This window comes from Mycobacterium sp. NGS16 (assembly GCF_059813225.1).
Map to the genome: position 1 here is coordinate 57,672 of NZ_JCALEE010000007.1, position 114,608 is coordinate 172,279.

The 114,608-nt window shown below is 68.3% G+C and carries 97 protein-coding genes, 4 tRNA genes and 3 pseudogenes (1 of these 104 only partly in view); 74 read left to right on the forward strand and 30 right to left on the reverse strand.

Going from position 1 to position 114,608, the window contains the following annotated elements:
- A protein-coding gene (locus AC5Y4Q_RS16170) for a L,D-transpeptidase (RefSeq protein ID WP_064922128.1) crosses the window boundary here: on the forward strand, positions 1-986 show its 3' portion. 244 nt of this gene lie to the left of the window's left edge; only the last 986 of its 1,230 coding nucleotides appear in the window; its start codon lies beyond the left edge, outside the window; the stop codon is at positions 984-986.
- Positions 987-994: 8 nt separating this feature from the next.
- Here the strand turns inward: AC5Y4Q_RS16170 and AC5Y4Q_RS16175 are convergent, their stop codons facing one another.
- From AC5Y4Q_RS16175 to orn, 3 genes are all read right to left on the reverse strand, one after another.
- Positions 995-1,735, reverse strand: coding sequence for a VldE C-terminal domain-containing protein (locus AC5Y4Q_RS16175; protein WP_499959631.1), 741 nt, complete (start codon positions 1,733-1,735; stop codon positions 995-997).
- A gap of 481 nt (positions 1,736-2,216) precedes the next feature.
- Positions 2,217-2,289 (reverse strand) — tRNA-His (locus AC5Y4Q_RS16180).
- A gap of 44 nt (positions 2,290-2,333) precedes the next feature.
- Positions 2,334-2,990: an oligoribonuclease gene (gene orn / locus AC5Y4Q_RS16185; protein WP_082952638.1), complete on the reverse strand. Its 657-nt coding sequence runs from the start codon at positions 2,988-2,990 to the stop codon at positions 2,334-2,336.
- A 64-nt stretch (positions 2,991-3,054) separates the two neighbouring features.
- Between orn and AC5Y4Q_RS16190 the strand changes: the two genes are divergently transcribed.
- Positions 3,055-4,629, forward strand: coding sequence for a helicase HerA-like domain-containing protein (locus tag AC5Y4Q_RS16190; protein WP_419179702.1), 1,575 nt, complete (start codon positions 3,055-3,057; stop codon positions 4,627-4,629).
- Here AC5Y4Q_RS16190 and cmrA read toward each other — a convergent pair.
- On the reverse strand, positions 4,626-5,432 hold the full coding sequence (cmrA, locus tag AC5Y4Q_RS16195) for a mycolate reductase (protein WP_125224530.1): 807 nt from the start codon (positions 5,430-5,432) through the stop codon (positions 4,626-4,628). The two genes, AC5Y4Q_RS16190 and cmrA, sit on opposite strands and share 4 nt — an antisense overlap.
- 23 nt (positions 5,433-5,455) lie before the next feature.
- Between cmrA and AC5Y4Q_RS16200 the strand changes: the two genes are divergently transcribed.
- Positions 5,456-6,772, forward strand: a complete 1,317-nt coding sequence (locus AC5Y4Q_RS16200) for an MFS transporter (protein WP_125224531.1) — start codon at positions 5,456-5,458, stop codon at positions 6,770-6,772.
- Here the strand turns inward: AC5Y4Q_RS16200 and AC5Y4Q_RS16205 are convergent.
- A complete protein-coding gene (locus tag AC5Y4Q_RS16205) occupies positions 6,769-7,542 on the reverse strand; it encodes an MmpS family transport accessory protein (protein ID WP_064922133.1) in 774 nt (257 codons plus the stop codon). The genes AC5Y4Q_RS16200 and AC5Y4Q_RS16205 overlap by 4 nt on opposite strands.
- A gap of 66 nt (positions 7,543-7,608) precedes the next feature.
- Positions 7,609-8,250, reverse strand: a complete 642-nt coding sequence (locus AC5Y4Q_RS16210) for an SACE_7040 family transcriptional regulator (protein ID WP_125224532.1) — start codon at positions 8,248-8,250, stop codon at positions 7,609-7,611.
- A 100-nt stretch (positions 8,251-8,350) separates the two neighbouring features.
- On the opposite strand from AC5Y4Q_RS16210, the gene AC5Y4Q_RS16215 reads away from it, so the two are divergent.
- The 19 genes from AC5Y4Q_RS16215 to AC5Y4Q_RS16305 all read left to right on the forward strand — a co-directional run bounded on the left by AC5Y4Q_RS16215 (position 8,351) and on the right by AC5Y4Q_RS16305 (position 30,748).
- Complete coding sequence (locus AC5Y4Q_RS16215; RefSeq protein WP_125224533.1) at positions 8,351-9,991, forward strand: AMP-binding protein; 1,641 nt, start codon at positions 8,351-8,353, stop codon at positions 9,989-9,991.
- Between the two features lie 74 nt (positions 9,992-10,065).
- Positions 10,066-10,815 carry a CoA transferase subunit A gene (locus AC5Y4Q_RS16220; protein WP_064922136.1) on the forward strand — a complete coding sequence of 250 codons (750 nt, stop codon included), beginning with the start codon at positions 10,066-10,068 and terminating at the stop codon, positions 10,813-10,815.
- The gene (locus AC5Y4Q_RS16225) at positions 10,812-11,453 is read left to right on the forward strand and encodes a 3-oxoacid CoA-transferase subunit B (RefSeq protein WP_125224534.1); all 642 of its coding nucleotides are present in this window, start codon (positions 10,812-10,814) and stop codon (positions 11,451-11,453) included. Before AC5Y4Q_RS16220 ends, AC5Y4Q_RS16225 begins: the two co-directional genes overlap by 4 nt.
- Positions 11,450-13,021, forward strand: a complete 1,572-nt coding sequence (locus tag AC5Y4Q_RS16230; protein ID WP_125224535.1) for a carboxyl transferase domain-containing protein — start codon at positions 11,450-11,452, stop codon at positions 13,019-13,021. The genes AC5Y4Q_RS16225 and AC5Y4Q_RS16230 overlap by 4 nt, the downstream gene beginning before the upstream one ends.
- A 6-nt stretch (positions 13,022-13,027) precedes the next feature.
- Complete coding sequence (locus AC5Y4Q_RS16235) at positions 13,028-15,064, forward strand: acetyl/propionyl/methylcrotonyl-CoA carboxylase subunit alpha (RefSeq protein WP_125224536.1); 2,037 nt, start codon at positions 13,028-13,030, stop codon at positions 15,062-15,064.
- Positions 15,061-16,221 carry an acyl-CoA dehydrogenase family protein gene (locus AC5Y4Q_RS16240; RefSeq protein ID WP_499959637.1) on the forward strand — a complete coding sequence of 387 codons (1,161 nt, stop codon included), beginning with the start codon at positions 15,061-15,063 and terminating at the stop codon, positions 16,219-16,221. The genes AC5Y4Q_RS16235 and AC5Y4Q_RS16240 overlap by 4 nt, the downstream gene beginning before the upstream one ends.
- A gap of 106 nt (positions 16,222-16,327) precedes the next feature.
- The gene (locus tag AC5Y4Q_RS16245; RefSeq protein WP_064922141.1) at positions 16,328-16,816 is read left to right on the forward strand and encodes a MaoC family dehydratase; all 489 of its coding nucleotides are present in this window, start codon (positions 16,328-16,330) and stop codon (positions 16,814-16,816) included.
- A complete protein-coding gene (locus AC5Y4Q_RS16250; RefSeq protein WP_064922142.1) occupies positions 16,813-17,619 on the forward strand; it encodes an HpcH/HpaI aldolase/citrate lyase family protein in 807 nt (268 codons plus the stop codon). Before AC5Y4Q_RS16245 ends, AC5Y4Q_RS16250 begins: the two co-directional genes overlap by 4 nt.
- A 23-nt stretch (positions 17,620-17,642) precedes the next feature.
- Entirely contained in the window at positions 17,643-18,818 is a 1,176-nt protein-coding gene (locus AC5Y4Q_RS16255) for an enolase C-terminal domain-like protein (protein ID WP_064922143.1), read from the forward strand.
- Between the two features lie 4 nt (positions 18,819-18,822).
- Positions 18,823-19,755, forward strand: coding sequence for a ketopantoate reductase family protein (locus AC5Y4Q_RS16260; RefSeq protein ID WP_499959640.1), 933 nt, complete (start codon positions 18,823-18,825; stop codon positions 19,753-19,755).
- 64 nt (positions 19,756-19,819) lie between these two features.
- Positions 19,820-20,641 carry a class I SAM-dependent methyltransferase gene (locus AC5Y4Q_RS16265; RefSeq protein ID WP_064922155.1) on the forward strand — a complete coding sequence of 274 codons (822 nt, stop codon included), beginning with the start codon at positions 19,820-19,822 and terminating at the stop codon, positions 20,639-20,641.
- Positions 20,642-20,716: 75 nt separating this feature from the next.
- Positions 20,717-21,334 carry a TetR/AcrR family transcriptional regulator gene (locus tag AC5Y4Q_RS16270; protein ID WP_064922145.1) on the forward strand — a complete coding sequence of 206 codons (618 nt, stop codon included), beginning with the start codon at positions 20,717-20,719 and terminating at the stop codon, positions 21,332-21,334.
- Complete coding sequence (locus AC5Y4Q_RS16275) at positions 21,327-22,400, forward strand: DUF1214 domain-containing protein (RefSeq protein WP_064922146.1); 1,074 nt, start codon at positions 21,327-21,329, stop codon at positions 22,398-22,400. The genes AC5Y4Q_RS16270 and AC5Y4Q_RS16275 overlap by 8 nt, the downstream gene beginning before the upstream one ends.
- A complete protein-coding gene (locus AC5Y4Q_RS16280; RefSeq protein WP_064922147.1) occupies positions 22,397-23,647 on the forward strand; it encodes a sulfotransferase family protein in 1,251 nt (416 codons plus the stop codon). The genes AC5Y4Q_RS16275 and AC5Y4Q_RS16280 overlap by 4 nt, the downstream gene beginning before the upstream one ends.
- Before the next feature lie 11 nt (positions 23,648-23,658).
- Positions 23,659-24,720, forward strand: coding sequence for a zinc-binding dehydrogenase (locus AC5Y4Q_RS16285; RefSeq protein WP_499959643.1), 1,062 nt, complete (start codon positions 23,659-23,661; stop codon positions 24,718-24,720).
- Positions 24,721-24,788: 68 nt separating this feature from the next.
- Positions 24,789-27,356, forward strand: coding sequence for a multicopper oxidase domain-containing protein (locus AC5Y4Q_RS16290; RefSeq protein WP_499959645.1), 2,568 nt, complete (start codon positions 24,789-24,791; stop codon positions 27,354-27,356).
- Between the two features lie 88 nt (positions 27,357-27,444).
- Positions 27,445-28,539 carry a pyruvate dehydrogenase (acetyl-transferring) E1 component subunit alpha gene (gene pdhA, locus AC5Y4Q_RS16295; RefSeq protein WP_064922149.1) on the forward strand — a complete coding sequence of 365 codons (1,095 nt, stop codon included), beginning with the start codon at positions 27,445-27,447 and terminating at the stop codon, positions 28,537-28,539.
- A complete protein-coding gene (locus tag AC5Y4Q_RS16300) occupies positions 28,539-29,588 on the forward strand; it encodes an alpha-ketoacid dehydrogenase subunit beta (RefSeq protein WP_125224544.1) in 1,050 nt (349 codons plus the stop codon). The genes pdhA and AC5Y4Q_RS16300 overlap by 1 nt, the downstream gene beginning before the upstream one ends.
- Positions 29,589-29,596: 8 nt before the next feature.
- Entirely contained in the window at positions 29,597-30,748 is a 1,152-nt protein-coding gene (locus AC5Y4Q_RS16305; protein WP_499959719.1) for a dihydrolipoamide acetyltransferase family protein, read from the forward strand.
- Between the two features lie 9 nt (positions 30,749-30,757).
- On the opposite strand, the gene AC5Y4Q_RS16310 is transcribed toward AC5Y4Q_RS16305, so the two are convergent.
- Both AC5Y4Q_RS16310 and AC5Y4Q_RS16315 read right to left on the reverse strand, forming a co-directional pair.
- Positions 30,758-31,516: an enoyl-CoA hydratase gene (locus AC5Y4Q_RS16310; protein ID WP_064922151.1), complete on the reverse strand. Its 759-nt coding sequence runs from the start codon at positions 31,514-31,516 to the stop codon at positions 30,758-30,760.
- Between the two features lie 207 nt (positions 31,517-31,723).
- A tRNA-Arg gene (locus tag AC5Y4Q_RS16315) sits at positions 31,724-31,797 on the reverse strand.
- Between the two features lie 357 nt (positions 31,798-32,154).
- On the opposite strand from AC5Y4Q_RS16315, the gene AC5Y4Q_RS16320 reads away from it, so the two are divergent.
- The 4 genes from AC5Y4Q_RS16320 to AC5Y4Q_RS16335 are packed head-to-tail and all read left to right on the forward strand — an operon-like array spanning position 32,155 to position 39,641.
- A complete protein-coding gene (locus AC5Y4Q_RS16320) occupies positions 32,155-33,603 on the forward strand; it encodes a wax ester/triacylglycerol synthase family O-acyltransferase (RefSeq protein ID WP_499959648.1) in 1,449 nt (482 codons plus the stop codon).
- Positions 33,600-35,213 (forward strand): HAD-IB family hydrolase, encoded by a 1,614-nt coding sequence (locus AC5Y4Q_RS16325; RefSeq protein ID WP_499959649.1) that lies wholly within the window; start codon positions 33,600-33,602, stop codon positions 35,211-35,213. The genes AC5Y4Q_RS16320 and AC5Y4Q_RS16325 overlap by 4 nt, the downstream gene beginning before the upstream one ends.
- Positions 35,210-37,573 carry a glycerol-3-phosphate 1-O-acyltransferase gene (locus AC5Y4Q_RS16330; protein WP_499959650.1) on the forward strand — a complete coding sequence of 788 codons (2,364 nt, stop codon included), beginning with the start codon at positions 35,210-35,212 and terminating at the stop codon, positions 37,571-37,573. The genes AC5Y4Q_RS16325 and AC5Y4Q_RS16330 overlap by 4 nt, the downstream gene beginning before the upstream one ends.
- A 55-nt stretch (positions 37,574-37,628) precedes the next feature.
- Positions 37,629-39,641, forward strand: coding sequence for a bifunctional copper resistance protein CopD/cytochrome c oxidase assembly protein (locus tag AC5Y4Q_RS16335; protein ID WP_064921227.1), 2,013 nt, complete (start codon positions 37,629-37,631; stop codon positions 39,639-39,641).
- 19 nt (positions 39,642-39,660) lie between these two features.
- Here the strand turns inward: AC5Y4Q_RS16335 and AC5Y4Q_RS16340 are convergent, their stop codons facing one another.
- From AC5Y4Q_RS16340 to AC5Y4Q_RS16355, 4 genes are all read right to left on the reverse strand, one after another.
- On the reverse strand, positions 39,661-40,239 hold the full coding sequence (locus tag AC5Y4Q_RS16340) for a TetR/AcrR family transcriptional regulator (protein ID WP_064921228.1): 579 nt from the start codon (positions 40,237-40,239) through the stop codon (positions 39,661-39,663).
- A 43-nt stretch (positions 40,240-40,282) separates the two neighbouring features.
- On the reverse strand, positions 40,283-41,026 hold the full coding sequence (locus AC5Y4Q_RS16345; protein WP_064921229.1) for a nitroreductase family protein: 744 nt from the start codon (positions 41,024-41,026) through the stop codon (positions 40,283-40,285).
- Positions 41,023-42,219 (reverse strand): saccharopine dehydrogenase family protein, encoded by a 1,197-nt coding sequence (locus AC5Y4Q_RS16350; RefSeq protein WP_064921230.1) that lies wholly within the window; start codon positions 42,217-42,219, stop codon positions 41,023-41,025. The genes AC5Y4Q_RS16345 and AC5Y4Q_RS16350 overlap by 4 nt, the downstream gene beginning before the upstream one ends.
- Before the next feature lie 129 nt (positions 42,220-42,348).
- Positions 42,349-43,686 (reverse strand): MFS transporter, encoded by a 1,338-nt coding sequence (locus AC5Y4Q_RS16355; RefSeq protein ID WP_064921294.1) that lies wholly within the window; start codon positions 43,684-43,686, stop codon positions 42,349-42,351.
- Between the two features lie 179 nt (positions 43,687-43,865).
- Here AC5Y4Q_RS16355 and AC5Y4Q_RS16360 point away from each other — a divergent pair, with 179 nt between their 5' ends.
- The 5 genes from AC5Y4Q_RS16360 (at position 43,866) to AC5Y4Q_RS16380 (ending at position 52,402) form a co-directional block, all read left to right on the forward strand.
- On the forward strand, positions 43,866-44,681 hold the full coding sequence (locus AC5Y4Q_RS16360; protein WP_082956763.1) for an LppX_LprAFG lipoprotein: 816 nt from the start codon (positions 43,866-43,868) through the stop codon (positions 44,679-44,681).
- Positions 44,682-44,829: 148 nt separating this feature from the next.
- Positions 44,830-45,303, forward strand: coding sequence for a single-stranded DNA-binding protein (locus AC5Y4Q_RS16365; RefSeq protein ID WP_064921231.1), 474 nt, complete (start codon positions 44,830-44,832; stop codon positions 45,301-45,303).
- Positions 45,304-45,383: 80 nt separating this feature from the next.
- A complete protein-coding gene (gene ettA, locus AC5Y4Q_RS16370; protein ID WP_064921232.1) occupies positions 45,384-47,060 on the forward strand; it encodes an energy-dependent translational throttle protein EttA in 1,677 nt (558 codons plus the stop codon).
- 54 nt (positions 47,061-47,114) lie between these two features.
- Complete coding sequence (locus AC5Y4Q_RS16375) at positions 47,115-51,989, forward strand: NAD-glutamate dehydrogenase (protein WP_065019193.1); 4,875 nt, start codon at positions 47,115-47,117, stop codon at positions 51,987-51,989.
- Entirely contained in the window at positions 51,986-52,402 is a 417-nt protein-coding gene (locus AC5Y4Q_RS16380) for an acyl-CoA thioesterase (RefSeq protein ID WP_267887745.1), read from the forward strand. Before AC5Y4Q_RS16375 ends, AC5Y4Q_RS16380 begins: the two co-directional genes overlap by 4 nt.
- Positions 52,403-52,421: 19 nt before the next feature.
- On the opposite strand, the gene AC5Y4Q_RS16385 is transcribed toward AC5Y4Q_RS16380, so the two are convergent.
- On the reverse strand, positions 52,422-53,063 hold the full coding sequence (locus AC5Y4Q_RS16385) for a TetR/AcrR family transcriptional regulator (protein ID WP_064921234.1): 642 nt from the start codon (positions 53,061-53,063) through the stop codon (positions 52,422-52,424).
- A gap of 22 nt (positions 53,064-53,085) precedes the next feature.
- On the opposite strand from AC5Y4Q_RS16385, the gene AC5Y4Q_RS16390 reads away from it, so the two are divergent.
- Positions 53,086-53,943, forward strand: coding sequence for an alpha/beta fold hydrolase (locus AC5Y4Q_RS16390; protein ID WP_064921235.1), 858 nt, complete (start codon positions 53,086-53,088; stop codon positions 53,941-53,943).
- Between the two features lie 4 nt (positions 53,944-53,947).
- Here the strand turns inward: AC5Y4Q_RS16390 and AC5Y4Q_RS16395 are convergent, their stop codons facing one another.
- Together AC5Y4Q_RS16395 and AC5Y4Q_RS16400 are read right to left on the reverse strand one after the other, a co-directional pair.
- The gene (locus AC5Y4Q_RS16395; RefSeq protein WP_499959656.1) at positions 53,948-55,564 is read right to left on the reverse strand and encodes a glycoside hydrolase family 13 protein; all 1,617 of its coding nucleotides are present in this window, start codon (positions 55,562-55,564) and stop codon (positions 53,948-53,950) included.
- On the reverse strand, positions 55,564-55,962 hold the full coding sequence (locus tag AC5Y4Q_RS16400; RefSeq protein ID WP_064921237.1) for a globin: 399 nt from the start codon (positions 55,960-55,962) through the stop codon (positions 55,564-55,566). The genes AC5Y4Q_RS16395 and AC5Y4Q_RS16400 overlap by 1 nt, the downstream gene beginning before the upstream one ends.
- A 136-nt stretch (positions 55,963-56,098) precedes the next feature.
- Between AC5Y4Q_RS16400 and AC5Y4Q_RS16405 the strand changes: the two genes are divergently transcribed.
- The gene (locus AC5Y4Q_RS16405) at positions 56,099-56,734 is read left to right on the forward strand and encodes an HNH endonuclease (protein ID WP_065019191.1); all 636 of its coding nucleotides are present in this window, start codon (positions 56,099-56,101) and stop codon (positions 56,732-56,734) included.
- A gap of 6 nt (positions 56,735-56,740) precedes the next feature.
- On the opposite strand, the gene AC5Y4Q_RS16410 is transcribed toward AC5Y4Q_RS16405, so the two are convergent.
- Genes AC5Y4Q_RS16410 through AC5Y4Q_RS16425 form a run of 4 tightly spaced genes read right to left on the reverse strand, consistent with a single transcriptional unit; the run spans position 56,741 to position 59,467 of the window.
- Positions 56,741-57,166, reverse strand: a complete 426-nt coding sequence (locus AC5Y4Q_RS16410) for a hypothetical protein (protein WP_109535634.1) — start codon at positions 57,164-57,166, stop codon at positions 56,741-56,743.
- Between the two features lie 33 nt (positions 57,167-57,199).
- The gene (locus AC5Y4Q_RS16415) at positions 57,200-58,123 is read right to left on the reverse strand and encodes a carbon-nitrogen hydrolase family protein (RefSeq protein WP_064921296.1); all 924 of its coding nucleotides are present in this window, start codon (positions 58,121-58,123) and stop codon (positions 57,200-57,202) included.
- Between the two features lie 5 nt (positions 58,124-58,128).
- Complete coding sequence (locus tag AC5Y4Q_RS16420; RefSeq protein ID WP_064921240.1) at positions 58,129-58,542, reverse strand: RidA family protein; 414 nt, start codon at positions 58,540-58,542, stop codon at positions 58,129-58,131.
- Positions 58,543-58,558: 16 nt separating this feature from the next.
- A complete protein-coding gene (locus AC5Y4Q_RS16425) occupies positions 58,559-59,467 on the reverse strand; it encodes an MOSC domain-containing protein (protein WP_064921241.1) in 909 nt (302 codons plus the stop codon).
- A 271-nt stretch (positions 59,468-59,738) separates the two neighbouring features.
- Here AC5Y4Q_RS16425 and ctaJ point away from each other — a divergent pair, with 271 nt between their 5' ends.
- From ctaJ to AC5Y4Q_RS16440, 3 genes are read left to right on the forward strand one after another with little or no spacing between them, the layout of a single operon-like run.
- The gene (gene ctaJ, locus AC5Y4Q_RS16430) at positions 59,739-59,972 is read left to right on the forward strand and encodes an aa3-type cytochrome oxidase subunit CtaJ (RefSeq protein WP_064921242.1); all 234 of its coding nucleotides are present in this window, start codon (positions 59,739-59,741) and stop codon (positions 59,970-59,972) included.
- Entirely contained in the window at positions 59,959-60,426 is a 468-nt protein-coding gene (locus tag AC5Y4Q_RS16435; RefSeq protein WP_064921243.1) for a DUF5130 family protein, read from the forward strand. The genes ctaJ and AC5Y4Q_RS16435 overlap by 14 nt, the downstream gene beginning before the upstream one ends.
- A gap of 23 nt (positions 60,427-60,449) precedes the next feature.
- Positions 60,450-61,214: a hypothetical protein gene (locus AC5Y4Q_RS16440; protein ID WP_499959660.1), complete on the forward strand. Its 765-nt coding sequence runs from the start codon at positions 60,450-60,452 to the stop codon at positions 61,212-61,214.
- Positions 61,215-61,258: 44 nt separating this feature from the next.
- Here the strand turns inward: AC5Y4Q_RS16440 and pepN are convergent, their stop codons facing one another.
- On the reverse strand, positions 61,259-63,823 hold the full coding sequence (gene pepN / locus AC5Y4Q_RS16445) for an aminopeptidase N (protein WP_064921298.1): 2,565 nt from the start codon (positions 63,821-63,823) through the stop codon (positions 61,259-61,261).
- A gap of 94 nt (positions 63,824-63,917) precedes the next feature.
- On the opposite strand from pepN, the gene AC5Y4Q_RS16450 reads away from it, so the two are divergent.
- The 3 genes from AC5Y4Q_RS16450 to AC5Y4Q_RS16460 all read left to right on the forward strand — a co-directional run bounded on the left by AC5Y4Q_RS16450 (position 63,918) and on the right by AC5Y4Q_RS16460 (position 65,961).
- Positions 63,918-64,529: a mycothiol-dependent nitroreductase Rv2466c family protein gene (locus AC5Y4Q_RS16450; RefSeq protein WP_065019187.1), complete on the forward strand. Its 612-nt coding sequence runs from the start codon at positions 63,918-63,920 to the stop codon at positions 64,527-64,529.
- Positions 64,530-64,650: 121 nt separating this feature from the next.
- Positions 64,651-65,130 (forward strand): ribose-5-phosphate isomerase, encoded by a 480-nt coding sequence (locus AC5Y4Q_RS16455; RefSeq protein ID WP_185746569.1) that lies wholly within the window; start codon positions 64,651-64,653, stop codon positions 65,128-65,130.
- A gap of 15 nt (positions 65,131-65,145) precedes the next feature.
- Positions 65,146-65,961, forward strand: a complete 816-nt coding sequence (locus tag AC5Y4Q_RS16460) for an Fpg/Nei family DNA glycosylase (RefSeq protein ID WP_125224564.1) — start codon at positions 65,146-65,148, stop codon at positions 65,959-65,961.
- Here AC5Y4Q_RS16460 and AC5Y4Q_RS16465 read toward each other — a convergent pair.
- On the reverse strand, positions 65,958-67,181 hold the full coding sequence (locus AC5Y4Q_RS16465; protein ID WP_064921246.1) for a serine hydrolase domain-containing protein: 1,224 nt from the start codon (positions 67,179-67,181) through the stop codon (positions 65,958-65,960). The genes AC5Y4Q_RS16460 and AC5Y4Q_RS16465 overlap by 4 nt on opposite strands.
- A 35-nt stretch (positions 67,182-67,216) precedes the next feature.
- Positions 67,217-67,287 (reverse strand) — tRNA-Gly (locus AC5Y4Q_RS16470).
- 124 nt (positions 67,288-67,411) lie between these two features.
- Between AC5Y4Q_RS16470 and AC5Y4Q_RS16475 the strand changes: the two genes are divergently transcribed.
- The 4 genes from AC5Y4Q_RS16475 to clpP2 all read left to right on the forward strand — a co-directional run bounded on the left by AC5Y4Q_RS16475 (position 67,412) and on the right by clpP2 (position 70,259).
- Positions 67,412-67,488: transfer RNA gene (locus AC5Y4Q_RS16475), tRNA-Pro, on the forward strand.
- Positions 67,489-67,543: 55 nt separating this feature from the next.
- Complete coding sequence (gene tig / locus AC5Y4Q_RS16480) at positions 67,544-68,941, forward strand: trigger factor (protein WP_125224566.1); 1,398 nt, start codon at positions 67,544-67,546, stop codon at positions 68,939-68,941.
- 95 nt (positions 68,942-69,036) lie between these two features.
- On the forward strand, positions 69,037-69,615 hold the full coding sequence (locus AC5Y4Q_RS16485; protein WP_046315102.1) for an ATP-dependent Clp protease proteolytic subunit: 579 nt from the start codon (positions 69,037-69,039) through the stop codon (positions 69,613-69,615).
- Positions 69,612-70,259 (forward strand): ATP-dependent CLP protease proteolytic subunit ClpP2, encoded by a 648-nt coding sequence (gene clpP2 / locus AC5Y4Q_RS16490; protein WP_064921248.1) that lies wholly within the window; start codon positions 69,612-69,614, stop codon positions 70,257-70,259. Before AC5Y4Q_RS16485 ends, clpP2 begins: the two co-directional genes overlap by 4 nt.
- Positions 70,260-70,281: 22 nt before the next feature.
- Here clpP2 and mmuM read toward each other — a convergent pair whose 3' ends face one another.
- Entirely contained in the window at positions 70,282-71,214 is a 933-nt protein-coding gene (mmuM, locus tag AC5Y4Q_RS16495) for a homocysteine S-methyltransferase (RefSeq protein WP_499959665.1), read from the reverse strand.
- Positions 71,215-71,470: 256 nt separating this feature from the next.
- Between mmuM and clpX the strand changes: the two genes are divergently transcribed.
- The 18 genes and pseudogenes from clpX to AC5Y4Q_RS16585 all read left to right on the forward strand — a co-directional run bounded on the left by clpX (position 71,471) and on the right by AC5Y4Q_RS16585 (position 91,182).
- Entirely contained in the window at positions 71,471-72,754 is a 1,284-nt protein-coding gene (gene clpX, locus AC5Y4Q_RS16500) for an ATP-dependent Clp protease ATP-binding subunit ClpX (protein WP_064921249.1), read from the forward strand.
- Between the two features lie 286 nt (positions 72,755-73,040).
- A complete protein-coding gene (locus AC5Y4Q_RS16505) occupies positions 73,041-74,981 on the forward strand; it encodes a 2-oxoacid:acceptor oxidoreductase subunit alpha (protein WP_064921301.1) in 1,941 nt (646 codons plus the stop codon).
- Positions 74,978-76,063: a 2-oxoacid:ferredoxin oxidoreductase subunit beta gene (locus AC5Y4Q_RS16510; protein WP_064921250.1), complete on the forward strand. Its 1,086-nt coding sequence runs from the start codon at positions 74,978-74,980 to the stop codon at positions 76,061-76,063. The genes AC5Y4Q_RS16505 and AC5Y4Q_RS16510 overlap by 4 nt, the downstream gene beginning before the upstream one ends.
- A gap of 16 nt (positions 76,064-76,079) precedes the next feature.
- Positions 76,080-76,652, forward strand: coding sequence for a molybdenum cofactor guanylyltransferase (mobA, locus tag AC5Y4Q_RS16515; protein ID WP_065019186.1), 573 nt, complete (start codon positions 76,080-76,082; stop codon positions 76,650-76,652).
- A gap of 1,012 nt (positions 76,653-77,664) precedes the next feature.
- Positions 77,665-77,898 (forward strand): annotated as a pseudogene (locus AC5Y4Q_RS16520) (transglycosylase family protein); the annotation flags it as partial.
- A gap of 88 nt (positions 77,899-77,986) precedes the next feature.
- Positions 77,987-78,139: pseudogene (locus AC5Y4Q_RS16525) on the forward strand (enoyl-ACP reductase); the annotation flags it as partial.
- Positions 78,115-78,292 (forward strand): annotated as a pseudogene (locus AC5Y4Q_RS16530) (enoyl-ACP reductase); the annotation flags it as partial. The pseudogenes AC5Y4Q_RS16525 and AC5Y4Q_RS16530, both read left to right, overlap by 25 nt.
- A 99-nt stretch (positions 78,293-78,391) precedes the next feature.
- On the forward strand, positions 78,392-78,982 hold the full coding sequence (locus AC5Y4Q_RS16535) for a DUF937 domain-containing protein (protein ID WP_064921302.1): 591 nt from the start codon (positions 78,392-78,394) through the stop codon (positions 78,980-78,982).
- A gap of 82 nt (positions 78,983-79,064) precedes the next feature.
- Positions 79,065-81,704 (forward strand): valine--tRNA ligase, encoded by a 2,640-nt coding sequence (locus AC5Y4Q_RS16540; protein ID WP_125224568.1) that lies wholly within the window; start codon positions 79,065-79,067, stop codon positions 81,702-81,704.
- Positions 81,701-83,095 (forward strand): bifunctional tetrahydrofolate synthase/dihydrofolate synthase, encoded by a 1,395-nt coding sequence (gene folC, locus AC5Y4Q_RS16545; protein ID WP_064921255.1) that lies wholly within the window; start codon positions 81,701-81,703, stop codon positions 83,093-83,095. Before AC5Y4Q_RS16540 ends, folC begins: the two co-directional genes overlap by 4 nt.
- Complete coding sequence (locus AC5Y4Q_RS16550) at positions 83,092-83,442, forward strand: DUF4233 domain-containing protein (RefSeq protein WP_064921256.1); 351 nt, start codon at positions 83,092-83,094, stop codon at positions 83,440-83,442. Before folC ends, AC5Y4Q_RS16550 begins: the two co-directional genes overlap by 4 nt.
- A 79-nt stretch (positions 83,443-83,521) precedes the next feature.
- On the forward strand, positions 83,522-83,968 hold the full coding sequence (gene ndk, locus AC5Y4Q_RS16555; protein ID WP_064921303.1) for a nucleoside-diphosphate kinase: 447 nt from the start codon (positions 83,522-83,524) through the stop codon (positions 83,966-83,968).
- Positions 83,969-84,264: 296 nt separating this feature from the next.
- Entirely contained in the window at positions 84,265-87,042 is a 2,778-nt protein-coding gene (rne, locus tag AC5Y4Q_RS16560; RefSeq protein WP_499959670.1) for a ribonuclease E, read from the forward strand.
- Positions 87,043-87,181: 139 nt separating this feature from the next.
- Positions 87,182-87,493, forward strand: a complete 312-nt coding sequence (gene rplU / locus AC5Y4Q_RS16565; protein ID WP_064921258.1) for a 50S ribosomal protein L21 — start codon at positions 87,182-87,184, stop codon at positions 87,491-87,493.
- A gap of 13 nt (positions 87,494-87,506) precedes the next feature.
- Complete coding sequence (gene rpmA / locus AC5Y4Q_RS16570; protein WP_064921259.1) at positions 87,507-87,773, forward strand: 50S ribosomal protein L27; 267 nt, start codon at positions 87,507-87,509, stop codon at positions 87,771-87,773.
- Positions 87,774-87,875: 102 nt separating this feature from the next.
- Positions 87,876-89,321 (forward strand): GTPase ObgE, encoded by a 1,446-nt coding sequence (obgE, locus tag AC5Y4Q_RS16575; protein WP_064921260.1) that lies wholly within the window; start codon positions 87,876-87,878, stop codon positions 89,319-89,321.
- Entirely contained in the window at positions 89,318-90,421 is a 1,104-nt protein-coding gene (gene proB, locus AC5Y4Q_RS16580) for a glutamate 5-kinase (RefSeq protein ID WP_064921261.1), read from the forward strand. The genes obgE and proB overlap by 4 nt, the downstream gene beginning before the upstream one ends.
- A gap of 11 nt (positions 90,422-90,432) precedes the next feature.
- Complete coding sequence (locus tag AC5Y4Q_RS16585) at positions 90,433-91,182, forward strand: PE-PPE domain-containing protein (protein WP_064921262.1); 750 nt, start codon at positions 90,433-90,435, stop codon at positions 91,180-91,182.
- 8 nt (positions 91,183-91,190) lie between these two features.
- Here the strand turns inward: AC5Y4Q_RS16585 and AC5Y4Q_RS16590 are convergent, their stop codons facing one another.
- Positions 91,191-91,826 (reverse strand): TetR/AcrR family transcriptional regulator, encoded by a 636-nt coding sequence (locus tag AC5Y4Q_RS16590; protein ID WP_064921263.1) that lies wholly within the window; start codon positions 91,824-91,826, stop codon positions 91,191-91,193.
- 104 nt (positions 91,827-91,930) lie between these two features.
- On the opposite strand from AC5Y4Q_RS16590, the gene AC5Y4Q_RS16595 reads away from it, so the two are divergent.
- Positions 91,931-93,190 carry a cytochrome P450 gene (locus AC5Y4Q_RS16595; protein WP_499959674.1) on the forward strand — a complete coding sequence of 420 codons (1,260 nt, stop codon included), beginning with the start codon at positions 91,931-91,933 and terminating at the stop codon, positions 93,188-93,190.
- Positions 93,191-93,256: 66 nt separating this feature from the next.
- Here AC5Y4Q_RS16595 and AC5Y4Q_RS16600 read toward each other — a convergent pair whose 3' ends face one another.
- The 3 genes from AC5Y4Q_RS16600 to AC5Y4Q_RS16610 are packed head-to-tail and all read right to left on the reverse strand — an operon-like array spanning position 93,257 to position 95,920.
- The gene (locus AC5Y4Q_RS16600) at positions 93,257-94,504 is read right to left on the reverse strand and encodes an MFS transporter (protein ID WP_499959676.1); all 1,248 of its coding nucleotides are present in this window, start codon (positions 94,502-94,504) and stop codon (positions 93,257-93,259) included.
- 14 nt (positions 94,505-94,518) lie between these two features.
- The gene (locus AC5Y4Q_RS16605; protein WP_499959678.1) at positions 94,519-95,376 is read right to left on the reverse strand and encodes an NAD-dependent protein deacetylase; all 858 of its coding nucleotides are present in this window, start codon (positions 95,374-95,376) and stop codon (positions 94,519-94,521) included.
- A 4-nt stretch (positions 95,377-95,380) separates the two neighbouring features.
- On the reverse strand, positions 95,381-95,920 hold the full coding sequence (locus AC5Y4Q_RS16610) for a cysteine hydrolase family protein (RefSeq protein ID WP_064921267.1): 540 nt from the start codon (positions 95,918-95,920) through the stop codon (positions 95,381-95,383).
- A gap of 59 nt (positions 95,921-95,979) precedes the next feature.
- On the opposite strand from AC5Y4Q_RS16610, the gene AC5Y4Q_RS16615 reads away from it, so the two are divergent.
- Together AC5Y4Q_RS16615 and AC5Y4Q_RS16620 are read left to right on the forward strand one after the other, a co-directional pair.
- Positions 95,980-98,034 carry an NAD(+) synthase gene (locus AC5Y4Q_RS16615; protein WP_499959680.1) on the forward strand — a complete coding sequence of 685 codons (2,055 nt, stop codon included), beginning with the start codon at positions 95,980-95,982 and terminating at the stop codon, positions 98,032-98,034.
- A gap of 15 nt (positions 98,035-98,049) precedes the next feature.
- On the forward strand, positions 98,050-98,793 hold the full coding sequence (locus tag AC5Y4Q_RS16620) for a methyltransferase domain-containing protein (protein ID WP_235663869.1): 744 nt from the start codon (positions 98,050-98,052) through the stop codon (positions 98,791-98,793).
- Positions 98,794-98,844: 51 nt separating this feature from the next.
- Here the strand turns inward: AC5Y4Q_RS16620 and AC5Y4Q_RS16625 are convergent, their stop codons facing one another.
- Entirely contained in the window at positions 98,845-99,717 is an 873-nt protein-coding gene (locus tag AC5Y4Q_RS16625) for a ribokinase (RefSeq protein ID WP_499959682.1), read from the reverse strand.
- A gap of 66 nt (positions 99,718-99,783) precedes the next feature.
- Here AC5Y4Q_RS16625 and AC5Y4Q_RS16630 point away from each other — a divergent pair, with 66 nt between their 5' ends.
- Genes AC5Y4Q_RS16630 through AC5Y4Q_RS16650 form a run of 5 tightly spaced genes read left to right on the forward strand, consistent with a single transcriptional unit; the run spans position 99,784 to position 106,961 of the window.
- The gene (locus AC5Y4Q_RS16630; RefSeq protein WP_499959721.1) at positions 99,784-101,958 is read left to right on the forward strand and encodes an adenylate/guanylate cyclase domain-containing protein; all 2,175 of its coding nucleotides are present in this window, start codon (positions 99,784-99,786) and stop codon (positions 101,956-101,958) included.
- Complete coding sequence (locus tag AC5Y4Q_RS16635) at positions 101,955-103,367, forward strand: mechanosensitive ion channel domain-containing protein (RefSeq protein ID WP_499959684.1); 1,413 nt, start codon at positions 101,955-101,957, stop codon at positions 103,365-103,367. The genes AC5Y4Q_RS16630 and AC5Y4Q_RS16635 overlap by 4 nt, the downstream gene beginning before the upstream one ends.
- Positions 103,364-104,605: a glutamate-5-semialdehyde dehydrogenase gene (locus AC5Y4Q_RS16640; RefSeq protein ID WP_125224577.1), complete on the forward strand. Its 1,242-nt coding sequence runs from the start codon at positions 103,364-103,366 to the stop codon at positions 104,603-104,605. Before AC5Y4Q_RS16635 ends, AC5Y4Q_RS16640 begins: the two co-directional genes overlap by 4 nt.
- A gap of 15 nt (positions 104,606-104,620) precedes the next feature.
- On the forward strand, positions 104,621-105,511 hold the full coding sequence (locus AC5Y4Q_RS16645) for an AAA family ATPase (RefSeq protein ID WP_064921274.1): 891 nt from the start codon (positions 104,621-104,623) through the stop codon (positions 105,509-105,511).
- Between the two features lie 7 nt (positions 105,512-105,518).
- Positions 105,519-106,961, forward strand: a complete 1,443-nt coding sequence (locus AC5Y4Q_RS16650; RefSeq protein WP_499959722.1) for a vWA domain-containing protein — start codon at positions 105,519-105,521, stop codon at positions 106,959-106,961.
- Positions 106,962-107,296: 335 nt separating this feature from the next.
- Here the strand turns inward: AC5Y4Q_RS16650 and AC5Y4Q_RS16655 are convergent, their stop codons facing one another.
- Together AC5Y4Q_RS16655 and AC5Y4Q_RS16660 are read right to left on the reverse strand one after the other, a co-directional pair.
- Entirely contained in the window at positions 107,297-109,948 is a 2,652-nt protein-coding gene (locus tag AC5Y4Q_RS16655) for a helix-turn-helix transcriptional regulator (protein WP_499959687.1), read from the reverse strand.
- A gap of 164 nt (positions 109,949-110,112) precedes the next feature.
- Complete coding sequence (locus tag AC5Y4Q_RS16660; RefSeq protein ID WP_499959724.1) at positions 110,113-111,114, reverse strand: class I SAM-dependent methyltransferase; 1,002 nt, start codon at positions 111,112-111,114, stop codon at positions 110,113-110,115.
- A 161-nt stretch (positions 111,115-111,275) separates the two neighbouring features.
- On the opposite strand from AC5Y4Q_RS16660, the gene nadD reads away from it, so the two are divergent.
- Genes nadD through AC5Y4Q_RS16685 form a run of 5 tightly spaced genes read left to right on the forward strand, consistent with a single transcriptional unit; the run spans position 111,276 to position 114,600 of the window.
- Positions 111,276-111,953 carry a nicotinate-nucleotide adenylyltransferase gene (gene nadD, locus AC5Y4Q_RS16665; protein ID WP_082952572.1) on the forward strand — a complete coding sequence of 226 codons (678 nt, stop codon included), beginning with the start codon at positions 111,276-111,278 and terminating at the stop codon, positions 111,951-111,953.
- Positions 111,950-112,345 carry a ribosome silencing factor gene (gene rsfS, locus AC5Y4Q_RS16670; protein ID WP_064921277.1) on the forward strand — a complete coding sequence of 132 codons (396 nt, stop codon included), beginning with the start codon at positions 111,950-111,952 and terminating at the stop codon, positions 112,343-112,345. Before nadD ends, rsfS begins: the two co-directional genes overlap by 4 nt.
- Positions 112,342-113,013 carry a glucosyl-3-phosphoglycerate phosphatase gene (gpgP, locus tag AC5Y4Q_RS16675; RefSeq protein ID WP_064921278.1) on the forward strand — a complete coding sequence of 224 codons (672 nt, stop codon included), beginning with the start codon at positions 112,342-112,344 and terminating at the stop codon, positions 113,011-113,013. Before rsfS ends, gpgP begins: the two co-directional genes overlap by 4 nt.
- Entirely contained in the window at positions 113,003-113,752 is a 750-nt protein-coding gene (gene octT, locus AC5Y4Q_RS16680) for a diglucosylglycerate octanoyltransferase (RefSeq protein ID WP_499959690.1), read from the forward strand. The genes gpgP and octT overlap by 11 nt, the downstream gene beginning before the upstream one ends.
- Positions 113,749-114,600: a DegV family protein gene (locus AC5Y4Q_RS16685; protein ID WP_499959692.1), complete on the forward strand. Its 852-nt coding sequence runs from the start codon at positions 113,749-113,751 to the stop codon at positions 114,598-114,600. Before octT ends, AC5Y4Q_RS16685 begins: the two co-directional genes overlap by 4 nt.
- The last annotated feature ends 8 nt before the right edge of the window (positions 114,601-114,608 follow it).

Here is a 114,608-nt window from a genome sequence, read left to right on the forward strand (position 1 = left end):
AGGACGGCGTGCTCGACTCGGTCACCATGGTCAACGAATACGGTGCGGTGGTCGACGGCAAGCTCAGCCCCGACGGGCTGACCTGGTCGACGACCGAGCCGCTCGGCTACAACAAGCGCTACACACTCAACGCCAAGTCCCTGGGACTCGGCGGTGTGACCAGCCGGCAGATGACGTTTCAGACCCATTCGCCGCAGAACCTGACCATGCCCTACGTCATGCCCCGCGACGGCGAGGTTGTCGGCGTCGGCCAGCCGGTGGCGATCCGGTTCGACGAGAACATCGCTGACCGCGCGGCGGCCGAGAAGGCGATCAAAATCACCACCGACCCGCCGGTGACGGGCGCGTTCTACTGGCTGAACAATCGCGAAGTGCGTTGGCGCCCACAATCTTTCTGGAAGTCCGGGACCAAGGTCGACGTGGCGGTCAACACCTACGGGGTGGATCTGGGCAACGGGGTGTTCGGCCAGGACGACGCATCCAGCCACTTCGTCATCGGCGACGAGGTCATCGCAACCGTCGATGACGACACCAAGTCGATGGTCGTGCGCATCAACGGTGAGGTGGTCAAGACCATGCCGGTGTCGATGGGCAAGGACAGCACTCCGACGAACAACGGCACCTACATCGTCGGCGAACGGTTCCCGCACATCGTGATGGACTCGTCGACCTACGGGGTGCCGGTCAACTCGCCCAATGGGTATCGCACCGACGTGGACTGGGCCACCCAGATCTCCTACAGCGGAATCTTCGTGCACTCGGCGCCGTGGTCGGTGGGCGCGCAGGGTTACTCCAACACCAGCCACGGCTGCATCAACGTCAGCCCCAGCAATGCGCTGTGGTTCTACGACCATGTCAAGCGCGGCGACGTGGTGCAGATCAACAACACCATCGGACCGCTGCTGCCCGGCACCGAAGGCCTCGGCGACTGGAACGTGCCGTGGCCGGAATGGGAAGCCGGTAACGCCAACGAACCGACGCGCTAGCGCGCGGCTCAGGCGGGCGCCGGCTCGCTGTCTTCTCGCAGGTACTGTTCGCCGCCGTTGGGATAGCCACCGCCGAACGTGGTGATGTGCACGTGGTCGTAGTGGCCGTTGCCGTGGCCGCTGGGCCCCGCGGGCGTGTAGTAGGTACCGCGCCAGATCGCGTCCTGCAGGGCGAACCGGCCGGCGTTGCGCAGCGCGTACGCCACGATCTCGTCACCGAGCGCGATGCCCTCGGGGCTGCCGGCGTTGGGGATCATGATGTCGATGGCCAGGCCCGACGGGTGCCAGCGCTGCCCGTCCGGACGCACCCCGATCATGTCGTGCACCTGCGGGAACGCCTCGCTGATGCTGCGCGAGACGAGGATCGTCTTGACCTGCATGCCGTGTTCGTTGGCGATGCCGGGCGGCAGCGCGTGCGGTACCGGCAAGCCCCAGGCGCCCACGGCAAAGGCGTCGGGCGGTGGCAGATCTTCGGGCGGGGGCGGAGGCCCCTCCTCGGGCGGGGGCGGTGGTGCGTCCTCGGGCGGAGGCGGGGGCCCATCTTCCGGCGGCGGGGGAGGCGCGTCCTCCGGCGGGGGCGGTGGCGCGTCTTCGGGTGGCGGTGGCGCTTCGGCGACGGCCGCGGGTTCGTCGGTGTTTCCCGGCTCGGCGCCGGCGTTGCCGGTCATGAACACGGCGGCCGGCAACACAGCCGTTGCCGCCAGAACCGAGGATTTCATGCGCAGATCAAGCAGTCCTTGCGTGAGCACGCCCGGCACCGTAACCAAAACGTGACATTCCCGCCAAACCGACGCGCCCTGATTGCGTTACAAAATCAGGCCGCGGTGACACGTTTTGACCACTGGACTCACCGCGCTCCAGGCGCTGTCAGCGGCGGCAAAAAGCACTCCTGACCTGGGCGATTGCATGGTTGGGCGGCTGTAGGTCAACTGCGCGGCTTGGTTCGCGCCCCAGAGCCCGCCGAGTGTGGCGCAGATCTCGTTCCAGGTTGGGGCGGCGAGAGGCCGCGAGCCCACAGTCACCGTGCGTGGACAAGTCAGATGCAGGAACGTCACCGGCCTAGGGTTTGGCCACGAAATAGAACGGGTCCCAGTAGCTCATTTCGGCAATGGCTATGACGCCCAGCACCCGAGTTCGGGCCGTCGCGGAGCACTGCTCGTTAACGGTCATGTCGAACCTGCCCCGCGAAAGAAAAAGGTCGGAGGGCGAAAACGCCCTCCGACCTATCGGGGTGGCTGACGGGACTCGAACCCGCGACACCCAGGATCACAACCTGGTGCTCTACCAGCTGAACTACAGCCACCATCGCTGCCGATCGGGCAAGCCAAGCAAGCAGCGTCGTCGATACTAGCCGCTCGGGCGCTCCGCAACCGAATCGATTACCCCCGGCGCGTCCGACGGCGGCCCCAACTCTGCGGCGATCGCGGCAATGTCGCTGGTAGGCGGCCCGGGCGGGGCCACGAACGCGGTGCGCCGGTAGAACTTGAGCTCCCGGATCGACTCGTGGATGTCGGCGAGCGCCCGGTGGGCGAGCCCCTTCTCCGGCTGGCCGAAATAGATCCGCGGGTACCAGCGCCGGCACAGCTCTTTGATCGAGCTGACGTCGATCATCCGGTAGTGCAGGTAGTCGTTGAGCGCGGTCATGTCGCGGGCCAGAAAACCCCGGTCGGTGCCGATCGAGTTGCCCGCCAGCGGCGCCGTCTTGGCCTGCTTGACGTGGGTGCGGATGTAGTCGAGCACCATCGCCTCGGCGGTGGCCAGGTCGATGGTCGATGCCCTGACCTCCTCGATCAGCCCTGATCGGGTGTGCATGTCGGTCACGACGTCGCTCATCGCGTCCAAGGTGGCGTCGTCGGCGTGGATCACCACGTCGACACCCTCCCCGAGGATGTTCAGCTCACCGTCGGTGACCAGGGCGGCGATCTCGATCAGTTTGTCCGAAGCCAGATCGAGGCCGGTCATCTCGCAGTCGATCCAGACGAGTTCGTCTCGTGCAGCGCTCACAATTTGCCCACGTTAGCCGCTCAGCGCGCCCGTAGTCGCATAGCGGTGCTCACCGGACCAAGTAATGTCGTGGCCTGTGAGTCCCGATTCGGCGGCGAACGCCGCACAGCAGATCGCGGCCGGCTACAGCGCTGACGGTCAGGCCCTTGAACTGGGCACGGTCGTCATCGACGGGACCGTCGACCCCTCGGCGCAGGTTCGAATCCCCCTGGCCACGATCAACCGCCACGGACTGGTGGCCGGCGCCACCGGTACCGGCAAGACCAAGACGTTGCAGGTGATCGCCGAACAGCTGTCCGCGGCCGGGGTACCGGTGCTGATGGCCGATTTCAAGGGCGACCTGTCCGGGCTGTCGCGGCCGGGGGAGGCGGGGGCCAAGATCACCGAACGCGCCACCGAGACCGGCGACGACTGGTCGGCCACGGCGTTTCCGACCGAGTTCTTGTCACTGGGCACCGGCGGTATCGGCGTGCCGGTGCGCGCCACCATTTCCAGTTTCGGCCCGATCTTGTTGTCGAAGGTGTTGGGGCTCAACGCGACTCAGGAGTCGACGCTGGGGCTGATCTTCCACTGGGCCGACCAGAACGGCTATCTGCTGCTGGACTTGAAGGATCTGCGTTCGGTGATCACCTTTCTGATCAGCGACGAGGGTAAACCGGCGCTCAAGCAGCTCGGCGCGGTGTCCACGTCGACGGCCGGTGTGATCCTGCGGGCCCTGGTCAACCTGGAGGCCGAGGGCGCCGACACCTTTTTCGGGGAACCGGAATTGGACCCCAAGGACCTGCTGCGGCTCGACGCGCAGGGACGCGGCATCATCTCGCTGCTGGAACTCGGCGATCAGGCGGCGCGCCCGGTGCTGTTCTCCACCTTTTTGATGTGGGTGCTGGCCGACCTGTTCACCTTCCTGCCCGAGGTCGGCGACGTCGACAAACCCAAGCTGGTGTTCTTCTTCGACGAGGCGCACCTGCTGTTCTCCGACGCCTCCAAGGCGTTCCTGGAACAAGTCGAGCAGACCGTGAAGCTGATCCGCTCCAAGGGCGTCGGCGTGTTCTTCTGCACGCAGTTGCCCACCGATGTGCCCAACACGGTGCTGTCCCAGCTGGGCGCGCGTATCCAGCACGCGCTGCGCGCCTTCACTCCGGATGACCAGAAGGCGCTGAGCAAAACGGTGCGCACTTACCCGAAAACCAAGGTCTACGACCTGGAGTCGGCGCTGACCTCGCTGGGCATCGGCGAAGCGATCGTCACCGTGCTCTCCGAGCGTGGCGCCCCGACGCCGGTCGCCTGGACCCGGCTGCGGGCGCCGCGTTCCCTGATGGGAGCCATCGGCAACGACGCGATTACCGCTGCCGCCCAAGCGAGTTCGTTGCAGACCGAATACGGTCAGACCATCGATCGGGAATCGGCGTACGAAAAGCTTTCCGCGACATTGGCGGCCGGGCAGGGCAGCCGGCCCCCGCAAGGCGACGCCGCGGTGCCGCCGCCGGCCAAGCGACTGCACTGGTGGCAGCGGTTCGGGCGCTGGCTGGCCCACTTCCTGTCCACCCGCGAGGGCAAGCGAGTGGTGGCCGCGGTCACCACCGTGGTCGTCGGCCAGATCTCCCGCGGCCAGATGGGCACCGGCCGCCGCCGCCGTTAACCCCCGCCGAGCTTCTTGTAGACGAAGCCCACGATCGGCGTGACGATCGCGCGGGGGGCATACCCGCTGGCTGTGGACATGGCCTTCGACGTGATCCCGGGCACGACGCGCATCTTGTTGCGTTCCAAGCCATCCAGCGACAGCTTGGCGGTGTGCTCGGTCGAGATCCACAAGAAGTCCGGGATCAGCTTGTCGATCAGCGAGGCTTCGGCGGCATCGGGCATCTCGGCGCGCACCGGTCCCGGTGCCAACACCGTCACGTGTACCCCGGACTTGAGCAGCTCACCGCGCAGCGACTCGCTGAAGGTATTGGCGAAGGCCTTGGTCGCGGCGTAGGTGGCGTTGTTGGGGATCGGTGAGTTGCCGGCCGCCGAACCCGAGATCAGGATCCCCCCGGCGCGGCGCTCCAACATGCCCGGCAGCACCGCCAACACCAGGTCGTGCACCGCAACCACGTTCAGCTGCACCTGCGCGCGCTCGGTGGCCGGATCCAGACCGGAGATCGGCCCGAATGTCGCGGTACCGGCGTTGGCGCACAGCACCGAGATCTCCCGGTCGGCCAATTCGGCGCAGAGCGTCTCGCGGGCCGGCGGATCGGCCAGGTCGACCGCTCGGACTTCCACGGCGACCCGGTACTTGTCGCGCAGCCGCGCCGCCACGTCATTGAGCACGTCCTCGCGGCGCGCGACGAGGATCAGCCCGTGACCGCGCGCGGCCAGCTCGGCGGCCAGCGCTTCGCCGATCCCCTGGGACGCTCCGGTGACGACGGCGCGGGCATCCGGGTTGGGAGCAGGCACTGGCATGGGCCAATCGTAGAGTGCCAGGCATGGATGCCCCGGGGGTGGTCAGATCCGGGCGATCGCGGATCGTGGCGTGGGCGCTGTGGGATACCGGTGCCGCGGCCGTCAGCGCGATCGTGGTGACGTTCGTGTTCTCGGTCTATCTGACCAGCAGTGTTGGCCGGGAGCTGCCCGGTGCGGTGTCGCCGGCCAGTTGGCTGGGCCGCACGCTGGCCCTCTCCGGTCTGACCGTGGCCGCGGTGGCGCCGGTGGTCGGGGTGTGGGTGGCCGCCCCGCACCGCCGCCGGGTGACGCTGGCGGGGCTGACCGGGCTTGCCGTGGTGCTCATCGCGTTGATGAGCACGATTCGCGCCGCACCCGGCTACCTGGCCCCCGGGCTGCTGTTGTTGGCGCTGACCGCCGCCTGCGGTGACCTGGCCAGCGTCCCCTACAACGCCATGCTGCGGCAGGTGTCGACTCCGTCGAATGCCGGGCGGATCTCCGGATTCGGCTGGGCGGCAGGCTATGCCGGCAGTGTGGTGCTGCTGTTGGTGGTGTACCTGGGCTTCATCGCCGGCAGTGGCCCGACCCGCGGTCTGCTGGGGCTGCCGGTCGAGGGCGGGCAGAACGTTCGGGCGGCGATGTGGCTGACCGCCGCCTGGCTGGCGATGTTCGCGTTGCCGTTACTGCTGAGCGCACACCGCCTGGCGGGTTCCGGCGAGCCACCCCCGCCACGGGTCGGCCTGCTCGGCGGGTACCGCCAGTTGTGGCGCGACATCAGCGCCGAATGGCACCGCGACCGCAACCTGGTCTTCTACCTCGTCGCCAGTGCGATCTTCCGGGACGGGCTGGCCGGGGTGTTCGCCTTCGGGGCGGTGCTCGGCGTCAACGTCTACGGCATCTCGACCGGCGACGTGCTGATCTTCGGGGTGGCCGCCAGCGTGGTGGCCGCGCTCGGCGCGCTCGCCGGGGGCCTGCTCGACGACCGCATCGGATCCAAGACCGTGATCGTCGGCTCACTGGTCGCGATGGTCATCGCCGGCACCACGTTGATGGCGCTGTCCGGGGCGGTCGCCTTCTGGGCCTGTGGGCTGCTGCTCTGCCTGTTCATCGGGCCCACCCAATCCTCGGCGCGCACACTGCTGCTGCAGATGGCGCAGGAAGGCAGGGAGGGGTTTGAGGGGGTGGCCTTCGGCCTCTACACGATGACCGGCCGGGCGGTGTCATTTCTGGCGCCCTGGCTGTTCTCGGTCTTTGTCGACGTCTTCCATTCCGACCGGGCCGGTATGGGCGGACTGTGCACGGTGCTGGTGCTCGGTCTGCTGGCGATGCTCGGCGTGCGCGTTCCGCGCCGGGCGCGTTAACCCGCCGCCGCGCAGACCGTCAGGATCGACCCGGTGCGCTGACGCACCTGGCTGCCGTCCACCGACACCGAGCAGGTGATCTGCTCGCCGAAGTTGACCACCGTGACCGCTGCGGCCGTCGATGCCGGCGGCGTCAGCGTGACCTGCTTGGTCCACGGCAGCGCCACGTTGAACTCGGTCTGTAGCACCCCGCCGGTGTCGATGTAGGCGATGCTGAGCGCCCGGCCGGTCCCGGTGACGCTGTAGACGATCGTCTCGGGAACCCCGGCGGTGGTCGACGTGGTCGGTGGCGGTGTGCTCGGTGTGGTGCCGGGCGGCGTTGAGCGCGCCGGCGGCGGCGTAGTGGCCGGGGTGCGCTTGGGAACCGGTGTGCTCGGCGCCGTCGGCAGGGGCGAAACCGGCGTAACGGTAGCCGAATTCCGGTTCGAGCCGTTGGCGATCACCAGCGCGATCACCATGCCGACCACCAGCAGCACCGCGGCACCGGCCACCAGCCACAGCCAGTTCGGGAACCGCGGCGGTTCCGGGGGGCCGGGGGGACCACCCTCGCCGCCGCCCGACGGCCCGCCGGGCGGCGGCGGTTCCCAGTGCTGCCGCGGCAGTTGGGCGGTCGGGTTGGCCGCCTGCGGCGGATAGCCCGCCGGGTACGACGGAAGCTGCCCGGCGTAGGCCGGATCGACGTGTGGCGGAAAGCCGAAGGTCGACGGTTCACTACCCCCGCTGCGTTGCCAGGGCTGATCGGAACCCTCCGGTCGATACGGATCGGTCATACCCACCTCATGGGTTGCAGGGTACCTGCGCCGGGCTGCCCGCGACCGTGACGTCGGCCGGCCCGGTCAGATTCCGGCGGCGCCCAGCGCGCTGATCGTCATCGCACGCAACACCGCTCGGGAGCGTTCCGGGGCCGCCGACTTGGTCGCCGTCGGCTTGATGGCGTACGGCGTCGAGTTCAACAGGCCGAACACCGCGTGGGCCATCAACCGGGCGTCGGCCTCGGCCAAGCCGGGGTACCGGGCGCACAGCACGCCCACCCAGACCTCGACATACTGACGCTGGGCGCTGCGCACCTGACGCTGCGCTCCGGCCGGCAGATGCGCCAGGTCGCGGTCCTGGATCCGAATCAGGTCCGGCTCGCCGAGCGCGAAATCGAGATGGAACTCGACCAGGCCGTCCAGCACTTCGTCCGGGCTGCGGCCGCCCGCTTCGACGGCGCGCGCCTCGGCGAGCAGCCGGGTACTGATGCCGACGAGCAATTCGACCAGCAGCGCTTCTTTGTTCGGGAAGTGCCGATAGATCGCCGGACCGCTGACCCCGGCGGCCGCGCCGATGTCCTCCAACCGCACCGCCAGAAAGCCGCGCTGGGCGAAGAGACGTTCGGCGGCCGCGAGCAACTGCGTACGCCGGTCCGACTTCAGCCGGCTGCGCCGGTTGGCCGGTTCGTCGCCTCCCGCCGCGCCGGGCGGGGCGGATGCTGCCATCACGCCTCCGCTCATCGTGGACAGCTGAGTTAACGGTCACTAACGTAGCACCCATCGCCGCGGGGCCGACCCGGCTTCGGGCGGCACCGGTGGAGGCCTGATGGCAACTACGGGACCCGCAGCCCGTGGCGATTTGTCCTACGCGCGCGGCGAGACCCAACCCCCCTTGTTGGCGACGACGATCGGTGCGGCGCTCGCGGCCACCGCGAGTGCGCACCCGGATCGTGATGCGCTGATTGATGTTCCGTCGGGCCGCCGCTGGAGCTATGCCGAGCTGTTGGTCGATGTGCGCCGGCTGGCGAGCGGATTACTGCGGGCCGGGATCAGCGCCGGGGATCGCGTGGGCATCTGGGCGCCCAACTGCGCGGAATGGGTGCTGACGCAGTACGCCACCGCCGAGATCGGGGCGGTACTGGTCAGCCTGAATCCGGCCTACCGCTCCCACGAACTGGCCTACGCGCTCAAGCAGTCTGGGGCCGCGATGGTCATTTCGGCAGCGCGGTTCAAGACCTCCGATTACGTTGCGCTGCTGCAGGAGGCGGCGCCTGAGTGCCCGGAGCTGCGTGAGGTGGTGTTCATCGACAGTGCGGGATGGCATCAGCTGGCCGGCACGCCGGCCGACGCCGCAGCCCTGATGGCGGCGGCCGCCGCACTGCACGCCGGCGACCCGATCAATATCCAATACACCTCGGGCACAACCGGTTACCCCAAGGGCGCGACGCTGAGCCACCACAATATCCTCAACAACGGCTACCTGGTCGGGGAACTGCTGGGCTACACCCCCGAAGACCGGATCTGCCTGCCGGTGCCGCTCTACCATTGCTTCGGCCTTGTGATGGGGAGCCTGGCGGCCACCAGTCGCGGTGCGGCCGTCGTCTTGCCGGGGCCCGGCTTCGAGCCGGCGGCCACGTTGCGCGCCGTGCAGGACGAATCGTGCACCAGCCTCTACGGAGTGCCCACCATGTTCATCGCCGAGCTCGGTCTGCCCGACTTCGCGGAGTACGACTTGACCAGTCTGCGCACCGGGATCATGGCGGGCTCGCCGTGCCCAGTGGAGGTGATGCGGCGGGTGATCGACGACATGCACATGACCGAGGTCGCGATCTGCTACGGGATGACCGAGACTTCCCCGGTGTCGACCCAGACCCGCGCCCAGGATTCGCTGATACAGCGCGTGGAGACGGTCGGGCGGGTGGGCCCGCACCTGGAGATCAAGGTGGTCGACCCGGGCACCGGCCAGACGGTGCCCCGCGGCGAGGTCGGCGAGTTCTGCACCCGCGGCTATTCGGTGATGACCGGTTACTGGAACGACCCGGCCAAAACGGCGGCGGCCATCGACGCCGACGGCTGGATGCACAGCGGCGATCTGGCCGTCATGGACGGCGACGGATACGTCCGGATCACCGGGCGGATCAAGGACATGGTGATCCGTGGCGGGGAGAACATTTACCCGCGCGAGATCGAGGAGTTTCTGCACACCCATCCCGACATCCTCGACGCCCAAGTCGTCGGAGTGCCCGACGAAACCTACGGCGAGGAACTGATGGCGGTGGTGATGATGCGCGACGGGGCGGCGCCCCTGACCGTCGAGGCGCTGCGGCAGTTCTGCAGCGGCCGGCTGGCGCACTTCAAGGTGCCGCGGCATGTGCGGGTGGTGAACGAGTTTCCGATGACGGTCACCGGGAAGGTCCGCAAGGACGAGATGCGCCGGCAGGCAATCGAGCATTTGAGTGGTGGCTGACATCGCCGCGGGAGAATGGTATTCTCTGTCGTCAGTTAATCAACATTAACTGAAATGAGGAGGCGCTGGTGGCGATGGACAAGGTCGTGGCGACGGCGGCAGAAGCCGTGGCCGACGTGACCGACGGTGCGTCACTGGCAGTCGGCGGGTTCGGGCTGTGCGGCATACCGGAGGCGTTGATCGAGGCCGTGCTGGCCCTCGGTGTCACCGATCTGGAGACGGTGTCGAACAATTGCGGCGTGGATGGCGTCGGGCTGGGAGTGCTATTGGAGCACAAGCGGATCCGCCGCACCGTCAGCTCCTATGTCGGGGAGAACAAGGAGTTCGCCCGCCAGTTCCTCTCCGGCGAGCTCGAGGTGGAGCTGACCCCGCAGGGCACCCTCGCCGAGCGGTTGCGCGCGGGCGGCGCAGGGATTCCGGCGTTCTACACGCCGACCGGCGTGGGCACCCAGGTGGCTGAGGGTGGTCTGCCGTGGCGCTATGACGGAGCGGGCGGGGTGGCGGTGGCCTCACCGCGCAAGGAGACCCGCGACTTCGACGGGCGCACCTACGTCCTGGAGCGGGCGATCCGCACCGACTTCGCACTGGTGCACGCCTGGAAGGGCGATCGGCACGGCAACCTCGTCTACCGCGAGGCCGCCGCGAACTTCAACCCGGACTGCGCCGCTGCCGGACGCATCACGATCGCCGAGGTCGAGCACCTCGTCGAACCCGGCGAAATCCGCCCGGCGGAGGTGCACACGCCGGGGGTCCACGTGCACCGGGTGGTGCACGTACCGAATCCGACCAAGCGAATCGAGCGGGAGACGGTGCGGCAGTCATGACACTCACCAGAGATCAGTTGGCCGCACGGGTGGCCGCGGAGCTGGAAGACGGACAATACGTCAACCTCGGCATCGGGCTGCCCACCCTGATTCCCAACCACATTCCCGACGGGGTCAGCGTGGTGCTGCATTCAGAGAACGGGATCCTCGGCGTCGGGCCGTACCCGCGCCGCGAGGATATCGACGCCGACCTGATCAACGCGGGCAAAGAAACGGTGACGGTCCTGCCGGGGGCGTCGTTCTTCTCGTCGTCCACCTCGTTCGGGGTGATCCGCGGCGGCCACCTCGATGTCGCGGTCCTTGGCGCTATGCAGGTTTCCGCGGCCGGCGACCTGGCCAACTGGATGATCCCCGGCAAGATGATCAAGGGCATGGGCGGGGCGATGGACCTGGTACACGGGGCGCGCCGCGTCCTGGTGATGATGGAACACGCCGCCAAGGACGGCAGCGCCAAGATCGTCGAACACTGCACGCTGCCGCTGACCGGCGCCCGCTGCGTCGACCGCATCATCACCGACCTGGCCGTCATCGACGTCACCGAGGCGGGCCTGCAGTTGATCGAGACCGCTCCGGGCGTCGCCGTCGATGACGTCGTCGCGAAAACCGGTGCAGAGTTGAATCTTTCGAAGGTCTCATGACCGCCCCGACATTCGCCGACGAGCACCGGCGGCTGGTCGCCGAGCTCAACGCCAAGCTGGCGACGGCGGCCCTCGGCGGCAGTGAGCACTCCCGGCAACGTCACGTGGCCCGGGGCAAGCTGTTGCCGCGCGACCGGGTGGACCGGCTGCTGGATCCGGGCAGTCCGTTTCTGGAGCTGGCTCCGCTGGCCGCCGACGGCATGTACGACGACGAGTGCCCCGGAGCCGGCATCATCACCGGGATCGGACGGGTGTCCGGGCGAGAGTGCGTGATCGTCGCCAACGACGCCACCGTCAAGGGCGGCACCTACTACCCGGTCACCGTCAAAAAACACCTGCGCGCCCAGGAAGTCGCGCTGGGCAACCAGCTGCCCTGCATTTACTTGGTGGACTCCGGCGGCGCGTTCCTGCCCCGCCAGGATGAGGTGTTCCCCGACCGGGAGCACTTCGGCCGCATCTTCTACAACCAGGCGACCATGAGTGCGGCGGGCATCCCGCAGATCGCCGCCGTGCTCGGCTCCTGCACCGCCGGCGGGGCCTATGTGCCCGCCATGAGCGACGAGGCCGTCATCGTCCGGGAACAAGGCACCATCTTCCTCGGCGGTCCGCCGCTGGTGAAGGCGGCCACCGGGGAGGTGGTGACCGCCGAGGAGCTCGGCGGGGGCGACTTGCACTCCAAGGTCTCCGGGGTCACCGACTATTTGGCCGACGACGACGAACACGCGCTGCGCATCGTCCGGCAAATCGCCGAGACCTTCGGGCCGCGTCACCCAAGCCCTTGGGAAGTCGGCGAGTCCATCGACCCTCGGCATCATCCGGCCGAACTCTACGACGTGGTGCCGCCGGATCCGCGGGTGCCATATGACGTGCGGCAGGTGATTGAGCGCGTCGTCGACGGCAGCGAGTTCAGCGAGTTCAAGGCCGAGTACGGCAAGACCCTGGTGACCGCGTTCGCGCGCATCCACGGCCATCCGGTGGGAATCATCGCCAACAACGGGGTGCTGTTCGGCGAGTCGGCGCTCAAGGGCGCGCATTTCATCGAACTGTGCGACAAGCGCTCCATCCCGCTGGTGTTCTTGCAGAACATCGCCGGCTTCATGGTCGGCCGCGACTACGAGGCCGGCGGTATCGCCAAGCACGGCGCCAAAATGGTCACCGCGGTGGCCTGTGCGCGGGTGCCCAAACTCACGGTGGTGATCGGCGGATCCTACGGAGCGGGCAACTACTCCATGTGCGGCCGGGCGTATTCGCCGCGATTCCTGTGGATGTGGCCCAATGCGCGGATCTCGGTGATGGGCGGCGAACAGGCCGCATCGGTGCTGGCCACGGTCCGCGGTGAACAACTCGACGCCGCCGGCAAGCCGTGGTCGCCGGCCGACGAAGAGGCGTTCAAGGCGCCGATCCGCGATCAATACGAGGCGCAGGGCAACCCGTACTACTCGACCGCGCGGCTGTGGGACGACGGGATCATCGACCCGGCCGATACCAGAACCGTGCTGGGGCTTGCGCTTTCGGTCTGCTCGAACGCGCCGCTGGACCCGGTCTCCTACGGCGTTTTCCGGATGTGAGTGGCGATGTTTGAAACCGTTCTGATAGCCAATCGCGGTGAGATCGCGGTGCGGGTGATTCGCACCCTGCGCCGGATGGGAATTCGGTCGGTGGCCGTCTACAGCGACGCCGACGCCGGGGCGCGGCATGTGCGCGAAGCCGACACCGCCGTACGGCTGGGGCCGGCTCCCGTACTGGACAGTTATCTGTCGATTCCCAAGGTGCTCGAGGCCGCGGCGGCCACCGGCGCGCAGGCGATTCACCCCGGCTACGGTTTCCTCTCCGAGAACGCCGGATTCGCGGCGGCCTGCGAGCGCGCCGGGGTGGTGTTCATCGGGCCACCGGCGCGGGCGATCGAGGTGATGGGCGACAAGATCTCCGCCAAGAACACCGTCACCGCCTTTGAGGTACCGGTGGTACCCGGGCTGGCCAAGCCCGGCCTGACCGATGACGAACTGGTGGCCGCGGCCGGCAAAATCGGTTACCCGGTGCTGATCAAGCCCTCGGCCGGTGGCGGCGGCAAAGGCATGCACCTGGTTGAAGAACCCGCGCAGCTGCGCGCGGCGCTGGTGACCGCGCGGCGTGAGGCGGCGTCGGCCTTCGGTGACGACACCTTGTTCCTGGAGCGATTCGTGTTGCGGCCCCGCCACATCGAGGTTCAGGTGCTGGCCGACGCCCAGGGCAATGTGGTGCACCTCGGCGAACGGGAATGCAGCCTGCAGCGCCGTCACCAGAAGGTGATCGAGGAGGCGCCGTCGCCGCTGCTGGACGCCGCCACCCGGGCCCGGATCGGGGCGGCGGCCTGCAACACCGCCCGCAGCGTCGATTACGTCGGCGCCGGAACCGTGGAGTTCATCGTCTCCGCGGATCGCCCGGACGAGTTCTTCTTCATGGAGATGAACACCCGGCTGCAGGTGGAGCACCCGGTCACCGAAGCGGTCACCGGCGTGGACCTCGTCGAGTGGCAGCTGCGGGTGGCCGCCGGGGAGAAGCTGCCGTTCGCCCAGGACGAGATCACGCTGACCGGGCATGCGATCGAGGCTCGGGTATACGCCGAGGACCCGGCCCGCGGCTTTCTGCCCACCGGAGGACAGGTGTTGGCGGTGCACGAGCCCGCCGGCGGTTCAGCGAGGCTCGACGGAGGAGAGGCGACGCTGGGACCGCCGCATGGACCCGGTCCCGCGGTACGGGTGGACTCGTCGTTGCAGGCCGGCACCGTGGTCGGCAGCGACTACGACCCGATGCTGTCTAAGGTGATCGCCCACGGCGCGGACCGGGCGCAGGCGCTGGCGCGCCTCGATGCGGCACTGGCCGGTACCGCGGTGCTCGGAGTGCAGACCAACGTCGAGTTCCTGCGATTCCTGCTGGCCGATCCCCGGGTGGTGGCTGGCGACCTGGACACCGAACTTCTGGACGCCAGGTCGGCCGACTTCACACCGGCCCCCGCACCCGACGATGTACTGGCCGCGGGCGGCCTCTACCGCCAATGGACACTGTCCGGTCAGACATCGCTGTGGGGGTCCCCGAGCGGCTGGCGCATCGGCGCGCCGGCGCCGGTGCGCACCGAGATGCGCACCCCGTTGCGCTCGGAGACGGTGTCGGTGTGGGGACTGCCGACCGACGCGCGCGTGCAGATCGGCGACGGCGAGATCCACAATGCAAGCATCGACGTCGCAGCTGACCGGATGATGGTGACGCTGGCGGGCCGGCGGCGCTGCTATGCGTTCGCCGAGGACGGCGGTCAGCTGTGGATCGCCGACGAGCGCGGCACCTGGCAGCTGCGCGAAGCCGAAGTGGTCCGGGTGCATCGCGGTGGGGGCCCGCGCAGCGCCGAGATCCTCAGCCCGATGCCCGGCAGCGTGATCGCCGTCAACGTGGATTCGGGTTCGCCTGTCGCCGAAGGTGATCCGGTCGTCGTGGTGGAGGCGATGAAGATGGAGCACAGTCTGGCCGCGCCGATCAGCGGGCGGGTGGAGATATTGGTATCGGTGGGCGATCAGGTGACGGTGGACCAGGTCCTGGCCCGGCTGATTCCCGAATCGAGTGAGGAAGAGACGCAATGACGACGATCACGGCAGGAGAGCTGCCGAAGGAATACCAGGACCTGCGCGACACGGTGGCCGAATTCGCTCGCACCGTGGTGGCTCCGGTGTCCGCCAAACACGACGAAGAGCACAGCTTCCCCTACGAAGTGATCGCCAAAATGGGGGAGATGGGGCTGTTCGGCCTGCCGTTCCCCGAAGAGTACGGCGGTATGGGCGGCGATTATTTCGCACTGTCGCTCGCCCTGGAAGAACTCGGCAAGGTCGACCAGTCCGTCGCCATGACCCTGGAGGCCGGGGTGGGCCTCGGCGCGATGCCGATCTACCGGTTCGGCACCGAGGAACAGAAGCAGACCTGGCTGCCGGATCTGGTCGCCGGCCGCGCGCTGGCCGGCTTCGGTCTGACCGAGCCAGGTGCGGGCTCGGATGCCGGCGGTACCCGCACCACCGCCCGCCGAGACGGCGACGAGTGGGTGATCAACGGCGCCAAGCAGTTCATCACCAACTCCGGCACCGACATCACCTCGCTGGTGACCGTCACCGCCGTCACCGGCACCCGGCCCGACGGCAAGAAAGAGATCTCCACGATCATCGTCCCGTCCGGTACAGCCGGTTTCACCGTGGAGCCGGCATACAACAAGGTGGGCTGGAACGCCTCGGATACCCACCCGTTGACCTTCGCCGACGCCCGCGTTCCGCATGCCAATCTGCTCGGTGAAGAAGGCCGAGGCTACGCGAACTTCCTGTCCATCCTCGACGAGGGCCGCATCGCGATCGCCGCGGTGGCCACCGGGGTGGCGCAAGGCTGCGTCGACGAGAGCGTCAAGTACGCCGGCGAGCGTGAGGCGTTCGGCCAGACGATCGGCTCCTACCAGTCGATCAGCTTCAAGATCGCCCGGATGGAGGCGCGTGCCCACGTCGCGCGTACCGCCTACTACGACGCCGCCGCGAAGATGTTGGCGGGCAAGCCGTTCAAGAAGGAGGCCGCGATCGCCAAGATGATCTCCTCGGAGGCGGCGATGGACAACGCCCGCGACGCCACCCAGATCCACGGCGGCTACGGCTTCATCAACGAATACCCGGTGGCCCGGCACTACCGCGACAGCAAGATCCTGGAGATCGGTGAGGGCACCACCGAGGTGCAGTTGATGTTGATCGCACGGTCGTTGGGGCTGTGAGGATGAGCGGCGACCGCGAGTGGGAATCTCGCGACGCCACACCGGCATGTCGCGTCGTGAGATTCCGATTCGGCGAGGGAAAACGGGGCAGGGAGAGGGAAACGGCGTGAGCAGAACCGTCGAGCAGCGCGGCCTGTGGTTCGAGGAGTACGAGATCGGCACCACGTACGCCCACCGGCCCGGACGCACCGTCACCGAGGCCGACAACGTGCTGTTCACCACGTTGACCATGAACACCCAGTCGCTGCACCTGGACGCGGCCTGGGCGGCCGCGCAGCCCGGCTTTCGCGGTGAGCGCCTGGTGAATTCGATGTTCACCCTCTCCACGATCGTTGGCCTGTCGGTGGCGCAACTGACACTCGGCACCATCGTGGCCAACCTCGGGTTTTCGGAGGTGTCGTTTCCCAAGCCGGTGTTTCACGGCGACACGCTCTACGCCGAGACGGTCTGCACCGACAAGCGCGAATCCAAGAGCCGTCCCGGGGAAGGGATCGTGACCCTGGAGCACCTCGGCCGCAACCAGCACGGTGAGGTGGTGGCCCGAGCGGTGCGCACCACGCTGGTGCGCAAACGGCCGGCAGGGGAGTCGGCATGAACCTGCAATCCGCCGGGCCGGCGTGGCTGTTCTGTCCGGCGGATCGGCCGGAGCGGTTCGCCAAAGCCGCCGCGGTGGCCGACGTGGTGATCCTCGACCTGGAGGACGGCGTGGCCGCCGCTGACCGGCCTGCGGCGCGGGAGGCGTTGCGGGGCAACCCCCTCGACCCGGCGCGAACGGTGGTACGGGTCAACCCGACCGGCACCGAGGATCAGGCTCGCGACCTGGAGGCGCTGGCGCACACCGCCTACACGACGGTGATGCTGGCCAAGACTGAGTCAGCCGCCCAGGTGAGTGCGCTGGCGCCGCGGCAGGTTGTCGCTTTGCTGGAAACCCCGCGCGGTGTGGTGTTCTCCACCGAGATCGCCGCCGCCGAGGGCTGTGTGGCGATGATGTGGGGCGCCGAGGATCTGGTCGCCGCCATGGGCGGTGGCTCCAGCCGGCACCCGGACGGGACCTATCGGGACTTCGCCCGGCACGCGCGCTCGACGGTGCTGCTGGCCGCATCGGCGTTCGGCCGTGCGGCGCTGGACGCCGTCTATTTGAACATCGGTGACCTCGACGGGCTGCGGGCCGAAGCGGTCGACGGGGCCGCGGTCGGGTTCGCCGCCACGGTGTGCATCCACCCCACCCAGGTGGCGGTGGTCCGCGACGCCTACCGCCCGCCGGCCGATAAGGTCGATTGGGCGCGACGGGTGCTCGCCGCGGCTCAGACCGAGCGCGGTGTGTTCGCGTTTGAAGGGCAGATGGTCGACTCCCCGGTGCTGCGGCACGCCGAAGCTATCCTGCGGCGAGCGGATTAACGCCAAGCAGGAGGGCCCGACGCATGCGCATCACCCGGATCGTCGAGACGTCGGTGCCGCTTCGTGGTGAGATCGCCAACGCGCTGGTGGACTTCTCCCGGCACACGGTGTCGCTGGTCGCCGTCGTCACCGACCGGATCCGGCACGGCGAACCGGTGACCGGTGTCGCCTTCAACTCGATCGGCCGGTTCGCCCAGGGCGGCATCCTGGCCGACCGGATGATTCCGCGGATCCTGGGCGCGGATCCGGAGTCGCTGCTCGACGAGACCGGCCGCATCGACCCGGCGCGGGTGCTGCGGCGCGCGCTGGCCGACGAAAAGCCCGGCGGTCACGGTGATCGGGCCGGGGCGGCGGCGGCACTGGAACTGGCGTGCTGGGACCTCAACGCCAAACTCGCCGACGAACCCGCCTACCGCACCATCGCGCGACACTTCGGCCGGGACGTGGGCAGCAAAGAGGCCGTCGCCGCGGTCCCGGTATACGCCGCCGGAGGCTACTACTACCCCGGAGACGGGCTGGACCGGCTCCGAGCCGAGATGGCCGGCTATCTCGACTCGGGCTATGAGGCGGTCAAGATGAAGATCGGCGGCGCATCGATGCGCGAGGATCTGGACCGCATCGAAGCGGTGATCGACGTGGTCGGCAGCGGCGCGCGGGTCGCCGTCGACGCCAACGGGCGGTTCGATCCCGCGGCGGCCGGCGACTGGGCGCAGGAACTGAGCCGCTACGGCTTGCGCTGGTACGAGGAACCCGGTGATCCCCTCGACTTCGCGCTGAACGCTCAGGTGATCGCCGGTTATCCGGGGGCGGTCGCCACCGGCGAGAACCTGTTCTCGGTGCGCGATGTAGCCAACCTGGTGCGCTACGGCGGTATGCGCCCGGGCCGCGACATCTTCCAGATGGATGCGGGCTTGAGTTACGGGCTGACCGAATACGCCGGCATGCTCGAGGTGCTCGAGACACACGGCTACCACCGCGGCTGCGCGTTCCCGCACGGCGGCCATCTGATCAACCTGCACATCGCGGCGGGCCTGGGTCTGGGCGGCTGCGAGTCCTACCCCGGGGTGTTCGCGCCCTTCGGCGGCTACTCGCCGGGGTGCGCGCTGGCCGACGGCACCATCACACCCACCGACGCCCCGGGGTTCGGGCTGGAGGAAAAGCCCGACCTGGCCGCGGCCATCGCCGATCTGGTGGGGTGACCAGATGAAGATCGCGGTTATCGGTTGCGGCGCCATGGGTTCGATCTATGCCGGCCGACTGGCGGCGGCCGGCAACGATGTCTTGGCCATCGACCGCTCCGTTGAGCATGTCGAAGCCATCAACGGAGAGGGCCTGAGGATCAGCGGACCGCAGCCCGAGCAGGTGGTGGCCATCCGCGCGGCCACCACCGCACCGGACGAGCCGATGGACCTGGTGGTGCTGGCGGTCAAAGCCGCCGACGTCGCCACCGGGGCCAGCCAAGCGCTGCCGCTGCTGGGCGAGCACACACCGGTGTTGACCATCCAGAACGGACTGGGGTCGGCCGACACCGTCGCCGGCATCGTCGGAGCCGAGCGCGTGGCGGTGGGCATCGCCAGCGGATTCGGCGCGTCGCGTCCCGCCCCGGGGCACGTGCACCACAACGCGATGCGGGCAGTCCGGTTCGGATCTTATGCGGCGCTGCCGTTTTCGGCTGTCGACCAGATTGCCCGGGTGTGGTCGGAGGCGGGCTTCGACGCGGCCGCGGTCGCCGACATCGCCGCCATGCAGTGGGAGAAGCTGATCTGCAACGTCGCCTACAGCGCCCCGTGCGCGCTGACCGGCATGACGGTGGGGCAGGTCATGGACGACGACACGGCCATGGGCCCGGTCAGCCGCGCCGCGGCCACCGAAGCCTGGACGGTGGCGCGCGCCGCGGGGATCGACATCGCTGTAGCCGACCCGGTCGCGCATGTGCGGGCTTTCGGTGCGCAGATGCCGGATGCCAAACCCTCTGCGCTGCTGGATCATCAGGCCCGCCGAGTCAGCGAGATCGACGTGATCAACGGGGCGGTGTTGCGCCGGGCCGCCCAGGTCGGCGAGCAGGCCCCGGTCAACGCGACGCTGACAGCACTGGTCAAAGCCGTTGAACGGCAGTGGGTAACGGGCGAAGGCTGAACACCACGCCGGGCGGCGTTCAGCTTGACCCGTTTGGTACAGGGCGTCGCTAGCCTGGGTGTTCATGACCTCCGATAAAGCACGGGTGGATCTGCGCGGTGCGCCGCAGACCATGCTCGCGACGCTGTACGCCAAGGCGCTGGATGCCGATCTTCCCGAACCGATCCTGGGGGATCGCTACGCCAAGGACGTGGTCGCACGCATCGACTACGACTGGCGCAAGACCACCATCACCGCGGCGCGCTCACCGGCGGTGACTACCCGTGCGGCGCACTTCGACACCTGGGCCGGCACCTTCTTGGCGGCCCACCCGGACGCAGTGGTGTTGCACGTGGGCTGTGGGCTCGACGCCCGATATTTTCGGCTGGCACCCGGTGACAGGGTCGACTGGTATGACATCGACTACCCGGACGTCGCCGAGCTGCGCCGGCGACTGTTGCCGGCAAGCGAGCACAACCACGTGGTCTCTGCGTCGGTCACCGACCCGGCGTGGTTCGCCGAAATCCCTACCGGCCGTCCGGCATTGATGCTCGGCGAAGGCCTGACCATGTACCTGACCGAGCAAGACGGCGTTGCCTTGCTGCGCCGGGTGCTCGAGCACTGCGCAAGCGGGGAGTTGCAGTTCGACGCCTTCAACTGGCTGGGCATCAAGTCGCAATGGTCCAACGCCGTGGTGCGCCGCTCCGGGGCGACGCTGCACTGGGCGATCAACGGGCCCGGCGACATTCTTGCCGCGGTGCCCGGCACCCAGCTGCTGCAATGGGAGCGCTGGTTCGAGTCGGACACCTTCGGTCAACTGCCCCGCGCCTATCGGGTGTTGGGCAGGGCGATGTCACTGATTCCGGCGGTGGCGAACATGTCGCAGTACCACCGCTACGCCTTCTGAGCTGCGCCGCCCCCACCATTGACGTTTTACGTTACGTAATGTAAATCTCTAGTCCATGAGTCGAATGGACGGGCAATGACGGCCGAGCCGGAATCCGCCCGGGCCGGCCGCGGACGCCCGCGCAATCCCCGCACCGAGCAGGCCATCACCGAGGCCGCCCGCCGGCTGCTGGCCCGCGACGGCTACGACCAGGTCTCCGTCGAGGCGATCGCGCGCGAAGCGGACGTCAGCCGCCCCACCGTCTACCGGCGCTGGCCGTCAAAGACGCATCTGGTGTTCGACGCGGTCTTCGGTAGCGCCGAAGTCGGCGACGTGCTGACCAGCTCCGGTGATTTCGAGGCCGACTTGCGCCGATTCGTCGCCGGGGTGTTCGAGTTCTGGCGCTCACCGGAGGTGGCGGCCGCGGCACTGGGCATTCTGGCCGATCGCCACCGTGACCCCGAATTGTTCATCCGCACCCAACAGCTGCTCGACGAGACGACCCGCACCGCGTTCTCCGGCCTGGTCCGCGCCGGCATCGACCAAGGCGTGCTGGACGCCGACATCGATATCGAGATCGCCTATGACGCCTTGGTGGGCACCAGCTTCTACATCGCCCAAGTCCTGGCCACCGAAACCGTCGACGCCGCCGCCGACCGGTTGTGCTCCCTATTGCTGCAGGGAATGAAAAAGAAGGAGAACCAGCATGAGTGACGAGCTGACGGAGCTTTCTCAAGCGTTTGGATCCTTGCTCGACGAGGTCCGTGCCGTCGAGCAGCGCCTGCTGAATGCCGATCCGCCGCTGGAGGAAGCTGATGTCCTCGACGGCTACCGGTGGGCGTTGAGCCTGCTGCGCGTCGCCTCCGAGGCCTACATCTGGGGCGATGCGGACAAGCCGATCCTGGTCGACGTGATCGGCCCCTATCTCAAGTGGGGCGGCGACAATTCGGATGCCTTCTATCAGCTCGCGCCCGTCGACCCGAGCCGCAGCTATCGGGTCACCGGCAACCGTGGCGACGCGGTGTATCTGTCCATGACCGTCTACGGCGGCCCGGACGACGGCCGCTACAGCGACCGCATCATCGACACCATCAACGACCGCGATCTGGCCCCGGACGCTGACGGCAACTTCGAGTTCATCATCAGTGCGCAAGAGCAGCAGGGTAATTGGCTCAAACTGGAGCCCGACGCCGTGTTCATCCTGACCCGCGACTACCTCACCGACCCCGGCACCGACCGGCGTGTGCAGTGGCGGATCGAGGCGCTCGACGACACCCCGCGGCGCCTCGACAGCCGGGCCGATCTGAGCCGGCGGATGCGCGCGGCGCGGACCTGGATTCGCGAGCAGGCCGCCATGGCGCCCGTGCGGCTGCCGGCCAACGAACTGCAGGTGCCCTATCCGGTGCCGAGTCGCACCGTGGGCTGGGCCGCCGGAGATGCCGCCTACGCGATGGGCGCCTACGAACTGCAGCCCGGCCAGGCGCTGATCATCGAAGGCACGTCACCGGAGTGCGTGTTCTGGAACCTGTGCCTGTGGAATCCGTTCCTGCACACCTACGACTACACCCGTGAGCGGGTCACCATCAACGGCGCGCACGTCACCTATGAACCCGACGGGTCCTGGCGGATCGTGGTCAGCGACACCGATCCCGGGCATCCGAACTGGGTGTCCACCGCGGGACGGTCCAAAGGGCTGATCTGGTTGCGTTGGTTCCTGCCGGAAGTCACACCAGACCCGCTGCGTTGCCGGGTCGTCGACATCGCAGAGCTGGCCTCATGACTGCCTCCGCGGCGCGCCCGGCCCCGATCCGGCTCGACGACCTTGCCAATCCGGTCTATCCCGAGGCCGCCGGCCCGCTGCGCGACGGCCTGGCCGGCTACGGCGCGGCACTGCAACTCACGCCGGAGGCCCTGCTGCAGGCCGCAACTGAACGAACAGGGTTGGACAACTGGGGCGACAACGGATTTCGGGAACGCCTCGACGTACTGTGCGCATCGTTCGTCGACGAAGCCGACCTGTCCGGTGTCGGGCGGGCGATGGCGTTCGAGCAAGTCACCGGACACCTGGTCAACCGGCTGCGGCTGGAAGACCTGATCGCGGCGAACCCCGAGATCGAGAGCGTCGCGATCGAGCGCCCGATCATCATCTGCGGGTTACCGCGCACCGGGACCACCCACCTGCACAACCTGATCGCCGCCGACCCGGCGCTGCGCTACCTGCCGTACTGGGAGAGTCTGGAGCCGGTCGCCACTCCGGGAGAGCCCGATCCGCAGGCCAGGCGTGACCGCTGCGCCGTCGGCCTGGATCTGATCAACACCTCGATGCCCGAGTTCAAGCGCATGCACGACATGACCGTCGACCACGCGCACGAAGAGATCCAGTTGCTGGCCAACGACATCTCCGGAATGCTCTTCGAATGTAGCTACTACTTACCGACATTTGCGGCGCACTACAAAACGCACGACCAAACAGCGTCGTACGCCTATCTGAAACGGACCCTGCAGGCGCTGCAATGGTTGCGCGGCGGTACCCGCTGGGTGCTCAAATCGCCACAGCACCTCGAACAGTTCCCCGCGCTGTACGCCACCTTCCCGGATGCCACCTTCGTTGTCACCCACCGGGATCCGGTCGAGGTGACGCGATCGATGGCGACCATGATCAGTTACGCGGCGCGCATGGGCTGCGATCATCCCGACCCGGTGAAGATCTCGAAGTACTGGCTGGACCGGGCCGACGACCTGCTCACCGGCTGCCTGCGTGACCGCGACGTGCTGCCCGCGGCGCAGTCCATCGACGTGCGGTTCGAGGACTTTATGGCCGATGAGGACGGGACCGTCGCTGCCATCTACGAGCTCGCGGGCCAGCCGCTGGACACCCGGGCGAAAGAGGCGATGACCCAGTTCTGCATTGATCACCCCCGCGGGCGCTACGGCGCGGTCGACTACCAGCCGGCCGATCTGGGGCTGGATGCCGACGAGGTGGCAAACCGCCTGCGCGACTACCGGAACCGCTTCGTCGCCGACTAATGGGAGAAATCATGAACCAACCGATCTCCGCCGAAGCCTGGGTCGCCACCGAACTGGGTGACCCGGCCAAAGTGCTGGCCCGTCAGACCGTCGAGGTGCGCGCGCCCGGACCCGGCGAGATCCGGGTCGCCGTCAGCGCGTTCTGCCTCAATTTCAACGACATCGACATCATCCGGGGCCGCTACACGACCCTGCCGCTACAGCCGCCGTTCGTGCCCGGCATGGAGACCGTCGGAGTCGTGGAAAGTGCCGGTCAGGGCGCTGAACATCTCATCGGCCGGCGCATCGTCGGGATCCCGGTGATGGCCTTCGGCGGGTACGCCTCCTACGCGATCGTCGACGCGGCGACCGCGCTGGACTTGCCGGACTGGGTCAGCGACGTCGACGGCGCTGCGCTGCACTACCCGTTCCATTTGGGCTGGTTCGCGTTGCGGGAGCGCGGCCGCCTGAAACCGGGGGAGACCCTGCTGGTGCACGCCGCTGCCGGGGGCACCGGTTCGGGTGCCCTGGTGCTCGGCAAGGCGCTGGGCGCACGGGTGATCGCCACCGCCGGAAGCGATGAGAAGGTCGAGTTCTGCAAGGAACTCGGCGCCGACCATGCGATCAACTACCGCAACGGCGACTGGGTGGAGCAGGTCGTGGAACTGACCTACGGCCGCGGTGTCGACGTTGCATTCGACGCGGTCGGCGGCGACGTGGCGGTGCAGACCTTCCGCTGCATGGGCCTGGGTGGCCGCTACCTGATGGCAGGGTTCGCCCAGGACATCGCGCTGGAGGACGGTGACTACCTGTCGCCACGGCCCATCGCTTACAGCAACTTCGACGTCTGCGGGGTGTGCCTGGTCTATGTCAACGATCCGGTGGCGATCCGCCGCACCCTGGGCTTCAATTGGCCGGCCCGCTCGGAGGGACTGGAGGCCCATGCGAGGATCCTGGAGATGCTGCGCACCGGCAAGATCCGCACCGTCGTCGGCGCGGAGGTCGGCTGGGCGGGCCTGCCGGATGCGTTGGAGCGCATGGCGGCCCGGCAGACCACCGGCCGTCTGGTCGTGAGCACCGGTCACCACGGGTGATCCTCCGGGGCGAACGGGTGCCAAAGGTCACTTCCTCCTAGGAAGGCGGCCCCCGTAGCCTGGCGACCATGATTCAGTTGGGGTCGCCGCCCCCTGCGCCGATCGCCAAGCCCCGCCGGCGCGGCGGACCGCGCGGGCCGGTGTTCCTCGGCGCCAACATCGTGGTGCTGTGCTGGCTGGCCGTCGCGGTCGCGCTGCTGATCGCGCACGACGCCATCACGCATCCGATCTGGCTGCCGGTGCACGCCCTGCTGCTCGGCGCCGCCACGAACGCGATCGTGATCTGGTCCGGGCACTTCACCACCACGCTGTGCCGGGTGCCCGATCCGCCGCAGTGGCATCTGGTGGTCAAGCTTGCCCTGCTCAACGCCGGCGTGATCGCGGCCCTGGCCGGTGTCGCCTGGAGTGCTGAAGTGCTGACCGGCATCGGGGGCGCCGTGGTGGCCGTGGTCGCCGTCGCCCACGGCTCCGGGTTGATCGCGATGAAGAAGGCCGCGTTATCGGCGCGCTTCGACTATCTGGTGGGCTTCTACCTGGCCGCCCTGCTGGCTCTGCTGGTCGGGTCGGCAACCGGCGCCGCCATGGCCCTGGGCATCGCCAGTTGGTACGCGCGACTGTGGACGACCCATGTGCACGTGATGCTCTACGGCTGGATCGGGCTCACCGTGCTGGGGACGCTATTCACGCTGTGGCCCACCACGATCCGGGAGAAGATCACCCCACGTAGCTTCGCGATGGCCCGGCGGGCGCTGCCGACGCTCTCGGCGGGCTTGACCGTGGCCATCGCGGGTTTACTCGCCGGCAGCTGGTGGCTGGCGGCAGCGGGCCTGCTGGGTTTCGCGGTGGGTGTCGCGCTTGCCATCGTCGGGTTGTGGCCGGGGCGCAGCTTCACCGGCGCCGCGGCCTGGATGCTGGTCGGGGCGACGTGCTGGCTCGCGGTCGCCGTCGTGATCGAGGTGATCGGCCTACTCGGGGCCCGGTCCGTCGACATGTTGCCCGCGTTCGTGGAGCACACCCTGCTGCCGCTGCTGGCGGTCGGCTTCGTCGCCCAGATCCTGCTCGGTGCGCTGAGTCAACTGCTGCCGATCCTGGTGGCCAACGGCCCTCCGGTGCGCAAGGCCGTGATCGCCTACCTGGACCAGGGCTGGCAGGTGCGGGTAGGCGCGCTCAATGCCGCCGTGCCGCTGGTGGCCGGGCCCTGGCACGGTCCGGTACCGGTGGTCGGCTGGGTGTTGGCCGCCGTCGCGGTCGCCAGTTTCGTACTGCTGGGCCTGCGGCTGGCGATACCGGTGGCGCTGCGCGGCCCCATCGACGTCGATGCGATCCAGCCGCGGTCCGGTGTGGTGACGGCCGCGGTTGCGCTGGCGTCGCTGGTGGCGGTGGGATCGGCGTTGGCGCTGGGGATGGGTACTCCGGCACCCTCCGGTGCCACCGGGGCGGTCCACACCGTCGACGTCACATCCAAGAACATGCGCTTTTCCCCGGACGTCATCGACGTGCCGGCCGGAACCCGGCTGGTGCTGCGGGTGACCAACATCGACGGACTACCGCACGACCTGCGTGTCGACACCGGCGAGCACACCCCGCGGCTGAGCCGAGGGCAGACCGCGGTGCTCGATCTCGGCGTGGTGCACCAGGACCGGGAGGCGTGGTGCGATATCGCAGGCCATCGGGCCGCCGGGATGACACTGACGATCCACGCCGTCGGCGGCGCCCCGCGGCACCAGCATCCCGGCGGCGGCCGGGACGGGGGCGGGGCGGCACCGACCACACTGAACCTGGCCACTGACCCGTCGCCGGGCTGGACGCCCCACGATGCGGTGCTGGCCCCGGCGACCCCGGGCCTGCACCGGGTGGAATTGCGCGCGGTGGACCGGGAATTGGAGGTCGCGCCCGGGCGCCGCGAGATCCGCTGGACCTTCGGCGGTGTCGAGCCGTCGCCGACGCTGCACGGCAAGGTCGGTGACACCTTCGAGATCACCCTGATCAACGACGCGGCCATGGGCCACGGCATCGACTTTCACGCCGGGGCGCTGGCGCCCGACCAGCCGATGCGCACGCTGGCGCCGGGGGAGCGGCTGGTCTACCGGTTCACCGCGCGACGGGCCGGCGCCTGGCTCTATCACTGCAGCACCCCGCCGATGGCCCTGCACATCGCCAACGGCATGTACGGCGCGGTGATCATCGACCCGCCCGGCCTGCCGCCGGTGGACCGGGAGTACGCGCTAGTCGGCGCCCAGCTGTATGCCGGCGCACCCGACACCGACGCCAAGACCACCGCGATCCGCGCCGGGCAGCCCGACGGCTGGATGTTCAACGGCACCGCCGCCCAGTACATGCACGCCCCGCTGCCGGCACGCACCGGCGAGCGAGTGCGGATCTGGGTGGTCAATGCCGGACCGGGCGACTCGATCGCCTTCCACGTCGTCGGAACGCAGTTCGACACCGTCTACAAGGAGGGCGCCTGGCTGCTGCGGCCCGGCGGTTCAGGGGGATCCCAAGCCCTCGACCTGGCCCCGGCCCAAGGCGGGTTCGTCGAGCTGACCTTCCCCGAAGCAGGCCACTACCCGTTCATGGACCACGACATGCGGCACGCCGAGAACGGCGCGCATGGCATCTTCGTCGTCTCCGGATAGCGCCCGACACGGCGTGGCCACCGGCCGCGCAAACCCGGGTCCCCCGTGGTCGCTGGCATAATGAGATCAGCGTCACAAGGAGGCTCGCATGGGCCAGCTGTCAGGCATTACCGGTTCCGAGGTCGCCCTGGAACCTGTGCAGCTCGTCGGGCCGGACGGCGCGCCGACCGCCGAGGATCGCTACAGCCGGGACCTGCCCGACGAAACCCTGTGCTGGCTTTACGAGTTGATGGTGCTCACCCGCGAGTTCGACACCGAACTGGTCAACCTGCAGCGCCAGGGGGAGCTCGCGTTGTACGCGTCCTGTCGCGGGCAGGAGGCGGCCCAGGTCGGTGCCGCCGGATGCCTGCGCAAAACCGACTGGTTGTTCCCGCAGTACCGCGAACTGGGGGTGTTCATCGCCCGGGGCATCCCGGCGTGGAACTTGGCAGCCTCCTGGCGCGGAACGTGGAACGGCGGGCTGGACTTCACCGCGAAATGCTGTGCGCCGATCTCGGTCCCGATCGGTACCCAGGCGCTGCACGCGGTCGGCGCGGCGATGGGCGCGCAACGCCTCGGTGAGGACTCGGTCACCGTCGCGTTCGTCGGTGACGGCGCCACCAGCGAGGGCGACGTCCACGAAGCGCTGAACTTCGCCGCGGTGTTCGCCGCGCCGTGCGTGTTCTACGTGCAGAACAACCAGTGGGCGATCTCCGTGCCGCTACAGAAGCAGACCGCGGCGCCGTCGTTGGCGCACAAAGCGACCGGCTACGGGATGCCGGGAATCCGAGTGGACGGCAACGATGTGCTGGCCTGCTACGCGGTGATGGCTGAAGCGGCCGAGCGGGCCCGGGCCGGCGGCGGGCCGAGCCTGATCGAGGCCGTCACCTATCGGCTCGGCCCGCACACCACCTCCGACGATCCAACCCGCTACCGCAGCAACGCCGAACTCGAGCGGTGGGCCGCGCTCGACCCGATACCGCGGTACCGCGGCTACCTGCACCACGTCGGCGTCTGGTCGCAGCGCCTGCAGGACCGGGTCACCGCCCGGGCGCAGCGGTTGCGCACCGAGTTGCGCGACGCCACCGTTGGTGCAGCCGATTTCGACGTCGACGAGGTGTTCACCTCCGTGTACACCGAAATCACCCCGGAATTGCAGCAGCAGCGCCACGCGCTGCGCGCCGAGCTGGCCAGGGAGCGCTGATGACCCAGATCCTCGAACCGCCGACCCGCGCACCGGCCCCGGCCACGGCAGCGGGGGCGAACGCGGCCACCGAGCAGCTGACGATGGTGGCCGCGCTCAACCGGGCGCTGCGTGATGCGATGGACACCGACCCCAAGGTGCTGGTGTTCGGCACCGACGTCGGTGTGCAGGGCGGCGTGTTCCGGGTCACCGACGGGCTGGCCCAATCCTTCGGTGAGCAGCGCTGTTTCGATACACCGCTGGCCGAGTCCGCGGTGATCGGCATCGCCATCGGCCTGGCGGTGCGCGGTTTCGTCCCGGTCCCGGAGATCCAGTTCGACGGGTTCAGCTACCCGGCGCTCGACCAGATGGTCAGCCACCTGGCGAAGTACCGGACCCGGACCCGCGGCGAGGTTGCGATGCCGGTCACCGTGCGGATACCGTCGTTCGGCGGAATCGGTGCAGCCGAACATCATTCGGAATCCACCGAAACCTACTGGGCGCACACCGCCGGGCTCAAGGTGGTCGTCCCCGCTGATCCGTCGGATGCCTACTGGTTGCTGCGGCACGCCATCGCTGCGCCCGACCCGGTGATCTTCCTAGAGCCCAAGCGGCGGTACTGGGCCCGTGGGGCGGTGGACACCAGCTGCGCACAGCCGGGCATCGGATGCGCCGCGGTACGCCGGTTGGGCACCGACGTGACGGTACTGACCTACGGCGGCGGCGTGGCCACCGCGCTGTCGGCAGCCGAAATCGCTGCCCGACAACACGGCTGGAGTCTGGAGGTGGTCGACCTGCGCTCCCTGGTCCCGCTCGACTTCGACGCCGTCGCCGACTCCGTGCGCCGCACCGGGCGGTGCGTGGTGCTGCACGAGGGCCCGCGCAACCTGGGCTACGGCGCCGAGCTGGCCGCACGCATCCAGGAGGAGCTGTTCTACGAGCTGGAGGCGCCGGTGTTGCGTGTCACCGGATTCGACACCCCCTATCCGCCGGCCCGGCTCGAACGGCTCTGGCTGCCCGGCCCGGACCGGTTGCTGGACAGCGTCCAGCGAGTCCTGGAGCTGCCGTGAGCGAGCCGATGACCTTCGCGGTGCCCGATCTCGGTGAGGGCCTCGAAGAGGTGACGGTGACCAGCTGGAACGTCGCCGTCGGCGATGAGGTGGAGCTCAACCAGGTGCTGTGCACGGTGGAGACGGCCAAAGCCGAAGTGGAGATCCCCAGCCCCTATGCCGGCCGGGTCGTCGAACTGGGTGGGGAGCCGGGCGCCGTGCTCGCCGTCGGGGCGCCGCTGGTGCGCATCGATACCGGCCCGGCAGCCGAGCCCACGACCGGGCGTACTCCGGTGCTGGTGGGCTACGGCGCCGACGACGCCTTCGACACCAGCCGCCGCGCCTGCGCCACCACCGGGCGGCCCAAAGCCAAGCCGGGTGCCCGCAAGCTCGCCGCCGAGCTCGGCGTCGACCTGCGCGCGGTCGCACCGGGACCCAGCGGGGTGATCACCACCGACGGGGTGCTCGCGGCCGCTGGTGATCGGTCCCACGACGAGCTGCGCCCACCGAGTCCGGTGCAGGCGGCCATGGCCGAACGGATGACGTTGTCGCGCAGCAGGATTCCCGACGCCCATGGCAGCATACAGGTGGACTGCGCCAACCTGGTGCAGCTGCGGGACCGGCTGAGTGCGTCGGGTGCGGCGATCACACCGTTCGTGCTGACGCTGCGGCTGCTGGTCATCGCGTTGATGCGGCACCCGGCGCTCAACGCGACCTGGGTCGAGGCGCCGGAGGGCCCCCGGATCCGCACCCATCGTGGCGTGCACCTCGGGTTCGGGGTGGCCGCGCCCCGCGGCCTGCTGGTGCCGGTGGTGTTCGACGCGCAGCGCAAGACCACCCGTGAGCTCGCCGACTGCGTATCCCGGCTGATCGCCGAGGCCCGGGCCGGCAGCCTCAAACCCGCCGACCTGCAGGGCTCGACGTTCACCGTCTCCAACTTCGGCGCTCTGGGCCTCGACGACGGGGTGCCGGTGATCAACTACCCGGAGGCGGCGATCCTGGGGATGGGTTCGCTGAAGCCGCGGCCGGTGGCCGTCGGTGACGCCGTCGTGGTGCGCCCGCAGATGACCCTGACGTGCGCGTTCGACCACCGCGTCGCCGATGGCGCGCGGGTCGCCGAATTCCTCTGTACGCTAAGGGATCTGATCGAGCATCCCGATACCGCGCTGCTGGATCTGTAGCCCGGCGGGTTAGCGGCGCTGCGCGGCGGCCAGCCGGGCGGCGAACGCCGGTGACTCGACCGTCGCGGCCTGCGGGCCCAGCTCGGTGCGCTTGGCGAACTCGTGCAGTTCGCCTTCGACTGCGCCCGGGCTCGCGGTGGTGCGCATCGTCGCCTTGGTGGCCACGACGACGTCTCGCGGTGCGGACGCGGGCCCGGCGGCCAGCGTCATCGCCGCGGCGACCGGGTCGGCGGCGATCTGCAGCGCCAACCCGTGGCGCACCGCGGCCTCGGCATCGAAACGCATGCCGAACAACAGCGCGGCCCGGGCCACCTGGGGGCCCACCGCCCGATGCAGCATCCAAGTGGCGCCCCCGCCGGGGTGCAGCCCGAGCTGCTGGAATCTTGTGTCGAACAGTGCTGCCGGGCCGGCGATCCGTACGTCGGCCGCCAACGCCAGGTTCAGCCCGGCGCCCACCGCGGCGCCGTTGACCGCGGCGATGGTGGGCAGCGTGCACTGGGCGACCGCCATGAAACCGTCGTAGAGCGCCAACAACCCGTCCTCGGTGGCGGCACCGAGCGCCGACAGGTCGGCGCCGGCGCAGAACGCCCGGCCCGCGCCGGTGACGATCACCGCGTGCACGCCGACGTCGGCTTCGGCCCGCTGCACAGCGGCGCGCAGTTGCGCCGACATCGTGGCGGTCACCGCGTTGCGGCGGTCGGGATCATTGACGGTGATCAGCGCCACCCGATCGGTGACGCTGAACAAGACGAGGTCAGAAGGTGTCATCGGTGATGACGGCCCGTCGAATCGGTCAGGCGACCCACGCGATGATCACCGCGGACGCCACCACCAGCGCGATCATGAAGGCGGTGTAGAGGATGATCGTGCGTTCGTGGCTCATGGGCCTACCTTTCCCGGTTTCTCCGGCATCTTTGCCGTTCTTCGACACCATGTCATGCGACACAGTGCGCTTGCGCTTCGCATCGGTTGCGGCGCCCCCGGCAGGACTCGAACCTGCGACCACAAGATTAGAAGTCATGCGCTCTATCCACCTGAGCTACGGAGGCAATGCAGCTCAGTTTATCGGCTGGTGGCGACGGATCGACGTCGGCTAAGCGATGGCGCAGCGGCCCGTATTCAATGCAACCGGGCCACCGATGGCGATCGCGGCGTCTGGCACGTTGACACGTCGCTGCCCCAACGGTCGCCGTCTCGATCCCTGACCCCAACGCGGCGACCACACCGCACCAGTGGCATGAGCCAAGGAACGCCCGAGAAGGGCGGTGTCGAACAACCACCACAGTTGTTCGACATGCTTTAGCGTTGAATGGTGCTCGTGAAGAGTGTGACTCAGGAGGGGAACGTGGTGGTCGCAGCGTCGGTTCACCCGGCAGGCCCGGGCCCCGAGCCCGCGGGAGCGGCACGTGGGTGACCTGGTCGACGCCGCGGGGCTGCCCACCGAACTCGGTGCCGTCGATTACCTGTTGCACCGCGGCGAGGCCAATCCGCGCACCCGTTCGGGGATCATGGGCTTGGAACTGCTCGACACCACTCCCGACTGGGATCGCTTCCGGAGCCTGTTCGAGAACGTCTCCCGGCGGGTGCTGCGGCTGCGCCAGAAGGTGGTGGTCCCCACGCTGCCGACGGCGGCACCGCGCTGGGTGGTCGACCCTGACTTCAATCTGGATTTCCACGTGCGGCGGCTTCGGGTGCCCGAACCCGGGGGGCTGCGCGAGGTGCTCGACCTGGCCGAGGTGAGTCTGCAATCGCCGCTGGACATTCAACGCCCGCTGTGGGCGGCGACCCTGGTCGAGGGGCTGGCCGGGGGACGGGCCGCCACCCTGCTGCATCTGAGCCATGCGGTCACCGACGGCGTCGGCGGCGCCGCGATGTTCGGCCAGATCTACGACCTCGAACGCGACCCGCCCGCTCGAGCCATGCCGCCGCAACCGGTGCCGCAGGACCTGTCGGCGAACGATCTGATGCGCGACGGCATCAGCCACCTGCCGGCCGCCGTGCTCGGCGGCACCCGCGACGCGCTGGTCGGGATGCTGTCGATGGCCACCCGCACGGTGCGTGACCCGTTGTCGGCGGTGGCCGGGGTCATCGGTTACGCCCGCTCGGGTGCGCGGGTGATGAGCCAGGCGGCCGAACCCTCGCCGCTGCTGCGGCGGCGCAGCCTGGCCAGCCGCACCCAGGCGCTCGACATCCGCTTGTCGGATCTGCACCGGGCCGCCAAGGCCGGCGGCGGGTCGATCAACGACGCCTACCTGGCGGCGCTGTCCGGGGCGCTGGGCCGTTATCACCGGGCGTTGGGAGTGCCGATCGCGACCCTGCCGATGGCGATCCCGGTGAATCTGCGCGCCGAGGCTGATCCCGCCGGCGGTAACCGGTTCACCGGCGTCAATCTGGCCGCTCCCGTCGGCCTCGCCGACCCGGTGCAGCGGATGAAGCGGATCCGGGCCCAGATGACGCAGCGGCGCGAAGAGCCGGCGATGGACATGATCGGCTCCGTGGCGCCGCTGTTGAGCGTTGTCCCGACGCCGGTCCTGCAGAAGGTGACCGAGTCGGTCGTAGCCGCCGACGTGCAGGCCAGCAATGTGGCGTTCTACCCCGGAGACACCTACATCGCGGGTGCGAAAGTGTTGCGGCACTACGGGATCGGGCCGCTTCCCGGTGTGGCCATGATGGTGGTGTTGATCTCGCGCGGCGGTGAGTGCACCGTCACGGTCCGCTACGACCGGGCCGCGGTGCGCGACGAGAAGCTGTTCGGCGCATGTCTGGTGCAGGGTTTCGATGAGGTGTTGGCGCTGGCCGGTGAGCCGGCGCCGCGCTGCGTGCCGGCATCATTCAATCCCGGGGCGCAGTCATGAGCGACGACGCGATGTCGCCGCCACCACGCGACATCCGGTTGCCCGGTTCGGTGGCCGAGATCGCGGCCAGCCCCCCCGGCCCCAAGATCGGCGCATTCTTCGACCTGGACGGCACGTTGGTGGCCGGCTTCACCGCCGTCATCCTGACCCGGGAGCGCGTACGCAGCCGCGACATGGGGCTGGGGGAGTTGCTCGGCATGATCCAGGCCGGGCTCAACCACCAGCTCGGGCGCATCGAGTTCGAGCAGCTCATCACCAAGGCGTCATCGGCGTTGCGCGGGCGTTCGCTCACCGATCTCGACGAGATCGGCGAGCGGTTGTTCGTCCAGAAGATCGCCGGACGCATCTACCCGGAGATGCGCGAACTGGTGCGGGCGCACCAGGCGCGCGGGCACACCGTGGTGTTGAGCTCGTCGGCACTGACCATTCAGGTCGAGCCGGTCGCCCGTTTCCTGGGCATCACCAACACGCTCACCAACGCGTTCGTGACCGACGAGAACGGCGTGCTCACCGGAGAGGTGGTGGAACCGATCCTGTGGGGGCCGGGTAAGGCCGCCGCCGTGCAGAAGTTCGCCGCCGAGCACGACATCGACCTGCAGGACAGTTACTTCTACGCCGACGGCGACGAGGACGTCGCGCTGATGTATCTGGTCGGCAACCCCAGGCCGACCAACCCCGAGGGCAAGATGGCGGCGGTCGCCCGCAAGCGGGGTTGGCCGATCCTGCGGTTCAGCAGCCGTGGCAGCAGTGTCGTCGGCCAGCTGCGGAACCTGGCGGGGCTGGGGTCGATGCTTCCGGTAGGTGCCGGGGCGATCGGCCTGGGCCTGTTGACCGGGAGCCGGCGCCGCGGCGTGAACTTCTTCACGACGTTCTTCCCGCAGCTGCTGTTGGGCCTCAACGGCGTGCGGCTCAACGTGATCGGCAAGGAGAACCTCACCGCAACCCGGCCCGCGGTGTTCATCTTCAATCACCGCAACCAGGTCGACCCGGTCATCACCGCGTCGCTGGTGCGCGACAACTGGATCAGTGTCGGCAAGCGGGAGCTGGAGCGCGACCCGATCGCCGGGCCGCTGGGAAAGCTGACCGAGATGGTTTTCATCGACCGGGACGACGCAGCGGCCGCGGTGGAGTCGCTGCATGAGGTCGAGGAACGTGCCAAGCGGGGACTGTCGGTGGTGATCGCCCCGGAGGGCACCCGAGTCGACACCACCGGGGTGGGACCGTTCAAAAAGGGGCCGTTTCGGATCGCGATGGCCGCCGGGATTCCGATCGTGCCGATCGTGATCCGCAACGCCGAAGTGGTCGCGGCCCGCGACTCCATGAGCGCCAACCCCGGCACCGTCGATGTCGCGGTGTACCCGGCGATTCCGGTCGACGATTGGACGGTCGACAACCTCGCCGATCGGATCGCACAGGTCCGCCAGCTCTACCTGGACACGCTGGCTGACTGGCCGGTCGACGAGTTGCCGCAGTGGTCGCCCAAGCCGGCCGCGAAGCCGCCCGCCAAGAAGACGGTGAAGAAGACCCCGGCCAAAAAGGCCGCCAAGAAGGCGCCGTCCAAGCCCGCCCCGGCCGCCCGGCGTACCGCCGGCCCGAAAGGGGGGCAGTGACGACATCACCGGCCACCGACTCCACTGACTCCTCTGGGTCCAACGACACCGGCGACACGCTGGTGTTGGCGTTCGTGTCGACGCCGGTGGAGGCTGATCTGGTTCGGGAGTGGTTGGAGCGGTATCGCGAGGCGCAACCCGACGCCCGCACCGAACTGCTGCGAATCGACCCGGAGCGGCCGCCGTCGGTAATGGCCCGGCTGGTGGGGCAGCTCGAACGCGACGAACAGCGGTCGATCCTGCCGGTTCGGGTGTTCTGGATGCCGCGTGCCGAGGCGTCGGCGCTGTCCCGGGTCATCGCGCTGCTGCCCGGCCGGAACCCCTACCGGCCCAATGAGCGTCAGCAGCGGCGCATCGTACGCACCGAATCGTCACTGGCCCGCGTGGTCGCCGGGGAACCGGCCACCGTCGCCGAACTGCGCCAGCAGTGGAGTCAGAACACCGTCGGCGAAAACCCGCGGGACTTCGCGCATTTCGTCACCCGCCGCGCGGTGCTGGCGCTGGAGCGCGCCGAATACCGGATCCTGGGCCCGCAGTACAAGTCGCCGCGGCTGGTGAAGCCGGAGATCTTGGCCTCCACCCGCTTCCGGGAGGGCCTCGAGAATATCCCGGGGGCCACGGTCGACGAGGCGGGCAAGATGCTCGACGAACTGTCCACCGGGTGGAGCCGGGTCTCAGTCGATCTGGTCGGCGTACTGACCAGATTGCTCAGCCGCGGCTTCGATCCCGAAATCGACTACGACGAATACCAGGTCGCCGCGCTGCGCACCGCGCTGGAGAACCATCCCGCGGTGTTGCTGTTCTCCCACCGGTCCTACATCGACGGCGCGGTCATGCCGGTGGCCATGCAGGAGAATCGGCTGCCGCCGGTGCACGTCTTCGCCGGGATCAACCTGTCGTTCGGCTTGATGGGACCGTTGCTGCGCCGCTCCGGAGTCATCTTCATCCGGCGCAGCATCGGTGACAACCCGCTCTACAAGTACGTGCTCAAGGAGTACGTCGGCTACGTGATGGAGAAGCGGTTCAACCTGAGCTGGTCCATCGAGGGAACCCGGTCGCGTACCGGCAAGATGCTGCCGCCCAAGCTCGGACTGATGACCTACGTCGCTGACGCCTACCTGGACGACCGCACCGATGATGTTCTGCTGCAAGGCGTTTCGATCAGCTTTGACCAACTGCACGAGACGGCCGAATACGCCGCCTACGCCCGAGGTGGGGAGAAGACGCCAGAGGGATTCGGCTGGCTGTACCGGTTCATCAAGGCGCAGGGCGAACGCAACTACGGCAAGATCTACGTCCGCTTCCCCGAGGCGGTGTCGATGCGCCAGTACCTCGGGCCGCGCGATGGCGCCGACGCGATCGACCCGGACGCCAAGCGGTTGGCGATGCAGAAGATGGCCATCGAGGTGGCCTGGCGGATTCAGCGCGTCACCCCGATCAGCGCGACCGGCCTGGTGTCCGCGCTGCTGCTGACCACGCACGGGCTGGCGTTGACGCTGGAGCAGATCCACCATTCGCTGCAGGAGGGCCTGGACTACCTGGAACGCAAGCAGACACCGATCTCCACCAGCGCGCTGCGGCTGCGCAGCCGGGACGGGGTGCGGGCGGCGGTCGACGCGCTATCGAACGGGCATCCGGTCACGCGCGTCGACGGCGGGCGCGAAGCGGTGTGGCGGATCGCCCCGGAGGACGAACACGCCGCGTCGTTCTACCGCAACTCGGTGATCCATGCCTTCCTGGAGACCTCGATCGTCGAGTTGGCGTTGGCCCACGCCGGCCGCGGCGAAGGCGACCGGCTCGACGCGTTCTGGAATCAGGCGATGCGGCTGCGCGACCTGCTCAAGTTCGACTTCTACTTCGCCGACTCGGCCACGTTCCGCGACAACATCGCCGAGGAGATGTCCTGGTTCACCGATTGGGAAGCCCGGGTCGCCGCCGGTGGCGCTGAGATCGACGGGATCTTGTCGGAGAAGAAGCCGGTGATGTCCGACGTCATGTTGCGGGTGTTCTTCGAGGCGTACGAGATCGTCGCCGACGTGCTCTGCGACGCGCCGGCCGACATCGGTGAGAAGGAGCTGACCCAGCTGGCCTTGGGTGTCGGCCGCCAGTACGTGGCGCAGGGTCGGGTCCGCAGCAGCGAGTCGGTCTCCACCCTGCTGTTCGCCACCGCACGCCAGGTGGTGGCCGACCAGCAGCTGCTGCAGGACGCACCGGATTTGGCCGAACGCCGCAGAGCGTTCCGCGGTGAATTGCGACGCATCCTCAAAGACTCCGACCACATCGCCGGGATCGCCCGCCGGGAGTTCTTCGCCCGAGATGCCGAGGCACGGCGACTGCGGCGGGCTCGCGGCGAGCGGTAGCGCGGCCGCGCCCTCGATATGCCGTGCTTGGCGGGCGCGCCATACGCTGGGGGCCATGACGGCGATTCCGGCGACCCGCGCCCGCTCGGCCACCTACCTGCCGGTACTGGTCGGGGTGGCGATCTTGGCCGGTTGCACCGCCGCCGGGATCGCCGCGCTGTCGTTGGCCGATGCGCTGACCGCGACCGGTCTGCCTGATCCCGGCCCGGTGACCACGCTGGGCCTGCCGTTCGTGCGGGCCGCCGGCGAGATCGCCGCGGTGCTGGCGGTGGGGTCGTTTCTGCTCGCCGCATTTCTGGTCCCGCCGCAGGGCAGCGGCGTGCTCGACGCCGCCGGCTACCGCGCGCTGCGGCTGGGCACGGCGGCCTCGGGCACCTGGGCGGTGTGTGCGGCGCTGCTGGTTCCGCTGACCATCTCCGATGTCTCCGGCCACCCGCTGTCCGAGCTCCTCGACCCGGTGACGACGTGGTCGCTGGCCGGCCTGATCGACACCGCGTCCGCGTGGCGGTGGACCGCACTGCTGGCCGCGGCGCTGACCCTGGCGAGTCGGCCGGTGCTGCGCTGGTCCTGGACACCGGTGCTGCTGGCGGGCTCGTTGCTGACCCTGGTCCCGCTGGGATTGACCGGGCATTCGGCGGCCGGCGGCTCTCACGACCTGGCCACCAACAGCCTGCTGATCCACCTGGTGGCTGCGGGGTTGTGGGCCGGCGGCCTGTTGGCCCTGCTCGTGCACGCCCTGCGCGGCGCGGAGCACGCCGACCTGGCGGCCCGGCGGTTCTCCACGGTGGCGCTGTGGTGCTTTGTGGCCATGGGCCTGTCCGGCGTACTCAACGCGCTGGTGCGGCTGGCCCCGTCCGACCTGCTGACCACCGAGTACGGCCGCTTGGTGCTGGCCAAGTTCATCGCGCTGTGCGTGCTCGGTGTGGTCGGGGTCCGGCAACGGCGCCGCGGGGTGGCAGCGCTGCAGGCCGACGGCCAGGCACGCGGACCGCTGATCCGGCTGGCCCTGATCGAGGCCGGTGTCTTCGCGGTCACGTTCGGCATTGCGGTCGGTTTGGGCCGCACCCCGCCGCCCCCGCCGCCGGTGCTGAACCCGTCGATCCCGATGGTCAAGATCGGCTACGACTTCGCCGGCCCGCCTACCGTGGCGCGGATTCTGTTCGACTGGCGATTCGACGTGATCTTCGGTACCGCCGCGATCGTGCTGGCGGCCGTCTACCTCGCCGGGGTGTGGCGGCTGCGTCGTCGCGGGGACGCCTGGCCGGTGGGCCGCACCGCCGCCTGGCTGCTCGGTTGTGCGACGCTGCTGGTGGCCACCTCGTCGGGAACCGGGCGCTACATGCCGGCGATGTTCAGCATGCACATGGTCGTGCACATGCTGCTGTCCATGCTGGTGCCGATCCTGCTGGTGCTGGGCGGGCCGACCACGCTGGCCCTGCGGGCGCTGCCGGCGGCCGGTCGCGGCGAGCCGCCCGCAATGCGCGAATGGTTGCTGGCGGCGCTGCACAGCCGGGTCTCGCGGTTCTTCACCAACCCGATCATCGCGGCGGTGATCTTCGTCGCCGGCTTCTACGGGCTGTACTTTTCCACCATCTTCGACTCGATCGTCGGCAGTCACGCGGGGCACGTCGCGATGAACGTGCACTTCCTGCTCAGCGGCTACCTCTTCTATTGGGTGGTGATCGGCGTGGACCCCACACCTCGGCCGATCTCACCGCTGGCCAAGCTGGCGGTGGTGTTCGCCTCGCTGCCGCTGCATGGCTTCTTCGGGGTGTTTCTGATGGGCATGCACAAGGTGCTCGGCGAGTGGTTCTACGCCGGCCTGCGGCTGCCCTGGCACACCGACCTGGCCGGAGACCAGCACCTAGGCGGTGGCATCACGTGGGCGGCGGGGGAACTGCCCCTGGTGGTGGTGATGATCGCGCTGTTGGTGCAGTGGCAGCGCAGTGACCGTCGCACCGCGAAGCGGCTCGACCGCTCCGCCGACCGGGACGAGGACGCCGAGTTGGTCGCCTACAACGCGATGCTGGCCGAGGCGGCCCGCCGGGACGCGCTCGGGCAGCACTGAGCCCGGCGCGGAGACCGGCCTAGGCGATCGGGCCGGCCGCGGTGCGCACGGCCGCGCGCACCTGATCGGCAACGACCTGTGGCGACGACGCGTCGAGTTTGCCGTCGAGGTGCAGAAAGGCCAGCCCGTGCACCAACCCCCACACGGCGGTGGACATGGCCCCCGGATCGGCCGATGGAAACACCTGCTGCACAGCGAAGTTCAGATAGTCCTGGATTGCGGTGACTGCCGCCACCCGCTCGGCGTTGCTCGGATCACATCGTTCGGTGAACATCACCCGGAACAGCCCGGGCCGGCTCAGTGCGAACTGAACGTAGGCGACGGCGATCCCCGCGAGGTCGTCCGCCGTCTTCGGTGCGGGATGTGCCGCGACCAGGTCGGAGGCCAGTTCGCGATATCCCACCGCGGCGATCGCTGACAGCAGGGCGTTCCGGTCGGCGAAATGGCGGTAGGGCGCCGCGGTCGAGACACCCGCGCGGCGCGCAGCGGCACGCAGCGACAACTCCGTGGCGCCGTTGTCCTCGAGCAACTCCATGGCGGCGCGCACCAACGTCCCGGGCAGATCGCCGTGGTGGTACGTCTTGGTCGACGCAGACATCTGTACTATCCCGTGTTGACGCCGCTTACATGAGCTCCTCACGTTAGCCGACGGGCTCTGGGCCAGCTCCGCCGGCCTCGTCGGTCTGGGCTGATCGCCACGGCTGGTGGCCGAAGCGATCGACGTGCACCACGTCGTCGATCGGCGGACGTTGGGTCGGGCCGTATCGTCCACGAGCCCAGCCGATCGGGATGATGCATACCGGCACCATCTCGGGTGGCAGCTCCAGCACGCGGCGGGTGTTGCGGACCGACCACAACGGCAGCGTCTGCAGTGAGGCGCCCAGGCCCACGGCCCGGCACGCCAGAAGCAGGTTCTGCACCGCGGGATAGACCGAACCGTAGAACGACGAGACCCTGATCTGCGGCCACCCGACGGGCTGATGCTTGAGGGTGCGCCGGTAGCAGGCCACCACGAGGGTCGGCAGTTCGTGGTAGTGCTCACGCTGCCACTCGGAGACCTTTAACTGGCGTAGCGTCGGTTCGTCGGGGGCGCTGCGCCTGGCAAACCAGCCGAACAGGGTGAACGCCCGTTGGTAGCTGCGCACCAAGCGCCGCTTCTGCTGGGCGTCGTTGACGACGACGAATGCCCAGTCTTGGCTGTTCGAACTGGTGGGAGCCTTGAGCGCCAACGCCAGCACCTCGCGCAGGACGTCGGTGTCGACGGGGTCGAAGTGCAGTCGGCGGATCGCCCGCTGGGAGCGCATGGCCTCGGCGAGCGGCATGTTCAATCCCGCAAGTGCCTCGACGGCGTCGGGGGGTACGAACGGGCCGGGGGTTGCGGTCATCCCTTCTCCCCGACGACACGAAATTCGATGCCGGCGTCGGTGAGTCGGCGCAGGAGGTTTTCGCCCATCGCGGCGACCGTGGTGAGCTGACCGGAGGTCTGCGGGTTGGCGTCGAATGCCAGGCACATGGCGGACTCCGCGAGCATTTTCGCGGTTTCGCTATAGCCCGGATCGCCGCCGCGGACCTGGGTGTGCACCTGCTTGCCGCCGCCGGCGCCGATGAAGTCGACGGTGAACCATGAACCGGCCCTTCGGGACTCCGAGGGACCCTCGCCCTGCGGTATTCGCCTGCCGAGCACGCGACGCAGCAGCGGTACCTGTGCGGCGGCGACGAATGCCCCGACGCCCGCGAGGGCAGCGGCCAGCGTGGTGGCCCGCTGGATACCCGCGTAGTGGATGTAGGTGAAGTCGGGGCCGTAATCGGCGCGGGCGGCTGCGGATCGCTGCACTATCTGGGGGTCGACCGTCGGCAGCGGCAGCAGCCACACACCGAGTTCGGCATCGTGGCGCGGAACTCCGACGCGTGCCCGCGTCCGGCGGCCATCGGTGTGCGGCTCGGCTTTCTTGCGGGCCACCTCGACCTGGCGCATCTGCCGCAACCGCGACATCTGCGCCAGCGCGGAATGCAATGTGCCGCCGGAGATCATCATGTTGGCGCGCGCCACGCCGCGCACCGTCAACGGCACCCCGTGCGGCAGCTGCTGGACGGTGAAGAAGGCGCCCAGGTCATGCGGGATGGAGTCGAAGCCGCAGGCGTGAACCAGCCGGGCGCCGGTCTGGACGGCCGTGGCGTGGTGGTTCAGATACATCCGGTCGACGAACTCCGGCTCGCCGGTGAGATCCAGGTAGTCGGTGCCGGCTGCAGCGCACGCCGCCACCAGCGGCTCACCGTGCTCCAAATACGGACCGACCGTGGCGATCACCACCCGCGCCGACTCGGCCACCGCGCGCAGCGAATCCGGATCACCGGTGTCGGCCAGCAGGAGTTGCAGCGTGGCCGCGTCCGGATTGATGGCAGCGAGCCGGTCGCGCACGGCTTCGAGCTTGGCCTGGTTGCGGCCGGCCAGGGCCCATCGGGCGCCGGCGGGCAGCTGGGCGGCGAGGTAGTCGGCGGTCAGACCACCGGTGAAGCCGGTGGCGCCGAAGATCACCAGATCGAAAGGGCGGCGGGCAGTTCGGTCAGGGATGCTCATGGTCCATTCCTTGTCGGGTGGGCTGTGTCACGAGCACGACGTCCACCGGTCCGATCAGCACAATGTTAACAGTGCTTACGTCATCCCGAGTCGACGTGGGGTCGGCCTGGTCGGCGCGCTTCGTCGAAGCTATTCGTGGAGCCCGGCCTCGGCGATGGCGTCGGCCTCTTGTTCGGTGGCCACCGACGGCCCCGAACCCGGGAGTCTCTTGCCGGCCGTCTCCGGGGTGAACCACAGCGTGATCGCGCCGATGAGGCCCGCGCCAACGAGGATGTAGGCCGGCACCATCACGTTGCCGGTACCGGAGACCAGCGTCTCGGCGACCAGTGGAGTGGTGCCACCGAAGATCGAGACCGAGATGTTGAATCCGATCGCCACCGTGAACAGGCGCACCTGGGTGGGGAACAGGGCCGGCAGGGTCGACGGTGTGGTGCTGTTGAAGCACAGCAACATCACACCGATGAGCAGCACACCGAGCAGTCGCAGCGGATAGTTTCCGCCATGCCGGATCAACAAGAAGGCCGGCACCGAGCCGAAGATCAGCAGCAGGCTGCCGGTCCACATGATCGGTTTGCGGCCGATCCGGTCGGAGAGCTTGGCCAGCGGAATCACCGCAACCAGCATCAGCAACAGCGCCACCACGATCATCGTCAGCCCGCGGCTGCCGCTGATGCGTCCGACCTGCTTGAAGTACGTCGGCAGGTAGCCGGTGAGCATGTAGTTGGTGACGTTCTCGGCCAGCACCAGGCCCATGCAGATCAGCAGTCCCTTGCGTTGCCGCACGATGGTCTGCTGGAACTGCTGCCACCCGCTGTCGCGGGCCCGGCCGCCGTGCTCACCTAGCTCTTCAAAGGCCGGTGATTCGTCGATGCGCAACCGCATGTAGAGCGTGACGAGGGCCAGCGGGACACCCAGCAAGAAGGGGACCCGCCAGCCCCAGTGCAGCATGTCGGAGACCGGCAGCTGGGATTTGATCAGCGTCACCACCGCGGCTCCGGTGATGTAGCCGCCCAACGTGCCCAGCGGCAGGAACCCGGTGAGCGCTCCACGGCTGCGGTCCGGGGCGTGCTCGCTGACGTAGGTCATCGCGCCGACGTACTCGCCGCCGGTGGAGAAGCCCTGCATGATTTTGGTGATGATCAGCAGGACCGGCGCCCAGATCCCGATCTCGTCGTAGGACGGCAGCAGCCCGGTCACCGTGGTGCCGATCGCCATCAGCGCGACGGTCATGATCAGCACCCGCTTGCGGCCGATGCGGTCACCGAGTGCGCCGAAGACGATGCCGCCGAACGGCCGCACGGCGAAGGCCGCCGCCAGGGTGCCGAACGTGGCGATCAGACCCACCGCGCTGGAACTGTCACTGGGGTAGAACACCTGCGCGATCGTGGTGGCCAGGAAACCGTAGATGCCGAAGTCGTACCACTCCATGAAGTTGCCGACAGCAGTGCCCGCGATCGAGCGTTGCATGGCCGCGGGATCCGAGACCCGGATGTCGTCGCGTGCCCACTGTCTGCGGCTCGTGTGTGCACCGCTGCCGGATAGGCCGTTGGTATCCACCGCAAGCAACGTATACCAACTGTCTGCACAGTTCTCGTTGACACAGGACGCCCTGCCCGGGCGGGCAGGCGCCCTCTACGATGACGGGCATGCGCAGGCTCCCAGCCGTCCTGACCGTTGTGAGCGCCGCCGCTGTCCTGTTCGCCGGTTGCTCATCCAGCCCGTCCCCGCCGGCTCCGACGCCGTCATCGGCCACCGCCACGTCCTCTGCGACCTCCCCGACGACCGTGCCGCCGTCGGCGGCTCCGGCGACGTCCTCGCCCACGTCACCGTCGCCGACGTCATCGAAGAAGGCCAGCGAGCCGCTGCCCGACGCCGCGGCGATCCTCAAGGAGTCCAGCGCCACCACCGCCGACCTCGACAGCGTGCACCTGAGCATGTCGGTGACCGGCAACATCGAGAACCTGGCGATCACCGCGCTCGACGGCGACGTGACCCGCCGGCCTGACGACGCGGCGAAGGGCTACGCCAAGATCGCCTACCGAGGCGCTCCGGCCTACGTCAAATTCGTGGTGTTCGGCGGCGATTTATACGTATCGCAGTCGTCGCACCGGTGGGTCGATTACGGACCGGCCGGCAATTTCTATGATCCGGCGACGATCCTGAGTCCAGCCACCGGACTCGCCGACCTGCTGACCGACTTCATCGATCCCGAGGTCAGTGGACGCGAGACGATCGACGGTGTGCACACCGTCCGGGTCACCGGCGAGGTGTCGGCCGCGGCGGCGAAGAAGATCGTCCCCCAGCTGCACGCCAACAAGCGGACCTCGTGCACCGTCTGGATCCAGGAAACCGGTGATCATCACCTGGTGCGGCTTGAGCTGGCCTCCGGCGCCGACAACTCCGTCCAGCTCACCTTCTCGAACTGGAATGCGCCGGTGAGCGTCGGCAAACCACGCATGTAGCCGCTCGGGTCTTATCCCCAGTTCGTCGTTCTTCCACAGTTGCCGCTGCGCCGGACGCGCTGTCTGCCGTCGTTGTCGGGGACGCCGGGCCTACTGGTCGCAGCACCGGCGAGCCGTTCGCCCGCCGCAACCAGGAAGGAAGTGTGCAATGTACGAAACGCCTATCACCATCATCGGCAACGTCGCCACGGACCCCGTCCGCCGCCGGGTGGGCGACCATGAACTGATCAAGTTCCGGGTCGCCAGCAACTCGCGCAAACGCCGCGCCGACGGAACCTGGGAGGCGGGCAACTCGCTGTACATGACGGTCACCTGCTGGGACAAGTTGGTCACCGGCGTAGGTGCGTCGCTGAGCAAGGGGCTGCCGGTGATCGTGGTCGGTGACGTGTTCACCAGCGAATACGAGGACAAGGACGGCAATCGCCGCTCGTCGGTGGAGCTGCGCGCAACGGCGGTCGGCCCCAATCTGGCGCGGTGCGCGGCGCGGGTGGAGAAGATCATCGCCGCGGGGCCGGACAGTCCGCCTGCTGCCGTCCACGCCGATGAGGCCACCAGCCCCGATACCGCTGAGGACGATGCCGATCCCGGCGACGAGCGGGACGGCATGGCGCTGACCGCCTGAGCGCAGCCGACGGCCGGGGAAAACCACCACCTAGGATGGTCGGCGAGCAAATTCGCGAGACCAGGAGGCGACACCGCGGCATGGCTGAGTTCATCTACACGATGAGGAAGGTCCGCAAGGCGCACGGCGACAAGGTCATCCTCGACGACGTCACGTTGAGTTTCCTGCCGGGAGCCAAGATCGGTGTGGTCGGCCCCAACGGGGCCGGCAAGTCGAGCGTCTTGCGGATCATGGCGGGGCTGGACACCCCCAACAACGGCGACGCATTTCTGACCCCCGGGGCCAGCGTGGGCATCCTGCAGCAGGAGCCGCCGCTGAACGAGGAGAAGACCGTCCGCGGCAACGTGGAGGAGGGCCTGGGCGACATCAAGGTGAAGCTGGACCGCTTCAACGAGGTCGCCGAGCTGATGGCCACCGACTACTCCGACGAGCTGATGGAGGAGATGGGCCGGCTGCAGGAGGAACTCGACCACGCCAACGCGTGGGACATCGACTCCCAACTCGAGCAGGCCATGGACGCGTTGCGCTGCCCGCCGCCCGATGAGCCGGTCACCAACCTCTCCGGTGGGGAACGGCGCCGCGTCGCGCTGTGCAAGCTGCTGTTGAGCAAGCCCGACCTGTTGCTGCTCGACGAGCCCACCAACCACCTCGACGCCGAGAGCGTGCAGTGGCTCGAAGCGCACCTGGCCAGTTACCCCGGCGCGATCCTGGCGGTCACCCACGACCGCTACTTCCTCGACAACGTGGCGCAGTGGATCCTGGAGCTCGACCGCGGCCGGGCCTACCCCTACGAAGGCAACTACTCGACCTACCTGGAGAAGAAGGCCGAGCGGATCGCTGTTCAGGGCCGCAAAGACGCCAAGCTGCAGAAGCGGCTGCAGGACGAGCTGGCCTGGGTGCGCTCGGGCGCCAAGGCCCGCCAGGCCAAGAACAAGGCCCGGTTGCAGCGCTACGAGGAGATGGTCGCCGAGGCCGAGAAGACCCGCAAGCTCGACTTCGAGGAGATCCAGATCCCGACCGGTCCGCGGTTGGGCAACCAAGTGGTGGAGGTCGAGCACCTCGACAAGGGCTTCGGCGGGCGGCTGCTGATCAAGGATCTGTCGTTCACGCTGCCCCGCAACGGCATCGTCGGGGTGATCGGCCCCAACGGTGTCGGCAAGACCACGCTGTTCAAGACGATCGTCGGCCTGGAGGAACCCGACAGCGGCACGGTCAAGGTCGGCGAGACGGTCAAGCTGAGCTACGTCGACCAGTCCCGGGCGGGCATCGATCCCAAGAAGACGGTTTGGGAGGTGGTCTCCGATGGGCTCGACCACATCCAGGTCGGGCAGAACGAGATCCCGTCCCGGGCCTACGTTTCGGCGTTCGGTTTCAAGGGACCTGACCAGCAGAAGCCGGCCGGGGTGCTCTCCGGCGGGGAACGCAACCGGCTGAACCTGGCCCTGACCCTCAAAGAGGGCGGGAACCTGATCCTGCTCGACGAGCCGACCAACGACCTGGACGTCGAAACCCTGGGATCGCTGGAGAACGCGTTGGTGAACTTCCCCGGCTGTGCGGTGGTGATCTCCCACGACCGCTGGTTCCTCGACCGCACCTGCACCCACATCCTGGCCTGGGAGGGCGACGCCGACGACGAGGCCAAGTGGTTCTGGTTCGAGGGCAACTTCGGCGCGTACGAGGAGAACAAGGTGGAACGGCTGGGAGCCGAGGCGGCGCGTCCGCATCGAGTGACCCACCGCAGACTCACCCGCGATTAAGGTAAGGCCGGTAGCGGCGCTGCCGGAGCTGACACCTGGTCAGGAGGGGTGGGGATGACGGATGCCACCGAGCGGCGATCGGCCGCATGGACGACGTTTCCCGATCCCGCTCAGCCGCAGGGCATCCCCGAGTGGGTCGCGGGCGCCTATATCGCCACCTACCGTGGCCCGCACAGCGACGCACTCGGCGGCGACGACGCATCCGGCGCTGAGTCGGCCGGCCGGGCCGCGGCCACGGCGGTCGTGACTCCGGGGCTGCTGGCAGCCCACGCGCGGCTGGCACAACACCGGCCGGCCGGGGAGACCCGGGTCGGCGTCTACACCGGCGACGATGCGGCAGGGTTCGGGCCCGCCCTGCAAGCGGTGACCGGGCACGCCGGGATGCTGGTGGATTCCGTCGCGGTCCTGCTGCACCGCCTCGGGGTGGCCTACATCGGCATCATGACGCCGGTGTTCACCGTGCAGCGCGATGCGGACGGCGAACTGCGCTGCGTCGAACCGAAAGACTCGGACGTCGAACCGGCCTCGACCGAGGGCGCCGTCGCTGCCGAGACCTGGATTCACGTCCAGCTCTCGCCGTCGGTCAGCCGTGAGACGCTGGCCGAGGCGAAACGGCTGCTGCCGCATGTGATGGCCGACGTCCGCCAGGTCGCCACGGACTCCGAGGCGATGCACGACGCGCTCACCGCACTGGCCGGTGACGTCGAATCCGATGCGCACGGGCACTACGCCGCGCCGGACCGCCACGACGTGGCCGCGCTGCTGCGCTGGCTCGCCGACGGGCACTTCGTGTTGCTCGGCTACCAGCGCGGAGCGGTGCGCGACGGACAGGTGCTGGTCGACGACGCGGACCGGCTGGGGGTGCTGCGGCTGCGTAAGTCCGTGCGGCCCATGCTCACCGGCGACAATCTGCTGACCCTGGCGCAGGCCACCGTGCCCAGTTACATGCGGTTCGGGTCACACACCTACGTGGTGGTGATCCGGGAGGACACCGGCGATGACATCGTCGCGCACCGGTTCGTCGGACTGTTCACCGCCGGGGCCATGAACGCCGACGTCTTCGAGATCCCGGTCGTCTCCCGGACCGTGCGTCAGGCACTGGCGCTCTCGGAGCGCGAGCCCGGCCACCCGGGACAGCTGCTCCTGGACATCATCCAAACGGTCCCGCGCTCAGAGCTTTTCGCGATCAGCGCCGAGCAATTGCTGAACATGGCGATGGCCGTCGCCGATCTGGGTACGCGGCGCGGCACGTTGCTGTTCCTGCGCGGCGACCGGACCGGGCGTTTCGTGTCGTGTCTGGTCTACCTGCCGCGCGATCGCTACACCACGCCGGTCCGGCTGCAGATGGAAGACATTCTGGCCGCCGAATTCGGCGGTGTCGGTGTGGAGTACAGCGCCCGGGTCAGCGAAGCTCCCTGGGCGTTGATCCATTTCATGGTCCGGCTGCCCGACGATCCCAAGGCACGCACCGTTGACACCTCCGAAGCCAACCGGGTGCGGATCCAGGCCCGGTTGACCGAGGCCAGCCGCACCTGGGCGGACCGGCTGATCGCTGCGGCGGGCGGAACCCCGGCGGAGCCCCAGGCGCAGCACTACGCAGCGGCATTCGCCGAAACCTACAAACAGGCCGTCACGCCGGCCGAGGCCATCGACGACATCGCCACCATCGAGCAGTTGGCCGACGGCGCGGTCCGGTTGGTGGTCTCCGGCTACGGCACGGACGACGCGGTCCCGTTGACCTGGTTTCTCGGCGGCCACGGTGCGTCATTGAGTCAATTGCTGCCGATGCTGCAATCCATGGGTGTGGTGGTGCTCGAAGAGCGGCCGTTCACTGTCGCGCGCGCCGACGGTCTGACGGTATGGATCTATAAGTTCAAGGTGTCGCCGCACCCCACCATCGAGATTCCGGCGACCGGCGCCGAACGTGATGCGGCCCAAAGGCGATTCGCCGACGGGGTCACCGCGATCTGGGAGGGACGGGTCGAGACCGACCGGTTCAATGAGCTGGTGCTGCGGGCCGGGCTGAGCTGGCAGCAGGTGGTGGTGCTGCGCGGCTACGCCAAATACCTGCGGCAGGCGCGTTTTCCCTACAGCGAAAGCCACATCGCGTCGGTGCTCAACGAGCATCCGGACACCGCACGGGCGCTGGTGGCGTTGTTCGAGGCGCTGTTCGACCCGTCCCGGAAGTCCCGCAGCCGGGATGCGCAGCTGGCGGCCGCTGATGTCGCAGCCGGCATCGACGCAGTGGTGAGCCTGGACACCGACCGGGTGCTGCGAGCGTTCGCCTCCCTGATTCAGGCCACGCTGCGCACCAACTACTTCGTCACCCGCGCTAATTCGGCTCGCGCACAGAATGTTCTGGCGTTCAAGCTGGACGCCCGCCTGATCGACGAGTTGCCACTGCCGCGCCCGAAGTTCGAAATCTTCGTCTACTCGCCGCGGGTCGAAGGGGTGCACCTGCGGTTCGGTTTCGTATCCCGCGGCGGGCTGCGCTGGTCGGACCGCCGCGAGGACTACCGCACCGAGATCCTCGGGCTGGTCAAAGCCCAAGAGGTCAAGAACGCCGTCATCGTCCCGGTCGGCGCCAAGGGCGGATTCGTGGTCAAACGCCCGCCGCTGCCCACCGGTGACCCGGCGACCGATCGGGAAGCGACCCGCGCGGAGGGGATCGCCTGCTACAAACTGCTGATCTCCGGCATGCTCGACGTCACCGACAACGTCGACCACGCCACCCGCGCCATCAGTGCGCCACCGCAGGTGGTCCGGCGCGACGGCGACGACGCCTATCTGGTGGTGGCCGCCGACAAGGGCACCGCCAGCTTCTCCGACATCGCCAACGAGGTCGCGCAGTCCTACGGCTACTGGCTCGGTGATGCCTTCGCCTCGGGTGGATCGGTCGGCTACGACCACAAGGAGATGGGCATCACCGCCAAGGGTGCCTGGGAATCGGTCAAGCGGCACTTCCGGGAGATGGGCATCGACACCCAGACCCAGGACTTCACCGTCGTCGGCGTCGGGGACATGAGCGGCGATGTGTTCGGCAACGGAATGCTGCGCAGCGAACACATCCGCCTGGTGGCCGCCTTCGACCACCGGCACATCTTCTTGGACCCGGATCCGGATCCGGCCCGGTCCTTCGCCGAACGTCAGCGGATGTTTGACCTGCCCCGGTCCAGTTGGGACGACTACGACAAGTCACTGATCAGTGCCGGCGGCGGTGTCTACCCGCGCGACCTGAAATCGGTGCCGGTCAGCCCGCAGGTGCGAGCGGTCCTGGGGCTCGACGACGACATCACCGAGCTGACCCCGCCGGCGCTGATCCGGGCGATTCTGCGGGCGCCGGTCGACTTGTTGTTCAACGGCGGTATCGGCACCTATGTCAAAGCCGAATCCGAATCCGACGGCGATGTCGGTGACCGGGCCAACGACCAGGTTCGGGTCAACGGAAACCAAGTGCGCGCCAAGGTGATCGGGGAAGGCGGCAACCTCGGCGTCACACCGCTGGGCCGCGTCGAGTTCGACCTGGCCGGCGGCCGGATCAACACCGACGCGCTGGATAACTCGGCCGGCGTCGACTGCTCCGACCACGAGGTCAACATCAAGATCCTGATCGACGCCCTGGTGACCCTCGGCAAGCTCGACGCGCAGGAGCGCCCGGCGCTGCTGGCATCGATGACCGACGAGGTCAGTGCGCTGGTACTGGCCGACAACACCGCCCAGAACGACCTGATGGGCACCAGCCGGGCCAACGCCGCCAGCCTGCTGGCGGTGCACGCCGACCAGATCCGGCACCTGGTGGCCGACCGCGGCCTGAACCGCGAGCTGGAGGCGCTGCCGTCGGAGAAGGAGATCGCCCGGCGCGCCGAGGCCGGGCTGGGGCTGGCCTCACCGGAGCTGGCGACGCTGATGGCCCACGTCAAACTGACGCTCAAGGCGGCGGTGCTGGCCACCGATCTACCGGATCAGGACGTTTTCGCCGCCCGGTTGCCGCAGTACTTCCCGTCGGTGCTGCAGCAGCGATTCGCTCACGAGATCCGCTCGCACCAACTGCGCCGCGAGATCGTCACCACGATGCTGATCAATGATGTGGTGGACACCGCCGGCATCACCTACGCCTTCCGGATCACCGAGGATGTCGGCGTCGACCTCATCGACGCGGTCCGGGCCTACGTGGCGACCGACGCGATCTTCGGGGTGGGCCGGTTGTGGCGCCGGATCCGGGAAGCCGGTGAGCGCGACGGCCTGCCGGTGGCGGTGACCGACCGGATGACGCTGGACCTGCGCCGGCTCATCGACCGTGCCGGGCGCTGGCTGCTCAACTACCGTCCGCAGCCGCTGGCGGTAGGTGCTGAGATCAACCGGTTCGCCGACGAGGTGGCCCAGTTGACGCCGCGAATGTCGGAATGGCTGCGCGGCGACGACGCCGACATCGTGGCCGAACACATCGGGGAGTTCCGCGCCCAGGGTGTGCCGGAGGACCTCGCCGGCGACATCGCCATGGGCCTGTACCGCTACAGCCTGCTCGACATCATCGACGTGGCCGACATCACCGACCGCGACGCGGGCGAGGTCGCCGACACCTACTTCGCGTTGATGGATCGGCTCGGCACCGACGGACTGCTGACCGCGGTGGCCCGCCTGCCCCGCGATGACCGCTGGCATGCGTTGGCGCGGTTGGCGATCCGCGACGACATCTACAATTCGGTGCGGTCGCTGTGCCTGGATGTGCTGGCGGTCGGCGAACCGGATGAGGATGGGATGCAGAAGATCACCGAGTGGGAATCGACCAACGGGTCGCGGGTGGCACGGGCACGGCGGACGTTGAGCCAGATCTATGAGTCCGACCAACGGGACCTGGCCACGTTGTCGGTGGCGGCGCGGCAGATCCGCAGCATGACCCGCGCCAGCGGCCGGGGGTCGGCCTCGTGAGCACGCCGGGGTTTGTTGCCTCGATTCCGGTGCGCTGGTCGGACATCGACATGTACCAACACATCAACCACGCGACCATGGTGACCATCCTCGAAGAGGCGCGGGTGCCGTTCCTGTCGCCGGCCTTCGCCGTCGACATCACCAGCGTCGGCCTATTGATCGCCGAAGTCCGGGTCGCCTACAAAGGGCAGCTGCGGCTGACGGACTCGCCGCTGCAGGTGACGATGTGGATCTCGCGGCTGCGCACGGTCGACTTCACCATCGGCTACGAAGTCCGCTCGGTCAGTGCCGCGCCGGACTCCAAACCGGCGGTGATCGCCGAAACCCAATTGGCCGCGTTCAGCATCGACGAACAGAAGCTGGTGCGGCTGTCGGCGGACCATCGCGGCTACCTGGAGAAATTCCTTCGCTGATCGCGCGCTCTTCAGCGGGTCAGCCCTCGCTCAGCATGGCGTCGAGCAGCCGGTGCACCACCGTGCTCACCTCGGTCCGCGTCCGGTCCGGGTCGTCCGCTGTTGCGATGAGCATCGCGGCCTCGTCGAGCGCGCCGATGAGGACGTGCGCCAGTGCGCGGACCGGCTGGCGGGGGAGTTGGCCGGCCTTCATCGCTTCGCTGAGCAGTTGCTCGGTCATGCCGAGGCTGTAACGCTGGGCCACATCGCGAAAACCGTCCCAGCCCAGAACGTTTGGCGCATCGAGCAGAACGATCTGGCGTATCTCCGGATCGTTGGCCACCACCAGCCAGTTTTCCGCCGCCGACCGTAATGCGGCGGCGGGGGTAGTGGCCGCCGAGGCGGCGACCGCCTCGGCAAGGCGTGTCATGACATCGGCCTCCACCGCCTCCACGACCGCGCGGAATAGCGCTGCCTTGTCCGGGAACTGGTGGTACATCGCGCCGCGGGTCACGCCGGCGGCCTCGGCGATCTCCGGGGTGCCCACGGCGGCGAACCCGCGCGCGCCCCACAGCTTGCGCGCGGCGCTGGTCAGCGCAGCGCGCGTCGCGGCGGAGCGCTCCGCCTGCGTCCGGCGCTTGATTTCCGTACAGGCTGTCGGTAAGTTATCGGCAGGTTGCACGTAACTATGTTAGGAGCGCCCAATGCCCACCGTTGACATTGACGCCGGAACAATCCACTACAACACCGCAGGCCCCCAAGACGGCCGTCCGGTGCTGTTCGTCCACGGCTACGCCATGGGCTCTTCGCTGTGGGAACCGCTGAGCGCACGACTGGCGGCGCGGCATCTGCGTTGCATCGCCCCGACCTGGCCGCTGGGCGCGCACCCGACGGCGTTGCGGCCCGGAGCAGACCGGACCCTGCCGGGCATCGCGGCGATGGTCAACGCCTTCATGGCCGCACTCGCCCTCGAGGACGTGGTGCTGGTCGGCAACGACACCGGGGGTGTGATCGCTCAGTTGGTCGCGGTGAACCACCCGGAGCGACTCGGCGGGCTGGTGCTCACCAGCTGCGACGCCTTCGAGCATTTCCCGCCGCCGATTCTCAATCCGTTCATCCTGGCCGCCAAGACGCCCCTCACCTTCCGCGCCGCGTTACAACCGATGCGGCTGCGCATCTTCCGCAAGCGCGGTTTCGGGGCGCTGGCACACCGGGACATCGATGATCTGGTGGCCCAGTGGGTGAAACCGGGTCTGCGCGACGCGGCAATCGCGGAGGATCTTCGCCACCTGACCAAGTCGCTGCACCAGCAGACCACGCTGGACGCCGGAGCGCGGCTCAGCGGATTCGCCAAGCCGGCTCTCATCGCGTGGTCGGCCGATGACCGGTTTTTCCCGGTTGACGACGGCAAGCGGCTCGCCGATACGTTGCCCAACGCCCGTTTCGAGCTCGTCGACGACGCCCGTACCTTCTCGATGATCGATCAACCCGACCGGTTGGGCGAACTGGTGGCCGAATTCGCCGTCGCCACAAGCGGCCACGGGGGCCGCGGTCGCCGCTAGGCCGTCAGATCAGCCAGGCCGCGGCGTTGGCCGGCAGCACACCGTCGGCCGCCGGCGCACTGGCCAGGATCAGCTGCCCCTCCGGCCGGGCCACCGGCTGGTCACCGGCGTTGAGCGCGCAGACCAGCCCGCCGCACCGGAACATCACCACGTCCGCGGGGGCGGGCAGCCATTCGACGCGACTGCCGAAACCGACATGCTCCCGGCGTAATGCGATCGCTTGCTGATAGAGCGTCAGGGCGGAGCCGGCGTCACCGCGTTGACGTTCGACGGTCAGCGGCGCCCAATCCCGCGGCATCGGCAACCAGGTGTCGGGATTGTCGGAGAACCCGAACGGCGGCGCGTCACCCGACCACGGCACCGGCACCCGGCAGCCGTCCCGGCCGCGTTTGGTGTGGCCGGAGCGTTCCCACACCGGATCCTGCAGCGCCCCGTCGGGCAACTCGACTTCCGGCAGGCCCAATTCCTGCCCGTTGTAGACGAACACCGCGCCGGGAAGCGCCAGCAGCACCAGCGCCATCGCCCGCGCCCGGGCCAGTCCGGCCGCCCCGCCGCCGTAGCGGGTGACGGATCGCTGCACGTCATGGTTCTCCAGCGCCCAGGTCGGGGTGCCCCCCACCGATGCGACCGCGGCCAGTGAGTTCTCGATCGCGTCGCGGATCCCGGCGGCGTCGAAGTCGGCCTGCAGCAACCGGAAGTTGAAGGCCAGGTGCAGTTCGTCGGGGCGCAGGTACTCGGCGAACAGCGCGTTGTCGTGCACCCAGACCTCGCCGACCGACACCGCGTCCGGATAGTCGTCGAAGACGGCGCGAATCGCGCGGTGGATCCGATGGACGCCCGGCTGGTTGAACCGTGGGTCGTCGTCGCGGTGAGCGAGCAGTTCCACGTCGGTCACGGGCATGTCGGGCAGGCCGGGGGGTTTGGCCATGCCGTGGGAGACGTCGATGCGGAAACCGTCCACGCCGCGGTCCAGCCAGAACCGCAGAGTCTGCTCGAAATCAGCGAGGACCTCCGGGTTGTCCCAGTTCAGGTCCGGTTGTGACGTGTCGAACAGGTGCAGGTACCACTGACCGGGGCCATCGGGCTCGGTGACCCGGGTCCAAGCCGGGCCGCCGAACACCGATACCCAGTTGTTGGGCGGTCGCTCCCCAGCCGGGCCGCGGCCGTCACGGAAGAAGTAGCGCGCCCGTGCCCGACTGCCCGGCCTATGCGGCGGTCCTAGCTTCGCCTCTCCTTCGTCGAGGCTCGCTGAACCGCCGGGCGCCGAGGCCAGGGCCTCGACAAACCACGGGTGCGCCGCACTGGTGTGGTTGGGCACCAGGTCCATGGTCAGCTTGATGCCGCGTTCGTGTGCGGCCGCCACCAGCCGGTCCAGCGCGGCCAGGTCGCCGAAGAGCGGATCGATGTCGCGCGGATCCGCGACGTCGTAGCCGTGGTCCGCCATCGGCGACACCGTCACCGGGTTCAGCCAGATCGCGTCGACCCCCAGCCCGCGCAGGTAGTCCAGGCGGGCGATCACCCCGTCCAGGTCGCCGACGCCGTCACCGTTGCTGTCGGCGAACGAGCGTGGATAGGCCTGATAGAACACGCTGTTGGTCCACCACGGGTTGCCGGCGCCCATCAGATCGGAGCGTTGACCAGGAAGTCGGCCACCGAATGCAGGTAGTGCAGCAGTTCGGCGCGATGTTCGTCGTCGAGGGTCTCGGCGTCGATCTCGTCGACGGCGCTGACCATGCAGCGCAGCCAGGCGTCGCGCTGCAGCGGACCGATGCGGTAGGGGATATGCCGCATCCGGAGCCGCGGGTGGCCGCGGCGTTCGGTGTAGGTGCGCGGCCCGCCCCAGTACTGCTCGAGGAACATCCGCAACCGCTCCTCGGCGCCGGCCATGTCGTCGGCGGGGTACATCGGGCGCAGGATCGCGTCCTGGGCGACCAGTTGATAAAACCGCGACACGATGGCGTGGAAGGTCTCCGCACCGCCGACGGCGTCATAAAACGAGGGCTCTTCTATCGGCTGCATCGCCCACCATTGTGCGGCATCGACGATTCCTGCCAATGAACACACAGCAAATAGGCGTGCGACCAGCGCCGAATCATGGTGAACTGTTCGGCGGAGGATTTATGGTGCTGCACAAAAGCCGCCCCCGAAGCCGGACATGAAGCGCCGGGGCCACCGCCGACCCGGTGCCCCCACGGCGAGCCTGTCCGGGCTTGCCGCCGCCCCATGCCTGCACTCGGTCGCGACCTCCGGTTCGGCGCCCGACGCCGCCTCGATCTGGACTCGGCGGCGGGTGTTGCTGCTGAATTCCACCTTCGAACCGCTGACCGCGCTTCCGTTGCGGCGCGCCGTCGTCATGCTGATCTGCGGCAAGGCCGATGTGGTGCACGACGACCCGAACGGGCCGGTCATCCATTCGGCGACCCGGTCGGTGCCGGTGCCCTCGGTGATCCGGCTGCGGACCTATGTTCACGTGCCCTACCGCGCCCGTATCCCGCTGACCCGCGCCGCGCTGATGCACCGCGACCGGCACAGCTGCGCCTACTGCGGCGGCAAGGCCGACACCGTCGACCACGTGGTCCCGCGCAGCCGCGGCGGCGACCACTCCTGGGAGAACTGCGTGGCGGCCTGTTCGACCTGCAATCACCGCAAGGCCGACCGGTTGCTCACCGAGCTCGGGTGGACGCTGCGGCTGGTGCCGACGTCACCGAAGGGCCAACATTGGCGGCTGCTGGCCGTGATCAGCGACCTCGACCCGGTGTGGATGCGCTACCTGGGTGAAGGCGCCGCCTGAGCTCGGCTAGCCCCGCTGCAGCCATCCGGCGACGAACCCGGCGAGCAGAACGGCGAATCCGCCCATCTCACCGACGATGAGCAGCACCATCGAGACGTGCAGGCCCGTGCTGGGCTGCTCGAACTGATTGGTGGTGTCCTGCAGGGCGCCATGCACGATGTAGCTGACGATGGCGGCCAGGAAGTAGAACACCATCACCATGGCCGTGGTCAGGTTCACCCAGGTCGGCCAGGCGCTCAGCTCGACGAACACCGCCGTCAACAGCGTGGCGAAGGAATACAGCAGCGCGGCGCGGTGCGCGATGTCGACGTAGGGATGCGCCAAGCGCTCCGGCCGGGTCACCATCTGCCGGTATTTCCATACCCCGAGACCCAGCGCGAGCTGGAAGATCAGGCCCGCTGCCAGCAGCGTTACCAGCGTGTCGGCGCCCAGTGTCCGGCCGGTCCACTCCACGATGTCGCCTCCTCAGACGTTCTGCGCGACGTTGCGCCGGTAAAAGCGACGGCCATGCCAGCGTTGGTAGTGCCACACCGCGGCGGGCAGCGTCCCGCGGCGATGCAGCCAGAAGCCGGCCGGCGGTGCCAGCCGGGCCGGCTGCCGCCCCAGGGTGATCTCACCGAGCGCGACCCCTTCGCCCTCGTCGAAGCGCCGTTCCGCGACGACGGTGCCGTCCGCGGCGGCGATCAACGTGGCGCCTTCGAAGTGGCCGCGATAGCGCAGGGGCGCCCAGGGCATGGCGCAGTCCAGCGCACCCGCATGGGCGGCGTGCACCACCGGCGCCCCGACATACTGGGCGAAGGATGCCGCCGCCTGACGTGCGGTGCCGGCGTTTCTGCGTTCGAGGTGCTCGAACAGCGGGCGCGGCGACCAGCTCGGTATGGACCACCAACCCGAGCCCGTCATCACCAGGTCCACCCGGCCGCGCAGCCGGCGCACCGTCTGGGTGCGCATCAGCTCCCAGCACACCGCGGCCCCGACCGTGTGGTCGCCGGCGGCGAGCACCCCGTCGTCGTCGCCGCCGGTGTAGAACGCGTTCTCCCACATCGTCGGCAGATCCTTGTCGTGGCGGCCCACCACCCCGTCAGGATCAGCGAGCAGGTAGGCGTTGCGGACGTGGCCGTCGGGATCGCGGCACAGGAACGACCCGCCGACCAGCGCTCGGTGCCGGCGGGCCAGCGCGGTGAGAAGCTCGGTGGCCGCACCATCGGGCGGTAGTGCGGCGGCGGCCAGCGATGGCTCGAAACCGATCCCGGTGGTGAAGAACTCCGGCAGCGCGATAATCGCGGCGCCCGCTCGGCCCGCCTCATCGGCAAGGCGCTCGCAGGCGGCCAGATTGGCGGGGACATCGCCGAGCACCGCCTCCAACTGGACAGCCGCGGCAAGAACCATCGTGGTCACCTTTCTGGAACGATGGCGCAGCCCTGTACCTCGAGCAACGCCTGGGGGAGGGAGAGCCGCGCGACACCGATCGAAGTCAGAGCCGGTCTGTGCTCTCCGGCCCACGGTGCGTACACCCGCGTCAGCGCGACCGACAAGTCGTCGATCGCTGTGCTGAACATGGTCATGGCCACGATCTGCGTTCGATCGGAGCCGACCGCCGCCAACATGACGTCCAGCTTGTCCAGAATGAACGCCAGCTGCCCGGAGACGTCAGCCGCAGCGATGCTGATACCGTCCGAGACCGATTGGGCAGCAACGATTCCCGACCAGTGGACCATGCCGCCGGCGATCACGAGTTGGGAGATTCCCAACTCGTCGAACATCGCCGGGGGCAGATAGCCGACGTCGGGCGTGAGCCGCTGGATCATGGTGATCTCCCCTCGCTCAATTGGTTTCCGACCGCAATTGCACGGCGTCACCGACGCCGATCGCGCCCGCCGCCGTCACGGTGGCGTACACGCCGGCGCACGCCAGCTGACCCAAACCCGCAATGGTCTTGCTGTTGTGCTTGGCGATGGTGCGCAGGGTCGCCCGATCCAGCGGTACATCCTTGGCGTGCGCGAGCGTGGACATCACACATCGTGGCGTCCACATGTCGACCTTGGCCGATATCGCCGCTCCGATGGTGAGTCGTCCGCCCACCCAGGCATCTTCGGCAAGACCGGGTGCAGGGGTGTCGATGACCATCGTCGGCCGGTAGCGGCGCGGGTCGAAGTTCGCGCCGGGTTCCAGGCGCCGGAAATGCTGGATCGTCGAGGTGGTGATCAAGTGCAGCGGTGTCAGGTCGAAGAACCTATCGGCTTGCAGCGGGCCGTAGGTCAGGACGTCGTCGCCGTCGGAATTCTTGGTCGTGTAACGGTACACACCGTCTTTGGCCAGACCGGTGGTTGCGTCCCAGACCAACTCGGTCGTCGCGTCGCTGGGCACGGCGTCGACGAGTCGCACGTCGCGGCCGAGGTAGCGCGACATGGCGTCGTCCAGATCGGTGCCGACGTTTCGATGCCTGCTTCCGTCGGGGAAGGCGACTTCCAGGGTGGGCAGTGGTTCCCCAAGCCGTGGCTCGTCGAGATAGTAAGCGCGACAGCCCAGCATGCTGCCGTACTTGCGTGGGTTCTTCGCGTTGCACAAATTGCCGGTCTCGGTGTCGACAAAGGCGTACCGGTGATCTCCCAACCCGCCGTGGATGTCGATGTAGGCGCGGGCGACGCTTTCACCGCCGACCGACTTGATGGGGTAACGGAAGATGGTCTTGATCCGGCCGACCACATCGTCGGGCCGTGGATCGTCGTTCATGGAACTCCCACTGGCAGGACCCCTGCTGCCCAACGGCGCGCCCGCCTCGTGGAGGAAGAAGGCATCGCCGGCATCGCAGCAATGGGTGATCGTGCTATCGCCGAGGCCCGTTGCCAGGCCTCCCATGACTGCCCGGGGCAGCCCTTCCTCACGCTGATTGCCAGTGCGAAGGTATGGCGTCACCATATAGACGGCCCTGCACCGGCGCAAGACAGGTGCCTGGGCCTGGGTTCCCGCACCGATCGATTCGCCGTGGGATACGGTCTACGGCGTGAGCGTGTTGTCATTCCTCGGCTACTTCGTCGGCATTCCGGTTGTGCTGGTGTTGCTGCTGTCAGCGCGGATCTGGTCGAAAAAGGGGCCGCGTGCGGCCGTCTACCGGATGTCGGACCGTTGGACGCACCCGCCGATCCTGTGGGCGGCCACCGATGAGGTCATCGGTGGCGGACACGGCCACGGCAAGTCCGAGTTCAGTGTGGGGGGTGGAGCCAGTGGCAACTGGTGAGGTCGCGACGATCGATCCCGCGGACCTGCCGTACGGGTCGGCGATCACTTACAGCGGTCGGATCTCCGGGGTCACCGAGCCCGGTGAGGCCTCGCTGCACTATCCGTTCCCGGTCAAGGAGCTGGTGGCGCTCGATGACGCCCTGACCTACGGGTCGCGGGCGTCGAAGGCGCGTTTCGCCGTCTACATCGGCGACCTGGGTTCCGACACCGCCGCGCGGGCCCGCGAGATCCTGGCGAAGGTGCCCACCGCCAATGACGCGGTGCTGGTCGCGGTCTCGCCGGACCAGCGGGCCATCGAGGTGGTCTACGGCGCCGGCCTGACCGGCCGCATCGCCCCGGCCGCGGCACCGCAAGGTGTGGCTGCCGCGGCGGCGGCCTTCGCCGACGGCAACCTGATCGACGGCCTGGTCAGCGCGGTGCAGGTGCTCAGCGCCGGCATCACCCCGGCCTAGCCCCGGTCGTATCGGTCGCGCGCGTGCGGGTCTCAGCTCGCGCTGTCGCGGTCACGGCGTCCCCGGCGCACCGCAGCTGGCTGGCAAACCTCGACCGGCACGCGGTCGCCCCGCAGGCGGTAGCCGACATCGTCCGTCAGCGGCGCCTCACCCGCGACAGCTTTCGGGCGCTCGACGCGATGGAGCAGGTCACCGACTCGGACGGTAAGAGCTTCTTCCTGCTTCCCCGCGGCATCGGCGGCAGGGACGCCTGTCGGGCGGCTCTGCTGACCTACATCCTCAACGCCGGCACCGGTTATGGCCGGACCGGTAGCCGCAACGACTTTCCCGAGACACCGTACGGCGCCGCAGAGCTGCGGCGGATCGCCGAGCGGCAGCGCGCCAACCGCTGGAGCTACGAGGCTGTGCGGGGCATCGGCAACACCGGCGGTTGCTTGGTTACCACGCCCAACGGCGTCCTGATGGGGTTGGCGGGCAATCGGTTTCACGCCCAGCTCAGCCGCCGGGCCGGCACCATGTGGGGCGACTTGTTCATGCTCAACCTCACTCGTGTCTCCGACCCGGCTCGCCGGCTGCGGGACATCGTGGAATCCGGACGGGTCTGCAGCGGCGGGCCGGATCTGGACAGGCTGCTGCACCATGAGGAGATTCATGCCCAGCAGTGGGCCGCCCTGGGGCCGATACAGATGCCCGCGCGCTATCTCGCCGAAAAGGCAAAGGCACGGATCCTCGGCGGCGTCAACAGTTTCGAGCGGGCGGCCGGGTTATCCGACGGGGGATACCGGTGAGCCGCTCGCGGTTCTGACGGAACGGTGAATCAGCCGGCAGCTGTTCACGCGGTATCGAAGGTCCGCGCCCGCAGTGACCGCTCCACCCCGGCCCGACCCTCCAGCACCAGCCGCCGAAGCGCCGGTGGCACCGCGGGATCGGCCAGGAACGCATCAGCGGCGGCCAACCCGGCCTCGCTGACGTCCCATCCCGGGTACAGGCCCACCACCACCGTCTGCGCCACCTCGCTGGAGCGCCGCTCCCACACGCCGGGGATCGCCGCGAAGTACTTTTCGGTGAACGGCGCCAACAGGTCGCCCTGTCCGGGCTGGACGATGCCGGCGATGATCGCCCGGCCGGTGATATTGGCCAGCGTGTCGTCCTCGATCACCTGCTGCCAAGCCGCCTGTTTGACCGCCGCTTGCGGCCGCGCCGCGGCGGCCTGGGCGCCCTGGCGTTTGCCGGCCGCGGTCGGGTCGCGTTCGATCTCGGCGTCGATCGCCTCGGAGTCGAGGACGCCGCTGCGGGCCAACGCCACCACGATCCGCCAGCGCAGATCGGTGTCGACCGCCAGTCCGGCCAGGCCCTGATCCGCCGGGTCGGCATCCAGCAGGCTGGTCAGTACCGCGGTGTGGCGCTCGGCCAACACCGACGTACACAGCGCGTTGACGTAGGCCAGTTGGTGATCCGAACCGCCCTCGGCCGCGCGGGCCAATTCCAGCAGCCGGTCGGCGAACGCCGGCCAGCCGTGCTCGGCGGCCCAGCCGGGGTCGGCGTAGAACCCCAGCGCGGTCTGTGCCTGCAGCAGCAGCCGCGAGGCGACGCCGACCTCGGTCTCGGCCTGAATTCCGCCTTGCACCAGCGCCAGGAAATCGCGGGCGCGCATCTCGGCCTCGCGGGTCATCTCCCAGGCCGCCGACCAGACCAGCGTGCGCGGCAGCGGTTCGGCGATATCAGCGATCCGTTCCAACGCGGTCGCCAGCGACTCCGGGTCCAGCCGCAGGGCACAGTAGGTCAGGTCGTCATCGTTGACCAGAATCAGCTTGCCGCGCGCAACCCCGACCAGGCCCGGCACGGCTGTCGCCGGCCCCTCGATGTCGAGTTCCTCCCGGTGCACCCGCACCAGCCGGCCGGAACCGGACGGGTCGTCGTCGTAGATGCCGACGGCCAACCGGTGCACCCGGGTCTCGCCTTCGCCCGGGGCGGCCCCGTCCTGGGTGATGGCGAACCGGGTGAATTTGCCGGCGTCGTCGAGATCGAAGTTCGCGCGCAGGGTGTTCAGGCCGGTGGTCTTGAGCCACTGCCGGCCCCAGTCGGACAGGTCACGGCCGGAGGCCTTCTCCAGTGCCGCCAACAGGTCGTCGAAGGTCGCGTTGTCGAAGGCGTGCGCGGCGAAGTAGTCGCGCAGCCCGGCCAAAAAGTGTTCCAGCCCGACGTAGGCCACCAGCTGTTTGAGCACGGATGCGCCCTTGGCGTAGGTGATCCCGTCGAAGTTCACTTCGACGGCGGCCAGATCCGGGATGTCGGCGGCGATCGGATGCGTCGACGGCAGCTGGTCTTGGCGGTAGGCCCACGACTTCTCCGCGTTGGCGAACGTGGTCCAGGCATTGGTGTATTCGGTCGCCTCGCTCTGACACAGCACGGAGGCGAACGTCGCGAACGACTCGTTGAGCCACAGATCGTCCCACCAGCGCATGGTGACCAGATCGCCGAACCACATGTGCGCCATCTCGTGCAGCACCGTCTCGGCGCGCCGCTCATACGACGCCCGGGTCACCTTGCTGCGAAAGACGTAGTCCTCCAAAAACGTTACGGCTCCGGCATTCTCCATCGCCCCGGCGTTGAACTCCGGTACGAACAGCTGGTCGTACTTACCGAACGCGTACGGGGTGCCGAAGTTGCGGTGATAGAAGCCGAAGCCCTGCTTGGTCTCGGTGAACAGACGCTCGGCGTCCATGTGCGGCGCCAGCGAGGCGCGGCAGAACAGGCCCAGCGGAATCTCGCCGTGCTCGTCGCGGTAGACGTCGTCCCATCGGGCATATGGCCCGGCGATCAGCGCCACCAGGTAGGTGCTCATTTTGCGGGTGGTCGCGAAGGTGTGTACGCCGGCGTCGACGCTCACTGTGGCGCCATTGGAGACCACCTGCCAGTGCTGCGGAGCGGTGACGGTGATGTCGAAGGTGGCCTTGAGGTCCGGCTGATCGAAACAGGCGAACATCCGCTTGGCGTCGGCGGTTTCGAACTGGGAGTACAGGTACACCTCGTCGTCGACCGGATCGACGAAGCGGTGCAGGCCCTCACCGGTGTTGGAGTAGTAGCAGTCGGCGTCGATCTCGAGAACGTTGTGCTGATCCAGCCCGGTCAAGACGATGCCGGTCGACTCGTCGTAGGCCGAGACGTCGAGCGCGCGGCCGTTGAGGGTGGCGCTGCGAACGGTCTCGGCGGCGAGGTCGATGACCGTCTCGGCGCCGGGCAGGGCCTCGAACGTGACGGTTGTGGTGGAACGGAACGTGCGCTCGCCCGGGTTGCCGCTGCCGTCGGTCAGGTCCAGCGCGATCCGGTAATTGTCGACAGTGACCAGCGCGGCCCGTTCGGCGGCCTGGTCGCGGGTGAGGTTAGGAAGTGCCACGTCCGCCAACAGTAGTTGCGGCGGGCCGGGAACACCGGCCCGGCGGGCATAGTTGTGCTCAACGAAGCGTCCGTCGTCGGTTGAGAGGATCCCCATGCCCGAGAAATCACAAGCCGCATTCTGGTTCGACCCGCTGTGCCCGTGGTGCTGGATCACCTCGCGGTGGATCCTGGAGGTCGAGAAGGTCCGCGACATCGACGTCACCTTCCACGTGATGAGCCTCGCCGTGCTCAACGAGGGCCGCGACGACCTCCCCGAGCAGTACCGTGACGGCCTCAAGCAGGCGTGGGGCCCGGTGCGGGTGGCGATCGCCGCCGAACAGCTGCGCGGCAACGAGATCCTGCGCCCGCTGTACACCGCGATGGGAACCCGGATCCACAACCAGAACAACAAGGACTTCGCGGACGTCATCGCGGGTGCGCTGGCCGAGGTGGGCTTGCCGGCCGAGCTGGCCGACGCGGCCACCACCGACACCTACGACGAGGCGCTGCGCAAGAGCCACCACGCCGGGATGGACGCCGTCGGCAAGGACGTCGGCACCCCGACCATCCACGTCAACGGGGTGGCGTTCTTCGGTCCGGTGCTGTCCCGCATTCCCCGCGGCGAACAGGCCGGCAAGCTGTGGGACGCGTCGGTGACGTTCGCGTCCTACCCGCATTTCTGGGAGCTCAAGCGCACCCGCGCCGAGGCGCCCGAATTCGACTGACTCGCCTCTCCCCGCGAGTCGGAACCACACGACGCGACACGCCGCAAACGTGTCGTGTGGTTCCGGTTCGGCGCGCAGGCTGGGGAAAGTTCGGTGCGCCGGCTCTGAGACAATGGCCGCCATGCGCGTCTACCTGGGTTGTGACCACGCCGGCTATGAGCTCAAAGAACAGATCATCGAGCACCTGAGGCAGGCCGGGCATGAGCCGGTCGACTGCGGGGCCTACAGCTACGACGCCGACGACGACTACCCGGCGTTCTGCATCGCCGCGGCATCGCGCACGGTCGCCGACCCGGACAGTCTCGGAATCGTGATCGGCGGGTCCGGTAACGGTGAGCAGATCGCGGCCAACAAGGTGCCCGGGGCGCGCTGCGCGCTGGCGTGGAGCACCGAGACCGCGCAGCTGGCCCGCGAACACAACAACGCGCAGCTGATCGGTATCGGCGGCCGGATGCACTCGACGGCCGAGGCGCTCGCGATCGTCGACGCCTTCCTGAGCACCCCGTGGTCGCAGGCCGAACGCCACCAGCGTCGCATCGACATCCTGGCCGCCTACGAAACCACGCACGAGGCACCCCCGGTCCCCGGCGCGCCCGCCTGACCCGACCGCACCGACATGCCCGAGGGGCACATCCTGCACCGGCTGGCCCGGTTGCATCAGCGGCGCTTCGCCGGCGCCCCGGTGGCGGTGTGCAGTCCGCAGGGCCGGTTCGCAGCCGGTGCCGCCGTGGTCGACGGGCAGCCGCTGGTTCGTGCCGAAGCGTGGGGTAAGCATCTGTTCCACCGCTACGCGCACGGGCAGATCGTGCACGTACATCTGGGGATTTACGGGCACTTCACCGAATTCCAGCTGTCTGAGGGCGGCGTGCCCGACCCGGTCGGGCAGGTCCGGATGCGCATGATCGGCTTGAACAACGGTTCGGCATACGGCACCGACCTGCGGGGCCCGGCGGCTTGTGAGGTGGTCGACGAGGCGCAGGTCACCGACGTGATCGCCCGCCTCGGGCCGGACCCGCTGCGTCGCGACGCCGACCCGGCGCTGGCGTTCAAACGAATTGCAAAGTCGCGCAGGCCAATTGCCGCACTGCTGATGGACCAGTCGGTGCTGGCCGGCGTCGGCAACGTTTACCGCAGCGAAGTGTTGTTCCGCCATCGGATCGACCCGTACCGGCCCGGCACCGACATCGGCGAAGCGGAATTCGCCGCGGTCTGGGCCGATCTGGTGACGTTGATGAACGTTGGGCTGCGCCGCGGCAACATCGTCGTCGTGCGGCCCGAGGACGACCACGGGGCTCCGGCGTATGCACCCGGCAAGCCGCGCACCTACGTCTACCGCCGCGCCGGCGATCCGTGCCGGCTGTGCCGAACAACCGTGCGCACCGCGGAACTGGAGGGCCGCAACGTGTTCTGGTGTGCGGCCTGCCAGGGCTAGTCGTCGTACACGGTTTCCCGCCGGGGCCGGATCGGCACGCCGAGGGCCCGGTAGATCTCGTTGGACAGCACCACGCTGCGCGGGTCGGCGTTGGCCTGGGTGTGGTCGAACCGGTTCATCACATAGCCGTAACCGATCCGGTGCTCCAGATCGACGAACGCGAACGAGCCGCCCAGGCCACCGTGACCGAAGATCCGCCGGTTGGGTCCGTTGACCCCCTGGGCGTTGAGCATGTAGCCCAGGCCCCAGCCGTGCTCGGCGACCCGGGGCCCGAGCACCAGATCGGTTTCGGTGCCGCCCTGCAGCACCCGAAGCCGGTCCATGGCCGCCCGGCTGAGCAGCTTCTCCTGCACCAGCGCGTTGTAGAACGTGGCCATGCCCAGCGCGGAGACCTGGGCGTTGGTGCCGGGGAACTCCAATTGCCGCCATAGCGTCAGGTCGTTGGTGGCGATCTCGTCGTCGGGGGCGAACCCCATCGCGACCGCCAGCCCCGCCTTGGGGTGGTCGTCCAGCGAGGTCGGACGCTTGGGCGCGCCGGCCGAGGCCAGCATCTCCCGGATCGTCGGCTTGCCCACCGGGTCGGCGCAGCGGTAGGGCTGCTGGTCGGCCGGCACGCCGATGTGCACTTCGGCGCCGAGCGGACCGGCGACCTCCTTTTGCAGGTACTGGCCCACCGTCATCCCGGTCACCCGCCGGACGACCTCGCCGACGATGAAGCCGTAGGTCGTCATGTGATAGCCCTGGGCGGTGCCCGGCCGCCACCACGGTTCGGCGGCGGCCAGTCTTTCGCAGACCAGATCCCAGTCGGTGACGTCGCGCCAGTGCATCGGTTCGCGCGGGCCGATCGCCCCGGAGCGATGCGCCAGCACCATCGCCAGCGAGATGTCCTGCTTACCGGCCCGGCCGAACGCCGGCCAGTAGTGGGCCACCGGCGCGCGCAGATCCAGTTCGCCGGCCTCGGCGAGCCGGTGCACACAGGTGCTGGTCAATCCCTTGGTGCCCGAGAGCACGGTGCTCAGGGTGTCTTCCGCCCAGGGGCGTTGGCCCTCGACATCGACTGAGCCGGCCCACAGATTGACGACGAGTTCGCCGTCCACATACGCCGCGACCGCCGCCCCGAGCTCGTCGCGCAGCGTGAAATTGCGCTCGAACTCGTACCGCACCTTCTCGAAGCGCGGTGAGCACGACCCATGAATCTGGACGCGCTGGGTGCCGCCCATGGCGTGCCTTCCTGCCAGGGAAAATCCCCGTTTCGAGCGGGCGACGGGAATCGAACCCGCGTAGCTAGTTTGGAAGACTAGGGCTCTACCATTGAGCTACGCCCGCAATATCCAGGGCAGACTGTACCGGCGAAGTCGGCCCCAAATCCAATTGGCACTCCCATTGCGGCCGTGTGGTGCGGGCGGCTGTGTTGCCGTAGGCGCCGGGCCGTAGGATCGCCTGGTCAGTGCGGGGTGTAGCGCAGCTTGGTAGCGCATCCGCTTTGGGAGCGGAAGGCCGCAGGTTCAAATCCTGTCACCCCGACCAGCAGCGCGCGCCGCACCGGCACGACTGACCGTCAACGATATCGAGGAGTAAGCCCGTGAAGAGCACCGTCGAGCAGCTGACCCCCACCCGGGTTCGCATCAACGTGGAGGTGCCGTTCACCGAGCTGCAGCCGGACTTCGACCGGACCTACAAGCAGCTGGCGCAGCAGGTGCGGATGCCGGGCTTCCGGCCGGGCAAGGCCCCGGCCAAGCTCATCGAGGCCCGCGTCGGCCGTGCCGCGGTGTTGCAGCAGGTCGTCAACGAGGCGCTGCCCAGTCGCTACAGCGAGGCGGTGACCAGCTCGGACCTCAAGCCGCTCGGTCAGCCCGACATCGAGGTCACCAAGCTCGACGACGGCGACCAGATCGCCTTCACCGCCGAGGTCGACGTGCGGCCGGAGATCACGCTGCCCGACCTGGAGAAGCTCACGATCAGTGTGGACCCGATCGAAGTCGGGGACGACGAGGTCGAGGCCGAACTGAACTCGCTGCGCGCCCGGTTCGGCACGCTGACCGGCGTCGACCGGCCGGCCGCCGACGGCGACTTCGTCTCGATCGACCTCGATGCGACGGTCGACGGCGAGCAGGTTCCCGGGGCTGCCACCGAGGGCTTGTCCCACGAGGTCGGGTCGGGACAGCTCATCGACGGACTCGACGAGGCGATCATCGGGTTGTCGGCAGGGGAGAGCAAGGTCTTCACCACGACCCTGGCCGCCGGCCCGCAGGCCGGCAAGGAAGCCGAAGTGACGGTGACGGTTCAGGCGGTCAAGGAACGCGAGTTGCCGGAGGCCGACGACGATTTCGCGCAATTGGCCAGCGAATTCGACACCATTGCCGAACTGCGGGAGAACCTCAGCGAGCAGGTCGCCCGGACCAAGCGCATCCAGCAGGCCGAGAAGGTCCGGGAGGCGACGCTGGAGGCGCTGGTCGAGCAGGTCGAGATGCCGCTTCCCGAGGCCGTGGTGCAGGCGCACGTGGACAATGCGCTGCACAACGCCCTGCACGGTGTCGACCACGACGAGAACAAGTTCGCCGAGGCGCTGGCCGACCAGGGCTCCTCACGGGCCGAATTCGACGCCGAGACCCGTAGCGAGGCCGAGAAGTCGGTCAAGACGCAGCTGCTGCTCGACGCGCTGGGCGACAAGCTCGAGATCCAGGTGGGCCAGAACGACCTCACCCAGCACCTGGTGCTGATGTCGCGTCAGTACGGCGTCGCCCCGCAGCAGCTGATGCAGTTCCTGCAGCAGAACAACCAGCTGCCCGCGGTCTTCGCCGACGTGCGTCGGGGCATGGCGCTGGCAGCGGCGGTGCGTGCCGCGTCGGTCAGCGACACCGACGGCAACCAGATCGACACCGCAGAGTTCTTCGGCACCGGCAAGGCGCCCGCCGGGGCCGAGGAGGCCGACGCGACCGCAGACGACGTGGTCGAGGCCGAGGCGGCGACCGACGAGTGACGCTGTAAGCGAACGAAGCCGGTTCGGGCCGCCCCCAGGGCCGCCGGTTCGTTAGGGTCGGTGCATATGAATCTCGAGAAAGCAGGTATCCCACTGTGAGCCAGCCCGGACTGAATCTCGTCGACTCGGTATACGAGCGTCTCCTGCGAGAACGCATCATCTTCCTGGGGTCGCAGGTGGACGACGACATCGCCAACCGGCTGTGCGCCCAGATCCTGCTGCTGGCAGCCGAGGACCCGACCAAGGACATCTCGCTGTACATCAACTCCCCGGGCGGTTCGATCAGTGCCGGGATGGCGATCTACGACACCATGGTGCTGGCACCGTGCGACGTCGCCACCTACGCGATGGGCATGGCCGCCTCGATGGGCGAGTTCCTGCTCGCGGCGGGCACCAAGGGCAAGCGCTACGCGCTGCCGCACGCCCGGATCCTGATGCACCAGCCGCTGGGCGGGGTGACCGGTAGCGCCGCCGACATCGCCATTCAGGCCGAGCAGTTCGCGGTCATCAAAAAGGAGATGTTCCGGCTCAACGCCGAATTCACCGGTCAGCCGATCGAGCGCATCGAGGCCGACTCCGACCGCGACCGCTGGTTCACCGCCCAGGAAGCGCTGGAATACGGCTTCGTCGACCACATCATCACCCGCGCCCACACCAACGGAGCCGCATCATGAACCCCGAAACCTTGCGCGCTATCGCACCGCAGGCCCGCTACATCCTGCCGTCGTTCGTCGAGCACTCCAGCTGGGGCGTCAAAGAGTCCAACCCCTACAACAAGCTGTTCGAAGAGCGCATCATCTTCCTGGGCGTGCAGGTCGACGATGCGTCGGCCAACGACATCATGGCCCAGCTGCTGGTGCTGGAGTCGCTGGACCCCGACCGCGACATCACCATGTACATCAACTCTCCCGGCGGCTCTTTCACCTCGCTGATGGCGATCTACGACACCATGCAGTACGTGCGGGCCGACATTCAGACCGTGTGTCTGGGTCAGGCCGCCTCGGCCGCCGCGGTGCTGCTGGCCGCCGGCACGCCGGGCAAGCGGATGGCGCTGCCCAACGCGCGGGTGCTGATCCATCAGCCGTCGCTGTCCGGGGTGATCCAGGGGCAGTTCTCCGACCTGGAGATCCAGGCCGCTGAGATCGAGCGGATGCGGACCCTGATGGAGTCGACGTTGGCCCGCCACACCGGCAAGGACGCCGAGGTGATCCGTAAGGACACCGACCGCGACAAGATCCTCACCGCCGAAGAGGCCAAGGAGTACGGGATCATCGACACCGTGCTGGAGTACCGCAAGCTCTCGGCGCAGGTCAGTTAACCCGGCCACGCCGAGCGTGCACTCAGCGCGAATTGCCGGCTGGTTTTTCGCGCTCAGTACACGTTCGGCGCACGGCTGACGCCGCCGCGGCGATCTCGGCCGGCCCGACCCGGCAACAGCCGCCGATGATGCGGGCGCCGGCGGCCACCCACTGCGTGGCCAACGCCGCCGAAAACGTCTTCGGCCCCACCCACCGGTGGCCGTCCCAGCCCTCCCCGGTGTTGGGGTAGACGATGACCGGCTTGGCGGTGACCTCGCGGGCGATCTCGATGGCCGGCAGCACATCCGCGGGCGCGCAGCAGTTCACCCCGACCGCGACGATCTGTGGCACTCCGGCGGCGACGGCGAAGGCGTCGGTCAGCGGCTGCCCGGCGCGAGTCCGGGTGCCGTCGATGGTGTAGCTGAGCCAGGCCGGTACCTGCGCTTGGCGGACCAGGCCCACCAGCGCCTCGGCCTCATCGATGTCGGGCACGGTCTCGCACGCGAGTACGTCAGCGTCGGTGCCGGCCAAGACCTCCAGCCGGGGCTGATGCCACGCGGTGAGTTCGGCGACCGAAAGCCCGTAGCGGCCAAGGTATTCCGAACCGTCAGCCCGGGCGGCGCCGTACGGGCCGATCGATGCCGCCACCCAGCGGGGGCGGCCGTCGGCGGCGTGGCTTGCCCGGCGGGCCAGTTCCACGCTGCGGCGCAGGAGCGCGACTGCGCCGCGACGGTCGATCCCGCGGGTGGCGAAACCGTCGAAGCTCGCCTGATAGCTGGCGGTGGTGGCGATCTGTGCGCCGGCGGCGAAGAAGGCCGCGTGCACCGCCGCAATGTCGTCGGGGGCGTCGAGCAGCAGCCGGGCCGACCACAGCGGATCCGACAGGTCGGCACCGCGGGCTTCCAGTTCGGTGGCCAGCCCCCCATCAGCAATGAGCACGGTATCGTCGGGCACGGCGAACCCCACGTTCGCCACTGTAGGGCTCCCCGGCGCCGGCCGTCTCACGACGGGGTAACGCCGGCGACACGCTCACGCCACGCCAGCGCGTCACGCACCGGTGTGACGGTACGGGCGATATCTTCTTGGAGCAGACATACAGGCCCAGAAACGAAATACCAACGACGCGATTCGGCCTTATCGGTCGCCTCGCACCGGAATGAGCGGGTAGCGTCGGGGCAGACACCGGTACCCCGACGACGGACGGCGAACAGGAAGTAGGTCCTTACGCACTATGGCGCGCATCGGAGACGGCGGTGACTTGCTGAAATGTTCGTTCTGCGGGAAGAGCCAGAAGCAGGTCAAAAAGCTCATTGCGGGGCCGGGCGTTTACATCTGCGATGAGTGCATCGACCTGTGCAACGAGATCATCGAAGAGGAGCTGGCCGACGCCGACGACGTCAAGCTCGACGAGCTGCCCAAGCCCGCTGAGATCCGGGACTTCCTGGAGGGCTACGTCATCGGTCAGGACACCGCCAAGCGCACGCTGGCGGTGGCCGTCTACAACCACTACAAGCGCATCCAGGCCGGCGAGAAGAGCCGCGATTCCCGCTCCGGTGAACCGGTAGAGCTGACCAAGTCCAACATCTTGATGCTGGGTCCCACCGGCTGCGGCAAGACCTACCTGGCCCAGACCCTGGCCAAGATGCTCAACGTTCCGTTCGCGATCGCCGACGCCACCGCGCTGACCGAGGCGGGCTACGTCGGTGAGGACGTGGAGAACATTCTGCTCAAGCTGATTCAAGCCGCCGACTACGACGTCAAGCGCGCCGAGACCGGGATCGTCTACATCGACGAGGTCGACAAGATCGCCCGCAAGAGCGAGAACCCGTCGATCACCCGCGACGTCTCCGGCGAGGGCGTGCAGCAGGCGCTGTTGAAGATCCTGGAGGGCACCCAGGCGTCGGTTCCGCCGCAGGGCGGGCGCAAGCACCCGCACCAGGAGTTCATCCAGATCGACACCACCAACGTGCTGTTCATCGTCGCCGGGGCATTCGCCGGACTGGAGAAGATCGTCTCCGACCGGGTCGGCAAGCGCGGCTTGGGTTTTGGTGCCGAGGTCCGGTCCAAAGCGGAGGTCGACACCGTCGACCACTTCGCCGAGGTGATGCCCGAAGACCTGATCAAGTTCGGATTGATCCCGGAGTTCATCGGCCGGCTGCCGGTGGTGGCCTCGGTGACCAACCTGGATATGGAGTCGTTGGTCAAGATCCTCTCGGAGCCGAAGAACGCTCTGGTGAAGCAGTACACCCGGCTGTTCGAGATGGACGGGGTGGAACTGGAGTTCACCCAAGACGCGCTGGAGGCGATCGCCGATCAGGCCATCCACCGTGGCACTGGGGCGCGTGGCCTGCGGGCGATCATGGAGGAAGTGCTGCTGCCGGTGATGTACGACATCCCCAGCCGCAACGATGTCGCCAAGGTCGTGGTGACCAAGGAAACGGTGCAGGACAATGTGTTGCCGACCATCGTTCCGCGCAAGACCTCGCGCGCCGAGCGTCGCGACAAGAGCGCCTGATGCCCGGCGGCCAGGTGCGCCGCCGAAGGTTACTCACCGGTAGCGAAACTTTCTTAAAGTTGAGCTGCCGCCAAACGTGACCAAAACCACATTTCGGCCCGAAGTTGGCCGAGAACCCCGCCGTGACGTCGGGGTTTAACAATAAGTCGGTGGGGTTTCGACACGGTGTGGCGTCGAATCGTCTCTAAGAACGGTGCAATAATCGGTACCGCCAGTGACAGAAAAAAGTGTGGGTGCGCCAGCCGCGCTGTGCGGGCCCGGGGAGACAGTGATGGAAGGCGGGGCCGTGGGTCCGAGCGGTAACGGAGCCGGGTCGGCGCCCGGGCGCCAAAAACTCGAGAAAGTCGTGATCCGTTTCGCCGGGGACTCCGGTGACGGCATGCAGCTCACCGGCGATCGTTTCACCTCCGAGGCGGCGCTGTTCGGCAACGACTTGGCCACCCAGCCCAACTACCCGGCCGAGATCCGCGCCCCGCAGGGCACCCTGCCCGGCGTGTCGTCGTTCCAGATCCAGATCGCCGACTTCGACATCCTGACCGCCGGTGACCGCCCCGATGTGCTGGTGGCGATGAACCCCGCGGCCCTGAAGGCCAACATCGGCGACCTGCCTCGCGGCGGGATGGTGATCGTCAACTCCGACGAGTTCACCAAGCGCAATCTGGCCAAGATCGGGTACGAGACCAGCCCGCTGGAGACCGACGAGCTCTCCGACTACGTGGTGGTCCCGGTCGCGATGACCTCCCTGACACTCGGCGCAGTCGAGGCGATCGGCGCCACCAAGAAGGACGGGGCGCGCGCCAAGAACATGTTCGCGCTCGGCCTGCTGTCCTGGATGTACGGTCGCGAGCTGGAGCACAGCGAGACCTTCATCCGCGAGAAGTTCGCCAAGAAGCCCGACGTCGCCGACGCCAACGTGCTGGCGCTCAAGGCGGGCTGGAATTACGGCGAGACCACCGAGGCGTTCGGCACCACCTACGAGATCTCGCCGGCCAAGCTGCCGCCGGGCGAGTACCGCCAGATCTCGGGCAACACCGCGCTGGCCTACGGTGTCATCGCCGCCGGCCACTTGGCCGACACCCAGGTGGTGCTGGGCACTTACCCGATCACCCCGGCCTCGGACATCCTGCACGAGCTGTCCAAGTACAAGAACTTCAATGTGCTGACCTTCCAGGCCGAGGACGAGATCGCCGGTATCGGTGCGGCGATCGGCGCCTCCTACGGCGGCGCGCTGGGCGTCACCAGCACCTCCGGCCCGGGCCTGGCGCTCAAGGCCGAGGCGCTGGGCTTGGCCGTGATGACCGAGCTGCCGCTGGTGCTGATCAACGTCCAGCGCGGCGGCCCCTCGACCGGCCTGCCGACCAAGACCGAACAGGCCGACCTGATGCAGGCGCTCTACGGCCGCAACGGCGAGTCGCCGGTCGCGGTGCTGGCCCCGTGCACGCCGTCGGACTGCTTCGACGTCGCCGTCGAGGCCGTCCGGATCGCGCTGACCTATCGCACGCCGGTGGTGCTGCTCTCCGACGGGGCGATCGCCAACGGCTCGGAGCCGTGGCGCATCCCGGACATCGCCGCGATGGAGCCCATCGAGCGCAACCTGGCCCAGGCCGGCGAGGACTTCCAGCCGTATGCACGTGACCCGGAGACCCTGGCCCGGCAGTTCGCCATCCCGGGCACCCCGGGCCTGGAGCACCGGATCGGTGGTCTGGAGAAGGCCAACGGCTCCGGGGCGATCTCCTACGAGCCGGCCAACCACGACCTGATGGTGCGGCTGCGGCAGGCCAAGATCGACGGCATCAAGGTTCCCGACCTGGTTGTCGACGACCCGAGCGGCGACGCCGAACTGCTGATGCTGGGCTGGGGCAGCTCCTATGGCCCGATCGCCGAGGCGTGCCGGCGGGCCCGGCGCGGCGGGGTCAAGGTCGCGCAGGCGCACCTGCGCCACCTCAACCCGCTGCCGGCCAATCTGGGTGAGGTGCTGCGGCGCTACCCGAAGGTGGTGCTGCCGGAGATGAACCTGGGCCAGTTGGCGTTGCTGCTGCGCGGCCGCTACCTGGTCGATATCCAGTCGGTGACCAAGGTGGCCGGTCAGGCCTTCCTCGCCGACGAGGTCGAGGCGATCATCGACGACGCGCTGGCCGGGACGCTGGCCGAGCGGGAGAACGAGAAGGCGTCGCTGGCCAAGGCCGCGGCGGTCACCATTGCGGGTACAGCAGGAGTGAACGCATGACTACCACCGAAGCCGCCGGCTCCCTGGTCGGCACCGAGTTGGGGCTGACCGCCCTGAGCGGGGTGCCCACCACCGACGAGCCGCAGAAGTCGAAGGACTTCACCTCCGACCAGGAGGTGCGCTGGTGCCCGGGCTGTGGCGACTACGCCATCCTCAACACGATGCGCAACTTCCTGCCCGAGCTGGGGGTGCGCCGGGAGAACGTGGTGTTCGTCAGCGGTATCGGCTGCTCGAGCCGCTTCCCGTACTACATGAACACCTACGGGGTGCACTCGATCCACGGCCGCGGACCGACGTTCGCCACCGGGCTGGCGACCGCCCGCGAGGACCTGAAGGTGTTCCTGATCACCGGTGACGGCGACGCGCTGTCGATCGGCGGCAACCACCTGATCCACACGCTGCGCCGCAACGTCAACATCACCATCCTGCTGTTCAACAACCGGATCTACGGCCTGACCAAGGGCCAGTACTCGCCGACGTCGGAGACCGGCAAGATCACCAAGTCGACGCCGTTCGGTTCGCTGGACAACCCGTTCAATCCGGTCTCGTTGGCGGTCGGGGCCGAGGCGACGTTCGTCGGGCGCGCCCTGGACTCCGACCGCAAGGGCCTGACCGAGGTGCTGCGGGGCGCGATGGAGCATCGCGGCTCGGCGCTGGTGGAGATCCTGCAGGACTGCCCGGTCTTCAACGACGGCTCCTTCGACCTGCTGCGCAAGGACGGCGCCGAAAACCGCATCATCAACCTTCGGCAGGGCGAGCCGATCGTCTTCGGTGCCAACGGTGAATACTGCGTGGTGAAGTCCGGATTCGGCCTGGAGGTCGCCAAGACCGCCAACGTGTCGGCCGACCAGATCGTGGTACACGATGCCACCCTGGCCGACTCCTCCTACGCGTTCGCGCTGTCGCGGCTCTCCGAACAGGATCTGTCGCACTTCCCGACGGGCATCTTCCGCAAGGTCAACAAGCCCACCTACGACGACCAGGCCCGCGCGCAGGTCGCCCAAGCCCGGCAGTCCACCCCGCACGACACCGCCGCACTCCAGGCGCTGCTGCGTGGCCGCGACACCTGGACCGTGGATTGAGGCGAAGCCTGACGCCATGACCGGCCGGTTCGCCGGTGTCATACTGGCCGGCGGCGCGTCGCGCCGGATGGGCCGCGACAAGGCCACCCTGACCGTGGCCGGCCGGTTCGGCGGACGGACCCTGGTCGAGCAGCTGGTGTCGATCGTCTCCCAGCGCTGCAACCCGGTCTTTGTGGTGGCCGCCCAAGGGCAGGCCTTGCCCGTTCTTCCCGCCCAGGTGCTGCGCGATGAGGTGCCCGGACTCGGTCCGCTACCGGCCATGGGGCTCGGCCTGCGCGCCGCGGCAGGCGCCGGCGCCGATCACGCGTTCGTCTGCGCGGTGGACATGCCGAACCTGACGCCGGAGGTGATCGACCGGTTGGCGGACTCGCCGCCGGCCGACGTCGTGCTGCCCCGGGCGGGCCGGGACCATTACCTGGCGGCGGTGTATCGCACCGCCCTGGCCGACACCGTCGATGCGCTGATCGCCGCAGGGGAGCGGCGCGTGGGTGCGCTGGTCGACATGGTCGGTGTCCGACGAGTCGTGCTGCCCGACGACTCCCCGCTGGCCAACCTCAACTCACCGGACGACCTGGCCGGCCTGTCCTGAGGGCAACGCCGAAGCCGGTTCCCTGAGCTGGCGACAGCAAATATCACGCTGCGGTTTCTTTAATGGCTTCAGCGGCGCTTCCGTAGAAATCGACAAACCAATCCGTTATCTCAGCGCAATAGGGTGATTATTGGCCTCGGCCGGGCGCCGCGCAGCCGGTTCGGATCATCGGTCACCTGCGGGCGAAAGCCCTTGGGGCCAAACGGTGTTCGCCGGCCGTCGGGTGGGCTGGTGCGAAGGGCGCCGAAGCGCCGTCATTCCGGGCCCATAATGTCGACGGCGTTTCTGCCAAAGTAAAACTCTTTTGACGACGGGCGGGATTATCAATTGCCGCGGGCCTGCTGGGCTGGCATGTCCGGCGTCATGGCGGCGGCTGGCGTCATCGCAGCTAGATAAGCTAATGACCTGCGTTTTTGGGACAGGTGATGCCGCTGGGACTGGCATTGCCTGCTGACTCGGCCACCCCGGCAGGCCGTCTCAGGCGCAAAACCGCACCGTTGACAGTGGTCCAGCCCACAAAATAGCCGTGATTTGACTCACGAATATCGGGCGCGAAGACAAACGGGTCAGGAGGCAAAAACGCATTGCTGACCTGCTGAAACCATCCGATTCGCAGCCGTGATGGTTTCGTTATCTGCCCGAAATGCGCCCGTCATGCGGTTGGACTTGTTGTCTGGCTATTTCGTAAATTTCCCTTCGCCCGAACGCAGGGCAAACAAATTGAATCCACGGAACCGCGTGCGAGCGGGGCCGCGGGCGGCCCAACGAATGCTTCCGCGGTGCCGGGTGTCAACCCGGCGGGCAACTCCTGCCCCCGCTGTCGTGCCTGACCGAGAAGGCACGTCTCGAAGACCACCCCGCCTGGACGCCAGGCACACCAACCCCCGGGCACTTCGGCGCGCGCACTGCGAAAGGAACGATGTTGAAGAACGTCCGGAAGCCCCTCACCCTGGCCGCGATCGCCGGCGCCCTGATCACCGGCGCGGTCGCCCTGTCCGACGCCACCGCCAAGGCGGATAGCGTCAACTGGGACGCCATCGCAGCCTGCGAGTCGGGCGGTAACTGGTCGATCAACACCGGTAACGGCTACTACGGCGGCCTGCAGTTCAACGCCGGCACCTGGCGTGCCAACGGCGGCACCGGACTGCCGCACAACGCCAGCCGGGCCGAGCAGATCCGGGTGGCCGAGAACGTGCTGCGCAGCCAGGGCATTGGCGCGTGGCCGGTCTGCGGCCGTCGCGGCTGATCATCCGCATCGCGCAGACGACGGCGCCGGGCCATCGGCCCGGCGCCGTCGCGGTCGGACCGGCTCGTGGGCGGGTAGCGAGAAACATATGACTGAAACGTCACGTGAGCTCGACCTGATCGTCTACGGCGCGACCGGGTTCGCCGGGAAATTGACCGCCCAGTACCTGTCCCGTGCCGGTGACGCTGCCCGAATCGGGCTGGCGGGCCGCTCCGCGGAGAGGTTGCGCGGGGTTCGCGATCGGTGCTGCTGGCCGAGAGCGCGCTGGCGCTGAACCGGGACCTGCCCTCCGATCACTACAGGAGTGCTCACCCCGGCGGCCGCAATGGGCGATGCGTTGCTGGTCCGGCTGCCCGCGGCGAGGTCACCCTGCCAGGTGTCCCGGCTGAGCTGACCGGTGCCGAATTGACCGGTGCGGAGGCTGGTGTTTCCGCTAGTGTCTTTTTCGACCCTGTCACGGCAGCACCGAGCGACGAAGGTGGACGAATATCTCATGGCCGGCCTTGACGACCTGTTCGCGCAGATCCCCATCCAGGACATCGCCAACCAGCTCGGTGCCGACTCGGGCGAGGTGGACAGCACCATCCGCACCCTGGTCCCGGTGCTGGTCAGCGGGCTGAACCACAACGCGCAGGACCCGGGCCAGGCCGACAACATCGCCAGCACCGCCAACAGTTTCGCCGCCCAGGGCCTGCTGGACAACGTGCTCGGCGGCAACCAGGCCGCGGGGCAGCAGGTGATCTCGACCATCTTCGGCGGCAACGACACCAGCCAGGTCGCCTCAGCGCTGTCGGGCGCCGGTGCCGGCAACAACGACCTAGTGCAAAAGCTGCTCCCGATCATCGCCCCGATCGTGCTGGCCTACATCGGCAAGCAACTGAGCGGCCAGAAGTCCGAGCCGGCCCAGCAGGAGGCCTCCGGCGGCGGCCTCGGTGACGTTCTGGGCAGCATCCTCGGGGGCATGGCCGGTGGCGGCGGCGCCAAGAACCAGTCGATGGGCAGCATCCTCGGCAACATGCTCGGTGGCAAGACCGGCGGCGCCATCGGCGACATCCTCGGTGGACTGCTCGGCGGCAAGAAGTAATAGCCTCGCGAAAAGCCGCCGGACCGAGCACCCGGTCCGGGGGCTTTCGTGTCGTGCGGGCCGTCGTTCCTAGAATTGAGCGGTGACCCTCACCCCCAACGCCGCCAACACCGATCGCCTGCCCAAATCCTGGGAGCCGGGTGCGGTCGAGGAGGCGATCTACCAGCGCTGGGTGGATGCCGGCTACTTCACCGCGGACCCGGGCAGTGCCAAGCCCGGTTATTCGATCGTGCTGCCGCCGCCGAACGTCACCGGCAGCCTGCACATGGGGCACGCGCTCGACCACACCCTGATGGACGCGTTGACCCGCCGCAAACGCATGCAGGGCTATGAGGTGCTGTGGCTACCGGGAATGGATCACGCCGGCATCGCCACCCAGAGCGTGGTGGAGCGGCAGCTGGCCGCCGATGGCCAGACCAAGGAAGAGCTGGGCCGGGAACGTTTCGTCGAGCAGGTCTGGGAGTGGAAACGTGAGTCCGGCGGCACCATCGGCACCCAGATGCGCCGGATCGGCGATGGGGTGGACTGGAGCCGCGAACGGTTCACCATGGACGAGCGCCTGTCGCGTGCGGTCCGCACCATCTTCAAGCGGCTCTACGACGCCGGGCTGATCTATCAGGCCGAGCGGCTGGTCAACTGGTCGCCCGTGCTGGAGACCGCGATCAGCGACCTCGAGGTCAAATACGAAGACATCGAAGGCGAGCTGATCTCATTCCGGTACGGCTCATTAGAGGAAACACAGCCGCACATCGTCGTGGCCACCACCCGGCTCGAGACCATGCTCGGCGACACCGCGATCGCGGTGCACCCCGACGACGATCGGTACCGCGACCTGGTCGGGACCAGCCTGCCGCACCCGTTCTTGGACCGGGAGATCCGCGTGGTCGCCGACTCCCACGTCGATCCCGAATTCGGCACCGGGGCGGTCAAAGTCACGCCCGCGCATGACCCCAACGACTTCGAGATCGGGCTGCGCCACCAGCTGGCGATGCCGACCATCCTGGACACCCGCGGCCGGATTACCGGCACCGGAACGCAATTCGATGGCATGGACCGCTTCGAGGCGCGCGTCGCGGTGCGCGAAGCGCTGGCCGCCCAGGGGCGTCTCGTCGCCGAGAAGCGGCCCTACCTGCACAGCGTCGGCCATTCCGAGCGCAGCGGCGAGGTCATCGAACCGCGGCTGTCGATGCAGTGGTGGGTCAATGTGTCCTCGCTGGCCAAGGCTGCCGGTGACGCGGTTCGCCACGGCGACACCGTCATTCATCCGAAGAGCCTGGAGCCGCGCTGGTTCGGCTGGGTCGACGACATGCACGACTGGTGCATCTCCCGTCAGCTGTGGTGGGGTCACCGCATCCCGATCTGGCATGGCCCCGACGGGCAGCAGGTGTGCCTCGGGCCGGATGAGACACCGCCGGAGGGCTGGGAACAGGACCCCGATGTGCTGGACACCTGGTTCTCCTCGGCGCTGTGGCCGTTCTCCACGATGGGCTGGCCGGATGCGACACCTGAGCTGGAGAAGTTCTATCCGACCAGCGTTCTGGTGACCGGCTACGACATCCTGTTCTTCTGGGTGGCTCGGATGATGATGTTCGGCACTTTCGTCGGCGGTGACGCCGCGCTGCCCGATGCCAAGGTTCCGTTCCAAAACGTGTTCCTGCACGGTCTGATCCGCGACGAGCACGGCCGGAAGATGAGCAAGTCCAAGGGCAACGGTATCGATCCGCTGGACTGGGTGGAGGCCTTCGGTGCCGACGCGCTGCGGTTCACCCTGGCTCGCGGCGCCAGTCCCGGCGGCGACCTGTCGATCGGCGAGGACCACGCCCGGGCATCGCGTAACTTCGTCACGAAGTTGTTCAACGCCACCCGGTTCGCCCTGATCAACGGCGCGCGACCGGCGCCGCTACCGTCGCTCGACGAGTTGACCGATGCCGACCGCTGGATTCTGGGGCGGTTGGAAGAAGTGCGCGCCGAAGTGGATTCGGCGTTCGACGGCTACGAGTTCGGCCGGGCCTGCGAGGCGCTCTACCATTTCGCCTGGGACGAATTCTGCGATTGGTACGTCGAATTGGCCAAAACTCAGCTGGCCGAAGGGCTTACGCACACCACGGCGGTGCTGGCCGCGGTGCTCGATACCCTGCTGCGCCTGCTGCACCCGGTGATCCCGTTCGTCACCGAGACCCTGTGGAAGGAGCTCACCGGCGCAGAGTCCCTGGTGATCGCTGATTGGCCGGAGCCATCCGGAATCGTCCTGGATCAGGTTGCCGCCCAACGGATTGTCGACATGCAGAAGCTGGTGACCGAGGTGCGCCGGTTCCGCAGCGATCAGGGCCTGCGCGACCGGCAGAAGGTTCCGGCCCGGTTGACCGGTATCGACGGCGCTGATCTGTCGACCCAGGTGGCCGCGGTGACCTCGCAAGCCTGGTTGACCGAGCCGGGAGCGGATTTCACGCCGTCGGCGTCAGTGGAGGTGCGCCTGTCCGCGGCCACCGTGGTCGTCGAACTCGACACCTCGGGCACCGTCGACGTCGCTGCCGAACGTCGCCGGTTGGACAAGGATCTGGCGGTCGCCCAAAAGGAACTGGCCACCACCTCGGCCAAGCTCGGCAACGACGCGTTTCTGGCCAAAGCCCCGACCGCCGTGGTCGAGAAGATCCGCGGTCGCCAGCAGCTGGCCCGCGAGGAGGTCGACCGGATCACGGCACGCCTTGCGGATCTGGCATGACCGAACCCACTCCGGATGAGATCGCGGCGCTGCTGCAAGTCGAGCATCTGCTTGACCAGCGGTGGGGCGAGACCAAGATCGAGCCGAGCCTGACCCGGATCAACGCCCTGCTGGAGCTGCTCGGCTCCCCGCAGCGCAGCTATCCGTCGATCCACGTCGCCGGCACCAACGGCAAGACCTCGGTGGCGCGGATGATCGACGCGCTGCTGACGGCGTTCAGCCGTCGTACCGGGCGCACCACCAGCCCGCATCTGCAATCGGCGGTCGAGCGCATCGCCATTGACGGGGTTCCGATCAGCCCGGCCAAGTACGTCGAGACCTACGCCGAGATCGAGCCGTTCGTGCAGATGGTGGACGCCTCCTCGCAGGCCGAAGGTGGGCCGGCGATGAGCAAGTTCGAAGTGCTCACGGCGATGGCGTTCGCGGCGTTCGCTGACGCCCCGATCGACGTGGCCGTCGTGGAGGTCGGCATGGGCGGGCGCTGGGACGCCACCAATGTCGTCGCGGCGCCGGTGGCGGTGATCACCCCGATCGGCATCGACCACGTCGACTACCTCGGCGACGACCTCGCCGGCATCGCCGCGGAGAAGGCCGGCATCATCCACCGCTCCGCTGATGAACTCGTCGACACCGTGGCGGTGATCGCCCGCCAGGTGCCCGAGGCGATGGAGGTGCTGCTGGCCCAGTCGGTGCGCGCGGATGCCGCGGTGGCGCGGGAGAACTCGGAGTTCGCGGTGCGCAGCCGCCAGCTGGCGGTGGGAGGTCAGTTGCTGGAGCTGCAAGGCCTGGGCGGGGTGTACTCCGATATCTTTCTGCCGCTGCACGGCGAGCACCAGGCGCACAACGCGGTGCTGGCGCTGGCGGCGGTGGAGGCGTTCTTCGGTGCGGGCGCGCAGCGTCAGCTCGACGTCGACACGGTTCGGGCCGGCTTCGCCGCGGCGGCGAGCCCCGGGCGGCTGGAGCGGATGCGCAGCTCGCCGACGGTTTTCGTCGACGCCGCGCACAACCCGGCGGGCGCGGCCGCCCTGGCTCAAGCGCTGGCCGAGGAGTTCGACTTCCGGTTCCTGGTCGGGGTGGTCAGCGTGCTCGCCGACAAGGACGTCGACGGGATCCTCGCGGCCCTCGAACCGGTCTTTGACCGAATCGTGGTGACCCACAATGGTTCTCCGCGTGCCGTGGATGTCGAGACACTGACTGCGGCAGCGGTGCGGTGGTTCGGCGACGACCGGGTGGTGACCACCGAGACGCTCGGGGACGCCATCGATACCGCCACCGCGCTCGTCGATGAGTTCGACGCCGAGGGCGACGCGGCGGGCACCGGCATCGTGATCACCGGTTCGGTGGTCACCGCCGGGGCCGCCCGCACCCTGTTCGGGAAGGATCCGGCATGACCGACCAATCGGGTGCGCCCGACCCCTGGCGCGGCTTCCGCGGCGTGATGGCCGCGACGCTGATCCTCGAGGCGATCGTGGTGCTGTTGGCGCTGCCGGTGGTCCACGTGGTCGGGGGCGGGCTGACACCGGCGTCGCTGGCCTACCTGCTCGGCCTGGCGCTGGTGTTGTTGCTGTTCACCGGAGTCCAGGGCCGCTCCTGGGCGATCTGGGCCAATCTGGCGCTGCAGCTGGTGCTGGTCGCCGGGTTCGCGGTCTATCCGGGCGTGGGGGTGATGGGCCTGGTGTTCACCGCGGTGTGGGCCCTGATCGCCTACTTCCGTGCCGAGGTGCTGCGCCGCTCGTAGTGGGGCGGCTATTCGGTACGCTGACGCGGTGCCGCTGGCGACGATGCAGAGCGTCAGCGATGAGGAGGAGCGGCGCTTCATGACTGAGCGGACTTTGGTGCTGATCAAGCCGGACGGTGTCAATCGCCGGTTGGTGGGCGAGATCATCAGCCGGATCGAGAAGAAGGGCCTGACGCTGGCGGCGCTGGAGCTGCGGCCGGTGCAGCAGGCGGTGGCCCGACAGCACTACGGCGAGCACGAGGGCAAGGCGTTCTTCGCCTCGCTGCTGGACTTCATCACCTCCGGCCCGGTGGTCGCCGCCGTGGTGGAGGGCCCGCGGGCCATCGAGGCGTTCCGGCAGCTGGCCGGTGGCACCGACCCGGTGGCCAAGGCCGCCCCGGGCACGATCCGGGGTGATTTCGGGCTGGAGACCCAGTTCAATCTGGTGCACGGCTCCGATTCGCCGGAGTCGGCCGAGCGCGAGATCGCGCTGTGGTTCCCCGACCTCAAGGCGTCGGCGCCGACGTCTCCGATGACACTGGCCTGACATCGTAGTTAATGCCTTTCGCCCGGGCTGCTCCGGTTGTGTGGGATACTGACCATCGGGTGAACGTCACCGGACCGGTGTCCGACACCCGAATGAAGACTTAGGCGAGTGCGACGGTCGCGATATGTGATGCGGCGCCGATCGCCGGTCCTCATTCAGCCAGGCACCGAGTCGGTTCCACCCGAACCCCTCGGAGCGAGACCACCACAAGCCCGGGGAAGTGAGCCGGGCGAATAACGAGAAGCCCTCGCGTGGCCGCGTCATAGCAACGCGCCCGGGGGCTTGAGGAGACCTACGTGGCAGACCCCTCTCTTTTTAAGGGCCCTTACTCAGATGTACCTGCGGTGCCGGCCGAGCAGGAGGAGTTGCCGGACCGGCTGAGAGTGCACTCCCTCGCCCGGGTACTGGGCACCACCAGCAGGCGGGTACTGGATGCCCTGGCCGAGCTGGACGGCCGGGTACGCAGCGCCCATTCCAGCGTGGACCGCGTCGAGGCGGTCCGGGTCCGTGATCTGCTGGGTTCGGTCGAGGAACCCACCGCAGAGGTGGCGCCGGAAGCTGAGGTGTCCGCCGAGGTTCCCGAGGAGCCCGAGTCCCGGCTGCTGCTGGAGACCGCCCCGGAGGCCGCCAGCACGCGGGTCGACTACATGCCGCTGTTCGTGGCACCGCAGCCGATCTCCTTCGAGCCGCCGGTGTCCGACGACAACGGATCCGACGAGGACGACGACCTCGGCCCCGACGGCGACGACGAGACCGGGGACCGCCCCGCCAGCCGCCGTCGCCGCCGCGGCCGCCGCGGCCGCGGACGGGGCCGCGGCTCCGACGGCGGAGCCGCCGACGACACCGCCGACGCGGCCGACTCCGACGACGACACCGACGACGACGATTCCGCCGCGGAATCCGACGAGACCGGGGATGTCGACGAGTCCGGCGACGACGACACCGACTCCGCCGACGAGCCGGGCACCCGGCGTCGGCGCCGTCGCCGTCGGCGCAAGTCCGGCACCGGCGAGGACGAGGACACCGGCTCCGCGGATGACCCGCCCAACACCGTCGTGCACGAGCGGACTCCGCGCGCCAAGACGGCCAGGAACTCCAAGGGCGAGAAGAGCTCATCCGACGACGAGATCCAGGGCATCACCGGATCGACCCGGCTGGAGGCCAAACGTCAGCGTCGCCGCGACGGCCGCGACGCCGGGCGCCGCCGCCCGCCGATCCTGAGCGAGGCCGAGTTCCTGGCCCGCCGCGAGGCCGTGGAACGCCGGATGGTGGTCCGGGATCGGGTCCGCACCGAGCCGCCGCACACCGGTGCCCGCTACACCCAGATCGCCGTGCTGGAAGACGGCGTGATGGTCGAGCACTTCGTCACGTCGGCCGCCTCTACTTCCTTGGTGGGCAACGTCTATCTGGGGATCGTGCAGAATGTGCTGCCCTCGATGGAGGCCGCATTCGTCGACATCGGCCGCGGCCGCAACGGGGTGCTCTACGCCGGTGAGGTCAACTGGGAGGCGGCCGGCCTGGGTGGCGCCAATCGCAAGATCGAGCAGGCGCTCAAACCCGGTGACTACGTCGTCGTGCAGGTCAGCAAGGATCCGATCGGGCACAAAGGGGCCCGGCTGACCACCCAGGTCTCGTTGGCCGGCCGGTACCTGGTGTACGTGCCCGGGGCGTCGTCGACCGGGATCAGCCGCAAGCTGCCCGACACCGAGCGTCAGCGGCTCAAGGAGATTCTGCGCGAGGTGGTGCCCGCCGATGCCGGCGTAATCATCCGCACGGCGTCGGAGGGCGTCAAAGAAGAGGACATCCGCGCCGACGTGGAACGCCTCCAGGAACGCTGGAACCTGATCGAGGCCACCGCCGCCGAGACCAAGGCGAAAGCCGCCGGTGCCGCGGTGGCGCTCTACGAAGAGCCCGATGTGCTGGTCAAGGTGATCCGCGACCTGTTCAACGAGGACTTCTCCGAGCTGGTGGTATCTGGTGACGACGCCTGGGCGACGATCACCGAGTACGTCGGCTCGGTGGCGCCGGAATTGATGCCGAAGCTGACCCGCTACCAGGCTCCGGAGGGGCCGGACGGTCAGGCCGGGCCGGACGTGTTCGCCGTGCACCGCATCGACGAGCAGCTGGCCAAGGCGATGGACCGCAAGGTCTGGCTGCCCTCGGGCGGGACGCTGGTGATCGATCGGACCGAGGCCATGACGGTCGTCGACGTCAACACCGGCAAATTCACCGGGTCCGGGGGCAACCTCGAGGAGACGGTGACCAAGAACAACCTGGAGGCGGCCGAGGAGATCGTGCGGCAGCTGCGGCTGCGCGATATCGGCGGCATCATCGTCATCGACTTCATCGACATGGTGTTGGAGTCCAACCGCGATCTGGTGCTGCGCCGGCTGACCGAGGCGCTGGGCCGGGACCGCACCCGTCACCAGGTTTCGGAGGTGACGTCGCTGGGGCTGGTGCAGTTGACCCGCAAACGACTGGGCACCGGGCTGATCGAGGCGTTCTCCACGTCGTGTCAGCACTGCGCCGGGCGCGGCATCATGCTGCACGCCGACCCGGTCGACTCGGCCGCGCCGGGCCGTAAGGCCGAGCCGAGCAGCCGCCGCAGCAAGCGCTCGAAGAAGCCCAAGGCCGACGAACCGGTGGTGGCCAAGGTTCCGGTGCACACCCCCGGTGACCATCCGATGTTCAAGGCGATGGCCACTATGACCAAGGCCAGCGACCGTCACGACGACGACGTCGAGGAACCGGAGGGCGCGACGGAGCCTGACGAGCAGCCCGACGTTGCGATCGACGAGCAGCTGCCGGCCGAGGCCGTGGAGGCGGCGGCGGACGAAGACATCGACGAGGACGACACCGACGAGGACACCGAGGACTCCGAGGAAGACTCCGACGATGACGATGTCGAGGTCGATCTCGACGACGATGACGACGACTACGACGATGACCTGGATGTCATCGACGAGTCCGACGAGTCCGACGAGTCCAATGGGGACACGGTGGTCGCCGCGGCGCCCTACGAGCGTCCCCGGCGGCGCCGGGCCGCGGCCCGGCCGGCCGGGCCGCCCAGCTGAGCAGGGCCGGTTTGACCCCGTAGTCGCTGGTCACGTACCCTAGACCAGTTGTCACCAGGCCGGCTGACTCGGCCGACAAACCCCAGCTGTACGCGAGCCTCGATAGCGCGCGCTCGGAAAGAAGAGGAAGACACCAACGATGGCGACGTACGCAATCGTCAAAACCGGCGGCAAGCAGTACAAGGTTGCCGTCGGTGACGTGCTCAAGGTCGAGAAGCTCGATTCCGAGCCGGGTGCATCGGTTTCGCTGCCGGTCGCGCTGGTCGTGGACGGCTCCACTGTCACCACCGACGCCGCCAAGCTGGCGAAGGTCGCGGTCACCGGCGAGGTGCTCGAGCACACCAAGGGCCCCAAGATCCGCATCCACAAGTTCAAGAACAAGACCGGCTACCACAAGCGGCAGGGTCACCGTCAGCCGCTGACCGTGCTCAAGGTCACCGGAATCAAGTAGGGGAGCGAACGAGATGGCACACAAGAAGGGCGCTTCCAGCTCACGCAATGGGCGCGACTCCAACGCGCAGCGACTCGGCGTCAAGCGGTTCGGCGGCCAGGTCGTCAAGGCCGGCGAGATTCTGGTCCGCCAGCGGGGAACCCACTTCCACCCGGGCATCAACGTCGGGCGCGGCGGCGACGACACGCTGTTCGCCACGGCGCCCGGTGCGGTCGAGTTCGGCCTGAAGCGTGGCCGCAAGACCGTCAACATCGTGCCTGTCGCCCGCGCGGAGAGCTAACCAACCGGCCCTGCGTCGCGAACGTGTACTGACTGCGAGAAGGAGCGACGAAACTCGCAGTGGTTGCACGCTCGACGCGTGGGATGGGTGAGAGGAAGCCCGATGTCCCGGTTTGTCGACCGCGTCGTCATCCATGTGCGTGCGGGCAATGGGGGCAACGGCTGCGCGTCGATTCACCGGGAGAAGTTCAAGCCGCTCGGCGGCCCGGACGGCGGTAACGGTGGCCGCGGCGGCAGCGTTGTGCTGGTCGTCGATCCGCAGGTGCACACCTTGCTGGACTTCCATTTCCGGCCGCACATCAACGCTGCGTCCGGAAAGCAGGGGCAGGGCAGCAACAAAGAAGGTGCCGCCGGATCCGACCTGGAGATCAAGGTGCCGGACGGCACCGTGGTGCTCGACGAGCACGGACGGCTGTTGGCCGACCTGGTGGGAGCGGGCGCCCGATTCGAAGCCGCCGCGGGCGGCCGCGGCGGGCTGGGCAACGCCGCACTGGTGTCGCGGGCCCGTAAGGCGCCGGGCTTCGCGCTGCTGGGGGAGAAGGGCGAGTCCCGTGACCTCACCCTGGAACTCAAGACGGTCGCCGACGTCGGCCTGATCGGATTTCCCTCGGCGGGCAAATCGGCCCTGGTGTCGGTGATCTCGGCGGCCAAACCGAAGATCGCCGACTACCCGTTCACCACGCTGGCGCCGAACCTGGGCGTGGTCTCCGCCGGGGACAACACTTTTACCGCCGCCGACGTCCCGGGGCTGATCCCGGGCGCGTCGACCGGCCGCGGGCTGGGATTGGACTTTCTGCGCCACATCGAACGGTGTGCGGTGCTGGTACACGTCATCGACTGTGCCACCGCGGAACCGGGCCGAGACCCGCTCTCCGACATCGAGGCCATCGAAGCCGAGCTGGCCGCCTACACGCCGACCATGCAAGGGGATTCGGCCCTCGGTGACCTGGTGGACCGCCCGCGCGCGGTCGTGCTCAACAAGATCGATGTACCCGAAGCGCGGGAGATGGCCGAGTTTGTCCGTGACGACATCGTGGCCGAGCGCGGCTGGCCGGTGTTCATGGTGTCGACCGTGAGCCGGGAAGGGTTGCGCCCGTTGATCTTCGCGCTGGCCGAGATGGTGTCGGCGTATCGTGCGGCGCAGCCGGAACCGGTGGCGCGCCGGCCGGTGATCCGGCCGATACCCGCGGGCGAGACCGGGTTCACCGTGGAAGCCGACGGCGACGGTGGGTTCATCGTGCGCGGCTCACGGCCCGAGCGCTGGGTGCACCAGACCAACTTCGACAACGACGAGGCGGTCGGCTACCTCGGTGACCGGCTGGCCCGGCTCGGGGTCGAGGAGGAGCTGCTGCGGCTGGGCGCCACACCGGGCTGTGCGGTGACGATCGGGGACATGACCTTCGACTGGGAGCCGGCCACACCGGCCGGGGTCGACGTCACGTTGTCCGGGCGGGGCACCGATGTTCGGGTAGAGCGCAGCGACCGGGTCGGGGCCGCTGAACGCAAAGCCGCGCGCAAGCAGCGCCGTGAACACTCGGAGGAGTCGTGAGTTCCGCGGCGCGCGAAGCGGTCCGGACCGCGCGCAGCGTCGTCGTCAAGATCGGCACCACCGCACTGACCACCGAGAACGGTATGTTCGACGCGGCCCGCCTCGCCGGGCTCGCCGAGGCGATCGAAGCCCGGATGAAGGCCGGCTCGGACGTGGTGATCGTGTCGTCCGGCGCCATCGCCGCGGGACTGGAGCCGCTCGGGTTATCCAAGCGGCCCACCGATCTGGCCACCAAGCAGGCGGCCGCCAGCGTGGGCCAGGTGGCGCTGGTCAACGCCTGGAGTGCCGCGTTCGGCCGGTTTGGCCGAACCGTCGGGCAGGTGCTGCTCACCGCACAGGACACCTCGATGCGGGTGTCGCACACCAATGCTGCCCGCACCCTGGACCGGTTGCGTGCCCTGCACGCGGTGGCGATCGTCAACGAGAACGACACGGTGGCCACCAACGAGATCCGGTTCGGCGACAATGACCGGCTCTCAGCGCTGGTAGCGCACCTGGTCGGCGCCGATGCGCTGGTGCTGCTCTCCGACATCGACGGTCTCTACGATGGCGACCCCCGCAAGGGGCCGGCCCGCCTGGTGCCCGAGGTGACCGGCCCGGACGACCTCACCGGCGTGGTGGCCGGCGAAGGCAGTCACCTGGGCACCGGTGGCATGGTGTCGAAACTGTCCTCGGCGCTGCTGGCCGCCGACGCGGGCGTTCCGGTGTTGCTGGCCGCCGCCGCCGATGCCGCCGCCGCGCTGTCGGATGCGTCGGTGGGCACGGTGTTCGCAGCGCGTTCGCAGCGGTTGTCGGCGCGCAAATTCTGGGTGCGCCACGCCGCCGATGCGGCGGGCACGTTGACGCTGGACGCCGGCGCGGTTGAGGCGGTGCTGAGCCGGCGGCGCTCCCTGTTGGCGGCCGGCATCACCGGAGTGTCGGGCCGGTTCCACGGCGGCGACGTGGTCGAGCTGTGCGGCCCGGACGGGTCGGTGGTGGCCCGTGGTGTCGTCGGCTACGACGCCGGGGAGCTGGCGGGGATGATCGGCCATTCCACCGCCGAACTGGCCCCGGATGCGCGCCGCCCGGTCGTGCACGCCGACGACCTGGTCGCCGTGTAGGGCCGGCCGCCGTGAGCACCGTCTTCACCATCGACGGCGCGGGATGGAGCGGGTTTCTGCGGTTCATGTGCCGGGGTGTGGTCACCAAGGGCAAGGCCATCCGAGCCGTCAAGTACCCCAACACCTACTTCGAAGGACTGCGTTACGTGCCTGCGGTCACCGCGGTGCAACGCGGTGCACAAGCCCTCGACGACATGCTGACCGCGCACTTTCACGGTCACCCCGAAGCCGACGATGTGCTGGTCTACGCGGTGAGTATGGGGGCGCAGGTTGCCTGCAAGTGGCTGCGCGAGTACGGCCCCACCTCCTCGGTGCCCACCGGCAAGGTGTCGTTTCTGCTGCTGGCAAACCCCGAACAGCCGTTCCACGGCATTTATCGGGCTGACCCCAAGCTGGTCAGGTTCATGACACTGCCCGACTACGGCGGCGTCGGGGTGCCGGCGGACACCCCCTTCGCGGTGACGGATCTGTGCCGCCAGTACGACGGCATGGCTGACTTCCCCAATCGTCCTGCAGCACAGGTCAGTTCACTGGGCGTCCGCAACGCTCTACTGGGGCTTGTGACTGTCCACAACAACTATTTCCGAGTCGACATCAACAGCCCCGACAATCTGCGCACGCACCGCGGCAACATCACCTACGTCTTGTCACCGACCCGCCTGCCGCCGGCCTGCGGCCTGTCCGCGCTGTTCCCCACCCGGCTGAAAAAGCAGCGTCGTAGGATCGAGACCTGCTACGACCGCTCAGCCTGGCACAGGTAGTGCCCGCGCTATTTCCCGGCGGGACTCAGATACAAAGCGCCCCAGACGATTTCGGTCAGCGCGGTGGCGAGTTCGGAATCGTAGTCGGTATCGCGGCCCGGCAGGTTCTGCTGGCACGCCCGCTCCACCATCCAGGTCAGGGCACTGGCCGTGGCGGTGACGGGTAACGCGCGGCGAATGGAGCCGTCGGCCTGGCCGGCTTCGATCACCTGCGCCACCCGCCCGGAGATACCGGTCAGCAACTCCCGATACGTGGCCGCCACCAGCGGGTCATAGCCGGCCATCTCGCTGAGCGCGATCAGCAGCGGTTGGTGCCGTCGATAGCTGGCGATGATCGCGGCCATCGCAGCGCGGACATCGTCGGGATCACGACGCCCGGCCACGCCCCACCAGCGCTCGGCGCTCGCGGCGAGATCGCCGAATACCTGGTCGGCGAGTCGGCGCAGCAGATGGCCCTTGTCCTCGAAATAGATGTAGAAGCTCGCGCGCGACATCCCGGCCTCGGTGGCGAGCCGGTCCACGCTGAGTTCGGTGAAGCTGGCACCGTCGCCCATCAACCGCTCGGTGGCATCCAGCAGGCGGCGCTCGATCTCACCGCGCCGCTCCTGGCGGCTGCTCGGGGGCTTGCGGGTCACAGAAGCCACGGAGCAAAGCTTAGCCGCCCCTGGAACAGCTTGACTAGACATTCTGTCTAGACCTATTGTCTGGATTGCTGACTGTGACCGGCGTCATAAGCCGAGGAGGAGCCATGACAAAACCATCCGCCCCGCTGCGCGGCTACGACCCGATCGACTTGTCGTCCCGCGCGTTCTGGGCAGGTACCGCCGCGGAGCGGGAACGCTCATTCGCGGTGCTGCGTGCCGAGCGACCGGTGAGCTGGCACCCGCCGGTCGAAGACGCCATGCTCAACGATCCGGACGATCACGGCTTTTGGGCCGTCACCCGACATGCCGACATCGTCACGGTGAGCCGCACCAACGAGGTGTTTCTGTCCGGCAAGGGTGTGCAGTTCGAGAACTTTCCCCCGGAGCTGCTGGAAACCACGCAGTCCTTCTTGGCCATGGATCCGCCGCGGCACACCACACTGCGCAAGCTGGCCACCGCGGCGTTCACGCCCCGGCAGGTCCGGCGCATCGAGGACTCGATCACCGCCAGCGCCACGGCCATTGTCGATGAACTCAAGGCCGCCGGCAGCGGGGCCGACTTCGTCGACTACTGCGCCAAGGAACTGCCGCTGCGCACGCTGTCGGACATGATGGGAATTCCGCCTTCCGAGCGGGAACAGGTTGCCCATGCCGCCGACGCGCTGGTATCGGCGGGCGACCCGGTGTTCCTCGCCGGGCGAGGCCCGTTGGCGGTGATGGGCGAGAACATCATGTACTTACATCAGGTCGCCGGTGCGCTGGCCGCGCAGCGTCGCGAGCACCCCGGCGACGACTTGTTCAGCAGCCTGGTGAACACCGAAGTCGACGGTGACCGGCTCACCGACGCTGAGGTGTCCGCCTACTTCGTGCTGCTCGCAGTGGCCGGTAACGACACCACCCGCCAGACCACCAGCCACGCCCTCAAGGCGCTCACCGACTTCCCCGAGCAACGGGCCTGGCTGCTGGAGGATTTCGACCGCCGCATCGGGACGGCCGTCGAGGAGTTCATTCGCTACGCCACCCCGGTGATGACGTTTCGGCGCACCGCCGCAACCGATTACGAGCTCGGTGGCGAAACCATTCGGGCTGGCGACAAGGTCGCGATGTTCTATGCGTCCGGCAACTGGGACGAGACGGTGTTCGATGAGCCGGCCCGGCTGCTTCTGAGCCGCGATCCCAACCCGCACCTGGGCTTCGGCGGCGGCGGGCAGCATTACTGCCTGGGAACGCATGTGGCGCGAGCTCAGCTGCGCGCCATCTTCGGCCAGTTGCTGCGGCAGCTACCGGGTATTGAGGCCGGCGAGCCGGAGTACGTGGCGGGCAGCTTCATTCACGGCATTCGTGCCATGCCCTGCACGTTCTGATCGAGGGCGGCTCAGGCGGGCACGATCAGACGCGAGACCCCTCATTCTGCATGCAGAAGGGTGCTTTCACGTCTGTTCGGCGGGAGTTGGGTGGCCGGTCCCGAACCGGATCCCGGTGGCGTCCTTGCCGACCGCGGTCAGCACCGCAACAGCGACCAGCACCGGCACCAAAGTGACCGCCAGCGCGAACGGGTAGCCGTGGGAGGCAGCCAGGTGCTCCTGGATCGGCAGGTTGAACGCGGCCAGCAGATTGCCGAGCTGGTAGGTCACCCCCGGGTAGAAGCCGCGGATCTCGTCGGGCGACATCTCGGTCAGGTGCGCCGGGATCACCCCCCAGGCGCCCTGCACGCAGAACTGGATCAGAAACGAGCCCAGGCACAGCATCGCCGCGCTCTGCGACAGCGCGAACAGCGGCACGATCGGCAACCCCATCACCGCGCACCAGATGATCGCGTAGCGACGCCCCAACCGCTGCGACAGCGCACCGAAGATCAGCCCGCCGATGATGCCGCCGATGTTGTAGATCACCGCGATCCATTTGGCCGTCACATGGGACAGGCCCGCGCCATCGGTGGACGTCAGGAAGGTCGGGTAGATGTCCTGGGTGCCGTGGCTCATCCAGTTGAACGCCGTCATCAGCAACACCAGGTAGCAGAACCGGCGGATCACCTTGGCGTCGGTGAACACATCGCGAATCCTGGTGCGGGTCAGCCGCATCCGATTCTGGGTGGCCTGCCACACCTCGGACTCCGACACCCGGTAGCGGATCAGCAGGCTGACCATTGCCGGCAGGATGGAAAGCCCGAACAGCCACCGCCACGACAGTCCCAGCCAATCGGTCACCAGCAGGGAGGCCAGGGTGGCGGCCAGATAGCCGAACAGATAGCCCTCCTGCAGCAGCCCGGAGAAGAAGCCGCGACGCTCGGGTGGGATCTTCTCCATCGCCAGTGCGGCGCCGAGCCCCCATTCGCCGCCCATGCCGATTCCGTAGAGCAGGCGCAGGATCACCAGCACGGTGAAGTTGGGCGCGAACGCGCACAAGAATCCGACCGTCGAGTAGAAGATCACGTCCACCATCAGCGGTATTCGCCGGCCGACCCGGTCGGCCCACAAACCGAACAGCAGCGCCCCCACCGGGCGCATCACCAACGTGGCGGTGGTCAGAAAGGCCACCTCGGTTTTGGTGTGGCCGAAGGTCTTGGCGATGTCGGCGTAGACGAACACCACGATGAAGTAGTCGAAGGCGTCCATCGACCAGCCCAGGACGGCGGCTAGAAACGCGTTGCGCTGATCGGCGTTCAGGCGCTGTTTCACCCGAACATCGTGCCTTATGGCCTCGGCGCCGAGACCGCACCGGTCAGCTCGGCGGCCAACAGCGCCAGCACCGCGGAGCAGCCGCCGTCGATCTTGACCGCGGCCAGCTCATCGCCGCGGGTGGCACCGCGGTTGACGATCGCGACCGGCACACCGCGCGCCGCGGCGTGCCTGACGAAGCGGTAGCCGGAGAACACCGTCAGCGACGAGCCCGCCACCAGCAATGCGTCGGCTTCGTCGACCACCGAATACGCCTGGGCGACACGGTCTTTGGGGACGCTTTCGCCGAAGTAGACGATGTTTGGCTTGAGGATCCCGCCGCAGCGGTGACAATCGACAAAACGGAAGGATGCGGTATCGGTGACGACGGCGTCTGCGTCGGGCGCCACGGCGATACCACCGAGCTTTCCCGCCCGTTCGACAAACCCCGGGTTGAGCTGCTCCAACTGCTCGGCCAGCACTGCGCGGCTCACCGAATTCCCGCAACCCAGACACACCACCGTCGCATAGTTGCCGTGTAGATCGATGACGCGGCGACTCCCGGCTTTGGTGTGCAGCAGGTCGACGTTCTGGGTGATCACCGCGTTCACCACGCGCGCGTCTTCCAGCGCGGCCAGCGCCAAGTGCCCGGGGTTGGGCGCGGTGTCGGCCATGTGGCGCCAGCCCAAGTGGTTGCGGGCCCAGTAGCGTTGCCGAAAAACCGGGTCGCCGGTGAACTGCGCGATCGTCATCGGGTTGCTCGGCGGCGACTCCGGGCCGCGATAGTCCGGGATGCCGGAATCCGTCGAGATGCCGGCACCGGTGAGCACCGCGACCCGCCGGCCCGCCAGCAGCCTCAGCAGGTCGCAGACCGTCGGCTCGGATGCACCCATCCGGCTAGCGTAGGCACTTTTCGGCGGTCGACCGTTCGGTCGCCATGTTGCGGCACATCATCTCCAGCGCCGCGGCGCCCAGTCCGGCGTCGATGTGGGCGACGGCATCGACCGGGATCACCACCGGCAGATGCCGCACGTAGGCGTCCAGGGCGGTGTAGAGAATGCACTGCTCGGTGACCTGCCCGGTCAGGATCAATCGCCGGGTGCCGAGCCGGCCGAGCAAATACTCCAGCGGAGTCGAGTAAAAGGCGCTGTGGCGCACCTTGGTCACCCGCCGATCGCCGGTTGCCGGGACGATGGGGCGCACCAGCTCGGGACGCGCGCCGTGCAGTGCCGAGGTGACGATCTCGGCGAAGCCGGCGGTGAAGTCGCCGTGGTTGTCGTTGACATAGATCAGGTCGACGTCGTCGTCGGCGCGGCTGCGTTCGACCAGGTCGGCCAGCGGTTCGATGATGTTTGCGACGTTGTCGGCCAGTTCTGCTGCGTCGTCATGGCGGTAGGCGTTGAGCATGTCGACGACGACCACGGCGGTATCGCTCATGGCCTAGGTGATACCCGAAAGCTGCATGTTGACACCGTCCTGGGCAACAATGGGGAGCAATGGACTCTACTGGGGACTTCTACAACGCCTACCGGCACGGGTTCGCCCGCGTCGCCGCCTGCACCCACCGCACGACGCTCGCCGACCCGGCCGCCAACGCCGAGTCGGTGTTGCGGTTGGCGCGTGAGTGCCACGACGACGGCGTCGCGCTGGCCGTCTTTCCCGAGCTCACGCTGTCGGGATACTCCATCGACGACATCGTCCAGCAGGACAGCTTGCTCGGCGCCGTCGAGGTGGCACTGCTCGAGGTGGCCGCGGCGTCGACGGAGCTATTGCCGGTGCTGGTGGTGGGGGCGCCACTGCGCTACGCCCATCGCATCTACAACACCGCCGTGGTCATCCATCGCGGGAGCATCCTCGGGGTGGCGCCCAAGTCCTACCTGCCCACCTACCGGGAGTTCTACGAGGGCCGCCAGTTGGCCGCCGGCGCCGATGAGCGCGGACTGATCCGGCTGGGCGGTGCCGAGGTGCCGTTCGGGCCGGACCTGCTGTTCGCCGCGACCGACCTGCCCGGCTTCGTGCTGCACGTCGAGATCTGCGAGGACATGTTCGTGCCCGTGCCGCCCAGCGCCCAGGCCGCCCTGGCCGGCGCGACGGTGTTGGCCAATCTGTCCGGCAGTCCGATCACCGTGGGGCGCGCCGACGACCGCTGCCTGCTGGCCCGGTCGGCGTCGGCGCGGTGCCTGGCCGCCTACGTCTATGCCGCCGCGGGCGAGGGTGAGTCGACCACCGACCTGGCCTGGGACGGTCAGACCATGATCTGGGAGAACGGCACACTGCTCGATGACAGTGACCGCTTCCCCAGCGGAGCCCGCCGGTCGGTTGCCGATGTCGACCTCGGGCTGCTGCGCTCGGAGCGGCTGCGGATGGGCACCTTTGACGACAACCGCCGCCACCACCGGGATGCCGTGCAGGACTTCCGGCGGGTGGAGTTCGTTCTGGACCCGCCGGCCGGGAATATCGGGCTGCGACGGGTGGTGGAGCGGTTCCCGTTCGTGCCCTCCAATCCGCAGCGACTGCAACAGGATTGCTACGAGGCCTACAACATCCAGGTGTCCGGTCTCGAGCAGCGGCTGCGGGCGCTGAACTATCCCAAAGTGGTCCTCGGGGTCTCAGGCGGGTTGGACTCGACCCACGCCCTGATCGTCGCCGCCCGGGCCATGGACCGGGAAAACCGGCCGCGCAGTGACATTCTGGCGTTCACCATGCCCGGCTTCGCCACCGGTGAGCGCACCAAGGCCAACGCGGCCGCGCTGAGCAGGGCGCTGGGAGTGACGTTCGCCGAGATCGACATCCGCGACAGCGCGAAGCTGATGCTGACCGAGCTGGGGCATCCGTTCGCCCGCGGCGAAGCCGTCTACGACGTCACCTTCGAGAATGTGCAGGCCGGCCTGCGCACCGATTACCTGTTCCGGATCGCCAACCAGCGCGGCGGCATCGTGCTGGGCACCGGCGACCTGTCGGAGTTGGCGCTGGGTTGGTCCACCTACGGGGTGGGCGATCAGATGTCGCACTACAACGTCAACGGGGGAGTGCCGAAAACCCTGATCCAGCATCTGATTCGCTGGGTGATCAACTCCGGTGAGTTCGACGCCGAGGTCTGCGCGGTGCTGGCTTCGGTGCTCAATACCGAGATCAGCCCGGAGCTGGTGCCGGCGAGCGACGGTGAGGAGATTCAGCGCAGCGAGGACAAGGTGGGGCCGTACTCGTTACAGGACTTCGCACTGTTTCAGGCACTGCGCCACGGTTTCTCGCCGGCCAAGACCGCGTTCTTGGCGTGGCACGCCTGGCATGACGTGGAAGCCGGATCGTGGCCGCCCGGGTATCCGGCGGACAAGCGGCAGGCCTATTCCCTGGCCGACATCCGGCACTGGCTGAAAGTCTTTGTGCAGCGCTTCTATTCGTTCAGCCAGTTCAAGCGCTCGGCATTGCCGAACGGGCCGAAGGTGTCGCACGGCGGCTCGCTGTCGCCGCGGGGGGAATGGCGGGCGCCGTCGGACATGTCGGCGCGGATCTGGCTCGACGAAATCGAACGGGAGATTCCGCAGGGGTAGGGAGGAGCACCGACGATGGCCGAGATGCGAAGGTTTCCGTTGTCACCGGCGTTGCAGCGGGCCATGGAGTTGCTCAGCGATCCGCCGTCGAATCCCGTGGTCAGCCGGGGCTATCTCGACCTGCTGGGCGGAGAAGCGGACTCCGGCTCGGCGCAGAACACCGGTGCGATCCAGAGACTGTGGGCCTCGCCGTTCGGGTCGATGTTCTACGACAACGCCCAGACGCTGGCGCGGCGACTCCTCGAAGCCTGGCAGCACCCGATCGAGTGGCTGGACATCCCGGCCGGTGGGGTGGCGCTGGATGTCGGCTGCGGTCCGGGCAGCATCACCGCCTCGCTGGCCCGCGCCGTCGGCGCCGACGGCCTGGCGCTGGGTGTCGATGTCTCCGAGCCGATGCTGGCCCGGGCGGTGCGGGTGCGAGCCGGCGCCCAGGCCGGATTCCTGCGCGCGGATGCCCAACAGCTGCCGCTACGCGACAACACCGTCGACGCCGTCGTCTCGATCGCCGTGTTGCAGTTGATCCCCGACCCCATGGCGGCGCTGGGCGAGATGGCCCGGGTGCTCAAGCCCGGGGGGCGGATCGCGCTGATGGTGCCGACGGTCGGCTTGGCATCGCGGATCTGGCAGCTGCCGTTGAAGTCCGGCGTGCGCGTGTTTGGCGACGACGAGATCGCCGACACCCTCGAGGGCTACGGCTTCACCAGTGTGCGGGCCAAGAACTTCGGCACCATCCAGTGGGTGCGGGGCAAGCAGGCGTGACCGCTTTGCTCAGGTGCTGGACATCGAACTGCGGTATTCGGATCGAGCACATCACGTGCAACGTTCGGGTTCGTCGGTGCCCAACGCCGCGCTGATCGCCTCGGCATTCGGGGCGCAATCCCCGGCGCCGGCGACCAACGTAGCCAGTGCCCCGGCCGCACACGCGCGCCGTAACGCGTGGGCGACGCCGCCGGGCCACTCGGCCGCCAGCACGCCGGCGAAGACATCACCGGCGCCGGAGGTGTCGACGGCATCGACCACCGGCGACGGCATCTCGACGGTGCCGCCCGCCCCGGCATAACGGGCACCGCGCGCTCCCAGCGTGACCACTCGGTGCGGTGCCGGGTGGTCGAACTGCGCCGACTCCGTCTGGTTGACCACGGCGACGTCGATCAGGTCGCTCAACTCGCCCAGTTCCAGGTCCGCGCCGATCGGGGAGACATTGACGATCACCGTCGCCCCGGCTGCCCGGGCCAGGCGCGCGGCCGCGGTGGCCGTGTCGATCGGAATCTCCAACTGCACCAGCAGCACCTGCGCGCCGGCGATCAGGGCGCGCTGGCCGGAATCCAAGGCCAGTGAGGCATTCGCGCCCGGTGCCACCACGATGGTGTTCTCCCCGGCCGGGTCCACCGTGATCACCGCCGACCCGCTGGGCCCCGGCACCGTCGTCAGCCCCTCGGTGCCGACACCGTTGCCGTGCAGGTGCCGGCGTAACCGCACGCCGGCGTCGTCGTCGCCCACCGCGCCGACGAACTGCACCCGGGCACCGGCCCGAGCGGCCGCGACCGCCTGGTTGGCGCCCTTGCCGCCGGGGTGGGTGCTCGGTGCCGAGCCGAGCACCGTCTCGCCCGGGGCCGGCAGTGCGGACACCGTGAACACGGTGTCCAGATTGACGCTGCCCACTACGCACACCCGGGTCGCCATGCTTGCCAGCTTCCCATTCGCGGCCGCGCAACGTCGCAGATCCCCTAGGGTGGGACAGTCCGCCTAATCGAAGGGAGCAGCCGAGTGGGCTCGGCACCGTCGGATATCAGCACGAGCGATGAACGGCGACGCCGGCGCTTGCCGTCCCGGATCAGCATTCAGACCAAGCTGATGCTGATCCTGCTGCTGACCAGCATTGCCTCGGTCGCCGTCGTCGGGTTTGTCGAATTCCAGTACGGCGCAGCCGAATTGCAGCGCGCCGCGACGAGCAAGCTGGTGCAAGCCCGGGAGGCGCAGCGCCGTGCGGTCACCTCGTTGTTCGCCGAGATGACGAACTCGCTGGTCCTTTTCAGCGGGACAGCGACCGCGGCCGACGCGCTCAAGGCGTTCACCGCCGGATTCGACGAACTCACCCACGCCCCGGTCAGTCCCGAAGAGCAGCGCGCGATCGCGAATTACTACCGCGACCAGTTCGTCACCGAGCTGGCCGAACGGACCGGCGAACAGGCTGACATCGCCGCGCTGTTGCCGACATCGGCCGCGCAGCGCCACCTGCAGGCCCGCTATACCGCCGGCTTCACCGGAGAACCGAAGAAGCCCGACGACACCGGCGACTCCAGTGCGTGGCAGGCGGCAAACGCCCAGTTCGACCGCTTCTTCACCGAGATCGTCAACCGCAACGAATATCTGGACGCGTTGCTGCTCGACACCCGCGGCAATGTGGTCTACAGCGTGAACAAGGGTGTGGACCTGGGCACCAATGTGCTGACCGGCCCCTACCGCGAGTCGAGCCTGCGCGACGCCTACCGCAAAGCGTTGGCGTCCAACGCCGTCAACTTCGTCTGGATCACCGACTATCAGCCGTACCAACCCAATCTGGACGCTCCCACCGCCTGGCTGGTCTCGCCGGTCGGCAACGCCGGCACCGTCGAGGGCGTGATGGCGTTGCCGCTGCCCAGCGCGAAGGTCAACCGGATCATGACCGCCAACCGCGACTGGAAAGCCGCCGGGGTGGGGCACACCACCGAGACCTACCTCGCCGGCCCGGACGAGTTGATGCGCTCGGATTCGCGGCTGTTTCTGGAGGACCCGGAGGCCTATCGCCGCGAAGCGGTGGCCGCGGGCACCGCGGTGGCGACGGTGGAGAAGGCGCTGCGGCTGGGCACCACGACCCTGGTGCAGCCGGTGGACTCGCCGGGACTGCATGCCGCCCAACGCGGCCAGACCGGCACGCTCAATACCGGATACGACTATCTGGGCAACCGCGAGCTGACGGCGTACGCGCCGCTCACGATCCCCAATTCGGAGCTGCAGTGGTCGATCCTGGCGACCCGGGACTACTCCGACGCCTACGCCGGGGTGACGTCGTTCAGCCGGAGGGTGGTGCTGGCCACCACCGCGGTCATCTTCGCCATCTGCGTGCTGGCCATGGTGCTCGCCCGGCTGTTCCTGCGTCCGATCCGGCGGCTGCAGACCGCCGCCCAGCGGATCAGCGCCGGCGACTACAGCGCCGCGGTGTCGACCCGGGCGGCCGATGAGATCGGCGATCTCACCAAGGCGTTCAACGACATGAGCCGCAGCCTGCGGATCAAGGAGGAGTTGCTCACCGAGCAGCGCAAGCAGAACGACGAGCTATTGCTGTCGTTGATGCCCGAGTCGGTGGTGCGGCGCTATCGCGGCGGCGAACAGGCGATCGCGGAGGAACATCACAACGTGAGCGTCGTCTACGCCGAACTGCACGGGATCGACGACCTGTCCGCCGAGGTGTCCGCGAACGAATTGGTGACGATGGTCGACGAGCTGGTCAGGCAGTTCGACGCGGCGGCCGAAGTCGTTGGTGTCGAACGAATCCGCACCATGTACAACGGCTACCTGGCCGGCTGCGGCTTGACCACCCCACGGCTGGACGGCGTGCACCGCATCGTCGAGTTCGCCTGCGAGATGCAGCGCATCGTCGACCGGTTCGACGTCAAAACCGGCCATCGGCTGAACCTGTGGGCCGGCGTCAACACCGGGGAGGTCGTCAGCGGGCTGGTGGGCCGCTCCGGGGTCACCTACGACCTGTGGGGCTCGGCGGTCAACCTCACCTACCAGTTACGTAGGGCCACATCAGAACCCGGCATCTATGTCACCACGGTGGTGCGCGACATGCTCGCCGAGAGCAAGGAGTTCGCTCCGGCCGGCACCGTGCTGATCGGGGACACCGAACAGCAGACCTGGCGCTTGTCGGAGAAATCGTGAACGTCTTCGGGACATGGTTCTACTGGGCGCTCGGTGTCGCGGTCGGGTTGCCTGCGGGCCTGATCCTGTTCACCGAATGGCATGTCGCGCTGGTGCGGCGGGCCAGTTATCTGGCCCGGCCGGTGGCGCTGATCCGCAATTACCTCTTGCCGCTCGGCGCCTTGCTGGTGCTGCTGGTGCCGGTAGCCGGGGTGGCAACTCAAGATCCGACGGTGCGGGTCATCTTCACCGTGTTCGGCTTCATGTTGCTGGTGTTGCTGCTGTCCGGACTCAACGTCACCTTCTTCCAGAGCGCTCCGAAAGGCTCGTGGCGCGGCCGGATCCCGACCATCTTCATCGACGTCGCCCGCTTCCTGCTGATCGGACTGGGCCTGGCGCTGATCCTGTCCCACGTCTGGGGCGCCAAGATCGGCGGACTGTTCACCGCGCTGGGCGTGACGTCGGTGGTCATCGGCTTGATGCTGCAGAATTCGGTCGGCCAGATCGTCTCGGGTCTGTTCATGCTGTTCGAGCAGCCGTTCCGGATCGGCGACTGGCTGTCCACGCCCACGGCGCGCGGCCAGGTCGTCGAGGTGAACTGGCGCGCGGTACACATCAGGACCTCCGAGGGGCTGCAGGTCACCCCGAACTCGGTGCTGGCGGGCACCTCGTTCACCAACATCAGCCGCTCCGGTGGGGTGCACCGGGTCTCGGTCACCACCACGTTCGCCGCCGCCGACCCACCCGACCGGGTGTGTTCCTTATTATCGCGGATCGCCGCGGCACTGCCGCTGCGCACCGCCGGGGAGGTGCCCGGCTCGGTGGCGCTGGGCGGTGGCCAATACCGGACCGCCATCGCGCTGGACTCCCCGGTCGACGACGGTGCGGCGCAAGCCACCTTCCTGCGGTGGCTCTGGTATGCCGCTCGGCGCGAAGGCCTGCACCTCGACGACGCCGACGATGAGTTCTCGACGCCGGAGCGGGTCGCCGAGGCGCTGCGGACGGTGGTGGCACCCGCGTTGCGGCTGACCGAGGCCGACCAACAAGCCCTGGCGCCGTATGCCACCGTGGTCCGCTACGGCACCGACGAAGCACTCGAACAGGCCGGTCAGGTGCCGGCCGCCATGACCTTCCTGACCGAAGGCAGCGTCCGCATCACCGGCACGGATCCGGCCGTCCCGGACACCACGCTGCGGCACGGCGCGTTCCTGGGCGTCACCACCCTGACCCGAGAAGCCAGCCAGTTCGACGCCTACGCGCTGGAGGAAGTGACCGCGGTGGTGATCGACCGCGACCACATCGAAGACCTGGTGATGGCCAAGCCGCTGCTGTTGCAGGAGTTGGGCCGGATCATCGATCAGCGCCGACGCCCGCACCAGACCGGGGCCGTTTCGCCGGATCTGCCCTTCGCCGATACCCTGGGGCGATGAGCGTCCCTGTGCTTCCCGACCTGCGCCAAGAGGTCCACGACGCCGCCCGCCGAGCCCGGATCGCCTCGCGCGCGTTGACGGCGTTGTCCACCGCGGCCAAGAACAGTGCGCTGAACGCCGCAGCCGATGCACTGCTGGCTCACAGCGATGACATCCTGGCCGCCAATGCCGAAGACCTGGCCGCCGCCCGGGCCGCCGGCACACCCGAGGCCATGCTGGACCGGCTGGCGCTGAACCCCCAGCGGGTCAACGGAATCGCCGCCGGGCTGCGCCAGGTTGCCGGGCTGCCCGATCCGGTCGGCGAGGTGCTGCGCGGCTATACCTTGCCCAACGGGCTGCAGCTGCGCCAGCAGCGGGTGCCGCTCGGCGTGGTGGGAATGGTCTACGAGGGCCGGCCCAACGTCACCGTGGACGCGTTCGGGCTGACGCTGAAGTCCGGCAACGCCGCGCTGCTGCGCGGCAGCTCGTCGGCGGCGCACTCCAACCAAGCCCTGGTCGACGTCCTGCGGGGTGCCCTGACCGCGGAGGATCTGCCGGCCGACGCCGTGCAGCTGCTCTCCGCGGCCGACCGCGCAAGTGTCACCCACCTGATCCAGGCTCGTGGCCTGGTGGATGTGGTCATTCCGCGCGGCGGGGCCGGGTTGATCGAGGCCGTGGTGCGTGATGCGCTGGTGCCGACCATCGAGACCGGCGTCGGCAACTGCCACGTCTACGTCCATGAGTCCGCCGACCTGGCTGTCGCCGAACAGGTGCTACTGAACTCCAAGACCCGGCGGCCCAGCGTCTGCAACGCGGCCGAGACCCTGCTGATCGACAGGTCCATCGCCGAGACGGCGCTGCCCCGGCTGGTGGATGCGCTGACCGCCGCCGGGGTCACGGTGCACAGCGACGCCGCCGAGGACGACCTGCGTCGGGAGTACCTGGCGATGGACATCGCGTGCGCGGTGGTCGACGGGCTCGAGGACGCCATCGAGCACATCAACGAATACGGCACCGGTCACACCGAGGCCATCGTCACCACCAACATGGCCGCCGCTCAGCGGTTCAGTGAGCAGGTCGATGCGGCCGCGGTCATGGTCAATGCCTCGACGGCGTTCACCGACGGCGAGCAGTTCGGTTTCGGCGCCGAGATCGGCATCTCCACCCAGAAACTGCACGCGCGTGGTCCGATGGGCCTGCCGGAGCTGACCTCGACCAAATGGATCGTGTGGGGTGACGGCCACACCCGTCCCGTCTAAGGAGCCGTACCCCGCATGGACCTGCCCGCCACCCCCGCTCAGCACACCTCGCTGTTCACCGATATCGACGACGTCGCCCGCCGACTGGCCGAGACCGGGTATCTGGCCGACACCGCCACCACCACCGCGGTGTTCCTGGCCGACCGGCTGGGCAAGCCGCTGCTGGTGGAGGGACCGGCCGGCGTCGGAAAGACCGAACTGGCCCGCGCCGTGGCCGCCGCCACCGGTGCCGGACTGGTACGGCTGCAGTGCTACGAGGGTGTCGACGAGGCCCGAGCGCTGTATGAGTGGAATCACGCCAAGCAGATCCTGCGCATCCAATCAGGCTCCGGGTCCGCTGACTGGGACGCCACCAAGATGGACGTGTTCTCCGAGGAGTTTTTGCTGTCGCGTCCGCTGCTGACCGCGATCCGGCGCACCGATCCCACCGTGCTGCTGGTCGATGAGACCGACAAGGCCGACATCGAGATCGAGGGCTTGCTGCTGGAGGTGCTGAGCGACTTCGCGGTCACCGTCCCCGAACTGGGCACCATCACCGCGACCCGCGCGCCGTTCACCGTGCTGACCTCCAACGCCACCCGGGAGCTGTCCGAGGCGCTCAAGCGCCGTTGCCTGTTCCTGCACATCGACTTCCCCGACCCGGACCTGGAACGGCGCATTCTGTTGTCGCGGGTACCCGAGTTGCCCGAACACCTGGCCGCCGAACTGGTGCGCATCATCGGCGTGCTGCGCGGCATGCAGCTCAAGAAGCTTCCCTCGGTGGCCGAGACCATCGACTGGGGCCGAACGCTGTTGGCGCTGGGCCTGGACACCATCGACGACGCCACCGTGGCCGCCACCCTCGGGGTGGTGCTCAAGCACCAGTCCGACCAGGTGCGCGCATCCGGGGAACTGCGACTGAACTGATGGTCCCCTGATGGTCCGCCGCACCCGTCCGCCGCAGCCGCTGGCCCCGCACGGCATCCCGGGGCACCTGGTGGGCTTCGTCGAAGCCCTACGGGGTCAAGGGATTTCGGTGGGACCATCGGAAACCGTCGACGCCGGGCGGGTGCTGGCCGCACTCGGGCTGGGCGATCGGGAGGTGCTGCGCGAAGGCCTGGCCTGCGCGGTGTTGCGCCGGCCCGACCATCGCGACACCTATGACGCCATGTTCGATCTGTGGTTTCCCGCCGCCCTGGGCGGGCGCACCGTGATCGTCTCCGATGACCCGCAGTCCGCCGACGACGCACCGCTGCCCGAAGACGTCGAGGACATGCGGGAGATGCTGGTCGATCTGCTGACCGACAACCCCGACCTGGCCGATACCGACCCACGGTTGTCGGCGATGATCGCGGCGATCGTCGGGGCCTACGGGCAATACCGCTCCAGCCGCGGCCCCTCCTACTCCGCCTACCAGGCGCTCAAGGCGCTCGCACTCGACGAGCTGGAGGGCAGACTGCTGGCGGGGCTGCTTGCCCCGTACGGCGACGAGCCCAGCCCGACTCAGGAGCAGATCGCCAAGGCTGTTGCGGCGCAGCGGATCGCGCAGCTACGCAAGCTCATCGACGCTGAGACCAAGCGGCGCACCGCCGAGCAGCTCGGCCGCGAGCACGTGCAGATGTACGGCATCCCGCAACTGTCGGAGAACGTCGAGTTCCTGCGCGCTTCCGGAGAGCAGCTGCGCCAGATGCGACGGGTGGTGGCGCCGCTGGCCCGCACCCTGGCCACCCGGCTGGCCGCCCGTCGGCGACGCTCCCGCGCCGGCACCATCGACCTGCGAAAGACCTTGCGCCGCTCGATGTCCACCGGCGGCGTGCCGATCGACGTGGTGCTGCGCAAGCCGCGCCCGGCCCGGCCCGAGCTGGTGGTGCTGTGTGACGTCTCGGGGTCGGTCGCCGGGTTCAGCCACTTCACGCTGCTGTTGGTACACGCACTGCGCCAACAGTTCTCCCGGGTTCGTGTCTTTGCGTTCATCGACACGACCGACGAGGTGACGCATCTGTTCGGGCCGGAGGCCGACCTGGCGGTGGCCATTCAACGGATCACCCGCGAGTCCGCGGTGTACACCCGCGACGGCCACTCCGACTACGGCCATGCCTTCGGCTCGTTCGTCGAGAAGTACCCGAGTGTGGTGTCCCCGCGCACGGCGCTCCTGGTACTCGGCGACGGCCGCACCAACTACCGCGACCCGGGCACCGACGTGCTGTCGCATCTGGTGACCGCGAGTCGCCATGCGCACTGGCTCAACCCCGAGCCGCGGCACCTGTGGGGCAGCGGTGATTCGGCGGTGCCGCGGTATACCGACGTCATCGCCATGCATGAATGCCGGTCGGCCAAGCAATTGGCCGCGGTCATCGACCAGCTGCTGCCGGTCTGATTCCCTGCTCTGGCAGGCCGTTGGCCCAGCTGGACCAGCCGTATCGCTGCGCACGCTCGCCGAGGCGAGTAAGCGCGGGCGCTTTCCCGGAAAAACTAGGGTAGTGGATTACTCTATGAACCCCCGCGAACACCGAAATAACCTAAGGCTTCTTGGCGAGCTTTACGCATCTGACGGTGGCGATGGCGGCAATGCGGGGGCGGGAGGGCGCCGGAGGCGACGGTGGCGGCATCAGCGCCGTCGCCTCCGGCGGCAACATCGGGCGATGCCCGGAGCCACCAGAACCCGGGAACTAAGAGGCGCGCTGCGGCGGGCCTTTCCGTTGTCCGGGGACCTCAGGCCCGTGGCCGGCCCTCGGCGAACAGCTGGACCAGCTGCTCGCGCCGTTCGATGCCGAGTTTGGCGAACATCCGGTACAGGTGCCCGTCCACAGTGCGTACCGACACGGAGAGTCGATCGGCAATCTGACGGTTGGGAAGCCCGGCGGCCACCAGCATCGCGATCTCGCGTTCACGATCGGTGATCGGCAGGGGCTGAGTCACCGACGCGATGGCCGGCGTGTGGATGTCGCCCTGCTTGGCCAACCACTGCGTTCGCGTCGACGACTCCAACTGCTTGCCGCGTTGACCGCTGCGCGCGTACTCGGCGGATGCCTGGGCCGCCGCATCGGCGGCGAGTGCGAACGCACCCATGGCCGCGAATCGGTCCGAGGTGGTGCTCAACAGATCGGCGTTGTGCTCGGCCAGGCCGCGAGCATGGGCAGCAGCCGCATCGGGCAACGGCGCGTCCAGTGTCTCGGCGAGCTCTGCCAGCCGGTCGGCGTGTGCGCGCTCGCCGAATCGGACCGCGGTGTGCAGCGCCCGCATCTCGACAGCGTGCATCCCGGCGCGCCGGGCGCTCTGCGCGGCTCGCAGCGCGTGCGTTCGGGCATCGGAGGTCTGACCGTGCACCACCCGCTCCCAGGCGCGGGCCAGCTCGAGTTCCGGTAGAAAGGCGGCGATCTGTGCTCCGTAGGCTTTTTCGCAACGCCGCAGTGCGGCCGAGGCGGACATCGCGTTGCCGCGGGCCGCTTCAGCCTCGGCGGTCCAAGCGTTCGCCAGCATCGGCCACAACGGGGGAGCGGCGCCGGACAGCACCGGCGAGGAGTCCTGAAACTGCGAACATGCCAAGGGCAATCGGCCGTGCGCCAGGTGTACCAAGCCGTGCAACACACCGGCCATCGCGTCTGGCTCCGGGACACCGGCCGCCATGGTGACATAGCGTTCGGCGGCCAGTTCCGCCTGCTGGTAATCGCCGGCGGTGACGAGTGCCATGACCTCGGCGATGCCGAGACCGAACCGGATCATTCCGGAGTGACTGCGCGTGGCCGCCTGTAATCCCATCCCCGCGATCCCGGCCACCTCACCGAAGCGCCCGACGGTGGCCAGCGCCAGCGCGGTCGGCAGGGCAGCCAGCGCCGTCGCGAACGGCGACACGTCCGCCTCGCAGAACGGTGGTCCGGCCCGAAGCGTCCTGGTGAGGTCGCCGGTGAAGAACGCGAAAGCCACTTCCAGGGCGCGGATGAGGGCCGCACTGGCTTCCGCATGCGCGCGATCCTGCACGCCAGCAAGAATCTGCCGCGCGGAATCGATTTGACCGCAGTTCCAAAACAGGTTCGACGCGCGAACACAACACCACTGGACAATCGCCGCGTTATCGGCGCCGTCGAGGCTGACATCGGTCAGCACCGACTCGGCCTCCTCGCCACGGCCTTGCCACAACAGGGCTTCGCCGAGAACCAGTGCCGCCGGCAAGCCACCGTCGCGGTCAAAGGCGAACCGGGCCAGCTCTTCTGCGTGGGCCAGGTTGGACATGGCCGCCGCCCTCACTGCCGCGCCGATGATCAGCTCGAAGTCGGGCTCCAGGTCGCTGCAGATCATGAATTGGGCCATCCGGATCTTGCCGCGCACGTCCGGCAGCCGCAACCGCCGCCCGCCTCCCCGCAGGTACTTGTCAAAGGCCTTGAACAGCACACCGTTGAGCCGCCGGGAGCGCACCACACCGACACGCTCGAGCACCGCTTCACCGAAGACCGGGTGGGTCACCTGCACCAGCGTGCCGCCGCTGTCCGAAGTCAGGGTAACCAATCGGTGACGTTCCAGGCCGGAGACAGCTTCGGGAGAACAGAGTTCGCGGAACACCTCCCAGTCCAGCAATTCCGCGATCGCCAGAATCTCGAGTGCCTCCAGCTCTTCGGGTCGGAGGGTCTGCAGGCGAAACCCGAGCAGAACAGACAATTCGTAGTCGGCGTGCAGAGAACCCTTGAGCTGCCAGCCATACTCGTCTTGCACCAGGACGCCGTCTTCCTGGCCGGCCCGCAGCAGTCCACGCAGATACAGCGGGCTTCCGCCACTTCGGTCGTGCAACCGTTTGATCACTTGCGGGCTGACCACACCACCGAGCACCCGGCGTGCGAGTTCGCCGGTCTGTTCGCGGGTGAACGGGTTGATGTGCATGTTCAACACCAACTGCTCCTTGAGCAGTGCGGTCACCGCGTCGAGCAGCGTTTCGCCTGACCGGATCACCACGATCACCTGGGCCGTGCCTTCGGCCGCCAGCTGATAGACCAGGGTGGCCGACAACGGGTCGAGCAGTTGAGCGTCATCGACGACGATCACCGGGTTCTGCGTGGCCGCGAGATTCCGGTGCGCCATCGCCAACATCGCTGCCGGCTCGCAGCTCGCATCGACGGTCACCGACCGGGAGAACGCCCCCAGCGGTACGTCACGGCCGGTCTGGGTGCCCAGCACGAACCGGACTGTTCGCCCGGCCGCGGTGAGGCGGGCACCGAGCGCGCGCGCCAGCGTCGATTTGCCGACACCGCTGTCGCCGACCAACGCGACACCCTGTAGTTCGGAATCGGGCCCCAGGGCTGCCATCGCCTTGCGCAGTTCATCATCGCGGCCGACAATCGGCCACGCAGAAGCAGATTCAACCTTGCCGCGCAAAGCCCCCCGTCCTCCCCCCGGACAACTGCGTTGGGCCAAAACCTACGCCGCACGTTCGGGGGGTGTAAATATTTCCACCCGGGAAAAACAAACGTTGACGATCACGTAAATGGGTTCGTCGAACGGTCGGGAAGTTGCTCGGTGAATGCTCGGTCCGGGCGAGGTCAGCGCGCCCGCGCGAATACCAACCAGCGCAACTCGATAGGGCTCTCCTCACGGGAAGTCCGAAACGCGTCGAGCCCGCTCACCCAGTCGGCGTACCAGCTGGTGGGCGGCCAGGCGCCGTCGGGCAGGTGTGTCTTTTCGTAGTCGTATACGGACTCGTCGGCAATGAGCTCAAGGGGCAAGCCCGCTGCGGCGGCCAACATTTCGTCGCGGGTGAACAAGCTCGAGTACACCTGCTGACAGAATTCGCGGGCGGCGTCGTCGGGATGGTAGCCCTCACGCGCCAGGAATGCGTTGAACACCAGCCGCCCGCCGGGAGCCAGGCAGCGGGCGGCGAGTTCGAAAAGACTGCGTACCTGCTGGGTCGATCGGAAATCGGTCAATACCTCCGAAAGCACGATCAGCTGGTAGTCGTGGCGCAGGTCATCAGCGTCGACGAATACGTCACGCACGATGACGCGCACGTCCAACGAGCACCGGTCGGCCTCGTCTTTCAGCATCTCGGCGAACTTCGGGGTCATCTCCACGACGTCGACCGGGTGCCCGCGGCGGGCCAGTGCCAGGGCGTTGCGCCCGGTGCCGCCACCGATTTCGAGCACGTGATGCGCAGCTGGATCACCGGCCATCTCGGCTTGGGTGGCCAGCTGGCAGACCATGGCATCGGGCTCGGTGCCGAACAGCGGTGGTTCCCGCGTGGCCAGCCAACGCTCGTAGGCCTCGGAGATCGAGCTCCATTCGGCGCGGACCGTGTAGTTCAGCGTGAGGCCGATCGGGGCGTCGTAGGAGATGATGATGTTCGAGCGCGGCGACGCCGAGTAGGCAGCGGCCAGTTGCCCCTCCAACACCCCGCGAAGATGGGCGAGTTCGGCGTCGTTGAAGCGCTTGCCCAGGCCCGCGAACACTGCGTCGCACATCGTCACGTATTCGTCCAGCATGCTGGGGACGGCCGGCAGCACGATCTGCCCACCGATCCGCGCCCGGGTATAGAAACGGCGCAGCATGGCGTCCTTGGCCGCCTGCGCGGGATCAACCGATGTCGACGGCGACTTATCCACAGCCCTCTTCTACACGATCGTGCGGTGCTTTGCCCCCGCAATCGCGCTGACCCGGCGGCGGCCGTCTGCCGACAGCCGTTTCCGCTGGTCCAGTAAGCTGGCGAACCATGCATGACGGGCTACGCAGGCTGGGGGTGATGGGCGGGACGTTTGATCCCATCCACTACGGCCACCTGGTCGCGGCCAGCGAGGTAGCCCATAAATTCGCGTTGGACGAGGTCGTGTTCGTGCCCAGCGGTCAGTCCTGGCAAAAGGATCGACGCGTCTCAGCGGCCGAGGACCGGTACCTGATGACGGTGATCGCCACCGCGTCCAATCCACGCTTTTCGGTGAGCCGGGTCGACATCGACCGCGCCGGCCCCACCTACACCCGCGACACGTTGCGTGACCTGCATGCACTCAACCCGGGTTCCGAACTGTATTTCATCACCGGCGCCGACGCCTTGGCGTCCATATTGACCTGGCAGGGCTGGGAGGAGTTGTTCGACTTGGCACGTTTCGTCGGGGTCAGCCGGCCCGGATTCGAGCTGCGGCACGACCACATCACCGGCGTGCTGGGCGAACTGGAGGAGAACGCGTTGACCCTGGTGGAGATCCCGGCGTTGGCAATCTCGTCGACCGAGTGCCGCCAGCGCGCCGAGCAGCGCCGGCCGCTGTGGTACCTGATGCCCGACGGCGTCGTGCAGTACGTGTCCAAACGCCGGCTCTACCGTGGCGGCGACGGCCCCGGGGCGAAGAAGGCCGTCGGCCAGTCCACCAGCCTGGCCGCCGGGAACAACGCATGACGGCCAGCCCGGAGGCCATCGACATGGCGACGGTGGCCGCGGTGGCCGCCGCCGCAAAGCTGGCCACCGACGTCGTCGTCATCGACGTCTCCGCCCAGCTGGTCATCACCGACTGCTTCGTCATCGCTTCGGCGTCCAACGAACGCCAGGTCAACGCGATCGTCGACGAGGTGGAGGAGAAGATGCGACGGGCCGGGTACAAGCCGGCGCGCCGCGAGGGCACCCGGGAAGGGCGCTGGACACTGCTGGACTACGTCGAGATCGTGGTGCACATTCAGCACCAGGACGAGCGGGACTTCTACGCGCTGGACCGGCTGTGGAAGGACTGCCCGCTGGTGCCGGTCGACCTGGCCGACTCCGACGGCGCGCCGGCGCCGGGGGATGTGTCGTGAGGGTCCGCCGCCTGATCCTCTTGCGGCACGGCCAGACCGAGTTCAACGCCGGTAGCAGGATGCAGGGTCAGCTGGACACCGTGCTGAGCGACCTGGGCCGCGCCCAGGCGGAGGCGGCGGCCGAGGTGCTGCGCAAGCGTCACCCGCTGTTGATCGTGTCTTCGGATCTGTGGCGTGCCTACGACACCGCCACGGTGTTGGCCGAGCACAACGGGCTGCAGGTCCGGGTGGACACTCGCCTGCGCGAAACGCACCTCGGTGATTGGCAAGGCCTGACCCACGAGGAGGTCGACGCCGCGGCGCCCGGCGCCCGGCTGGCCTGGCGTGATGACGCCCGGTGGGCCCCGCACGGTGGGGAGAGCAGAGTGGATGTGGCCGCGCGCAGCGAACCGCTGGTCGCCGAGCTGGTCGCCGGCGAGCCGGCCTGGGGGAGCGGTGACGGCGACCGGCCGGCGGTGCTGGTCGCCCACGGCGGCCTGATCGCTGCCCTGACCGCTGCGTTGCTGCGCCTTCCGGTCGAGAACTGGCCGGTGCTGGGCGGGATGGCCAATGCCAGCTGGACCCAGCTCAGCGGGTACTCCGACGATGACGTGACCGATCTCGCCGGCGTCCGTTGGCGCCTGGACGTCTGGAACGCTTCAGCACAGGTGGCCGGCGATGTCCTCTGAACCGGCGATGTCCTCCGCCCCCCGTCCGACGCTGCTGATCTTCGCCGATTCGCTGTCCTACTACGGGCCCACCGGCGGGCTGCCGGCCGACGACCCGCGGATCTGGCCGAACATCGTTGCAGCGCACCTGGGCTGGGACGTCGAGTTGATCGGACGGATCGGCTGGACCAGCCGGGACGTGTGGTGGGCGGCCACCCAGGATCCACGCGCCTGGGCTGCCCTGCCCCGAGCCGGGGCCGTCATCATCGCCACCAGCGGGATGGATTCGCTGCCCTCGGTGTGGCCGACCGCGCTGCGCGAGTTGATCCGATATGTGCGGCCGCCCCGGCTACGACGCTGCGTGCGTGACGGTTACGGCTGGCTACAGCCCCGACTTTCACCGCGGGCCCGCGCGGCACTGCCGCCGCGCCTGACCGCCGACTATCTCGAAAAGACCAGGGGAGCAATCGATTTCAACCGGCCAGGGATACCGATTGTGGCGTGTCTGCCGTCGGTCCACATCGCCGACACGTATGGTCGTGCCCACCAGGGTCGGGAGCCGACGGTGCAGGCGATCACGCAGTGGGCGCAGCGGCACGACGTTGCGCTGGTCGATCTGAAGCTGGCAGTGGCCGAAGAGGTCATGAGCGGGCGGGCTAACCCCGATGGCATCCATTGGAACTTCGAAGCGCACCGGGCCGTCGCCGAACTGATGCTCAAAGCGCTGGCCGAGGCCGGCGTGCCCGGACAGACGGAATGACCGGCCCGGCCGTCGTCGTGGTGACCGACTCGTCGGCGTGCCTGCCCGCTGAACTGCGTGACCGGTGGGGAATCCGGGTGGTGCCCTTGCACATTCTGCTCGGCGGGGCAGACCTGCGTGACGGCATCGATGACATCCCGGAGGACATCTACGCCCGTGACGGTGTCAGCACGGCCGGCACCAATCCGGAGGAACTGACCGGCGCCTACCGGAACGGGTTGGCGGACAGCGGTGGTGCCGGTGTGGTGGCGATCCACATCTCCTCCGCGCTGTCCGGCACGCTCGGCACTGCCGAGCACGTCTGCGCCCAGATCGGCTCCGGCGTGCGGGTGGTCGACTCGAGGTCAGCGGCGATGGGCACCGGGTTCGTGGCGCTGGCCGCCGCCCGCGCCGCGGCCGGCGGTGCCGACCTCGACGGTGTGGTGGCTGCCGCGGAGGCGGCCGTGCGGCGCTCTCACGCGTATCTGGTGGTGCACCGGCTGGACAACCTGCGGCGCAGCGGCCGGATCGGCAGTGCGGCGGCCTGGCTGGGCACCGCACTGTCCCTCAAGCCGCTGTTGACCGTGGACGACGGGAAACTCGTGCTGGCACAGCGTGTCCGCACCGTCAGCAAGGCCGTCGCCACGATGATCGACCGGGTCTGTGACGTGGTGGGTGATCGCCGGGCCGCGCTGGCCGTGCATCACGTCGCCAATCCGCAAGGGGCCCATGAGGTGGCCGGCGCGCTCGCCGAGCGGTTGCCGGCCTGTGAACCGGCCGTCATCAGCGATCTGGGACCGACGCTGGCGCTGCACGTCGGGGCGGGTGCGGTCGCGGTGTGCGTGGACGTCGATCCCGCGGGGGCCTGAACCCGTTC

What these genes read in the sequence shown, in the direction of transcription:
- AC5Y4Q_RS16280 (WP_064922147.1), top strand. Translation starts at nt 22,397, where the DNA reads ATGACTGCCTCCGCGGCGCGCCCGGCCCCGATCCGGCTCGACGACCTT.
- clpX (WP_064921249.1), top strand. Translation starts at nt 71,471, where the DNA reads ATGGCGCGCATCGGAGACGGCGGTGACTTGCTGAAATGTTCGTTCTGC.
- cmrA (WP_125224530.1), bottom strand. Translation starts at nt 5,432, where the DNA reads ATGCCAGTGCCTGCTCCCAACCCGGATGCCCGCGCCGTCGTCACCGGA.
- AC5Y4Q_RS16260 (WP_499959640.1), top strand. Translation starts at nt 18,823, where the DNA reads ATGAAGATCGCGGTTATCGGTTGCGGCGCCATGGGTTCGATCTATGCC.
- AC5Y4Q_RS16255 (WP_064922143.1), top strand. Translation starts at nt 17,643, where the DNA reads ATGCGCATCACCCGGATCGTCGAGACGTCGGTGCCGCTTCGTGGTGAG.
- AC5Y4Q_RS16395 (WP_499959656.1), bottom strand. Translation starts at nt 55,564, where the DNA reads ATGGGCGCCGGCAACCCGTGGTGGACCAACAGCGTGTTCTATCAGGCC.
- AC5Y4Q_RS16240 (WP_499959637.1), top strand. Translation starts at nt 15,061, where the DNA reads ATGACGACGATCACGGCAGGAGAGCTGCCGAAGGAATACCAGGACCTG.
- AC5Y4Q_RS16365 (WP_064921231.1), top strand. Translation starts at nt 44,830, where the DNA reads ATGTACGAAACGCCTATCACCATCATCGGCAACGTCGCCACGGACCCC.
- obgE (WP_064921260.1), top strand. Translation starts at nt 87,876, where the DNA reads ATGTCCCGGTTTGTCGACCGCGTCGTCATCCATGTGCGTGCGGGCAAT.
- AC5Y4Q_RS16605 (WP_499959678.1), bottom strand. Translation starts at nt 95,376, where the DNA reads ATGGGTGCATCCGAGCCGACGGTCTGCGACCTGCTGAGGCTGCTGGCG.
- clpP2 (WP_064921248.1), top strand. Translation starts at nt 69,612, where the DNA reads ATGAACCCCGAAACCTTGCGCGCTATCGCACCGCAGGCCCGCTACATC.
- octT (WP_499959690.1), top strand. Translation starts at nt 113,003, where the DNA reads ATGTCCTCTGAACCGGCGATGTCCTCCGCCCCCCGTCCGACGCTGCTG.
- ndk (WP_064921303.1), top strand. Translation starts at nt 83,522, where the DNA reads ATGACTGAGCGGACTTTGGTGCTGATCAAGCCGGACGGTGTCAATCGC.
- AC5Y4Q_RS16360 (WP_082956763.1), top strand. Translation starts at nt 43,866, where the DNA reads ATGCGCAGGCTCCCAGCCGTCCTGACCGTTGTGAGCGCCGCCGCTGTC.
- nadD (WP_082952572.1), top strand. Translation starts at nt 111,276, where the DNA reads ATGCATGACGGGCTACGCAGGCTGGGGGTGATGGGCGGGACGTTTGAT.
- AC5Y4Q_RS16355 (WP_064921294.1), bottom strand. Translation starts at nt 43,686, where the DNA reads ATGCAACGCTCGATCGCGGGCACTGCTGTCGGCAACTTCATGGAGTGG.
- folC (WP_064921255.1), top strand. Translation starts at nt 81,701, where the DNA reads ATGACCGAACCCACTCCGGATGAGATCGCGGCGCTGCTGCAAGTCGAG.
- AC5Y4Q_RS16595 (WP_499959674.1), top strand. Translation starts at nt 91,931, where the DNA reads ATGACAAAACCATCCGCCCCGCTGCGCGGCTACGACCCGATCGACTTG.
- AC5Y4Q_RS16290 (WP_499959645.1), top strand. Translation starts at nt 24,789, where the DNA reads ATGATTCAGTTGGGGTCGCCGCCCCCTGCGCCGATCGCCAAGCCCCGC.
- AC5Y4Q_RS16220 (WP_064922136.1), top strand. Translation starts at nt 10,066, where the DNA reads ATGGACAAGGTCGTGGCGACGGCGGCAGAAGCCGTGGCCGACGTGACC.
- AC5Y4Q_RS16205 (WP_064922133.1), bottom strand. Translation starts at nt 7,542, where the DNA reads ATGACCGATCCGTATCGACCGGAGGGTTCCGATCAGCCCTGGCAACGC.
- AC5Y4Q_RS16660 (WP_499959724.1), bottom strand. Translation starts at nt 111,114, where the DNA reads ATGCTGCGCCGTTTCTATACCCGGGCGCGGATCGGTGGGCAGATCGTG.
- AC5Y4Q_RS16625 (WP_499959682.1), bottom strand. Translation starts at nt 99,717, where the DNA reads ATGGCGACCCGGGTGTGCGTAGTGGGCAGCGTCAATCTGGACACCGTG.
- AC5Y4Q_RS16415 (WP_064921296.1), bottom strand. Translation starts at nt 58,123, where the DNA reads ATGGTTCTTGCCGCGGCTGTCCAGTTGGAGGCGGTGCTCGGCGATGTC.
- AC5Y4Q_RS16405 (WP_065019191.1), top strand. Translation starts at nt 56,099, where the DNA reads ATGAAGCGCCGGGGCCACCGCCGACCCGGTGCCCCCACGGCGAGCCTG.
- AC5Y4Q_RS16215 (WP_125224533.1), top strand. Translation starts at nt 8,351, where the DNA reads ATGGCAACTACGGGACCCGCAGCCCGTGGCGATTTGTCCTACGCGCGC.
- AC5Y4Q_RS16270 (WP_064922145.1), top strand. Translation starts at nt 20,717, where the DNA reads ATGACGGCCGAGCCGGAATCCGCCCGGGCCGGCCGCGGACGCCCGCGC.
- AC5Y4Q_RS16425 (WP_064921241.1), bottom strand. Translation starts at nt 59,467, where the DNA reads ATGAACGACGATCCACGGCCCGACGATGTGGTCGGCCGGATCAAGACC.
- rsfS (WP_064921277.1), top strand. Translation starts at nt 111,950, where the DNA reads ATGACGGCCAGCCCGGAGGCCATCGACATGGCGACGGTGGCCGCGGTG.
- rplU (WP_064921258.1), top strand. Translation starts at nt 87,182, where the DNA reads ATGGCGACGTACGCAATCGTCAAAACCGGCGGCAAGCAGTACAAGGTT.
- mobA (WP_065019186.1), top strand. Translation starts at nt 76,080, where the DNA reads ATGACCGGCCGGTTCGCCGGTGTCATACTGGCCGGCGGCGCGTCGCGC.
- rpmA (WP_064921259.1), top strand. Translation starts at nt 87,507, where the DNA reads ATGGCACACAAGAAGGGCGCTTCCAGCTCACGCAATGGGCGCGACTCC.
- AC5Y4Q_RS16250 (WP_064922142.1), top strand. Translation starts at nt 16,813, where the DNA reads ATGAACCTGCAATCCGCCGGGCCGGCGTGGCTGTTCTGTCCGGCGGAT.
- AC5Y4Q_RS16325 (WP_499959649.1), top strand. Translation starts at nt 33,600, where the DNA reads ATGAGCGACGACGCGATGTCGCCGCCACCACGCGACATCCGGTTGCCC.
- AC5Y4Q_RS16305 (WP_499959719.1), top strand. Translation starts at nt 29,597, where the DNA reads ATGACCTTCGCGGTGCCCGATCTCGGTGAGGGCCTCGAAGAGGTGACG.
- AC5Y4Q_RS16225 (WP_125224534.1), top strand. Translation starts at nt 10,812, where the DNA reads ATGACACTCACCAGAGATCAGTTGGCCGCACGGGTGGCCGCGGAGCTG.
- AC5Y4Q_RS16640 (WP_125224577.1), top strand. Translation starts at nt 103,364, where the DNA reads ATGAGCGTCCCTGTGCTTCCCGACCTGCGCCAAGAGGTCCACGACGCC.
- AC5Y4Q_RS16400 (WP_064921237.1), bottom strand. Translation starts at nt 55,962, where the DNA reads ATGCAGCCGATAGAAGAGCCCTCGTTTTATGACGCCGTCGGCGGTGCG.
- AC5Y4Q_RS16310 (WP_064922151.1), bottom strand. Translation starts at nt 31,516, where the DNA reads ATGACACCTTCTGACCTCGTCTTGTTCAGCGTCACCGATCGGGTGGCG.
- AC5Y4Q_RS16420 (WP_064921240.1), bottom strand. Translation starts at nt 58,542, where the DNA reads ATGATCCAGCGGCTCACGCCCGACGTCGGCTATCTGCCCCCGGCGATG.
- AC5Y4Q_RS16285 (WP_499959643.1), top strand. Translation starts at nt 23,659, where the DNA reads ATGAACCAACCGATCTCCGCCGAAGCCTGGGTCGCCACCGAACTGGGT.
- AC5Y4Q_RS16615 (WP_499959680.1), top strand. Translation starts at nt 95,980, where the DNA reads ATGGACTCTACTGGGGACTTCTACAACGCCTACCGGCACGGGTTCGCC.
- AC5Y4Q_RS16300 (WP_125224544.1), top strand. Translation starts at nt 28,539, where the DNA reads ATGACCCAGATCCTCGAACCGCCGACCCGCGCACCGGCCCCGGCCACG.
- AC5Y4Q_RS16335 (WP_064921227.1), top strand. Translation starts at nt 37,629, where the DNA reads ATGACGGCGATTCCGGCGACCCGCGCCCGCTCGGCCACCTACCTGCCG.
- AC5Y4Q_RS16235 (WP_125224536.1), top strand. Translation starts at nt 13,028, where the DNA reads ATGTTTGAAACCGTTCTGATAGCCAATCGCGGTGAGATCGCGGTGCGG.
- pdhA (WP_064922149.1), top strand. Translation starts at nt 27,445, where the DNA reads ATGGGCCAGCTGTCAGGCATTACCGGTTCCGAGGTCGCCCTGGAACCT.
- ettA (WP_064921232.1), top strand. Translation starts at nt 45,384, where the DNA reads ATGGCTGAGTTCATCTACACGATGAGGAAGGTCCGCAAGGCGCACGGC.
- AC5Y4Q_RS16265 (WP_064922155.1), top strand. Translation starts at nt 19,820, where the DNA reads ATGACCTCCGATAAAGCACGGGTGGATCTGCGCGGTGCGCCGCAGACC.
- AC5Y4Q_RS16340 (WP_064921228.1), bottom strand. Translation starts at nt 40,239, where the DNA reads ATGTCTGCGTCGACCAAGACGTACCACCACGGCGATCTGCCCGGGACG.
- AC5Y4Q_RS16450 (WP_065019187.1), top strand. Translation starts at nt 63,918, where the DNA reads ATGCCCGAGAAATCACAAGCCGCATTCTGGTTCGACCCGCTGTGCCCG.
- AC5Y4Q_RS16510 (WP_064921250.1), top strand. Translation starts at nt 74,978, where the DNA reads ATGACTACCACCGAAGCCGCCGGCTCCCTGGTCGGCACCGAGTTGGGG.
- AC5Y4Q_RS16550 (WP_064921256.1), top strand. Translation starts at nt 83,092, where the DNA reads ATGACCGACCAATCGGGTGCGCCCGACCCCTGGCGCGGCTTCCGCGGC.
- AC5Y4Q_RS16230 (WP_125224535.1), top strand. Translation starts at nt 11,450, where the DNA reads ATGACCGCCCCGACATTCGCCGACGAGCACCGGCGGCTGGTCGCCGAG.
- AC5Y4Q_RS16350 (WP_064921230.1), bottom strand. Translation starts at nt 42,219, where the DNA reads ATGAGCATCCCTGACCGAACTGCCCGCCGCCCTTTCGATCTGGTGATC.
- AC5Y4Q_RS16645 (WP_064921274.1), top strand. Translation starts at nt 104,621, where the DNA reads ATGGACCTGCCCGCCACCCCCGCTCAGCACACCTCGCTGTTCACCGAT.
- AC5Y4Q_RS16455 (WP_185746569.1), top strand. Translation starts at nt 64,651, where the DNA reads ATGCGCGTCTACCTGGGTTGTGACCACGCCGGCTATGAGCTCAAAGAA.
- AC5Y4Q_RS16345 (WP_064921229.1), bottom strand. Translation starts at nt 41,026, where the DNA reads ATGACCGCAACCCCCGGCCCGTTCGTACCCCCCGACGCCGTCGAGGCA.
- AC5Y4Q_RS16210 (WP_125224532.1), bottom strand. Translation starts at nt 8,250, where the DNA reads ATGGCAGCATCCGCCCCGCCCGGCGCGGCGGGAGGCGACGAACCGGCC.
- AC5Y4Q_RS16460 (WP_125224564.1), top strand. Translation starts at nt 65,146, where the DNA reads ATGCCCGAGGGGCACATCCTGCACCGGCTGGCCCGGTTGCATCAGCGG.
- AC5Y4Q_RS16390 (WP_064921235.1), top strand. Translation starts at nt 53,086, where the DNA reads ATGCCCACCGTTGACATTGACGCCGGAACAATCCACTACAACACCGCA.
- AC5Y4Q_RS16465 (WP_064921246.1), bottom strand. Translation starts at nt 67,181, where the DNA reads ATGGGCGGCACCCAGCGCGTCCAGATTCATGGGTCGTGCTCACCGCGC.
- AC5Y4Q_RS16200 (WP_125224531.1), top strand. Translation starts at nt 5,456, where the DNA reads ATGGATGCCCCGGGGGTGGTCAGATCCGGGCGATCGCGGATCGTGGCG.
- AC5Y4Q_RS16190 (WP_419179702.1), top strand. Translation starts at nt 3,055, where the DNA reads ATGTCGTGGCCTGTGAGTCCCGATTCGGCGGCGAACGCCGCACAGCAG.
- AC5Y4Q_RS16610 (WP_064921267.1), bottom strand. Translation starts at nt 95,920, where the DNA reads ATGAGCGATACCGCCGTGGTCGTCGTCGACATGCTCAACGCCTACCGC.
- AC5Y4Q_RS16375 (WP_065019193.1), top strand. Translation starts at nt 47,115, where the DNA reads ATGACGGATGCCACCGAGCGGCGATCGGCCGCATGGACGACGTTTCCC.
- AC5Y4Q_RS16275 (WP_064922146.1), top strand. Translation starts at nt 21,327, where the DNA reads ATGAGTGACGAGCTGACGGAGCTTTCTCAAGCGTTTGGATCCTTGCTC.
- AC5Y4Q_RS16620 (WP_235663869.1), top strand. Translation starts at nt 98,050, where the DNA reads ATGGCCGAGATGCGAAGGTTTCCGTTGTCACCGGCGTTGCAGCGGGCC.
- AC5Y4Q_RS16685 (WP_499959692.1), top strand. Translation starts at nt 113,749, where the DNA reads ATGACCGGCCCGGCCGTCGTCGTGGTGACCGACTCGTCGGCGTGCCTG.
- AC5Y4Q_RS16535 (WP_064921302.1), top strand. Translation starts at nt 78,392, where the DNA reads ATGGCCGGCCTTGACGACCTGTTCGCGCAGATCCCCATCCAGGACATC.